This is a genomic window from Actinomyces timonensis (assembly GCF_040702965.1).
GTDB classification, from domain to species: Bacteria; Actinomycetota; Actinomycetes; order Actinomycetales; family Actinomycetaceae; genus Actinomyces; species Actinomyces timonensis_A.
This window is the reverse complement of the sequence record NZ_CP159989.1, coordinates 2,009,274-2,123,874: the sequence shown is the minus strand read 5'-3', so window position 1 is coordinate 2,123,874 and position 114,601 is coordinate 2,009,274. Positions and strand designations below refer to the sequence as shown.

General features: G+C 71.9%; 97 protein-coding genes, 2 tRNA genes and 7 pseudogenes (1 of these 106 running past the window's edge). 58 read left to right on the top strand and 48 right to left on the bottom strand.

What is annotated here, in order from left to right:
• Positions 1-83: 83 nt before the first annotated feature.
• The 13 genes and pseudogenes from ABXS69_RS09235 to ABXS69_RS09175 form a co-directional block, all read right to left on the bottom strand.
• The gene (locus tag ABXS69_RS09235; RefSeq protein ID WP_366180369.1) at positions 84-1,352 is read right to left on the bottom strand and encodes an alpha-hydroxy acid oxidase; all 1,269 of its coding nucleotides are present in this window, start codon (positions 1,350-1,352) and stop codon (positions 84-86) included.
• Between the two features lie 273 nt (positions 1,353-1,625).
• A pseudogene (locus tag ABXS69_RS09230) lies at positions 1,626-3,078 on the bottom strand (mannitol dehydrogenase family protein).
• Positions 3,079-3,200: 122 nt separating this feature from the next.
• Positions 3,201-4,523, bottom strand: coding sequence for an RbtT/DalT/CsbX family MFS transporter (locus ABXS69_RS09225; RefSeq protein WP_366180368.1), 1,323 nt, complete (start codon positions 4,521-4,523; stop codon positions 3,201-3,203).
• Positions 4,524-4,855: 332 nt separating this feature from the next.
• Positions 4,856-5,698 carry a DeoR/GlpR family DNA-binding transcription regulator gene (locus ABXS69_RS09220; protein ID WP_366180367.1) on the bottom strand — a complete coding sequence of 281 codons (843 nt, stop codon included), beginning with the start codon at positions 5,696-5,698 and terminating at the stop codon, positions 4,856-4,858.
• 178 nt (positions 5,699-5,876) lie between these two features.
• Positions 5,877-6,527: an LUD domain-containing protein gene (locus tag ABXS69_RS09215; RefSeq protein ID WP_366180366.1), complete on the bottom strand. Its 651-nt coding sequence runs from the start codon at positions 6,525-6,527 to the stop codon at positions 5,877-5,879.
• Positions 6,527-8,081 (bottom strand): annotated as a pseudogene (locus ABXS69_RS09210) (LutB/LldF family L-lactate oxidation iron-sulfur protein). Before ABXS69_RS09210 ends, ABXS69_RS09215 begins: the two are co-directional and overlap by 1 nt.
• Positions 8,078-8,875, bottom strand: coding sequence for a (Fe-S)-binding protein (locus tag ABXS69_RS09205; protein ID WP_366181587.1), 798 nt, complete (start codon positions 8,873-8,875; stop codon positions 8,078-8,080). Before ABXS69_RS09205 ends, ABXS69_RS09210 begins: the two are co-directional and overlap by 4 nt.
• 369 nt (positions 8,876-9,244) lie before the next feature.
• Positions 9,245-10,939 (bottom strand): L-lactate permease, encoded by a 1,695-nt coding sequence (locus ABXS69_RS09200; protein WP_366180365.1) that lies wholly within the window; start codon positions 10,937-10,939, stop codon positions 9,245-9,247.
• Between the two features lie 251 nt (positions 10,940-11,190).
• Positions 11,191-13,137, bottom strand: coding sequence for a cation-translocating P-type ATPase (locus ABXS69_RS09195; protein ID WP_366180364.1), 1,947 nt, complete (start codon positions 13,135-13,137; stop codon positions 11,191-11,193).
• The gene (locus tag ABXS69_RS09190) at positions 13,130-13,534 is read right to left on the bottom strand and encodes a metalloregulator ArsR/SmtB family transcription factor (protein ID WP_366180363.1); all 405 of its coding nucleotides are present in this window, start codon (positions 13,532-13,534) and stop codon (positions 13,130-13,132) included. Before ABXS69_RS09190 ends, ABXS69_RS09195 begins: the two co-directional genes overlap by 8 nt.
• A gap of 266 nt (positions 13,535-13,800) precedes the next feature.
• Positions 13,801-15,327 (bottom strand): glycerol kinase GlpK, encoded by a 1,527-nt coding sequence (gene glpK / locus ABXS69_RS09185; RefSeq protein ID WP_366180362.1) that lies wholly within the window; start codon positions 15,325-15,327, stop codon positions 13,801-13,803.
• Positions 15,328-15,401: 74 nt separating this feature from the next.
• Positions 15,402-16,166, bottom strand: a complete 765-nt coding sequence (locus tag ABXS69_RS09180; RefSeq protein WP_366180361.1) for an MIP/aquaporin family protein — start codon at positions 16,164-16,166, stop codon at positions 15,402-15,404.
• A 109-nt stretch (positions 16,167-16,275) separates the two neighbouring features.
• Positions 16,276-18,045 (bottom strand): glycerol-3-phosphate dehydrogenase/oxidase, encoded by a 1,770-nt coding sequence (locus tag ABXS69_RS09175; RefSeq protein ID WP_366180360.1) that lies wholly within the window; start codon positions 18,043-18,045, stop codon positions 16,276-16,278.
• A gap of 237 nt (positions 18,046-18,282) precedes the next feature.
• Between ABXS69_RS09175 and ABXS69_RS09170 the strand changes: the two genes are divergently transcribed.
• Positions 18,283-19,296 carry a sugar-binding domain-containing protein gene (locus ABXS69_RS09170; RefSeq protein WP_366180359.1) on the top strand — a complete coding sequence of 338 codons (1,014 nt, stop codon included), beginning with the start codon at positions 18,283-18,285 and terminating at the stop codon, positions 19,294-19,296.
• A gap of 92 nt (positions 19,297-19,388) precedes the next feature.
• On the opposite strand, the gene tkt is transcribed toward ABXS69_RS09170, so the two are convergent.
• On the bottom strand, positions 19,389-21,476 hold the full coding sequence (gene tkt, locus ABXS69_RS09165; RefSeq protein ID WP_366180358.1) for a transketolase: 2,088 nt from the start codon (positions 21,474-21,476) through the stop codon (positions 19,389-19,391).
• A gap of 105 nt (positions 21,477-21,581) precedes the next feature.
• Here tkt and ABXS69_RS09160 point away from each other — a divergent pair, with 105 nt between their 5' ends.
• The 5 genes from ABXS69_RS09160 to ABXS69_RS09140 all read left to right on the top strand — a co-directional run bounded on the left by ABXS69_RS09160 (position 21,582) and on the right by ABXS69_RS09140 (position 25,160).
• Complete coding sequence (locus tag ABXS69_RS09160) at positions 21,582-21,725, top strand: hypothetical protein (RefSeq protein ID WP_366180357.1); 144 nt, start codon at positions 21,582-21,584, stop codon at positions 21,723-21,725.
• A gap of 23 nt (positions 21,726-21,748) precedes the next feature.
• Positions 21,749-22,384, top strand: coding sequence for an amino-acid N-acetyltransferase (locus tag ABXS69_RS09155; protein WP_366180356.1), 636 nt, complete (start codon positions 21,749-21,751; stop codon positions 22,382-22,384).
• Between the two features lie 162 nt (positions 22,385-22,546).
• Positions 22,547-23,563, top strand: a complete 1,017-nt coding sequence (locus ABXS69_RS09150) for an A/G-specific adenine glycosylase (RefSeq protein WP_366180355.1) — start codon at positions 22,547-22,549, stop codon at positions 23,561-23,563.
• An 839-nt stretch (positions 23,564-24,402) separates the two neighbouring features.
• Positions 24,403-24,654 (top strand): hypothetical protein, encoded by a 252-nt coding sequence (locus tag ABXS69_RS09145; protein ID WP_366180354.1) that lies wholly within the window; start codon positions 24,403-24,405, stop codon positions 24,652-24,654.
• Positions 24,651-25,160 carry a hypothetical protein gene (locus ABXS69_RS09140; RefSeq protein WP_366180353.1) on the top strand — a complete coding sequence of 170 codons (510 nt, stop codon included), beginning with the start codon at positions 24,651-24,653 and terminating at the stop codon, positions 25,158-25,160. The genes ABXS69_RS09145 and ABXS69_RS09140 overlap by 4 nt, the downstream gene beginning before the upstream one ends.
• A 25-nt stretch (positions 25,161-25,185) precedes the next feature.
• Here the strand turns inward: ABXS69_RS09140 and disA are convergent, their stop codons facing one another.
• Positions 25,186-26,247, bottom strand: coding sequence for a DNA integrity scanning diadenylate cyclase DisA (disA, locus tag ABXS69_RS09135; RefSeq protein WP_366180352.1), 1,062 nt, complete (start codon positions 26,245-26,247; stop codon positions 25,186-25,188).
• Between the two features lie 191 nt (positions 26,248-26,438).
• Entirely contained in the window at positions 26,439-27,851 is a 1,413-nt protein-coding gene (radA, locus tag ABXS69_RS09130) for a DNA repair protein RadA (RefSeq protein ID WP_366180351.1), read from the bottom strand.
• A 206-nt stretch (positions 27,852-28,057) separates the two neighbouring features.
• On the opposite strand from radA, the gene ABXS69_RS09125 reads away from it, so the two are divergent.
• The 4 genes from ABXS69_RS09125 to ABXS69_RS09110 are packed head-to-tail and all read left to right on the top strand — an operon-like array spanning position 28,058 to position 31,900.
• Entirely contained in the window at positions 28,058-29,122 is a 1,065-nt protein-coding gene (locus ABXS69_RS09125; RefSeq protein WP_366180350.1) for an ABC transporter substrate-binding protein, read from the top strand.
• Positions 29,123-30,112 (top strand): iron chelate uptake ABC transporter family permease subunit, encoded by a 990-nt coding sequence (locus ABXS69_RS09120; protein ID WP_366180349.1) that lies wholly within the window; start codon positions 29,123-29,125, stop codon positions 30,110-30,112.
• Positions 30,109-31,125 (top strand): iron chelate uptake ABC transporter family permease subunit, encoded by a 1,017-nt coding sequence (locus ABXS69_RS09115; RefSeq protein ID WP_366180348.1) that lies wholly within the window; start codon positions 30,109-30,111, stop codon positions 31,123-31,125. Before ABXS69_RS09120 ends, ABXS69_RS09115 begins: the two co-directional genes overlap by 4 nt.
• A 22-nt stretch (positions 31,126-31,147) precedes the next feature.
• Positions 31,148-31,900, top strand: a complete 753-nt coding sequence (locus ABXS69_RS09110) for an ATP-binding cassette domain-containing protein (RefSeq protein WP_366180347.1) — start codon at positions 31,148-31,150, stop codon at positions 31,898-31,900.
• A gap of 111 nt (positions 31,901-32,011) precedes the next feature.
• Here ABXS69_RS09110 and ABXS69_RS09105 read toward each other — a convergent pair whose 3' ends face one another.
• Positions 32,012-32,986, bottom strand: a complete 975-nt coding sequence (locus ABXS69_RS09105) for a sugar-binding domain-containing protein (protein WP_366180346.1) — start codon at positions 32,984-32,986, stop codon at positions 32,012-32,014.
• Between the two features lie 201 nt (positions 32,987-33,187).
• Here ABXS69_RS09105 and ABXS69_RS09100 point away from each other — a divergent pair, with 201 nt between their 5' ends.
• The 5 genes from ABXS69_RS09100 (at position 33,188) to ABXS69_RS09080 (ending at position 38,334) form a co-directional block, all read left to right on the top strand.
• The gene (locus tag ABXS69_RS09100) at positions 33,188-34,180 is read left to right on the top strand and encodes a phosphotriesterase-related protein (RefSeq protein WP_366180345.1); all 993 of its coding nucleotides are present in this window, start codon (positions 33,188-33,190) and stop codon (positions 34,178-34,180) included.
• A 15-nt stretch (positions 34,181-34,195) separates the two neighbouring features.
• The gene (locus ABXS69_RS09095) at positions 34,196-34,855 is read left to right on the top strand and encodes an orotidine 5'-phosphate decarboxylase / HUMPS family protein (RefSeq protein WP_366180344.1); all 660 of its coding nucleotides are present in this window, start codon (positions 34,196-34,198) and stop codon (positions 34,853-34,855) included.
• On the top strand, positions 34,852-35,820 hold the full coding sequence (locus ABXS69_RS09090) for an L-ribulose-5-phosphate 3-epimerase (protein ID WP_366180343.1): 969 nt from the start codon (positions 34,852-34,854) through the stop codon (positions 35,818-35,820). Before ABXS69_RS09095 ends, ABXS69_RS09090 begins: the two co-directional genes overlap by 4 nt.
• Positions 35,821-35,937: 117 nt before the next feature.
• Positions 35,938-36,885, top strand: coding sequence for a sugar kinase (locus ABXS69_RS09085; RefSeq protein WP_366180342.1), 948 nt, complete (start codon positions 35,938-35,940; stop codon positions 36,883-36,885).
• 51 nt (positions 36,886-36,936) lie between these two features.
• The gene (locus tag ABXS69_RS09080) at positions 36,937-38,334 is read left to right on the top strand and encodes an MFS transporter (RefSeq protein WP_366180341.1); all 1,398 of its coding nucleotides are present in this window, start codon (positions 36,937-36,939) and stop codon (positions 38,332-38,334) included.
• 140 nt (positions 38,335-38,474) lie between these two features.
• Here ABXS69_RS09080 and ABXS69_RS09075 read toward each other — a convergent pair whose 3' ends face one another.
• Positions 38,475-39,236 (bottom strand): L-ribulose-5-phosphate 4-epimerase, encoded by a 762-nt coding sequence (locus ABXS69_RS09075; RefSeq protein WP_366180340.1) that lies wholly within the window; start codon positions 39,234-39,236, stop codon positions 38,475-38,477.
• A 464-nt stretch (positions 39,237-39,700) separates the two neighbouring features.
• Here ABXS69_RS09075 and dhaK point away from each other — a divergent pair, with 464 nt between their 5' ends.
• The 4 genes and pseudogenes from dhaK (at position 39,701) to ABXS69_RS09055 (ending at position 43,025) form a co-directional block, all read left to right on the top strand.
• Entirely contained in the window at positions 39,701-40,711 is a 1,011-nt protein-coding gene (gene dhaK, locus ABXS69_RS09070; RefSeq protein ID WP_366180339.1) for a dihydroxyacetone kinase subunit DhaK, read from the top strand.
• Positions 40,708-41,403, top strand: a pseudogene (dhaL, locus tag ABXS69_RS09065) (dihydroxyacetone kinase subunit DhaL); the annotation flags it as partial. The gene dhaK and the pseudogene dhaL, both read left to right, overlap by 4 nt.
• A 78-nt stretch (positions 41,404-41,481) precedes the next feature.
• Positions 41,482-41,991 (top strand): dihydroxyacetone kinase, encoded by a 510-nt coding sequence (locus ABXS69_RS09060; RefSeq protein ID WP_366181586.1) that lies wholly within the window; start codon positions 41,482-41,484, stop codon positions 41,989-41,991.
• 104 nt (positions 41,992-42,095) lie between these two features.
• On the top strand, positions 42,096-43,025 hold the full coding sequence (locus ABXS69_RS09055) for an aldose epimerase (RefSeq protein ID WP_366180338.1): 930 nt from the start codon (positions 42,096-42,098) through the stop codon (positions 43,023-43,025).
• A 144-nt stretch (positions 43,026-43,169) separates the two neighbouring features.
• On the opposite strand, the gene ABXS69_RS09050 is transcribed toward ABXS69_RS09055, so the two are convergent.
• Positions 43,170-43,838 carry a TrkA family potassium uptake protein gene (locus tag ABXS69_RS09050; protein ID WP_366180337.1) on the bottom strand — a complete coding sequence of 223 codons (669 nt, stop codon included), beginning with the start codon at positions 43,836-43,838 and terminating at the stop codon, positions 43,170-43,172.
• A gap of 58 nt (positions 43,839-43,896) precedes the next feature.
• Entirely contained in the window at positions 43,897-45,294 is a 1,398-nt protein-coding gene (locus ABXS69_RS09045; protein WP_366181585.1) for a potassium transporter TrkG, read from the bottom strand.
• Positions 45,295-45,662: 368 nt separating this feature from the next.
• On the opposite strand from ABXS69_RS09045, the gene ABXS69_RS09040 reads away from it, so the two are divergent.
• From ABXS69_RS09040 to ABXS69_RS09030, 3 genes are all read left to right on the top strand, one after another.
• Positions 45,663-45,902, top strand: a complete 240-nt coding sequence (locus ABXS69_RS09040) for a helix-turn-helix domain-containing protein (protein ID WP_366180336.1) — start codon at positions 45,663-45,665, stop codon at positions 45,900-45,902.
• Positions 45,903-46,074: 172 nt separating this feature from the next.
• Positions 46,075-46,173: an AURKAIP1/COX24 domain-containing protein gene (locus tag ABXS69_RS09035; RefSeq protein WP_003792170.1), complete on the top strand. Its 99-nt coding sequence runs from the start codon at positions 46,075-46,077 to the stop codon at positions 46,171-46,173.
• Positions 46,174-46,211: 38 nt separating this feature from the next.
• Positions 46,212-47,363, top strand: coding sequence for a UDP-N-acetylmuramate dehydrogenase (locus ABXS69_RS09030; protein ID WP_366180335.1), 1,152 nt, complete (start codon positions 46,212-46,214; stop codon positions 47,361-47,363).
• On the opposite strand, the gene ABXS69_RS09025 is transcribed toward ABXS69_RS09030, so the two are convergent.
• Positions 47,318-48,427 carry an adenosine deaminase gene (locus ABXS69_RS09025; protein WP_366181584.1) on the bottom strand — a complete coding sequence of 370 codons (1,110 nt, stop codon included), beginning with the start codon at positions 48,425-48,427 and terminating at the stop codon, positions 47,318-47,320. The genes ABXS69_RS09030 and ABXS69_RS09025 overlap by 46 nt on opposite strands.
• Positions 48,428-48,557: 130 nt before the next feature.
• Here ABXS69_RS09025 and ABXS69_RS09020 point away from each other — a divergent pair, with 130 nt between their 5' ends.
• Positions 48,558-49,805: a phosphotransferase gene (locus ABXS69_RS09020; protein WP_366180334.1), complete on the top strand. Its 1,248-nt coding sequence runs from the start codon at positions 48,558-48,560 to the stop codon at positions 49,803-49,805.
• 82 nt (positions 49,806-49,887) lie between these two features.
• Here ABXS69_RS09020 and ABXS69_RS09015 read toward each other — a convergent pair whose 3' ends face one another.
• From ABXS69_RS09015 to ABXS69_RS09000, 4 genes are all read right to left on the bottom strand, one after another.
• On the bottom strand, positions 49,888-51,102 hold the full coding sequence (locus ABXS69_RS09015) for a pyridoxal phosphate-dependent aminotransferase (RefSeq protein WP_366181583.1): 1,215 nt from the start codon (positions 51,100-51,102) through the stop codon (positions 49,888-49,890).
• 173 nt (positions 51,103-51,275) lie between these two features.
• On the bottom strand, positions 51,276-51,551 hold the full coding sequence (locus tag ABXS69_RS09010; protein ID WP_366180333.1) for a metal-sensing transcriptional repressor: 276 nt from the start codon (positions 51,549-51,551) through the stop codon (positions 51,276-51,278).
• Positions 51,548-51,709, bottom strand: a complete 162-nt coding sequence (locus tag ABXS69_RS09005) for a hypothetical protein (RefSeq protein WP_366180332.1) — start codon at positions 51,707-51,709, stop codon at positions 51,548-51,550. The genes ABXS69_RS09010 and ABXS69_RS09005 overlap by 4 nt, the downstream gene beginning before the upstream one ends.
• Before the next feature lie 181 nt (positions 51,710-51,890).
• Positions 51,891-52,976: a DUF4862 family protein gene (locus tag ABXS69_RS09000; protein ID WP_366180331.1), complete on the bottom strand. Its 1,086-nt coding sequence runs from the start codon at positions 52,974-52,976 to the stop codon at positions 51,891-51,893.
• Between the two features lie 249 nt (positions 52,977-53,225).
• Here ABXS69_RS09000 and ABXS69_RS08995 point away from each other — a divergent pair.
• From ABXS69_RS08995 to rplL, 7 genes and pseudogenes are all read left to right on the top strand, one after another.
• Positions 53,226-53,298: transfer RNA gene (locus ABXS69_RS08995), tRNA-Trp, on the top strand.
• A 100-nt stretch (positions 53,299-53,398) separates the two neighbouring features.
• Complete coding sequence (gene secE, locus ABXS69_RS08990; RefSeq protein WP_366180330.1) at positions 53,399-53,629, top strand: preprotein translocase subunit SecE; 231 nt, start codon at positions 53,399-53,401, stop codon at positions 53,627-53,629.
• A gap of 61 nt (positions 53,630-53,690) precedes the next feature.
• A pseudogene (gene nusG / locus ABXS69_RS08985) lies at positions 53,691-54,465 on the top strand (transcription termination/antitermination protein NusG).
• A 178-nt stretch (positions 54,466-54,643) separates the two neighbouring features.
• A complete protein-coding gene (gene rplK / locus ABXS69_RS08980; RefSeq protein WP_073451467.1) occupies positions 54,644-55,075 on the top strand; it encodes a 50S ribosomal protein L11 in 432 nt (143 codons plus the stop codon).
• 76 nt (positions 55,076-55,151) lie between these two features.
• A complete protein-coding gene (gene rplA, locus ABXS69_RS08975) occupies positions 55,152-55,841 on the top strand; it encodes a 50S ribosomal protein L1 (RefSeq protein ID WP_159522236.1) in 690 nt (229 codons plus the stop codon).
• A 338-nt stretch (positions 55,842-56,179) separates the two neighbouring features.
• Positions 56,180-56,701 carry a 50S ribosomal protein L10 gene (gene rplJ / locus ABXS69_RS08970; protein ID WP_159522238.1) on the top strand — a complete coding sequence of 174 codons (522 nt, stop codon included), beginning with the start codon at positions 56,180-56,182 and terminating at the stop codon, positions 56,699-56,701.
• A 69-nt stretch (positions 56,702-56,770) separates the two neighbouring features.
• Positions 56,771-57,163 (top strand): 50S ribosomal protein L7/L12, encoded by a 393-nt coding sequence (gene rplL / locus ABXS69_RS08965; RefSeq protein ID WP_366180329.1) that lies wholly within the window; start codon positions 56,771-56,773, stop codon positions 57,161-57,163.
• A gap of 188 nt (positions 57,164-57,351) precedes the next feature.
• On the opposite strand, the gene ABXS69_RS08960 is transcribed toward rplL, so the two are convergent.
• The 9 genes from ABXS69_RS08960 to ABXS69_RS08920 all read right to left on the bottom strand — a co-directional run bounded on the left by ABXS69_RS08960 (position 57,352) and on the right by ABXS69_RS08920 (position 66,798).
• On the bottom strand, positions 57,352-58,911 hold the full coding sequence (locus tag ABXS69_RS08960) for a PTS ascorbate transporter subunit IIC (protein WP_366180328.1): 1,560 nt from the start codon (positions 58,909-58,911) through the stop codon (positions 57,352-57,354).
• A 15-nt stretch (positions 58,912-58,926) separates the two neighbouring features.
• Complete coding sequence (locus tag ABXS69_RS08955) at positions 58,927-59,745, bottom strand: PTS sugar transporter subunit IIA (RefSeq protein ID WP_366180327.1); 819 nt, start codon at positions 59,743-59,745, stop codon at positions 58,927-58,929.
• Between the two features lie 678 nt (positions 59,746-60,423).
• On the bottom strand, positions 60,424-62,706 hold the full coding sequence (locus ABXS69_RS08950) for an NADP-dependent isocitrate dehydrogenase (RefSeq protein ID WP_366180326.1): 2,283 nt from the start codon (positions 62,704-62,706) through the stop codon (positions 60,424-60,426).
• An 87-nt stretch (positions 62,707-62,793) separates the two neighbouring features.
• The gene (locus ABXS69_RS08945; RefSeq protein WP_366180325.1) at positions 62,794-63,300 is read right to left on the bottom strand and encodes a DoxX family protein; all 507 of its coding nucleotides are present in this window, start codon (positions 63,298-63,300) and stop codon (positions 62,794-62,796) included.
• Positions 63,301-63,411: 111 nt separating this feature from the next.
• Positions 63,412-64,254 (bottom strand): hypothetical protein, encoded by an 843-nt coding sequence (locus ABXS69_RS08940; protein WP_366180324.1) that lies wholly within the window; start codon positions 64,252-64,254, stop codon positions 63,412-63,414.
• Positions 64,251-65,318 carry an ABC transporter ATP-binding protein gene (locus ABXS69_RS08935; RefSeq protein ID WP_366180323.1) on the bottom strand — a complete coding sequence of 356 codons (1,068 nt, stop codon included), beginning with the start codon at positions 65,316-65,318 and terminating at the stop codon, positions 64,251-64,253. The genes ABXS69_RS08940 and ABXS69_RS08935 overlap by 4 nt, the downstream gene beginning before the upstream one ends.
• A gap of 7 nt (positions 65,319-65,325) precedes the next feature.
• Positions 65,326-65,604, bottom strand: coding sequence for a PLDc N-terminal domain-containing protein (locus tag ABXS69_RS08930; RefSeq protein WP_366180322.1), 279 nt, complete (start codon positions 65,602-65,604; stop codon positions 65,326-65,328).
• On the bottom strand, positions 65,601-66,326 hold the full coding sequence (locus tag ABXS69_RS08925; RefSeq protein ID WP_366180321.1) for a hypothetical protein: 726 nt from the start codon (positions 66,324-66,326) through the stop codon (positions 65,601-65,603). Before ABXS69_RS08925 ends, ABXS69_RS08930 begins: the two co-directional genes overlap by 4 nt.
• Entirely contained in the window at positions 66,313-66,798 is a 486-nt protein-coding gene (locus ABXS69_RS08920) for a PadR family transcriptional regulator (RefSeq protein WP_366180320.1), read from the bottom strand. The genes ABXS69_RS08925 and ABXS69_RS08920 overlap by 14 nt, the downstream gene beginning before the upstream one ends.
• 505 nt (positions 66,799-67,303) lie before the next feature.
• Between ABXS69_RS08920 and ABXS69_RS08915 the strand changes: the two genes are divergently transcribed.
• A complete protein-coding gene (locus ABXS69_RS08915) occupies positions 67,304-67,906 on the top strand; it encodes a sigma-70 family RNA polymerase sigma factor (RefSeq protein WP_175994136.1) in 603 nt (200 codons plus the stop codon).
• 56 nt (positions 67,907-67,962) lie between these two features.
• Positions 67,963-68,319, top strand: coding sequence for a mycothiol system anti-sigma-R factor (gene rsrA / locus ABXS69_RS08910; RefSeq protein ID WP_366181582.1), 357 nt, complete (start codon positions 67,963-67,965; stop codon positions 68,317-68,319).
• A 297-nt stretch (positions 68,320-68,616) separates the two neighbouring features.
• Here the strand turns inward: rsrA and ABXS69_RS08905 are convergent, their stop codons facing one another.
• Together ABXS69_RS08905 and ABXS69_RS08900 are read right to left on the bottom strand one after the other, a co-directional pair.
• Positions 68,617-69,231: a GDSL-type esterase/lipase family protein gene (locus ABXS69_RS08905; protein ID WP_366180319.1), complete on the bottom strand. Its 615-nt coding sequence runs from the start codon at positions 69,229-69,231 to the stop codon at positions 68,617-68,619.
• Positions 69,232-69,383: 152 nt separating this feature from the next.
• A pseudogene (locus tag ABXS69_RS08900) lies at positions 69,384-73,095 on the bottom strand (multifunctional oxoglutarate decarboxylase/oxoglutarate dehydrogenase thiamine pyrophosphate-binding subunit/dihydrolipoyllysine-residue succinyltransferase subunit).
• Between the two features lie 283 nt (positions 73,096-73,378).
• Between ABXS69_RS08900 and ABXS69_RS08895 the strand changes: the two are divergent.
• Entirely contained in the window at positions 73,379-74,725 is a 1,347-nt protein-coding gene (locus ABXS69_RS08895) for a hemolysin family protein (RefSeq protein WP_366180318.1), read from the top strand.
• Positions 74,722-75,870, top strand: a complete 1,149-nt coding sequence (locus ABXS69_RS08890; protein ID WP_366180317.1) for a hemolysin family protein — start codon at positions 74,722-74,724, stop codon at positions 75,868-75,870. The genes ABXS69_RS08895 and ABXS69_RS08890 overlap by 4 nt, the downstream gene beginning before the upstream one ends.
• Positions 75,871-76,129: 259 nt before the next feature.
• On the opposite strand, the gene ABXS69_RS08885 is transcribed toward ABXS69_RS08890, so the two are convergent.
• Positions 76,130-76,972, bottom strand: a complete 843-nt coding sequence (locus ABXS69_RS08885; RefSeq protein ID WP_366180316.1) for a hypothetical protein — start codon at positions 76,970-76,972, stop codon at positions 76,130-76,132.
• A gap of 131 nt (positions 76,973-77,103) precedes the next feature.
• Here ABXS69_RS08885 and ABXS69_RS08880 point away from each other — a divergent pair, with 131 nt between their 5' ends.
• Positions 77,104-77,619, top strand: a complete 516-nt coding sequence (locus ABXS69_RS08880) for a M23 family metallopeptidase (protein ID WP_366180315.1) — start codon at positions 77,104-77,106, stop codon at positions 77,617-77,619.
• Positions 77,616-78,377 (top strand): glycerophosphodiester phosphodiesterase, encoded by a 762-nt coding sequence (locus tag ABXS69_RS08875; protein WP_366180314.1) that lies wholly within the window; start codon positions 77,616-77,618, stop codon positions 78,375-78,377. The genes ABXS69_RS08880 and ABXS69_RS08875 overlap by 4 nt, the downstream gene beginning before the upstream one ends.
• 476 nt (positions 78,378-78,853) lie before the next feature.
• On the opposite strand, the gene ABXS69_RS08870 is transcribed toward ABXS69_RS08875, so the two are convergent.
• Positions 78,854-78,929: transfer RNA gene (locus tag ABXS69_RS08870), tRNA-Arg, on the bottom strand.
• 101 nt (positions 78,930-79,030) lie between these two features.
• On the opposite strand from ABXS69_RS08870, the gene argS reads away from it, so the two are divergent.
• Both argS and lysA read left to right on the top strand, forming a co-directional pair.
• Positions 79,031-80,707, top strand: coding sequence for an arginine--tRNA ligase (argS, locus tag ABXS69_RS08865; RefSeq protein WP_366180313.1), 1,677 nt, complete (start codon positions 79,031-79,033; stop codon positions 80,705-80,707).
• Between the two features lie 50 nt (positions 80,708-80,757).
• Positions 80,758-82,234: pseudogene (lysA, locus tag ABXS69_RS08860) on the top strand (diaminopimelate decarboxylase).
• A 59-nt stretch (positions 82,235-82,293) separates the two neighbouring features.
• Here lysA and ABXS69_RS08855 read toward each other — a convergent pair.
• A complete protein-coding gene (locus tag ABXS69_RS08855; protein ID WP_366180312.1) occupies positions 82,294-83,004 on the bottom strand; it encodes a potassium channel family protein in 711 nt (236 codons plus the stop codon).
• A gap of 28 nt (positions 83,005-83,032) precedes the next feature.
• The gene (locus ABXS69_RS08850) at positions 83,033-83,707 is read right to left on the bottom strand and encodes a helix-turn-helix domain-containing protein (protein ID WP_366180311.1); all 675 of its coding nucleotides are present in this window, start codon (positions 83,705-83,707) and stop codon (positions 83,033-83,035) included.
• 128 nt (positions 83,708-83,835) lie between these two features.
• On the opposite strand from ABXS69_RS08850, the gene ABXS69_RS08845 reads away from it, so the two are divergent.
• The 11 genes from ABXS69_RS08845 to prmC all read left to right on the top strand — a co-directional run bounded on the left by ABXS69_RS08845 (position 83,836) and on the right by prmC (position 97,158).
• Positions 83,836-85,635, top strand: coding sequence for an MFS transporter (locus ABXS69_RS08845; RefSeq protein ID WP_366180310.1), 1,800 nt, complete (start codon positions 83,836-83,838; stop codon positions 85,633-85,635).
• A complete protein-coding gene (locus ABXS69_RS08840; protein WP_366180309.1) occupies positions 85,628-86,950 on the top strand; it encodes a homoserine dehydrogenase in 1,323 nt (440 codons plus the stop codon). The genes ABXS69_RS08845 and ABXS69_RS08840 overlap by 8 nt, the downstream gene beginning before the upstream one ends.
• A gap of 2 nt (positions 86,951-86,952) precedes the next feature.
• Positions 86,953-87,852, top strand: coding sequence for a homoserine kinase (gene thrB / locus ABXS69_RS08835; RefSeq protein WP_366180308.1), 900 nt, complete (start codon positions 86,953-86,955; stop codon positions 87,850-87,852).
• Positions 87,849-88,778 carry a TIGR03943 family protein gene (locus ABXS69_RS08830; RefSeq protein WP_366180307.1) on the top strand — a complete coding sequence of 310 codons (930 nt, stop codon included), beginning with the start codon at positions 87,849-87,851 and terminating at the stop codon, positions 88,776-88,778. The genes thrB and ABXS69_RS08830 overlap by 4 nt, the downstream gene beginning before the upstream one ends.
• Complete coding sequence (locus tag ABXS69_RS08825) at positions 88,775-89,560, top strand: permease (protein ID WP_366180306.1); 786 nt, start codon at positions 88,775-88,777, stop codon at positions 89,558-89,560. Before ABXS69_RS08830 ends, ABXS69_RS08825 begins: the two co-directional genes overlap by 4 nt.
• A 169-nt stretch (positions 89,561-89,729) precedes the next feature.
• On the top strand, positions 89,730-90,974 hold the full coding sequence (locus ABXS69_RS08820; RefSeq protein WP_366180305.1) for a CE1758 family FMN-dependent luciferase-like monooxygenase: 1,245 nt from the start codon (positions 89,730-89,732) through the stop codon (positions 90,972-90,974).
• Between the two features lies 1 nt (position 90,975).
• The gene (locus ABXS69_RS08815; protein WP_366180304.1) at positions 90,976-91,755 is read left to right on the top strand and encodes a CE1759 family FMN reductase; all 780 of its coding nucleotides are present in this window, start codon (positions 90,976-90,978) and stop codon (positions 91,753-91,755) included.
• 276 nt (positions 91,756-92,031) lie between these two features.
• Entirely contained in the window at positions 92,032-94,035 is a 2,004-nt protein-coding gene (gene rho, locus ABXS69_RS08810; RefSeq protein WP_366180303.1) for a transcription termination factor Rho, read from the top strand.
• An 831-nt stretch (positions 94,036-94,866) separates the two neighbouring features.
• A complete protein-coding gene (gene rpmE / locus ABXS69_RS08805) occupies positions 94,867-95,079 on the top strand; it encodes a 50S ribosomal protein L31 (RefSeq protein WP_159522280.1) in 213 nt (70 codons plus the stop codon).
• A gap of 94 nt (positions 95,080-95,173) precedes the next feature.
• Positions 95,174-96,274, top strand: coding sequence for a peptide chain release factor 1 (gene prfA, locus ABXS69_RS08800; protein WP_366180302.1), 1,101 nt, complete (start codon positions 95,174-95,176; stop codon positions 96,272-96,274).
• Positions 96,275-96,276: 2 nt separating this feature from the next.
• Entirely contained in the window at positions 96,277-97,158 is an 882-nt protein-coding gene (prmC, locus tag ABXS69_RS08795; RefSeq protein ID WP_366180301.1) for a peptide chain release factor N(5)-glutamine methyltransferase, read from the top strand.
• Positions 97,159-97,203: 45 nt separating this feature from the next.
• On the opposite strand, the gene ABXS69_RS08790 is transcribed toward prmC, so the two are convergent.
• Genes ABXS69_RS08790 through ABXS69_RS08780 form a run of 3 tightly spaced genes read right to left on the bottom strand, consistent with a single transcriptional unit; the run spans position 97,204 to position 99,145 of the window.
• Positions 97,204-98,118 carry an alpha/beta hydrolase gene (locus tag ABXS69_RS08790; RefSeq protein WP_366180300.1) on the bottom strand — a complete coding sequence of 305 codons (915 nt, stop codon included), beginning with the start codon at positions 98,116-98,118 and terminating at the stop codon, positions 97,204-97,206.
• Positions 98,115-98,915: an alpha/beta hydrolase gene (locus ABXS69_RS08785; protein WP_366180299.1), complete on the bottom strand. Its 801-nt coding sequence runs from the start codon at positions 98,913-98,915 to the stop codon at positions 98,115-98,117. The genes ABXS69_RS08790 and ABXS69_RS08785 overlap by 4 nt, the downstream gene beginning before the upstream one ends.
• Complete coding sequence (locus ABXS69_RS08780) at positions 98,912-99,145, bottom strand: hypothetical protein (protein WP_366180298.1); 234 nt, start codon at positions 99,143-99,145, stop codon at positions 98,912-98,914. Before ABXS69_RS08780 ends, ABXS69_RS08785 begins: the two co-directional genes overlap by 4 nt.
• Positions 99,146-99,332: 187 nt before the next feature.
• On the opposite strand from ABXS69_RS08780, the gene ABXS69_RS08775 reads away from it, so the two are divergent.
• The 4 genes from ABXS69_RS08775 (at position 99,333) to ABXS69_RS08760 (ending at position 104,865) form a co-directional block, all read left to right on the top strand.
• On the top strand, positions 99,333-100,019 hold the full coding sequence (locus tag ABXS69_RS08775) for a GntR family transcriptional regulator (protein WP_366180297.1): 687 nt from the start codon (positions 99,333-99,335) through the stop codon (positions 100,017-100,019).
• An 82-nt stretch (positions 100,020-100,101) separates the two neighbouring features.
• Complete coding sequence (locus ABXS69_RS08770; RefSeq protein ID WP_366180296.1) at positions 100,102-100,818, top strand: DNA alkylation repair protein; 717 nt, start codon at positions 100,102-100,104, stop codon at positions 100,816-100,818.
• 136 nt (positions 100,819-100,954) lie between these two features.
• Positions 100,955-101,785, top strand: coding sequence for a hypothetical protein (locus tag ABXS69_RS08765; protein ID WP_366180295.1), 831 nt, complete (start codon positions 100,955-100,957; stop codon positions 101,783-101,785).
• A 218-nt stretch (positions 101,786-102,003) separates the two neighbouring features.
• Positions 102,004-104,865 carry a UvrD-helicase domain-containing protein gene (locus tag ABXS69_RS08760; protein WP_366181581.1) on the top strand — a complete coding sequence of 954 codons (2,862 nt, stop codon included), beginning with the start codon at positions 102,004-102,006 and terminating at the stop codon, positions 104,863-104,865.
• A gap of 39 nt (positions 104,866-104,904) precedes the next feature.
• Here the strand turns inward: ABXS69_RS08760 and ABXS69_RS08755 are convergent, their stop codons facing one another.
• A complete protein-coding gene (locus tag ABXS69_RS08755) occupies positions 104,905-105,822 on the bottom strand; it encodes a cation diffusion facilitator family transporter (RefSeq protein ID WP_366180294.1) in 918 nt (305 codons plus the stop codon).
• Positions 105,823-106,102: 280 nt separating this feature from the next.
• Here ABXS69_RS08755 and ABXS69_RS08750 point away from each other — a divergent pair.
• The 3 genes and pseudogenes from ABXS69_RS08750 (at position 106,103) to ABXS69_RS08740 (ending at position 109,343) form a co-directional block, all read left to right on the top strand.
• Positions 106,103-107,384 (top strand): annotated as a pseudogene (locus ABXS69_RS08750) (ABC transporter substrate-binding protein).
• Positions 107,385-107,442: 58 nt separating this feature from the next.
• Positions 107,443-108,471, top strand: a complete 1,029-nt coding sequence (locus tag ABXS69_RS08745; protein WP_366180293.1) for a sugar ABC transporter permease — start codon at positions 107,443-107,445, stop codon at positions 108,469-108,471.
• The gene (locus ABXS69_RS08740; protein ID WP_366180292.1) at positions 108,468-109,343 is read left to right on the top strand and encodes a carbohydrate ABC transporter permease; all 876 of its coding nucleotides are present in this window, start codon (positions 108,468-108,470) and stop codon (positions 109,341-109,343) included. Before ABXS69_RS08745 ends, ABXS69_RS08740 begins: the two co-directional genes overlap by 4 nt.
• A 131-nt stretch (positions 109,344-109,474) precedes the next feature.
• On the opposite strand, the gene ABXS69_RS08735 is transcribed toward ABXS69_RS08740, so the two are convergent.
• The 4 genes from ABXS69_RS08735 to ABXS69_RS08720 form a co-directional block, all read right to left on the bottom strand.
• Complete coding sequence (locus ABXS69_RS08735) at positions 109,475-110,152, bottom strand: sugar O-acetyltransferase (RefSeq protein ID WP_366180291.1); 678 nt, start codon at positions 110,150-110,152, stop codon at positions 109,475-109,477.
• 70 nt (positions 110,153-110,222) lie between these two features.
• Entirely contained in the window at positions 110,223-110,885 is a 663-nt protein-coding gene (locus tag ABXS69_RS08730; RefSeq protein ID WP_366180290.1) for an OmpA family protein, read from the bottom strand.
• Positions 110,882-111,421, bottom strand: coding sequence for a hypothetical protein (locus ABXS69_RS08725; protein ID WP_366180289.1), 540 nt, complete (start codon positions 111,419-111,421; stop codon positions 110,882-110,884). Before ABXS69_RS08725 ends, ABXS69_RS08730 begins: the two co-directional genes overlap by 4 nt.
• A 390-nt stretch (positions 111,422-111,811) precedes the next feature.
• Entirely contained in the window at positions 111,812-113,068 is a 1,257-nt protein-coding gene (locus tag ABXS69_RS08720; RefSeq protein WP_366180288.1) for an ROK family transcriptional regulator, read from the bottom strand.
• A gap of 150 nt (positions 113,069-113,218) precedes the next feature.
• On the opposite strand from ABXS69_RS08720, the gene ABXS69_RS08715 reads away from it, so the two are divergent.
• Together ABXS69_RS08715 and ABXS69_RS08710 are read left to right on the top strand one after the other, a co-directional pair.
• On the top strand, positions 113,219-114,490 hold the full coding sequence (locus ABXS69_RS08715; RefSeq protein ID WP_366180287.1) for an extracellular solute-binding protein: 1,272 nt from the start codon (positions 113,219-113,221) through the stop codon (positions 114,488-114,490).
• 9 nt (positions 114,491-114,499) lie between these two features.
• A protein-coding gene (locus tag ABXS69_RS08710) for a sugar ABC transporter permease (RefSeq protein ID WP_366180286.1) crosses the window boundary here: on the top strand, positions 114,500-114,601 show its start. 828 nt of this gene lie beyond the right edge of the window; 102 of the gene's 930 nt are visible here — the first part of the coding sequence; it begins with the start codon at positions 114,500-114,502; its stop codon lies off the right edge, out of view.

The window sequence follows — 114,601 nt, the reverse complement described above, 5'->3', positions numbered from 1 at the left end:
CTGGTCGCGGCGCGCCGGGTCGACCGGCCGGAGCGGCACGCCGGGCCCGTCCTTGTCCTAAGCGAGCCGTGGATGCGGGGGCCTCAGCGGCTGAGGCTCGCCTCCGCCGCGGCGACCTGGCGGCTCACGGGGACGAGCCGGGTGAGCTGGGTGACGTGGCGGGGCTCCAGCTCCTCGATGGCGCTGACCCCGAGCAGGCGCATGGTGCGCACGATCTGATCGGAGAGGATCTCGATCATGCGGTCCACCCCGGCCCGTCCGCCGGCCATGAGGCCGTAGAGGTAGGCGCGGCCCACCAGTGAGAACTTCGATCCCAGGGCGGCCGCGGCGATGATGTCCTGGCCGTGCATGATGCCGGTGTCGATCATCACCGTGGCGTCCTTGCCCACCTCGCGCAGGACCTCGGGCAGGAGGCGGAAGGGGACGGGGGCGCGGTCCATCTGGCGCCCGCCGTGATTGGACAGCAGGATCCCGTCGACGCCGAGGTCGATGAGCCGCTTGGAGTCCTGCACGTTCTGGACCCCCTTGACGATGATCTTGCCCTTCCACATCGAGCGGATGACGGCGAGGTCATCGTCGGAGATCGTGGGGTCCATGACGGAGTCGAGCAGCTCGCCCACTGTTCCACCGGTGGACGACAGGGATGCGAACTCGAGCTTCGGGGTGGTCAGGAAGTCGAACCACCAGCGCGGGTACATCGCCGTGTTGAGAACCGTCCCGGCGGTGATCTGCGGAGGGATGGAGAATCCGTTGCGCTTGTCCCGCAGGCGGGCGCCCGCGGTGGGCACGTCCACGGTGAACATGAGGGTGTCGAAGCCGGCCTTCTGCGCGCGCTCGACCAGGCCGTAGCAGATCTCGCGCTGGCGGGTGACGTAGAGCTGGAACCAGTTGCGGCCGGTGGGGTTGGCGGCGGCGACATCCTCCATGGACGTGGTGCCCAGGGTTGACAGGCTGAAGGGGATGTCGGCGGCCCCGGCGGCGGCGGCCCCGGCGATCTCGCCCTCGGTTTGCATGAGGCGGGTGAATCCGGTGGGGGCGATGCCGAAGGGGAGCGAGGAGCCGCCGCCGAGGATGGAGCAGGAGGTGTCGGTCTCCGGCGCGGGGCGCAGGATGTCCGGGTGCCATTCGATGTCCCGGAAGGCCTGGCGGGCGCGGCGCAAGGAGATCTCTTCGTCGGCGGAGCCGTCGGTGTAGTCGAAGGCCGCGGCCGGCGTGCTGCGCTTGGCGATGGCGCGAAGGTCCCAGATCGTCTGCGCCGCGGCGAGGCGCCGACGGCGTCCGTTGAAGTCTGGAGTCTTGAACTGCAGGAGCTCGAAGACCTCGGATGGTCTGGGGAACTGGCGCTTCACCACAGGGGTACCTCTTCGTCGGGTGGCGGTGCCGCAGCCGGCGATGGCCGCTGCGGCGATCGGATAGGGCTGAGACCTTGGTCCAGGTCTGGCGCACGCCGAAGTATGCTCCGCAGCGGCTGAAATAGCAAGGCAAGCCTTACCTATGCGATTGCTGTGGCGCGGAGGCCCCGGCGCCCTCCGAGACAGGGAGGGCGCCGGGGCCTCCGATATCGTTGACGGGCCCGATCACGGGGATCGCGCTCTGGGAGCGCTTCTGGGGCGTGCGGCCGCGGTTCAGCCCTCGTTGAGAGCGGCTTCCATCCGGGCGCGCGCGCCCTGCTCCTTGATGGCAGCGAGCTCGGCGAGGAAGGCGGAGCGGAACCGCTCGTCGGCGCCCAGGCCGGAGAAGACGTCATCGTTGCTCAGGAAGGCGTCCTCCTCGCCGTCGCGCTGGCGCTGCCCGTAGCCCTCCAGGTGGTCCCGGGCGTCCGGGATCGGCTTGCCGGCCTCGTCGACGCCCTCGGCGCACCAGGCCCAGGCGGCGCACAGCGCCGCGCCCAGGCGGATGGAGCGGCCCGCCTCAAGGTTCTCCCGGATCGTGGGCAGCACGAACTTGGGCATGCCCGAGGGGCCGAAGAAGGCCAGGCGCGCCAGGGTGTCGGCGATCGCGGCGTTCGTGAAGCGCTCGAACAGGGAGTCCACGTAGGCGGGCAGATCGATGCCCGGCACGGGGCGCAGCGTCGGCAGGGCCTCGCGCTCCAGGTAGGCGCGGGTCCACGCGGCGATCTGCGGGTCGGCGGCGGCCTCGTGCCCATAGGTCATCCCCAGCGGTCGTCCCCAGTGCGCCAGCGCCTGGTGGGAGGCGTTGAGCAGCCGGAAGCTTCACCAGCTCGTAGGGGACGACGTCGGTTACCATCTGCACGCCGACCTCTTCGTACGGGGGGCGCCCGGCGGGGAACTCGTCCTCAAGCACCCACTGGGTGAAGGGCTCGGCCACGACCGGCCAGGCGTCGTCGACGCCGAGCTCGGAGCGCACCAGGGCGATGTCGTCATCGGTGGTGCGGGGGGTGATCCGATCCACCATGCAGTTGGGGAAGGAGACGCTCGTGTCGATCCAGTCGGCAAGCTCCGCGTCGCTCATCCGGGCCTGGGAGACGACGGCGGCGCGGGCCGCCTTCCCATTGCCGGGCAGGTTGTCGCAGCTCATGACCGTGAACGGGGCGGTGCCCTCCTCACGGCGACGGCGCAGTGCCTCCACGATGTAGCCGAAGGCCGTCGTCGGCTCACCGGGGTTGGCGGCGTCGCGGACCGCCCCCTCGGCGTCGGCACGGAAGGCGCCGGTGGCGTCGTCGATGTTGTAGCCGCCCTCGGTGACGGTCAGGGAGACGATCCGCGTGGTTGGCGCGGTGAGCGCGTCAAGCACCTCCGCGCGGGCCTCGGGCGCGTACAGGTAGCGGTGGATGGAGCCGATGATCGCAGGCTCGAGATGTCCGTCGGGGTGCTTGAGGGTGAGCGAGTAAAGGGTGTCCTGGCTGGTCAGGGCGTCGCGCATGGCGGCGTCGGCCGGGAGGAGCCCGACGCCGCAGATGCCCCAGTCCAGCGCCTTGCCCTCGCGCATGAGGCGGTCCACGTACATGGCGTGGTGAGCGCGGTGGAACCCCCCGACGCCGAAGTGGACGATCCCGGTGGTGATGGCCGAGCGGTCGTAGGCGGGGGCCAGGGGCGAGTCGGCGAGGCTGGTGGTCATGGTTCTCTCCTTGAGTCGGTGGTGGTCATCCGGCGATAGATAGGGGCGCTCGTCGCCCGGCGGCTGTCGGTGAATCGCCCATGCGCCGGCCGCGCGGCGGCGCCCATGGGCGCGGGGAGCCGTCAGGCGGCTGCGTGGCCCGCCCCCTCCTCCGGCTTGTCGGACAGCGCGGGCGCCGAGTGGAGGATCCGCGCGTTGCCGGGCAGCTTGAGGGCGAAGCACAGCAGGAAGGAGACGGCGTAGATGAAGGCCAGTGCCATCCCGGGCCAGAAGTAGCCCTGCGCGGTGCTCTCGTCGCCCAGGAGCACGGTCACGATGGCAGGGCCGACGAATGCTCCCAGCCCGGCGCCGAGGTTGAGGATGGCCAGGGCATTGCCGGTCTCGCCGTGCGCGTGGGCCACGAGCAGGGGAGTGGTGGGCACGTGCGCGCTCAGGCCGATGCCGATACCAGCGGTGCCGATCGCGATGAGGAAGAAGTTCGGTCCTGCGATGATCGGGATAAAGTACATGTACACCAGGGAGGCGAAAGTGATCGGGGTGGCCGCCCACTGCAGGGTGTTCCTCCATCCGATCCTGTCGCCGGCCACGCCCCAGAACACGTCACCGATGATCGCGACCAGGCCGAATACGGAGAACTCGAGGATGGCCCGGGACTCCGGCATCCCGAACACCTTGTGGAGGTAGACGACGTAGTAGGCCTGCATCCCGTACTGGCCGGAGAGGTTGATGATCTTCACGATGCCGCCGATCGACACCTTGGGGTAGCGCCAGAGGACCGACACCGCCGAGCCGACCGAATTGGCGATCGAGACCCCCGCGGTCTGCGTCGCCGAGGGGTGCAGGCGCAGGAACAGCATCGTGATGATGCCGCCGATGGCCGCGAGGATCCACCCGGCCCACAGAGTGGCGATATGGCCGATGGCCGGCAGGAAGAAGCTCGAGAGGTAGGAGCCGAGGAACTGCATGCCCAGGGAGAAGGCGAACCAGAACCAGCCGGAGACCGAGGACTGGCGCTCCGGGGGCGTGACCATCATGGTCCAGGTGAGGTAGCCGTAGGCGAACATGGGGTAGCCGAACCCGCGTAGCCCGTAGAACAGCAGGACGAGGGGCATCGAGTGGCTGGGGAGTCCGACGAGGATGAACAGGGCGTCGAAGACGAGGAAGGACATCAGGCCGGTGAGCATGACCGCTCGACATCCCAGGGCATCGCACAGCGCCCCGGACAGGAACGCCGCGATCGCGACGATGACGCCGTAGAAGGAGACGATGGTGGACCCTTGCGCCACCGTGAACCCGACGTCGTCGGAGGAGAAGTAGTTCGTGATCCACACGGCTTCGATCCCATCGCCGATCACGAAGATGACGACGCCGAGGAAGCCGAGGGCGAGATTGGTGGGGAATCCGGTCTTCTGGATCGCTGCGATAACAGGATTGGAGTGAGGCATTCAATGCTCGTTTCGACGGGGACTGCGTTGTCTTGGATGTCGTGTCAGATCGTTCTGACGGCTCCAGCATGGCCAAAACGAGGGTGCCTGGGAGTGACCGGTCGGGGATCACCGATGGCCGATTCACCAGTGGGGGCCCACAGGCGCGTCGATCCCGCTGGCGCGGCTGAGCGGGCCCGGTGACGCGCCCGGCTGACCGGTTCGCGTCGCCCGAGTGACCGTTGGCGACCGGATCGGCGCCCGATTCACCGCGGGGCGCGGATCCGGGCAGGACCGGCCGGTCCTGCCCGAAGGGGGCGAGCGCTCGTGGAGCGTCGCTGAGTGGGGCGTGATCAGACCCGATCCAGGCGCCCCCCGGCGTCGATGATCCGGCGGGCGGTCGACGAGCGCAGCTCGGTGCCGGTGATGACGCGCTCGAACTGGCGCACGTGGCCGAACCGGCACAGGGTGGAGCGCGCGAATTTCGTATGCGAGCCCACGAACAGCGCCCGCTGGGACACGGACAGCGCCGTCTCCTTGACCTCGGCCACGGAGGCGTGGGGCGTGGTGAGCCAGCCGTCCAGATTCACCCCGTTGGCGCCGATGATGGCCAAATCCGGTTGCATGTCGCGCAGCATCCTCGTGGCCCACCGCTCGACGCTGGCGGCGGTCACGTGGCGCACCCTGCCGCCCAGCACGATCACCGTGGCGCGAGGGCGCTCGCACATCTCCAGGGCCGTGGGCAGGGAGGCCGTGATGATCGTCAGATCCCTGTCCGTGGGCAGGGACCGGCCGACGAGGAGCGGATGGAAGCCCTCATCGAGGAAGACGGTGTCGGCCGCGCCCAGCCGATCGACGGCGGCCTGGGCGATGCGCTCCTTCTCATCGGCCAGGTGCTCCTTCCTGTAGGTCAGGGTCGACTCGAAATTGGAGGCCTCAGCGATCCTCACGCGCCCGTAGGAACGGGTGATCGCGTGAGTGTCCTCGAGCTCGCGCAGGTCGCGCCGGATGGTCTCCACGGAGACCCCGAAGAGGCCTGGCAGGGAGGACACGGCCACCTCGCCAGTGGCCCGGAGATGGGCGAGGATCGCCTTGCGCCGCTCGGGCGCGCCCAACCGCTCCTCGTGCTGCCCACCTGGCGTGAGGGGCCGTCTGCCCGCGAGATGCGACGGATCCGCTGTGACCTCAATGCCCATGTCCTCCATCGTGGCATGTCAGCGAGCGGCATGGGAGGGACTCGGGGGATGGGCTCGGAGGCCCCGGCGCCCTCTGGGACAGGGATGAGCGCCGGGGCCTCCGATTCTCCACTGCCCGAGGGTGAACATCCCGGGCAGTGGGGCTTTGGGCGGGGCCGGATCGCGTCCGGCCCCGCGGTCAGTGCGCGATCACGACCCCCAGGTTGCGGGGCCCGTGGACGCCGTTGACGCGGATGAGCTCGATATCACTGGTGGCCGACGGGCCAGCGACCCAGGTCGCCGGACGGGTCGGGTTCTCGCCCAGGATGTCCACGGCTTGCGGCACCGTGGGCTGGATCGACTCGCGCTCCAAGATGATGACGTGGCGGTCCGGCACCAGGGAGATGGCGCGGCGCCCCTGGTCGGGCTCGCCGTCGAGGCAGATCGTGCCCGACAGCGAGATCGCGGTGCGCGAGCAGGTGACGACGGCGTCGATCCCGTCGAGCTCGAGCGTCGGGATCGGATCCTGGCGGGAGTCCTCGCGGACGGTCCGGCCGTTCCTCGCGGCGGCCTCCTTGTAGGCCTGCGGGAGCCCTGCGGGAACCACGACGGTGGTCGCGTCGGCCAGGAGGGCGTCGATGGCGTCGAGGATGCCGGCGTCCTCGGCCTCCACCCGCACGACGGCGTTGTAGTCCTCCAGCTTCTCCACCATCTCGGCCACGACGGGCTCGGATCCGGGCGGGTTGGCGCCGACGCGCGTGTAGGTGCGGGGGACGGGCGCGGCCGGGGCGGTCTGGGAGCGGGAGATCGCCTCCCGGGCGCGCGAGAGGATCACGCTGCGGGCGTCCATCACTTGGCCTCCTTGCTGCTCGCGGTCGATTGCGGGTGCGTGCGCCTCCACCACTCGCGGAAGCTTCTCCGCGGGGGCGGCGGGCAAGTCGCGGGTGCCCGTCCACATCGAGGCTGGGAAGGGCAGGGAGCCGATCTTGCCGTCCCGGTCGATGAGCCGCGTGGCCTTGATGGCCTTCGTGGCCGTGGCCCACACCCTGCCGCTCTTCATGACCGGCGTGGTCACCCCCATGGCCACGTCCCACATATCGGGGAGGATCTTGCGCTTGACGTCGACGGTCCTGGCGCGCAGGTGGACGAGGATCGTCGGGATGTCGATCTTGACCGGGCAGACCTCGCCGCAGGCGCCGCACAGGGTGGAGGCGTAGGGCAGGGTGTGGACCGGATCGTCGTCGGACAGGCCCTGGGTCAGCTGGGGCGTGAGGATCGCCCCGATGGGCCCGGGGTAGACCGATCCGTAGGCGTGACCGCCCGTGTGCTGGTAGACGGGGCAGATGTTCATGCACGAGCCGCAGCGGATGCAGTGCAGCGCCTCGCGACCGATCGGGTCGGACAGGGCCTTGGTGCGCCCGTTGTCCATGAGGATGAGGTGGAACTCCTGGGGGCCGTCACCCTCGGTGACGCCCGTCCACATGGAGGTGTAGGGGTTCATGCGCTCACCGGTGGCCGAGCGCGGCAGGAGCTGGGAGAAGATCTCGACGTCCTGGAAGCGGGGGACGAGCTTCTCGATGCCCATGAGGGTGATGAGCGTGTCCGGCAGGGTCAGGCACATGCGGCCGTTGCCCTCGGACTCGAACACGGAGACGGTGCCGGTCTCCGCCACGCCCATGTTGGTGCCGGAGACGGCCACCTTGGCGTGGAGGAACTTCTTGCGCAGGTGAGCGCGGGCCGCGGCCGTCAGCTCCTTGGGATCGTCGGACAGGTCCTTCGGGGCATCGCCCATGCGGTCCAGGAAGATGCCACGGACCTCGGAGCGGTTGCGGTGGATGGCCGGGACGACGACGTGCGAGGGCATGTCGTCGGCGAGCTGGACGATCATCTCGGCGAGGTCGGTCTCGTTGGCGAAGATCCCCTCGGCCTTGAGATGCTCGTTGAGGTTGGTCTCCTGGGTGGCCATCGACTTGATCTTGACGATCTCATCGACGCCCTTGGATTTGATGATCTCGGTGACGATGGCGTTGGCCTCGGCGGCATCGCGCGCCCAGTGGACGATCCCGCCCCGGGCGGTCACGTTGGCCTCGAACTGCTCCAGGAGCTCAGGCAGGTTGCTCATCACCTCGTTCTTGACGGCGGAGGCGGCGTCGCGCAGGTCCTCCCAGTCCGGCATCTCCTCCACGCGCATGGCGCGCTTGCCCCGGATGGTGCGGGTGGCGTGACCCAGGTTGCGGCGCATCTGCGTGTTCTGCAGGGTGCGGTGGGCGCCCTTGGTGAAGGTGTTGCCCCAGCGCAGCGGGTCCTCGGGGATGTCCACGCTGGTCACCCAGCCGCCGGTGTGGGGGCGGGCCTCGGGGCGCTGGCCCGCACCCGCGGGCATGCCCAGGAATGTCTGGCTCATCGGGCCACCTCCGCATCCGCCTGGAAGGCGACGTTGCCGATGAAGGGGGCGTCCTTCGTCGAGGCGAGGATCTCGGCGAGGTGCATGATCCGCACCCCGGAGTTCAAGCGGGACAGCCCGCCGCCGATGTGCATGAGGCAGGAGTAGTCTCCCGCGCACAGGATCTCGGCCTTGGTGGCCTTCACATTGGCGACCTTGTCGGTGAGCATCGCCGTGGAGACCTCATGGTTCTTCATGGAGAAGGTGCCGCCGAACCCGCAGCAGACGTCCGCGTCGGGCAGGTCGACGAGGTCGATGCCCTCGACGGCGCGCAGCAGCGTGTAGGGGCGGTCCCCGACCTTCGCGATGCGCATCGAGTGGCAGGTGGGGTGGTAGGTGACGCGGTGGGGGAAGTAGGCCCCGACGTCGGTCAGGCCGAGGACGTCGACGAGCAGCTCGGACAGGTCGTAGGTCCGCTTGGCGACGGCATCGGCCCGTTTGGCCAGGTCGTGGTCCCCGACGTGCTCTGCCACGAGGGCCTGCTCGTGGCGCGTGGCCCCGGTGCAGGAGCCCGAGGGGACGACGATGGCGTCCCACTCGCCGTCGAGCACGGGCTCGAAGGTCTCCACGTGGTTGCGGATGAGCTTGGCGCCCTGCTTGAAATACCCGGTGTTCGCGTGCATCTGGCCGCAGCAGACCTGCCCCTTGGGGAAGACGACCTCATGGCCGAGCCTCTCCAGGAGCGTAACGGTCGCCTGCGGCGCCTGCGGGAACATGGTGTCCGCGATGCAGGTCGCGAAGAGCGCGATACGCACGATGAGGACCTCCCTGTCTTCTTGTTTCGCGGCGTCGTTGTCCGATGTCGCTCCCACCCTAGGGCCTTCGTCCCTGCCCCGGTGACCGTGATGCCCGGGAGGTCGTGCCGGGCGGGGTGCGGTGGGTGCAGTGACCCTTGGTGTGCTGCGGAAACTCGGCGCCGTCGTTGGGTGGGCGTCGGTTGAGAGCGGTGGCCGCGTCAGTGGCGGCAGCTCTCCGCGCGCCGGATATTACGAACGTGTGTAGTGATGTTTTCTTCGGTGGGCCCCAATGGGACCGCCCCCTCGCGCGGGTGGCGCGAGGGGGCGGTTGAGGAGGTGGGCCGGGCCGAGCGCGGGCGAGGGGCGCTGGGCGCCACCTCGAGCGGCTCAGCGGATGGGCATGTAGGCGCCCAGCCAGCCCTGTGAGCCGACGAAGATCAGCGCGCACAGGAGGAGCAGCAGGCCGATCGAGTAGGGCGCCACTCTCTTGAGGATCTCGGCGTCCGACCCGGGCTCGTCGATCGCGGTGGAGGCCACCGCCAGGTTCTGCGGAGAGATGATCTTGCCCAGGCCGCCGCCGATCGTGTTGCCCGCCAGCAGGATGCGCGCGTCGAGACCGGCCCCCTGGGCGGCTGTGGCCTGGAGCTTGGCGAACAGGGCGCCGGCGGATGTCGCCGATCCCGCCACGCCGGTGCCCACCCAGCCCAGGATCGGGGCGAGGAAGGCGAAGAAGGCGCCGGTCGACGCCAGGGCCGCGCCGATCGCCGTGGTCTGGCCGGAGAAGTTCATGACGTAGGCCAGCGCCATGACCGCGGTGATGGTCAGGATCGCCAGGCGCAGGTTGTGGATCGTCTTGGGCAGGACGGCGAACATGGCGCCCACGCTCGTGCGGTACCGCCCGCCGGAGGAGAACGTGCCGTAGACGATGGCCACGATGATGCCCGTGACGAAGATCCACGTGCCCGGGTTGGACAGGATCTGAAGGGTGTAAGTGCCCGACGGCGAGGGCTGCCCGTCAGCGCCCAGCAACTGGCCGTGGACCCCGGGCCAGTGGATCGGCAGGTCCTTGGACTTCAGCACCGCGGGCAGGTCCACGCCGAGCCTCCACAGCTTGGTGGTGGCGATGATGATGACGACGAGCACGTAGGGCAGCAGGGCGAGCCCCACGCGGGCGCCGTCGGGCTTGTCCTCCTCGGCCACGAAGGTGCGGAACTCCTCGGGCGTGGTCGGGGTCCACACGAGAAGGAAGGCGTAGCCGGCGGCCAGGCCCAGCAGGGAGGCGGCCACGGCAGTCAGCTCGTACGAGCTCGAGGAGACGAGGAAGTGCCCCGCGCCGGTGGCCAGGCCGATCGCGATCGCCAGCGGCCACAGCTGCCTGATGCCCCGCATTCCGTCGATGATCTGCAGCAGGATCAGGGGGATGAAGGCGGCGAAGATCCAGGTGAGGTGTCCCATGCGGGTGGCGACCTCGACGGGGTCCTCCCCGCCCAGCTGGCTGGCGGTGGTCACGGGGATGGCCATGGCGCCGAACCCGACGTTGATCGCGTTGCCCACGATCGCGGCCACGGCCGCCTTGATCTTGGGCAGCCCCAGGCTCACCAGCAGGGCGCAGGTGATGGCCACGGGCGCGCCGAACCCCGCCAGCCCCTCCATGAGTCCGCAGAAGGAGAAGGCGATGATGAGCGTCTGGGCGCGCTGGTCGCCCTTGCCGATGACGTTGAAGATCGCCTTGAGGTCGGCGCTGCGCCCGGAGGACTCGGTGAGGTTGTAGAGCCACACGGCCGCGATGATGATGTAGATGATCGGCATGAGGCCGAAGACGGCGCCCTGGGTGGCGCTCATGACGGTCAGGACCACCGGCATCCCGAAGAAGAGGGCGATGGCCATGGAGATCCCCAGTGAGATGAGCGCGCACCAGTGGGTCTTGACCTTGAAGGCCCCCATGAGGATGAAGAAGGACGCCAGGGGTACGAGTCCCACGAGGGCGGTCAGGTAGACACTGTTCCCGACGGCGCTCGTCGACGGCGTGAAGCCCGTCGCGAGGACCGCTGGGAGAGCGCTGGTGGGGAAGGCTGGTGCCATGAGGACCTCCGGCGTCGTTGCTGGTCAGCTATCGGGCCTGCGAGATGGGGCGGGCGTGGTGCCTCGCGCCATCCGAAGGCCCGGAAAGGGGCGGATCCTGCCGCGCCGAGTCGCCGGCGCGGCAAGTGGACGAACGTCCTAGGCGAGAGTACCCGACATCCCCGGCGCGCGGCGCGAGCCGGGGATGCCGGTGAGCGGGCGGGCTGATGAGCCCCGCGTCGGGAGGCGCTCCGAGTCCCGCCCGCCGTCGCTCAGCGCCGGGGACCGGGCGCCAGGCGCGCGGAGTTGAGGATGAAGGCGCTCTCGGAGCCCACGTGCGCGAGCGCGGCGGCGATCGGGCCCAGCATGCCCGCCGCGGCCAGCCCCATGGCGACGGCGTCCACGGCGATGGTCCCGATGAAGTTCGCCATGATGATCCGCCGGGCCCTGCGTGCGATGCGGATCGTGCGCGCCAGGGAGAGCGGGTCGGAGCCCACCAGGACGATGTCCCCCGCCTCCCGGGCCACGTCCGTGCCCGAGCCCATGGCGATGCCCACGTCGGCGGCGGACAGGGCGGGGGCGTCGTTGATGCCGTCGCCGACCATCGCCACGCGATGGCCCGCCGCGCGCAGCTCGCCGATGATCGCGTCCTTGTCGTGGGGCAGCAGCCCGGCGCGTATCCGCTCGGGGGCCAGGCCCAGCTCGGCCCCGATCCTCGCTGCCGTTGACGGCGCGTCCCCGGTGAGCATGAGCACGTCGATGCCCATGTCCCGGATCTGGGAGACCATGAGCGCCGATCCCTCGCGCAGCTCGTCTGCCACCAGGATGATCCCCGCGGTGGCGCCGTCGACGACGACCTGGACGGCGGTGGTGCCCGCGGGCAGGTCCGCCGCGGGGCCCGCCAGCCCGGCGAGCCCGCTGGAGGCCTGATCGGCGTCGAGGCGGCCGACCCTCACTCGCCGTCCCCCGATGACGGCCTCGACCCCCATGCCGGGGGTGTAGCGGGTGGACTCGGGCGAGGGGATGGCCAGGCCCTGCTCGCGGGCCCGCTCGACGATGGCCCGCCCGATGGGGTGCTCCGTGTTCCACTCCGCGGCCGCGGCCAGGCGGAGCATGGACTCCTCGGCGCCCGGGCCGCCGTCGGCGGGGCGCAGCGCGACCACGCGCGGCGCGCCAGTGGTGAGCGTGCCGGTCTTGTCCAGCACGACGGTGTCGACGGCGGACAGGACCTCCAGATGCGCCCCGTCCTTGACGAAGGCGCCGGTGCGCGCGCACCGAGCGATGGCGGCCAGGACGGCCAGGGGCGTGCCGGCCGCGACGCCGCAGGCCCCGGCGGCGATGATGACGGAGATCGTGGCCTGGGTGTCCCGCGTGACCAGCAGGGTGATGACCGCCAGGCTGAGGGCCAGGTAGACGATGCGGGCGGCGAGCACGTCCGCCAGGCGGTGGACGGGGGCGCGGCTGTCCTGCGCGGCGCGCACGGCCGCGATGATCCTCCCGAAGGAGGAGTCCTCCCCCGTCTTCGTCACCTCGAGCTCGAGGGGGCCCTGGGTGATCGAGCCGGCGGGCACGGGATCGCCCGCACCCACGGCCACCGGCATGGACTCCCCGGTGATCCGGGACTGGTCGATGTCGGCGCTGCCCCTGCGCACGATGCCGTCGGCAGGGACCCTCCCGCCGGGGCGCAGGGCGATGACTTGGCCCGGGGCGAGGTCGTCGAGGGGGATCTCGCGCTCCTCACCGTCGAGGATGACGCGGGCCGTACGCGGCAGGAAGGTCATGAGGCCGGTGAGCGCGTCGCGCCCCCGTTCCATGCACAGGTCCTCCAGGATCTCGGCGACCAGGACGAACAGGGCGATGAGCAGGGACGTCCCCCACTGCCCGATGATGGCGGCCGCGGCGATGGCCAGCAGCATGGACAGCTCCATGCTCATGCGCCGCTCGCGCAGGTCGCCCCAGGCCTCGATGGCGATGGGCCAGCATCCGACCGCCAGGACTACGGTGCCGATGGTCGCCAGCGCCCATCCCGGCGCGCCCGCCAGGCGGGCGATCCAGGCGGCAAGGGCGCCGACGGCGACGAGGATGACGCGAGCGGCGTCGGCGGTCTCGATCCGGTCGAGGAGCGACTCAGCCGCCTCGGCGGGAGGGGGAGTCGAGGATGCCGGATCGTGCCGAGGGCGCGGCGAGGGCTCGGCACGCTCGAGGGCCGTCTCAATCATGATCCACTCCGACCTGGTGGTCGGCGGGCAGGTTCCCGGTGACGTGCTGGGCCTGGAAGACGGCCTGGCGCACGAGGATGCGGGCGTGCTCGTCGATGAGTCGGTAATAGACGCGGGGGCCCTCGCCGCGAGAGGCGACCACGTGCCCGAGGCGGAGCTTGGCCAGGTGCTGGGAGACGGCGGCGGCGCTGCGGCCGGTGCGCTCGGCCAGGACGCCGGAGGAGAGCTCCCCCTCCTCCTCCAGCAGGGCGATGATGCGGATGCGCGTGGCATCGGCGAGCAGGGAGAAGACTTCGGCCGCGAGCTCGGCGGTCTCCTGCGTCTCGGCGTCGCTCATGGCGGGGCGCGGGACGGCGCCGTCGTCGCGCACGAGCGAGAGTTTAGCGTTTGCGTTCACGCTTAAATGATAGGGAGGCGACGGGCTGTGCGCAAGGGGGCGGTTCCGTGCTCCCTCGGCCCGGTCGTGCTCCCGCCTCGAGATACCGTCTCGGCCCGCTCCTACCGTCTCGGCCCGGCCTTGCGCCCTCGAACTGCGAGAATGAGGGCGCAACAGCGGGATGGGACGGTATCTCGGGGCCGAGGGTGCGTCGAGGCCCCCGGCGCGCGGGCGCCAGGGGCCTCGGGGGCCGGCAGGGACAGCAGGGCCGGCCGATCAGGGGGCGGTTACTTGACGTCCTCGTCCACCCAGTCGAAGGTCCGGGTCACGGCCTTCTTCCACAGGCGGTAGGCGCGGTCGCGCTCGGAGGCGTCCATCGACGGCGTCCAGCGCTTGCCCTCCTGCCAGTTGGCGATGACGTCGTCGGTGGAGGCCCAGAAGCCCACCGCGAGGCCGGCGGCGTAGGCCGCGCCCAGAGCCGTCGTCTCCACCACCGAGGGGCGCACGACGTCGCAGCCCGAGATATCCGCCTGGAACTGCATGAGGAGGTCGTCGTGGGTCATGCCGCCGTCGACCTTGAGTTCCTTGAGCGGCACGCCCGCGTCGGCGTTCATGGCGTCGAGCACCTCGGCGGACTGGAACGCCGTCGACTCCTCGACCGCCCGGGCGATGTGGCCCTTGGTGACGTACCGGGTCAGACCCACGATCGCGCCGCGGGCCTCGTCGCGCCAGTAGGGGGCGAACAGGCCGGAGAAGGCCGGGACGAAGTACACCCCGCCGTTGTCCTCCACGCTCGCGGCGAGCTCGCCGATCTCCGAGGAGGTGGAGATCATGCCGAGGTTGTCGCGCAGCCACTGCACCAGGGAGCCGGCCACCGCGATCGAGCCCTCCAGGGCGTAGACCGGGGCCTCGTCGCCGAGCTTGTACAGCACGGTGGTCAGCAGGCCGTTGGAGGAGAAGACAGGCTCGGTGCCGGTGTTCATGAGCGTGAAGCAGCCGGTGCCGTAGGTGTTCTTGGCCATTCCCTCCTCGAAGCAGGCCTGTCCGAAGGTCGCGGCCTGCTGGTCGCCGAGGATCCCGGAGATCGGGGTGTCCACCAGCAGGCCGTTCTTGCGGCCGTACCCGTAGACCTCGGAGGAGGACTTGATCTCGGGGAGCATGGAGGTCGGGATGCCGAAGTCGGCGCAGATGTCCTCGCGCCAGGTCAGGGTGCGCACGTCCATGAGGAGGGTGCGCGAGGCGTTGGTGACGTCGGTCGCGTGGACGCCGCCGTTGATCCCGCCGGTGAGGTTCCACAGGACCCACGTGTCCGGGGTGCCGAAGAGCAGGTCGCCGGCCTCCGCGCGCTCGCGGGCGCCCTCGACGTTGTCGAGGATCCACTTGATCTTCGTGGCCGAGGGGTAGGTGGAGACGTTCTCACCGGTGATCTGGCGGTAGCGCTCGGTGCCCAGCGGGTCGCCGTCGGCGATCTCCCGGACGATGTCCCCCGTGCGCACGTCCTGCCACACGAGGGCGTTGTACACGGGCTTGCCCGTGTTCCGGTCCCACACGATCGTGGTCTCGCGCTGATTCGTGATGCCGACGGCGGCGATCTCGTGGCGGTTGGTCTCCGCCTTCTGCAGAGCGTCGGCGACGACGGAGCGCACGGACTCCCAGATCTCCACGGGGTCGTGCTCGACCCAGCCGGGGTTGGGGAAGATCTGCGTGAACTCCTTCTGGCCCACGGAGACGATCTCACCGGAGTGGTTGAACAGGATGGCGCGCGACGACGTCGTGCCCTGGTCGATGGCGAGGACGTACTTCTTCTCGGTCATGGGGATTCCTTTCACTTCCTTGTGAGGGGGACGGGTGCCGGGGCGGCCCCGGGCGGGGCCGCCCCGGGAGAGGATCAGGCGAGGCCGGAGGCGAAGACGAGCACCGTGGCGACGACGGCGCCCAGGATCGGGCCGACCACCGGGACCCACGAGTAGCCCCAGTCGGATCCGCCCTTGCCCTTGATGGGCAGGACGGCGTGCGCGACGCGCGGGCCGAGGTCGCGGGCGGGGTTGATGGCGTAACCGGTCGGGCCGCCGAGCGAGTTGCCGATGCCGACGATGATGAGGGCCACGCCGAGGGGGCCGATGGCGCTCTGCGTGTGACCGGACACGAAGACCCAGATGATCAGGACAGCGGTGCCGATGGCCTCGGTGAGGGTGTTCCAGCCATAGGAGCGGATCTCAGGGCCGGTGGAGAAGACGCCGAGCTTGAGGGCCGGGTCGCAGTCCTCGTCGAAGTGCTGCTTGAAGGTCAGCCAGCACAGGACGGCGCCCGCGAAGGCGCCCAGGAACTGGGCGACGATATAGACGAGCACGTTCGTGGCGGTCACGGCGATGCCACCGGCGCCCAGCTCCGGGCCGTTGAGCGTGACGCTGGAGTCGAACATGTGGCCGACGGCCTTCGCGATCGTCACCGCAGGGTTGAGGTGGCCGCCGGTGCTGTAGGCGACGTAGACGCCGGCGAACACCGCCAGGCCCCACCCCCAGTTGATGAGGAGCCAGCCGCCGTCCTTGCCCTTGGACTTGGGCAGCAGGTTCGTCGCGACGACGCCCCCACCGAGCAGGAGGAGGATCGCAGTTCCGAGGAACTCCGAGAAGAAGATCTGAGTGAGGGTCATGGAGGAATCACTTTCTGCACGTCAGCGTGCCATGAGAGGGTTATCAGGGACGGGGAGAGGGACTGGGGGGAGGGGTGCGCGCCCGCTCACCCGGGCGGGCGCGCGCTGATCAGATAGGCCGGGTGACCCTGGCGACCGCGTCGGCGTCGGTTGTCTCGGTCTCGGCGGCGGCGATCTGCTCCACCCTCTTGGCGTAGGAGGCTAGCTCGCTCGCGGCGTCCTTGTCAGACCAATGGAGGAGGGGCGCCATGATCCCCAGGATCTCCTCGGCCGCGGACAGGCCGCGGTCGCGGTGGGAGACGTCCAGGCGCACGCGGCGCAGCAGGACGTCCTCGAGGTGCTCGGCGCCCTCGTGGGTGACGGCCCAGGCGACCTCGGCCCGCAGGTAGGTGGGCGCGCCGGTCAGGGGCTCGCCCAGGCGCTGGGAGTCCTCGGCCGCGGCGTCGGCGTCGATGAGCTCGAGGATGTCGGCGGTCTCGTCGCCGTAGCGGTCCAGGAGGTGGGTGATGCGCGCCAGCGTCCAGTCGCGCGCCGCCGCGAGCCGGGCGGCGCGGCCGGCCAGCTCCTCGTAGCCCTCGGCCCCCACGAGCGGCAGGTTCTCGGTGCGGCTGGGGTGGGCGTGGGCGAGGGCCTCCCCCAGGGCGTGGTCGACGGCGTCGACGCCCATGACGCGGTAAGTGGTCAGCTTGCCGCCGGCGATGGCGGTCAGGCCGGGTGCCACGCGGGTGACGGTGTGCTCGCGGGAGACCTTCGTGGAGGCCGCCTTGGCGCCCGGCTTGAGGCGGGGCTGGAGCAGCGGGCGCAGGCCAGCGTAGACGCCGATGATGTCCTCACGGCGGATCGGGCGGGTGAGCACGGAGTTCGCGTGCTCGAGGACGTAATCGATATCCGCGCTGGTGGCCACGGGCTTGGCAACGTCCTCGGTCCAGGGGGTGTCTGTGGTGCCGATGACCCAGTACTCGGGCCACGGGATGATGAAGAGCACAGACTTCTCGGTGCGCAGGAAGATGCCGGTCTCGGCGTCGATCGCGGTCTTGGGCACGACGATGTGGATGCCCTTGGACGCCAGCACCTTGAGGCCGCCCTCGGTGGTGGCCATGTCCTGGACCTCCTCGGTCCACACGCCGGTGGCGTTGATGGTGCGGGTCGCGCGGATCTCGATCTCCTCACCGGCGGCGAGGTCCGTGGCGACCACGCCGGTGACTCGGTCGCCGTCCCTGAGGAAGCCGGTGACGCGGGTGCGGTTGGCGGCATGGGCGCCCAGGCCGACGGCGGTGCGCACGAGGTCGATGACCAGGCGCGAGTCGTCCACGCGGGCGTCGTAGAAGCGGATGGCGCCGGCCAGGTGGCTGGTGTCCAGCGCGGGGGCGATGGCGGCGGTGCCCTTCTTGCCCAGGTGCTTCTGGATGGGCACGGTCTTGTGCCCGCGGGCGCCGGCGACGGCCAGGGCGTCGTACATGCCCACGCCGACGGCGGAGTAGGTGCGCTCGTAGTGGTGCTTGAGCGGCCACAGGAAGGGCTGGGCCTTGACGAGGTGGGGTGCGTTGGAGGTCAGGAGGCGGCCGCGCTCGGTGAGGGCCTCGTGAACGAGGGCGAAGTTCGCCTGGTAGAGGTAGCGCAGGCCTCCGTGGACGAGCTTGGAGGACCATGACGACGTGCCGGAGGCCCAGTCGCCCATCTCGACGATACCGGTGCGAAGGCCGCGGGAAGCGGCGTCGACGGCGATCCCGGCGCCAGTGACGCCACCGCCGATGACCAGGACGTCGAGGGGCTCGTCGGTGGGGCCGTTCGCGGACAGGGCGGCGAGCGCCTCGACGCGCTGCTCCCGGTTGAGGGCTGTGGATCTCAGTGGTGCCGGTGCGGGTGCTGGGCGTGACATGGTGGCTCCTCGGTCTCGACGGTGAGCGGCTGCGTCTCGGGCGCGGCTGTCAGGGCGGCGGTTGTTCCCTGGGACACATCGTCGAGGCTTATGAGAGAATGGGCAAGTGCGCTGCACGAACGTGCAGCGCGGGGGTGTGAAGCGGAGGAACATGACCACTCGGAGCTCCGATTCTTTCCGGAATTCCAACAGTTCTGGCGAGAGCCCGCGCTGCTGCGGGCCTATGAGGCGGCGTCGATGTACTACGTGCAGGGCGAGACCATGGAGGTGATCGCCCACCACCTGGGGGTGTCGCGCTCGACCGTCTCCCGGCTCCTGGACCGCGCCAGGGCGACGGGCATCGTGCGCATCGAGGTCTCCCAGCCCGGGGGCGCCGGCTCCATCGAGGGGAGACTCGCCTCCCTCTTCGGCGTGCGCGCCCAGATCGTGCCCGTGCGCGAGGGCGCCACTGAGATCCATCGGCTCCAGCAGGTCGCGGGCGTCGCCGCTGCCCGGATGGTCGAGCTCGCCGCCGAGTCGGCTGGGCGGCGCGCCTCTGGGGCGCCGGTGGGGGCCGACGCCGATGGCGCCGAGACGGGTGGCGCCGAGGGGGCGCTGGGAGCGGGCGGCCGGGGCGTCGTCGTCGGCGTCGCCTGGGGGACCACCATGTCCGAGGTGAGCACGGCACTGCCGACGCGGCAGGTTCCGGGGGCGACCGTGGTCCAGCTCAACGGCGCCACGGATCCGATGGAGATGGGTCCCAGCGCCGGCGAGGTGCTCACGCGGGTGGGCCACGCGCTGGGCGCGCGCGTGGTGGCCTTCCCCGTCCCCGCCTTCTTCGATCATGTGGCCACGCGCGAAGCGATGTGGTCCGAGCGCTCCGTGCGCCGGGTGCTGGCGCTGGCGCGCAGCGCCGACCTGGCGGTCTTCGGCGTCGGGTCAGTGGTCCAGGGCGTCCTGCCCTCGCAGGTCTACGAGGGCGGGCACGTCAGCCGTGCCGACCGCGTGGCGCTGCGCCGGGAGCGGGTGGTGGGCGACGTGTGCACCGTGCTGCTGCGCGCCGACGGATCCTGGAGCGATATCGCCCTCAACGCGCGGGCCACCGGCCCCACTCCGGCCCAGCTCGCGCGCATCCCGAGGCGCCTGTGCGTGGTGGCGGGGAGGGCGAAGGCGCCCGCCCTGCTGGCGGCGCTTCGGGCGCGGGTGGCCACGGACCTAGTCGTCGACGACGCCACCGCGCGCGCCGTCCTCGATCTGGCCTCCGCCTCATAGCCTCCCCCTATGTCCGAGACCGGTCGAAAATAGGAGCGAAACCGGTTCGCGAACCGGTTTCGCTCCTATTTTCGACCGGTCTCGGAGGGGCGTCAGGCCCGGGCGCGGGCGAGGGCCTGGGCGGCTACCCCGGAGACGTGCTCACCGGTGAAGCCGTACTCTTTGAACAGGAGCGCTCCCGGTGCTGAGGCGCCGTAGTGGTCGAGGGACACGATCGCCCCCGAGTCGCCCACGATCTCGCGCCAGCCCATCGCGATGCCGGCCTCCACCGAGACCCGCACGGCGCCGGCGGGCAGCACGGAGGCGCGGTAGGCCTCGTCCTGCTCCGCGAACCACTCCAGGCACGGCGCGGAGACGACGCGGGTCGGCGTCCCCTCCGCGCTCAGGCGCTCGCGCGCGTCCATGGCCACGCGCACCTCGGAGCCGGTGGCGATGATGACGACGGCGGGATCGGCCGGCTCCCCGGAGGCGTCGACGGCGTCGGCCAGGACATAGGCGCCCCGGCGCACGCCCTCGGCGGCCGCCTCGGGGGTGGCGCTCACGGTGAGGTTCTGGCGCGACAGGACGACGCCGACCGGCTCGCGGCGGCGCAGGATCTCCGCCCAGGCGGCCGCGGTCTCGTTGGCGTCCGCGGGCCGCACGACGGCGAAGCCCGGGATGGCCCGAAGGGCCGCCAGGTGCTCGATGGGCTGGTGGGTGGGGCCGTCCTCGCCCACGCCGATGGAGTCGTGCGTCCAGACGAACACCGAGCCGATGCCCATGAGCGCGGCCAGGCGCACGGCCGGGCGCATGTAGTCGGAGAACACCATGAAGGTGCCGCCGTAGGGACGGGTCAGGCCATCCAGCGCGATGCCATTGAGGATCGAGCCCATCGCGTGCTCGCGGACCCCGAAGTGGATGGTGCGCCCGTAGGGGCCGTCGCCCTGGCCCACCGCCAGCGATGCCGGGAGGAAGGAGGGCTGCCCGGCCATCGTCGTGTTGTTCGACCCCGCCAGGTCCGCCGAGCCGCCCCACAGCTCGGGCACCACGGGGGCGAGGGCGCTCAGGGTCTTGCCGGAGGCGGATCGAGTGGCCACGGAGTCGCCGAGCTCCCAGCGGGGCAGGGCGGCGTCCAGCCCCTCGGGGAGCCGACCGGCGCGCAGGCGCTCCAGCAGCGCGGAGCCCTCGGGGGCGGCGGCCTGCCAGGCGGCGAAGCGGGGGTCCCAGTCGGCGCGCAGGGCGGCGGCGCGCTCGGCGGCCTGGGCGCGGGTGTGCTCCAGGACCTCGGACGGGATCTGGAAGTCGGCCTCCGGGTCGAGCCCGAGGGCCCGCTTGAGGCCGGCGACCTCCTCGGCGCCGAGCTTGGCGCCGTGCGAGGACTCATCGCCCTGCTTGGTGGGTGAGGGCCAGGCGATGATCGTGCGCAGGCGGATGAGCGTGGGCCGGGCGGTCTCGGCGCGCGCCTGGACGAGGGCGGCGTGCAGCGCGTCGTAGTCCTCGCGGTACTGGCCGCCGGCCTTCCAGTCGACGTCGAGCACCTGCCAGCCGTAGGCGGCGAAGCGGGCGGAGGGGTCCTCGGTGAAGGCGATGTCGGTGTCGCCCTCGATGGAGATGTCGTTGTCGTCGTAGATGGCGATGAGGTTGCCCAGCTGCTGGGTGCCCGCCAGGGAGGCGGCCTCGGAGGCCACACCCTCCTGCAGGCAGCCATCGCCCACGATCGTGTAGACGTAGTGGTCGAAGACGGACTGGCCGGCCGGGGCGGCTGCGTCGAAGAGCCCGTGCTCCCTGCGCGCGGACATGGCCATGCCCACGGCGTTGGCGATCCCCGCGCCCAGCGGCCCGGTGGTGGTCTCGATGCCGGCGGTGTGCCCGAACTCCGGGTGGCCGGGAGTGAGGGAGCCCCATGTGCGCAGGGCGGCGATGTCGGAGATCTCCAGGCCGTAGCCGGCCAGGGCGAGCTGGATGTACTGGAGCAGCGAGGCGTGCCCGATGGACAGCACGAAGCGGTCGCGGCCCAGCCAGGCGGGGTCGGCGGGATCGCCGGCCATCTCCTTCTGATAGAGCAGGTAGGCGACGCCGGCCAGGGAGATGGGGGTGCCGGGGTGCCCTGATCCGGCCTTCTCGACGGCGTCGGCCGCCAGCGCCTTGGAGACGGCGATGGCCTTGAGGTCGAGGTCGGTCAACAGTGCGGGTGCGGTCATGCGTTCCTCCTAGGACGGCGGTCCCCGGGCTGGGCTCGTGCGGTTGTCGATTCACACACTAACGAAGCACGCCGAGGCGCCGGGAGCCAGCGCCGCGCCGCTCATATGTGCGAGGGCCCGCCGGGCCGGGCCGACGGATCGGGCCACGGGCCGGACAAGGCGCTGCCGATGCGCGTGGCCCTCGCCGTCGGCTTCGCCACCGCTGTCGTCACCGATTCATCCACGGCCTCCGCGATCCTGGCGCGCTGATCGGGGCTGGGTAGGCTGGATCGGTGACCCCTGTGCTAGAGCCCAAGCCCTCCCGCGCTCAGGCGCCCACCCCAGTCAGTGGGCCGGGCGCCGCGCCGGGCGGCCCGGCGGCTGAGCGATGGAGCCTCCCGATCCTGCGGCCCGCTCGCCCGGCGGACGTGCGCGCCATCGCCGAGCTCGCCCGGCCCTTCGCCGAGAGGCGGATCCTGGTCGCCAAGGACCTCATCACCTACTTCGAGGACGTCCAGGAGTTCACCGTCGCCGAGCTGCCCCCGGCCCCGGGGGCCGCGCGCCCCACGGGCATCGAGCCGGGGCGGATCGTGGGCTGCGGCGCGCTGCACGTCATGTGGGATGACATCGCGGAGATCCGCACCCTGGCGGTCGACCCCCGCTTCAAGGGGCGCGGCGTGGGCTCGGCGCTGCTGCGCGCCCTCATCATCCGGGCGCGCTCCCTGGACCTCAAGCGCCTGTTCTGCCTCACCTTTGAGGTCGGCTTCTTCAGCCACCACGGCTTTCAGGAGATCACGGGGACGCCCGTGGGCACCGACGCCTTCGCCGAGATCGTCCGCTCCCATGACGACGGCGTCGCCGAGTTCCTCGATCTGGCCCGGGTCAAGCCCAACACCCTGGGCAACACCCGGATGCTCCTGGAGCTCTGATCCGCTGCCGGGCCCTGACCGCGATCCCCAACGCGCGGCGTGGCCGTGTACGTCCCGCGGGGGCGCGTCCGCGAACCCGACGCGTTCCGGCGGCCCGTCGCGAGGACTCCGGTGCCCGGCTCACGGCCGCCTGGCCGCTACGATGCGCGCCAGGAGGCACGAGTGGATGGAGCAAGAGGATCGGGCGCCCTGAGCCGCGGGATGGCCCAGGCCCCAGATGGTGCTGGGAGCCCCAAGAGCGGCACCGGCAGCGCGGGTTGTCCCTCCGGGGCCGCTGGAGGAGACGGCGCCGCCTCGGAGATCATCGCCTGGTACCGCCTCCACGCCCGTGACCTGCCCTGGCGCCGTCCCGGCACATCGCCCTGGGCGATTCTCGTCAGCGAGGTCATGAGTCAGCAGACCCCCGTCGCCCGAGTGGTCCCGGCCTGGCAGGAGTGGCAGCGCCGCTGGCCGGGTCCCGCCGAGCTCGCTGCCGCCCCCACCGCCGACGTCCTTCGGGTCTGGGGCCGCCTGGGCTACCCCCGCCGGGCCCTGCGCCTGAAGGAGTGCGCTGACGCCGTCGTCGCTGAGTACGACGGTGCGCTGCCCGCCCAGCGCGACCTCCTCCTGGCACTGCCCGGCGTGGGGGAGTACACGGCCGGCGCCGTGATGGCCTTCGCGCATGGGCGCCGCGCCCTCGCCCTGGACACGAACGTGCGCCGGGTCCTGGCCCGCAGCGTCGGCGGGGAGGCGCTGCCCGCCCCTCATCTGGGCCGCGCTGAGCGCGAGCGTGCCGAGCACCTCCTGCCTCGTGACGACGCGACGGCGGCCCAGTGGTCCGTGGCCGTCATGGAGCTGGGGGCGCTGGTGTGCGTGGCGCGTGAGCCGGATTGTGGGGCCTGCCCCTGGAGCCGGCGCTGCGCCTGGCTCGCCGCGGGGCGTCCCGGCGACGCGCATGCGGGACGGCGTAGGACCCAGGCCTGGGCGGGCACGGACCGCCAGGCGCGGGGCCTGGTCATGGCGGCCCTGCGGGAGGCGCCCGAGGGGCGGGGCGTCGTCGCCGAGGCGCTGCTCGCCGCCGCGCGCGCGGCCAGGCGGGGGAGCGCCGATGCCGGGCAGCCCGCTCGAGCACTGGCGGGCCTCCTGGCCGATGGCCTCATCGCCACCGACGACGCCGGCGCCACCTATCGCCTGCCGTGAGCGAGGCGCGGCGGGTGAGGAGGGCCACGCTGAAGGGCGTGACCTGAGAAGCGCATATGAGCAGTCGACCCTGGCGCGGTGGAGCGGGTCGTGGGATTCCCGGTCGGCGCGCGAGGAGCCCGGGACACGCGGCCGGCTGGGTGGGGCGCTCGCGGGCGGGGTGGGATCCGGGCGGTACAGTCGGCCGCATGGCACAGAGACGCGGAGGGGGCGGTGGAAGCAGCGGTGGCGCGGCCAAGGGTCGGAGGAGCGGCCGACCACGCCCCCCGGGCTCGGCGCGTCCCTCGGGCCGAGGGGCCAGGAGCGGGCGCGCGCCCGGCTCGTCATCCCCGTCGCGGGGATCCTCCTCGGGGCAGCAGGCCTCCTCAGCCACCGGCAGAGGGGGCGGGCGCGCCGGGTCCGGCTCTGATCCCAAGCGCCGTCGGGCATCCTCCTCCCAGCGCGCGAGCACTGCCGCGGGGCGCGCCAAGGGCCGCCGGTCCGCCCCTGCGCCCGGCCAGGGACCGCGCGAAGGGCGCTTGGACCGCACGGCCAACGCCCTGAGCACCCAGCGTCATCCGCGCGCGGGCGTCATGGGCGCCGTGAGGGGGATGCTCGCCTCCCTCGCCTCCCGTTCCCAGGGCCACAATGCCCCGGGACCCGCCTCGCCTCGCGCCTCCTCCTCGCGATCCGCGGGCCCAAGAGCCTCGGGCCCGCGATCGGCGAGCTCGGCCCGATCCTCAGCGACCAGGGCCTCCGGGCAGCGCTCCGGTGGGAGCCCCCGGGGCGGCGCCGGGCGCGGAGCGGTGAATGGCGGGGGAGGCCCGCGGGGCCCGCGCGGGGCCCCCGGCCAGCGCCCCGTGCCGCCTCCCCAGCCCCGGTACTGGCTGCGCCGGCTCCTCCTGCTGGGTGCTGTCGTCCTTCTCCTGCTGGCGATCGTCGTGGGCATCGTCCAGGGCGCCTACGCCGTCCGGGACCAGATTCGTGAGCAGGACCGCCAGCAGGCCGCCGAGCGGACGGTCACCCCCTACCCGGCCCCGCAGGCCTGCGCGGTCGACGCCCTCGGCGTCTCGGTCGGCTTCCGGAGGAAGTCGCCCCCGGTGCGGGCATGAGCGTCGAGGTCACCGCGACGAACAACGGCGCCGACGCCTGCCTCCTCGATCTGGGCGGCCAGTCGCTGGGCGCCTCGATCACCTCCGGGGGAAACCCGGTGTGGGCATCGGACACCTGCTCGCCGTCGGCCGACAGCCGCCAGCTCCTCCTCAAGCCCGGCGCCTCGGCCTCCACCACCATCACCTGGGACGGGCGGCGCAGTGGATCCGAGTGCGCCCCCGCCGCCCCGACGGCGACCGCCACCGGCGCAATGGTGACGCCCACCACCACTGCCTCGGAATCGCCCAGCGCGACTCCCTCCGAGGATCCCGCCGTGGAACCGAGCGCTTCTCAGAGCGCTGCTCCCGGTGCCAGCACCGACCCCGCCGCCACCCCGACGCCGTCGGCCTCGCCCCTGGCCCCCGCCCAGTCCAACGGGGACGTCGCCACGACCGGCGTCTACAAGCTCCAACTGCGCCTGGGCGACGCCAATCTCGGTGACGAGAGGGTCTTCGTCGTCAAGTGACGCGGCTGCTCGCGAGTGCCGCGCCTCAGCGCTCGTTGAGGGAGACCTCGGCGAGGCGGCTCAGGCCGTCGCGCAGGGTGCGGGCGCGACGCGGCCCGATGCCCTCGACGGCCTCGATCTCCTCGCTCGACGCCCCGAGGATCCCCTGCAAGGACCCCCAGTGGTCCACGACGGCGCGGATCGCCACCAGCGGCAGCCGCGGGATCTTGGACAGCAGGCGCAGGCCCCGCGGGGAGATGGCGGCGTCGAGCTCCTGGCCGTCCGGGCCCCCCAGGCCCATGGAGCGGGCCACCATGGCCAGGTCGAGCAGGGCGGGCGAGCCCACCCACTTCAATCGCGCGTCCACCGTGGCGACCTCCAGGCCATCGGGCAGGTAGTCCGCCAGGAGGAAGTCCCGTTCGGCCATGAGGCCGCGCGTGAGCTCCTCGAGCTGCAGGTCGAGCAGGCGGCCGTCGGTGCCGAGCTCGAGGACGTAGCCCTCGATATCCGAGGCGATGCGCCGCACCATCTCAAGCAGCTGGAGGACGCTGGTGACGTCGCGGACGGAGACGATGTCCTCGATCTCCAGGGCGTTGAGCCCGGAGGTCGTCTGGGACAGGCGCGTCGTGTAGCGCTCGAGGGTGGCCAGGGCCTGGTTGGCGCGGGCCAGGATCGACTCGCTGGGCTCGATGACGCGGCGCTTGCCGTCGATGTACAAGGAGATGATCTGCATTGACTGGCTCACCGAGATCACCGGGTACCCGGTCTGGCGGGCGACGCGCTCAGCGGTCCGGTGGCGCATGCCCGCCTCCGAGGTCTCGATCGAGGCGCTGGGCAGGAGCTGGACATTGGCGCGGCGGATGCGGGTCGCGGTGGAGTCGATGACGACCGCGCCGTCCATCTTCGACAGCTCGCGCAGCCGGGCCGCGGAGAGCTGGGCGTCGATCTGGAAGCCTCCCGAGGAGATCTCCTCGACCGTCTCGTCGTAGCCGATGACGATGATCGCGCCGGTGCGGCCGCGCAGGATGCGCTCCAGGCCGGCGCGCAACTCGGTGCCGGGGGCGACGAGGGAGAGGGTCTCACGCATGAGACTGCTCGTATCGCTCATCAGTGCTCCTGGTCGGGCGCTCGCTCAATGCTCAATGGGTGAGCGGTGCTGTCGTGGCTGATCCTCGGCCATCGTAGTGCCGGGGCGGGGGCCCGCCCCGGCAAGGTGTTGAAGACCACGGGTTCCGAGGCCGAGTTGTTGCCTTCCGGGATCATCGCCACCCCTCATCGCCCCTCGCGGATGGGCCGGCCTCATCCGCGGGGGAGCGCCGCGCCGACGGCCTCGCCCACATGGCTCACCGGGAGCACCCGCATGCCGGGCACCTCCCGCAGCTCCTCGGAGCCGGCCAGGGGGACCAGCGCGCGGTCGAAGCCGAGGCGCGCCGCCTCCGCCAGGCGCCGCTGGATGCCGACGGTGGCCCTCACCTCCCCGGTCAGCCCCACCTCCCCGAACGCCACGAGCCCCGGTGGCGTGGGCAGGCCCTGGGCCGCGGAGACGATGGCGATCGCCACCGCCAGGTCCGTGGCCGGCTCGACGGCGCGCGCCCCGCCGACGGTCGAGACGTAGGTGTCCGAGCTGCTGGTGTCCACCTTGAGCCGGGCGGCCAGCACGGCCAGGCCCATGGCGACACGCGCGTGATCGACGCCGGACGTGGTGCGGCGCGGCGACCCGGCCCCGGTGGCGGCCACGAGAGCCTGGATCTCCACGGGCATGGGCCGGCGGCCCTCCAGGGTGACGGTGGCGCAGGTGCCCGGCACCTCGGACCGGGCGGCCGACAGGAAGAGCCCCGAGGGATCGGCCAGCCCCACGATGCCTCGCTCGCCGAGGTCGAAGCAGCCGACCTCATCAGTGGGCCCGTAGCGGTTCTTCACCGCCCGCAGGAGCCGCAGGCGGGCGTGGCGGTCCCCCTCGAACTGGGTGACGACGTCCACCAGGTGCTCCAGGACGCGGGGCCCGGCGATCCCGCCGTCCTTCGTCACGTGCCCCACCAGCAGCACGGGGATGCCGCGCCCCTTGGCCACCGCGATGAGCGCGCCGGCCACGGCCCTCACTTGCGTCACCCCGCCCGCAGATCCCTCGACGGCCGCCGAGGCGATGGTCTGCACCGAGTCGACGACGAGCAGCGAGGGGGACGCGTCCTCCACATGGCCCAGCAGCGCGCCCAGCTCCGTCTCCGCGGCGAGGAGCAGGGCGTCGTCGATGGCCTCGATGCGCTCGGCGCGCAGGCGCACCTGGGAGGCGGATTCCTCGCCGGTGACGTACAGGACGGGGCCCTCGCCCCGCTTCCGGGCGGCGTCGGCCGCCTTGGCCGCGACATCGAGCAGGAGGGTGGACTTGCCGACGCCCGGCTCCCCCGCGAGGAGCACCACGGCCCCCGGCACGATCCCGTCGCCGAGCACCCGATCCAGCTCGCCGACCCCGGTGGGGCGGGCCCGGGCCTCCTCCGCGCTCACCTGCCCGATGGGGCGGGCGGGGGAGGAGGGGCGCGCCGCCGTCGCCGCCCGCGCCGCCCCGGGGCCCCCGGCGCCAGTGACCTCCTCCAGGGTCCCCCAGGCGCGGCACTCCCTGCACTGGCCCAGCCACTTGGGGCTCGACCAACCGCACTCGGAGCAGCGGTAGGAGGGCTTGGGTGCCTTGGTGGGGGAAGCGGTGTTGCTCGGCATGCCCCGAGAGTATCGAGGGGCGCTGACACGAATGACGCGTGCCTCGGGGACGGGGGGGAGGCGGAAGCACGGGTGGAATATCTCAGTCAATCCCCGTCGCAATATTCACATTGAGGTAAGGCTCACCTTTCTGAATCGGGCTCTCTCAGGCATTATTTCCCTGCCGCGCACCGCCGGCCTCTGCTCTCCGTCGATAAGGATCTCCCGTGACCCCTCGCCGACACCTGTTCGCACAGCTCCCCCTGACCCGCCGCGGCGCCCTGTCCGGCGCCGGCGCGCTCTCCATGGCGGCAGTCCTGGCCGCCTGCGGCTCGAAGAAGGAAGGTGGCTCGCAGGCCGCCAGCGGCGGCCCCGCCGCGGAGGGGTCTGCGGCGTCAGCCTCGGCGGCGCCTACGTCGGTCAGCATCGAGGACAACCACGGCACGGTGACGATCAGCCTGCCGCCGGCGACCGTCGTCTCCACCGACAACCGCACCTTCGAGGTCCTCGCCAACTGGGGAGTCACGCTCGCGGCGGTCCCCAAGAAGATCATCCCGTCGACCATCACCGCCTACTCCGGCAACGGCGTCGTCGACCTCGGCAACCACCGTGAGCCCGACTTCGACGCCCTCATCGCCGCCGCGCCCGACCTCATCATCATCGGCCAGCGCTTCACCCAGCACTACGACCGCATCGTCAAGGACAACCCCGAGGCCGCCGTCATCGACCTCGAGCCCCGTGAGGGCCAGCCCCTGGACGCCGAGCTCAGCCGCGAGGTGACCGCGCTCGGGCGGATCTTCAACAAGACCGCCGAGGCGGACAAGCTCGTCGCCGACCTCGGTTCCGCCATCGAGAGGGCCAAGGGCGCTTACGACCCCTCCCACAAGGTCATGGCCGTCAACGTCTCCGGGGGCAATATCGGCTACGTCGGCCCCGGCAAGGGGCGCACCTGGGGCCCGATCTTCGGCCTGCTGGGGCTGACCCCCGCCCTCCAGGTCGATGGCGCCACCAACGACCACAAGGGCGACGACATCTCCGTGGAGGCCATCGCCGAGGCCAACCCCGACTGGATCCTCGTCCTCGACCGCGACGCGGCGATCAAGGCGAACGACCCCTCCTACGTCCCGGCCAAGGACGTCATCGCCGGCAACGCCGCGCTGCAGGGCGTCACCGCGGTGAGCAAGGGGCAGATCGTGTACGCCCCCGCGGACACCTACACCAACGAGTCGATCATCACCTACACCGAGATCCTCACCTCCATCGCCGACGCCTTCTCCGGCAAGGCCTCCTGAGTGGCGCCGACACCGGGCGCCGATCGGGCGACCCGCCCGCCACTGCTCGGGCGCGGCCAGCTCATCGGCCTCGTCGTCATCCTCGCCCTGCTCGCCGCGAGCCTGGTCACCGGTGAGTACTCCATCCTCAGCGGGGCCGACGGCACCCAGCTGTTCCTGGGCGTGCGCGTCCCGCGCACGATCGCCCTCGTGCTCTCGGGTGCCGCCATGGCCATGTCGGGGCTCGTCATGCAGGCCCTGACCCAGAACCGCTTCGTGGAGCCCACCACCACGGGCACCACGGAGTGGGCGGGGCTCGGGCTCCTGGCGGTCACGATCCTCCTGCCGAACGCCACGGTGCTCACGCGCATGGTCGGGGCGGTGACGGCGGCCTTCGCGGGCACGATGATCTTCTTCCTCATCCTGCGCCGCATCAGCCTGCGATCATCCCTGCTCGTGCCCATCGTCGGCATCATGCTCGGCGCCGTGGTCAGCGCAGTGTCCACCTTCATCGCCCTCGAGGCCGACGCCCTGCAGTCCCTGGGCGTCTGGTTCCAGGGCTCCTTCACCTCGGTCTACCGCGGCCAGTACGAGGTGCTGTGGATCGTGCTGGCCGTCGTCCTCGCCGTCTTCGCCTACGCCGACAGGCTCACCGCGGCCGGCCTGGGGGAGGACATGGCGACGACGATCGGCCTGGACTACCGGCGCGCCGTCATGATCGGCACCGGCCTCATCGCGATCGCCACGGGGGTGGTGACGGTCGTCGTCGGCTCCCTGCCCTTCCTGGGCCTCATCGTCCCCAACATCGTGTCGATGCGGCGCGGGGACGACCTGCGCTCGAACCTGCCCTGGGTCTGCCTGCTGGGCGTCGGCATCGTCACCGTGTGCGACCTCGTGGCGCGCACGATCATCTCTCCCTTCGAGGTGCCGGTGGCCGTCATCCTCGGGCTCGTCGGCGCGGCGGTGTTCATCCTCCTCATCATCGGCCAGGTGAGGAAGGGGATCGTATGAGCGCGACCGAAGAGCGGCGCTCAGGCGCCTTCGCCTCGCGGGCCGACAGGCGCCGCTGGTGGCTCCTCTTCCTCGGCATCACGGCGCTGGCGGCGGCCTGCGTCGTCGGCCTCGTCCTCTACGGGAACCCCGCCGTCGTCGGCTCTCGCGGGTTCTGGAGGATCGTCGACCGCCGCATGGACGCGGTCATCGCCATGGCGGTGGTCGCGCTGTGCCAGGCCATGGCCACCGTCTCCTTCCAGACCGTCACCGGGAATCGGATCCTGACCCCCTCGATCCTCGGATTCGAGTCGCTCTACCGGGCGATCCACACCACGACGATCTTCCTGTTCGGTGTCGCGGGCCTCAACGCCGCCCGCACCACGAGCATGTTCCTGCTCCAACTGGCCCTCATGATCGGGCTCAGCCTCCTGCTCTACTCCTGGCTGCTCCTGGGCTCGGTCAAGGGCCTGTACCCCATGCTGCTGGTGGGCATCATCATCGGCTCGGGCCTGGGGAGCCTGTCCACCTTCATGCAGCGCCTGCTCACCCCCAGCGAGTTCGACGTGCTCACGGCCCGGCTCTTCGGCTCCGTCAACAACGCCGACCCCGACTACTACCCGGTGGCGATCCCGCTCATCCTGGTGGCGGCGGCGCTCTTGTACGCCCTGTCCAAGCGCCTCAACGTCCTCTCCCTGGGGCGCGACACGACGACGAGCCTCGGCGTCGGCCATGCCAGGATCTCCCTGGCCGTCCTCGTGCTCGTCTCCGTGCTCATGGCCACCTCGACCGCCCTCGTCGGCCCCATGACCTTCCTCGGCTTCCTCGTGGCGACCCTCGCCTACCAGCTCTCGCCGACCTACGACCACCGCTACGTCTTCCCCATGGCCGTCAGCCTGGCCATGCTCACCCTGTGCGGTGCCTACTTCCTCATGAGGAACGTCTTCTCCGCCCAGGGGGTCGTATCGATCATCATCGAATTCGTCGGCGGGGCCCTCTTCCTCATCGTCCTACTGCGCCGGGGCCGGCTGTGAGCCCCCGGCTGAAGGAGACACCATGATCGACCTGTCCGGTGTCCGCAAGGCCTACTCCTCCGAGGTCTCCATCGGACCGGTGAGCCTGGAGATTCCCGCCGGGGGCATGACCGCCTTCATCGGCCCCAATGGCGCGGGGAAGTCCACGCTCCTGACGATGATCGGCCGACTGCTGGGCATCGACGAGGGGACCATCACCGTGGCCGGCAGGGACGTGACCACCACGAGGTCCGCCGAGCTGGCCAGGATCCTTTCCATCCTGCGCCAGGAGAACCACTTCATCTCCCGCCTCACCGTGCGCCAGCTCGTGGGCTTCGGCCGGTTCCCCCACAGTCATGGGCGCCTGAGCGCTGACGACGAGCGCGTCATCAGCCGCTACATCGATTTCCTCGGCCTGACCGACCTGGAATCCCGCCACCTCGACCAGCTCTCCGGCGGCCAGCGCCAACGCGCGTACGTGGCCATGGTCCTCACCCAGGAGACCGAGTACGTCCTCCTCGACGAGCCGCTGAACAACCTCGACATCGCCCACAGCGTGGAGATGATGACGCACCTGCGCCACGCCGCCACGGAGCTCGGCCGCACGATCCTCATCGTCCTGCACGACATCAACATCGCCGCCCGCTACGCGGACCGCATCTGCGCTATCAAGGACGGCGGCGTCGCCTTCTTCGGCACCCCGGCCGAGGTCATGGACCCCGCGCTCCTCTCCGAGGTCTTCGGCACCGACATCACCGTCATCGAGGGGCCCCACGGCCCCCTCGCCTGCTTCTGAGGCGCGGGAAGGCGCCCGGCCGCGCTCATCACGCGGACCGGCGCCTCGCGCCCCGGGAGGTGCGGGCCGCCCGCCCCAGCGGGCGCGAACCGCACCGGTCGGCGTCGGGGCTCAGCGCCTCGCGGCCTCCGGCGCGAGAACGGCGCGGGCGGTGGGCTCGTCCGTGGCCAGCGCGGAGAGGTAGCCGCTGCGCAGGGCCGCCAGGATCGCCGTCGTCTTATCGGCTCCCGCCGCGACCCCGATGACCAGCGGGATGTCCGCCAGGCGCTCCAGCCCCAGGCACAGGGTGCGCTCGCAGATCGCGGTATGCACATGGCGGCCCTCGGCGTCGAGGTGATGCCCGCAGATATGGGCGACGACGCCCTTGGCCCGACACTCGGCGATCACCTCCGGCGTCATCCACCGCCGCAGCAGGGGGCTCACCCCCAGCCCGTCGCCGACAGCGCCGATGCCGGTCAGCGCCGCGTCCGAGCGGGCGGCGAGCTCGATCGTCGTCGAGACCTGCTCCTCCTGGCGCATGCCCGTGGCCATGGCCAGGGAGTCGAAGACGAGCGGCACGGTGAGATTGCGGTAGTGCCCGCCCAGGCGCAGGGCCATGGAGCGGGAGATGTTGGGGCCATCCTCCAGGTCGAAGGACTCGCCTGCGCTGCCCACCATCGCCACCACCATCGAGTCCGGCCAGACCTGCTCCGGCAGGTGGTGCGCCACCGCCCCGACCGCGCGCCCGTTGGACACGGCGACGACGCAGCGCCGCCCCACGTGCTCCAGCAGGAGCTGCCCGGCCGAGCGCGCCAGCTCCGCGCTGACGCCCTGCTCGCCCGTGGGCCGCGCCTCGCAGACCCGGGCCTGCTTGAGGCCGAAGACCCGCACCAGCTCCTCCTCGAGCCCCATGAGGCGCTCGATCGGGTGGGAGACCGTGATCGTGACGACCCCCTCGCGCCGCGCCTCGGCGAGCATCCGGGAGACCGTGGGGCGCGAGTAGCCCAGGCGTGAGGCGACCGCCGCCTGGTCGAGCCCGTCCTCCCAGTACAGGCGGGCGACGTCGAGCAGCAGGGACAGTCGGGATCGACTAGTAGCGGCGCACATCTGTTCCTCTTTGACTCATTTCGGACGTGACTGGGCGTCTTTTCCATTGCCCGTGCTGCGATTCTAGGACGCGCCACTCGAAGAGCGCATCGGATGTCGTGAACTTATGTTCACCGACTGGATTCTTCCCTCGCCGGTCAGCTCCTAGGCTCGTTCATGCTGGCCGCGCATCGGGCGCGGTCCGTTCGAAGGAGAACCCGCATGAGCATCGTCCGCACCATCCACGGCGACGTCGACGCCTCCACCCTCGGCGTCGTCAACGCCCACGACCACCTCATCCGCGTGGGCGCCGGCGAGGTCTACATCGACCCCGACCACCTCCTCATCGACGAGGACAAGGCCGTCGAGGAGGCCGCGTACTTCGTGGCCGCCTCCAAGCGCTTCGCCACCTCCGGCACCATCGTGGACATGTGCCCCGCGTCCTCGGGGCGCGGCGTCCTCAAGCTGCGCGACGTCGTCGACCGCGTCCCGGATCTCCAGGTCATCCAGGCCACCGGCTTCCACCAGCAGAAGGTCTACCTCGAATGGCGCCAGTCCTGGGTCAACCAGTACACCGTCACCGAGATCGCCGACCTGCTCATCGCCGACATCGTCGAGGGCGTCGACGCCAACGACTACATGGGGCCCCTCGTCAAGCGCACCGACATCAAGGCCGGCTGCATCAAGTGGGCCACCGCCTACGGCAGGATCACCGACTGGGAGGTCAAGACCGGCCAGGCTGTCGCCATCGCCTCCAAGGAGACCGGCGCCCCCGTCAACACGCATGTCACCGCTGGCACCTGCGGCCCCGAGCAGGCGCGCTTCCTCATCGAGCACGGCGTGGCGCCCGAGAAGATCGCCATCGGCCACATCCAGCGCAACTGGGACCCCTGGGTCCACGAGCAGATCACCTCCCTCGGCGCCTACGTGGAGCTCGACGGCACCAACCGCATCAAGTACGTGCCGGACAACGCCCGCGTCAACATCATCAAGACCCTGGGGGACAAGGGCTACGGCAAGCAGATCCTGCTGGGCACCGACTCCGGCAAGGCCTCCTACCAGAAGGCCTACGGCTCGGTCTCCGGCATCGACTACGACCCGGCCGTCTTCTGCCCGCGCCTCATCGACGACGAGGGGGTCGACCCCGCCTACGTCCAGGACCTCCTGGTGAACAACGCGGCGACCTTCTTCGCCTTCGAGCCCCTCGCCGGCTGAACGGGGGAGAGGATCATGTCACCTGCGCCCGGACTGCAGATCGCCCTGGACACTCCCGACCTGCCCAGCGCGCTCGGGCCGCTTCAGGAGGCGGCCCCCCACGTCGACGTCATCGAGTGCGGCACCATCCTCGTCCTCGCCGAGGGATTCCACGCCGTGAGGGCCGTGCGGGCCCTCTTCCCGGACAAGGAGATCCTCGCCGACGTGCGCATCGCGGAGGCCGGCTCCAAGATCGCCCGCATGGCCTTCGAGGCGGGAGCCTCACTGGTCAGCTGCGTCGCGGGGGCCTCCATGGCCACGATCGAGCAGGTCTGCGCCGTCGCCGCCGAGTTCGACGGCGAGGTCCAGGTCGAGCTCGCCGACGAGTGGTACGACGCCGACCGCGCCCGTGCCTGGCGGGAGGCCGGGGTCCAGCACGTCATCGTCAAGCGCTCCCGGGACCGCGAGGCCGCCGGGGACCTGTCCTGGAAGCCCGAGGACCTGGGACGCGTCGACGAGCTCGCCGGCATGGGGTTCACCGTGACGATCACCGGCGGGGTCACTCCCGCCGACCTGCCGGCCTTCGCTGACCACCCGGTCGGCATCGTCATCGCCGGGCGCTCCATCGTGGCCGCCGCCGACCCCGCCGCTGCGGCGGCCGAGCTCAAGCGGGCCATCGAGGAGGTGTGGCCGTGAGCGCGAGCGTCCCGGCGCCGTCGGCGCCCTCGGCCAGTGGCTCCCGCGCCGTGCGGCCCAACGGCCCTGCCCGGGCCGACGATCCCCTGGCCGAAGGCCTCAGCCTGGGGATCTACGAGAAGGCCCTGCGCGGGCCCGCCCCCGTCACGCCGCCGCAGTGGCGGGACTTTCTCGCCCAGGTGGCGCGGGGCGGGTTCTCGTTCCTGGACCTGTCCATCGATGAGTCCCCCGAGAGGGAGGCCCGCCTGGACTGGTCCCCCGAGCAGTGGCGGGCCGTGCGCCGCGCGGCCGAGGACGCCGGAGTGATGATCGGCGGGATCTGCCTATCCATCCACCGGCGCATCGCACCGGGCTCCGCTGACCCCGCCACGCGCCAGCGCGCCCGCGAGGTCATGGCCCAGGGCCTGCGCGCCTGCCACGAGGTGGGCGCCCCGGTCCTCCAGATCGCCGGCTACTACTGCTTCTACGAGGAGCCCGGGCCGGACTCGGCGCGCTGGTACACCGATCTCCTCGCTGAGTCCGTCCCCCTGGCCGCTCGGCTCGGGGTGGTCATGGGCATCGAGAACGTCGACGGCGTGGGCGTCACCTCCATCACCCGCGCCATGGAGCTCGTCGAGGAGATCGACTCCCCCTTCCTCCAGGTCTACCCGGACCTCGGCAACATCGCCGAGCAGGGCCTCGACCCGCGCATCGAGATCCCCGCGGGGCGCGGCCACATGGTCGCCATGCACGCCAAGGACGTGCGCCGGGGCGAGCCGCGCCGTGTCGAGATGGGAACCGGGATCGTCGATTGGGACCTCTCCTTCGCCCTCCTGGCCCGCCAGGGCTGGACCGGGCGCCTCATGATCGAGATGTGGAACGATGACGCCCCCGACTCTGTTGCCAGATGCGTGGCCGCCCGGTCCTTCATCGAGGAGCGGGCGCGCGCGGCGGGCATCGCTATCGCCGGTCCCGAGTGTCCCTGATCACCGCGGGGCCGTGAGGCCCGCCGTCAACCAGTCCCTGCCCACACGCGGCCAGCGCCGCACGATCCGCACCGACCGCCCGGGCCGGATTCAGCCCGGAGAACGAAGGAGTTCGCCATGACCTATGACCTATCCACGATCGGTGAGGGGCAGATCCGCCTCACCTGCGAGCGGGGCGACCGGCTCGTCACCGCCCGCACCCTGCGCATGACCGCCGCCGGCTCAGAGGCCAATGTGGCCGGCCTGCTCTCCGAGCTCGGCCGCTCCACCACCTGGGCCTCCAAACTGCCCAGGGGCGAGCTCGCCGACCGCATCGCCCTGGAGTACTCCGCCGTCGGCGTCGACATGAGCCACGTGGTGCTCGCCGACGAGGGGAGGGTGGCGCTCTATTTCCTTGAGCCCGGTGAGTTCCCCCTGCCCGGGAAGGTCACCTACGACCGCCAGCACACGCCCTTCCGCTCGATCACCCCCGCGGACTTCGACTGGGAGTCGCTGCTGGACACTCGCGTCGTCTTTCTCACCGGGATCACCGCGGCGCTCACCCCCGAGACCGCCGGCGTCGTGCGCTACTTTGCCGACGCCGCCCGTGAGCGGGGCGTTGACATCGCTCTGGACGTCAACTTCCGCTCCCTGCTGTGGAGCGGTGACCAGGCCCGAGAGGTCCTCGAGCCCATCGCGAGGATGTCCTCGATCCTCTTCTGCTCGCGCACCGACGCCGGGATCGTGTTCGGCATCGACGGTGAGGGCATCCAGGCATGCCACAACCTGCGCGAGGCCATGGGCGTGCCCACCGTGGTCTCCACTGACGGGCGCGCCGGCACCTACCTCTCCTCCGAGAGCGACGAGAGGGTCTTCGACATCAAGTCCGTCACCGTCATCGACCGCCCGGGGGCGGGTGACTCCTTCGTGGCCGGGACCCTCCACGGCTGGCTCGACGGCGACGTCGTCGCCGGCATCGAGATGGGCACGCGGGTCGCTCAGCTGGCCCTCACCCATCACGGCGACCTCACCCATGTGCGCCCAGGCGAGCTCGCCCTGATGGGCGGCTCCGACATCGTCCGCTGAGGCGGCACAGCCCACACGCATTGGTTCAGCAAGGTATAGATAGGTTCAATGATGAGCGCATCGACTCAAGCCCCTCCGCGCGGCGCGACCGCCGCGGAGCAGATCGACAACCACCGCCTCACCGGCCATCAGAAGTCCCTCATCTCGATGGCCATCGTCGGCAACGTGTCGGAGTTCTTCGACCTGTTCCTCATCGGCTTCATCATCAACATGCTCTCCAGCGCCCCGGGCTGGAGCCTGACAGGGATGCAGTCCGGCATCATCCTGGCCGGGGCCGGCCTCGGCACGGTCCTCGGCTCGATCATCTGGGGGCGCCTGGCGGACAGGATCGGCCGCAAGCAGGCCTTCATCTGGTGCATCGTCGTGCTCGTCGTCTTCACGGCGGCCTCGGCGCTCACCCCGGTCAACGGCTGGATCCTCCTGGCCGTCCTGCGCACCGGCGTGGGATTCGGCGTCGGCGGTCTCAACATCACCTCCGTGCCCTACGTCCAGGAGTTCGTCCCCGCCAAGCAGCGCGGGCTCCTGTCCGGCCTGACGAGCGTGTTCATCCCGGCGGGGATCCTGCTGGGCAGCCTGGTCACGAAGTACTTCGGGGACGACCTCGGCTGGCGCGGCCTCATCGCGGTGGGCTGCGTCCCCATCGTCCTGCTCGCCTGGACCCGGGTGGTGCCCGAGTCGCCGCGCTTCTACCAGACCCACGGCCGTGAGGAGGAGGCGAGGGAGGCCTACGCCTGGGCGATGGAGATCCCCGTGGAGCAGGTTGCCGCCCTGCCGGAGATCCCCCAGGAGACCTCGGTGGCGTACTCCACGATCCTGAGGCGCTACCCGCGTCAGCTGCTCGTGGTGTCGCTGGGCTCCTTCTGCTTCATCCTGGGCTCGTTCACCGTGCAGTCCTGGGGGCAGACGCTGCTCGGGCAGTCCTTCAAGTTCGACGGCGGCATGGTGGCCACGCTGTTCATCCTCGTCTCGCTCGGCGACCTCCTGGGGCGCCTGGGCTCGGCTTGGATCTCCGACCGCATCGGACGGCGCCTGACCATGCTCGGCTGCGGCATCATCGGAGGCATCGGCGCGCTCATCGCCGCGCTGTCCACGAGGATGGTCGACGACGGCGCCGCGAGCGGCGCGGGGAGCGCCGGCTGGGTGTTCTTCATCGGGATCCTCATCATCATGACCTTCGGCGACGGCGCCTTCGGGATCCTCAACGCCTTCGGCGGCGAGCAGTTCCCGACCTCCGCGCGCTCCACCGGCCTGGGGCTCGGCTATGGCATCGGCGCGATCGCGAAGGTCGCGGGGCCCTACCTCGTGGGCGCCCTCATCGGCGGGGACAAGCCAACCAGCACCGACGTCGTCTTCGTGCCCTTCCTCATCTTCGCCGTGCTGCTCGTGCTCGGCGGGGTGACCTACATGTTCGCCACCGAGACCAAGGGCGCCTCCCTCGACGACATCTGACCCCTCCCCCTGTCGAGACCGGTCGAAAACAAGAGCGAAACCGGTCGGGAGCGCTCCAAGCGGAGCCCCCGACCGGTTTCGCTCGTCATTTCGACCGGTCTCGCTCGTCATTTCGACCGGTCTCGCATATAGGAAGCTGGTCAGTGCTGGCCGTAGACGTTCTGGTAGCGGTCGTTGAGGCTGTCGATGGCCGCCTGGTCGATCGGGACCGGGGTGCCGCCGTCGCGCGCGATGTGAACAGTGCGCGCCACCTCCTCGCACATCGCGGCGGCCTTGACCGCCGCCCGCCCGTCGGCGCCGATGGTGAAGGGGCCGTGGTTGGCCATGAGAACCGCCGGCGAGCGCGATCCCGACAGCGTCTCCACGATGCCCCGGCCGATCGAGTCGTCCCCGATGAGCGCGAAGGGGCCCACCGGGATCTCGCCGCCGAACTCGTCGGCCATCATCGTCAGCACGCAGGGGATCGGCTCGCGCCTGGCCGCCCACGCCGTCGCGTACGTCGAGTGCGTGTGCACCACCCCGCCCACGCGCTCCATGTGCCGGTAGACGTAGGCGTGCGCGGCCGTGTCCGACGAGGGCGAGAGCGAGGCGGGCGTGCCGTCATCGATCTTGGCCCCGTCCAGGGAGCACACGACCATCGTCTCGGGTGAGAGCTGGTCATAGGTGACGCCCGAGGGCTTGATGACGAACAGGTCCGTCTTCTCCGGCCCGTCGCCACGATCCACGACCACCCTCTCGGAGACGTTGCCCGCCGTCCACACCACGAGGCCCCATCTGGGCAGCTCGGCGTGCAGGGCGGCCACCCGCTCCCGGGTGGCGGCGACGGCGGAGCGCAGCTCCTCATCCAGCTCGGCCAGGGCGATCCGGCGGCCTGAGGGGATGGGCGATGGAGTTGTCGGCATAGTGGTTCTCCTCACTGAGATAACTGGTGGGCCGGGGCGGCACGCGGTCGCCCGGTGATGGCCTGGTCGGGGCTCGCGAGTCCGCTCACACGCTGATTCGGCGGTTGCCCTGATGGCTCCCGATTGTCACACCGGCGAGGAGGGGATCTCATCGCGTGGAGCGCACATAAGTGCGGGCGCGCGTGATCGACGTGAGCCGCAGTGACGTGTTCGCCGCGCAGGCCCGCTACTCCAAGGGGAGAAGGCTCCGCGGCTCTGGCCGCTGGCGTTGATTCGTCGACGCAGCCATGCACGATCGTTCTTCGTGGCGCCGACGGCGCCGCCGCGCGGCTCGTGGGACGAGGGTGGGAGCGCCTGAGGCCGCCAGCGCCAGGGGAGGGCGGCGCTCCCGCCTCCGTCCCGCGCGGCGCGGGATCCCGCCGATCCGCCTGCGCGTCGGGCCCGGGGCGAGTAGCGTCAGCGTTATGAAGAAGCTCATCAACGCCATCGACGCCGTTGTCCCTGAGGCCCTGGCCGGAATGGCCGCCGCCCACCCCGGTGAGCTCCGGGTGGATCCCGAGCGCCGCGTCGTCTATCGCGCCACCCCGAAGGCCGCGGGCAAGGTCGCGCTCGTCTCCGGAGGCGGCAGCGGCCACGAGCCCCTCCACGGGGGCTTCGTCGGCACCGGGATGCTCGACGCGGCCTGCGCCGGGGAGATCTTCACCTCTCCCGTTCCCGACCAGATCGTGGCCGCCACCACCGAGGTCGACCGCGGCGCCGGTGTCCTGCACATCGTCAAGAACTACACCGGCGACGTCATGAACTTCGAGATGGCCGCCGAGATCGTGGACATGGAGTCCGGCATCGAGGTCGCCACCGTCGTCACCAACGACGACGTCGCCGTCGAAGACTCCCTCTACACCGCCGGGCGCCGCGGTGTGGGCGTGACCGTCCTGGTGGAGAAGATCGCCGGCGCCGCTGCCGAGGAGGGCCAGCCGCTGGATGAGGTCGCCCGCATCGCCAGCGCGGTCAACGCCGCGGGCCGCTCCATGGGCATCGCCCTGACCTCCTGCACCGTCCCCGCCAACGGCAAGCCCTCCTTCGATCTTCCCGAGAACGAGATGGAGATCGGCATCGGCATCCACGGGGAGCCCGGCCGCCACCGCGAGCCCATCGCGCCCGCCGCCGAGATCGCCAGGAGGCTCGTCGAGCCGATCCTCGCCGAGCTGCCCGCCGCCGAGGGCGAGGACCGGGGCGTCATCGCCTTCCTCAACGGCATGGGCGCCACGCCCCTGCTCGAGCTCTACCTCATGTACGGCCAGGTCGCGACGCTCCTCGATGCCGCCGGTATCACCGTGGCGCGCAGCCTCGTGGGCGACTACATCACCAGCCTCGACATGGCCGGGTGCTCGCTCACCCTCGTGCGCGCCACCGACGAGATGCTGTGCCTGTGGGACGCCCCCGCCGTCACCCCAGGTCTGAGGATGGGCGCATGAGCGCCGTCCCCGCCGGATCCTCGGAGCCGGTCGATCCCGCCGCCCCGCTGTCCCGGCTGACGGTGGAGGATCTGAAGTCCTGGCTGCGCGTGACCGCGGCGCGCATCGCCGAGCGCGCCGATGAGCTCACCGAGCTCGATGCCGCCATCGGCGACGCCGACCACGGCGCCAATATGCGGCGGGGCATGGCCGCCGTCGTCAAGGCCATCGACGCGGCCAACGGGCCCGACGGCGCTCCGGCGCTCGCCACCGCCGACGCGCTGCTGAAGAGGGCCGGCATGACGCTCGTCTCCTCGGTCGGCGGGGCCTCCGGCCCCCTGTACGGCACCTTCTTCATGCGCATGGGCGCTTCCCAGGCGGGCGTCACCGAGCTCGGCGCCACCGAGCTCTCGGATGCCATCGACGCCGGAGTCGCCGGCATCGTGACCCGCGGCAAGGCGAGTGCTGGGGAGAAGACCATGCTCGACGCCTGGTACCCCGCCCTGGAGGCCCTGCGCGCCCAGGGCGAGGACCTGGCCGCGGGGACGGCCGCCGCCGCGAGCGCCGCCGCCGAGGGCCGCGAGGCCACCAAGCCGATGATCGCCACGAAGGGCCGCGCCTCCTACCTGGGAGAGCGCTCACAGGGGCATATCGATCCGGGCGCCGCCTCGACCGCGATCATCCTGGGGGCCCTGGCCGACGTCGTCGCCGGGACCGCCGAGGCTCCCGGGGCCGCGGCCGCGGAGGAGCCCGCCGAGGCGGCGCGCTCCCGAGAGGTCGCGACGAGCGCGATGACCGGTGCGGCCGCGACCGCGGCTCCAGTGGAGCAGGCGGTCCCCGCTCCCGCCACGGAGGAGGAGTGCGGCCCCGTCGGCGCGACGGGCGCCTCCGTCGGTATCGTCCTGGTGTCCCACTCCCGAGCCCTGGCCGAGGCCGCCCGTGACCTGGCTACCGGGCTCATGGCCTCGGTGAGTGCCCGGATCGAGCTCGCCGCCGGCCTGGCGGACGGGGGGCTCGGAACCGACGCGGCGGTCGTCGCCGCCGCCGTCGAGCGCTTGGCCGCCCAGCCGGGCAATCAGGGCGTGCTCGTCATCGCGGATCTCGGCAGCGGCATCATGAGCGCCGAGGCCGCCCTGGAGCGGCTCAGCCCGGATGCGGCCTCCCGTGCCCGCCTGAGCCCGGCGCCCTTCGTCGAGGGGCTCATCGGCGCCTACGGCGCCGCCGGGATCGGCCTCGACCTGGAGGCGGTGGCCGCTGAGGCCGCCAGGGCCGCCCCCGCCAAGGCCGCTCAGATCTCCTGAGCCCCCGCCTGGATCAGAGGGTGGGGCGGGACGGACTGCGTAGGATGAGCGGCGACCGGCGCGGCGACGCGTGGAACGCAGCGGCATACGCGGGAGGAACACCGATGATCAACGGAGAGCTCATCGACGTGCGGGCGGGCGACTACACCGCGCGCGTCGCCACCGCGGGGGCCACCCTCGTCCATGCGCGCCGGGGAGGCCGCGACCTCGTCCTCCCCTTCGACGCCGCCTCCGAGCTTCCCCCGGGCTGGCAGGGCAAGACCCTTGCCCCCTGGCCCAACCGAACCGCGGGCGCCGCTTACGCCTACGGGGGCGCCGACTACCTCCTGCCCCGCAACGAGCCGGAGACGGACTCCGCCCTCCACGGGCTGGTCGGCTGGCTCGACTGGCAGGTGGCCGAGATCGCCGAGGACTCCGTCACTCTCGAGGTGCTGCTGCCAGCCTCCTACGCCTACCCCTGGGCCCTCGAGCTCTCCAGCCGCTGGGAGCTCGACGCCGAGGCCGGCCTCACGATGACGCTTACCACCACCTGCGTCGGCGCGGCGCGGCCCTCCGATGCCGTTGTCGGCGCCCCGCTCTCCGACGGGGCGCTCCTCCCCGCCCCCTACGGTGCCGCCTTCCACCCCTACCTCCTGCGCGGCGCGGGCGCCGACGACTGCGCCCTCACGGTCCCGGCCGCCGCGGTGCTCACCGCCGATGAGCGGATGGTTCTCAACGGCCTCGTGGACGTGACCGGCACCGACTGGGACTTCCGCTCCGGCCGCCCCATGACCGGCGTGAGCGTGGACAACGCCTTCACCGGACTTCCCGAGGGCGCCTGGCAGGCGCGCGTCGAAGGGGAGGGGGGCGCCGTCGTACTGACCTCTGACGCCCCCTGGGTGCAGGTCTACACCGACGACGGCCTCGGCCGCCGCGCGATCGCCGTGGAGCCGATGACCTGCCCGCCCAACGCCCTCAACTCAGGCGACGGCCTCCTCACCCTGGCCGTCGGCCAGTCCCACGCCCTCTCCTGCTCCCTGCGCGAGGAGCGCTGAGCGGCGCGCTCGGAGGCTCGGGGATCGCGCGGTGCCCTCGTCGGGCGCGGCGGAGCCAGTGAGGATGAATCGGCCGCGCTGGGAGCGGCCGTCGACGACGATCCTCCACGCCGGGGCGAGCGGCGGCCGCCCCGGCGCCCGATCTCAGGCCCGGTTGGCGAAGCGCTCCAGGAGGTTGGCGTCCCCGCCGACCACGAGCACGTCGTCGGAGGAGACGAGGGTGTCGGTGTGGGCGTACTCGAAGGCCTCGCCGGGGCTCATGAGGCCGAAGACCGTCACCCCGTAGCGTGAGCGGATGCGCGACTCGCCGATGGTGAAGCCGTGCAGCTCGGCGGGCGGACGCATCTTGACGATGGTGAAGCCGCCCTTCTCCATCTCGATGTAGTCGAGCATCCGGCCCGAGACGAGGTGCGCGGCGCGCTGCCCGGCGTCGAACTCGGGGTAGACCACGTGGTGCGCGCCGATGCGGCGCAGGATGCGGCCGTGAGCCCGGGAGACCGCCTTGGCCCAGATCTGGGGAGTCTCGAGGTCGACGAGGTTGCCGGTGATGAGCACGGAGGCCTCCAGTGAGGAGGCGACACCGACGACGGCCGTCCCGAACTCGGTGGCGCCGAGCTGCTCGAGGGCCTCGACATCGGTGGCGTCGGCCTCGACAAGGGGGATGTGGCCGCTCCATTGGCGCACGATGCCCGGGTCGCTCTCCACGGCCAGGACCTCTCGGCCCAGGCGGTCGAGGGTGGCGGCGACGGCTGAGCCGAACCGGCCCAGGCCGATGACGAGGGTTGAGTCGGTGCGTGAGGCTGGGGGTGCCATGTCTGCTCCTGAGGAAGATCGGCGGCGGGAGGCCCCGCCCGCGCCCCACGGTAGCGGTTCAGCCGATGAGGGGGCGCTCCTCGGGCATCCGGATGACGCGCCTCCGCTCGCGCATGGCCAGGGCGGAGGCCGCCGTCATCGTCCCGACGCGCCCCACGAACATGAGCGCGATGATGACGTACTTCCCGCTCGTCGGCAGGATCGGCGTGATGCCCGTGGACAGTCCCACCGTGGCGAAGGCGCTGATGACCTCGAACAGCACCCGATCCAGCGACAGGCCCGTGATCTCCAGCAGCAGCAGGGAGGCCACGCCCACCACGCACGAGCCGATGAAGGCCACGGCCACGGACAGCCGCACAGCCTGCGGGGTGATCCGTCGGCCGAAGATCTCGATGTCCTCGTCGCCCCGGGCCTCGGCGACGATCGCCATGAGCAGGATCGCGAAGGTGGTCACTTTGATGCCGCCCGCCGTCGACGCCGAGCCCCCGCCGACGAACATGAGCGCGTCCTGGAGGAACCAGGTGGCCTCGCGCATGTGGTCGGTGCTGATGAGGCTGAGTCCCGAGGAGCGCGAGTCCACTCCCATGACCAGGCCGTTGAGGATCTTGCCCCCGATGGGCATGGGTCCGAGCGTGCTGGGGTTGGCCCATTCGAAGGCGGTGAGCGTGATCGCCGATCCAGCGGTCAGCAAGGAGTAGGTGGCGAGGGTGAGCTTGGTGTGCAGCGTCCACTGCCGCGGGCGCCGGCGGCACCGGACCATGTCGAGCACCACGGGGAAGCCGAGCGCGCCGACGAAGGTGCCCACCGCGATCGGCAGTCCCATCCACCAGTCCGAGGCGTAGGGCGCCAGCCCCTCGGGCATGATGACGAATCCGGCGTTGTTGAAGATCGACAGGGACATGAACGCCGAGTACCACAGCGCCTTGGGGAGGGGCTCTCCCAGCGTGAGGAACCGGGGGAGCAGCACGACGGCGAGGATCGCCTCCGCCCCCAGCGCCGTGATGACGACGGCGCGCAGCAGCGCGGCGACGTCGCCCAGCCGGGACTGGTGCTCGCTGGCGGCGAGAATGCGCTGGGTCAGGCCCACGTGCCGGTTGACGGCGAATGACAGCAGCGAGGCCAGGGTCATGACGCCCAGGCCGCCGATGGCAGCGCCCAGGATGATGACCGCCTGGCCGAAGGTGGACCAGTAGGTGGCGGTGTCCACGGTGGTCAGGCCGGTGACGCAGACTGCCGACGTCGCCGTGAACAGCGAGTCGACGAGGCTGGCCGCGCGTCCCGACGCCGTCGAGATCGGCAGGGCGAGGAGGGCTGCGACGACGCCGATGATCGCGGCGAAGATGACGACGGCGAGCCGCGCGGGGGAGAACCGGGCCGCCCGCGCCAGGCGGCCGTGGAGCCCCAGGCGCAGCAGCAGGCCCCGCAGTCCGGTGGTCGGACCGTGGTCGGCGGGCATGAGGGCCGCGTCCTCGGGCGCGGTGCTCAGCGCGGAGAGGTGGCCCTGGGGCTGCCGGGGCGACTCGGTGGATGAGGGCACGGGCACATTGTGTCCCCTTCGACGGGTCGTGCGCGCGATCGCGTCGCCGTTTGCCCGTCTTGACCCCGGACGTCGTCGTGACCAAAATGTGATCTGCAACGAGTGGTGCGTTTGAAAACGCGATGGACGTGTGCGCCTGGTGGGACAGGCGTTATATTGATCCCAGTCCTGCGCGGAGCCGACCGCCCGAGCGGGAGGGCGCATTCCCCGCGAGTCCTCAGCGCCCTCCATCGTCCGTGACTGCCCGCTGCGCACATATCCGAACCTGACTGACGGGATCCGCATCCATGGCACCTGCCCTTCCCAGTCCTGCCGCCTCCGGCGCCCCCTCCTTCCTCACGGTCGCGGAGGTCGCCGCCATGCTGCGGGTCTCCAAGATGACCGTCTACCGCATGGTCCACTCCGGCGATCTGCCCGCCATGCAGGTGGGGCGCTCCTTCCGGGTCCCCGAGCGCGCGGTGACCGACTACCTCTCCGCCGGCCTGGGTGACTGGGGCCACGAGAAGACGGAGGCTTCGGGGTCCTGAGACCCGCTAGACTCGCCGGGTCACATGAGTGGCCGGGTCGAGACATCCCAATGAGGGCCCGTTACCGCCCTCGTCATCGCCCGACCATCAGGCCCGTCCGGCCGCCCGCTGGCCCGTCTCCGGATCCCGGGGCGCGGTCGGGCCCCGGCAAGTAAGACTGTGAGGAATACCCATGGGTTCTGTCATCAAGAAGCGCCGCAAGCGCATGGCCAAGAAGAAGCACCGCAAGCTGCTTCGCAAGACGCGTCATCAGCGCCGCAACAAGAAGTGACGCGACCCCCGGAGCCCTTAGGGGCTCCCGCCCCGGGCGTGCCCACGCGCGCCCGGGCGCTGGGCGGCCAGGCGCCGTCCTCCCTCGCCGAGCTCACCACCCTGCGCGTCGGCGGCCCCCTCGGCCGCTATCTCGAAGCCTCCACGGAGGAGGAGCTGATCGAGGCGGTCCGCCAGGCCGATGCCTCGGGGACGCCCCTGCTCGTGGTCGGGGGCGGCTCGAACATCGTGGCCTCCGACGCCGGTTTCGACGGTCTCGTCGTGCGCGACGGCCGCGAGGAGGTCCGCGTCGTCTCCGAATCCGCCTGCGGCGGCGTCGAGATCACCGCGACCGGCGGCGTCGCCTGGGACGACCTCGTCAGGCAGGCGGTGGCCAGCGACTGGGCCGGATTCGCCCCGCTGTCCGGCATCCCCGGCAGCGTCGGGGCCGCCCCCGTGCAGAACATCGGGGCCTACGGCGCCGAGGTCGCCGAGCTCCTCGCCTCCGTGCGCGCCTGGGACCGCCTCACCGGCCGCGTCGTCCACATGCCGCTGGCGGACCTGCGCCTGGCCTACCGCGACTCCGTGATCAAGCGCTCGCTCACGGATGCCGCCACCGGCGGTGGTCGCCTCTGGGGCCCGACGGGCCGCTGGGTGGTGCTCGCCGCGGGCTTCCACGTCCGCCAGGCCAGCCTCGCCGCCCCCATCGCATACGGACAGCTCGCCTCCGCCCTCGGGGCCGAGCCCGGCGCGCGCGTCCCCGCGGTCGACGTCCGCCAGGCCGTCCTCGGCCTGCGCCGCTCCAAGGGGATGGTCCTCGACGGCGCCGACCACGACACCTGGTCCGCCGGCTCGTTCTTCACCAACCCGATCCTCACCGCCGAGCAGGCCTCGGGCCTGCCCGACGACGCCCCCCGCTTCCCGGTCGCCGACCACTCCCGCCCCACCGACACGGTGCTGGGCCCACCCGTCATCGAGGGCGTGGTCAAGACGAGCGCCGCCTGGCTCATCGACCACGCCGGTTTCCCCAAGGGCTTCGCCCTGCCCGATGCGCCGCGCGCCTCGCTGTCCACCAAGCATGTCCTGGCCCTGACCAACAGGGGCGGGGCCAGCGCCGCCGACCTCGTCGCCCTGCGCGACGCGGTGGTCGACGGCGTGCGCGAGCGCTACGGCGTCACGCTCGTCCCCGAGCCCGTCCACGTCGGCTGGTGAGCCAGCCAGTCGTCCACCTCGGCCAGCCAGCGCCGCTTGGATGACTCGTCGGCCAGGCTCGCCCGGATCGATCCGCGCGCCAGCTCCGCCAGCGCGTCGTCGTCGAGCCCCTGCGAGCGGGCGATCGCGTACTGGTCCGTCAAGCGCGCGGAGAACAGCAGCGGGTCGTCCGCGCCCAGCGCGACCTGGGCCCCGTGGTCGATGAGCGCCCCCAGCGGCACGTCCTCGGCGCGGTGATAGACCCCGAGGCACACATTCGAGGCCGGGCACACCTCCAAGCTGATTCCCGCCTCCACGATCGCGTCCAGCAGGGCCGGGTCCTCGCTGGCCCTCACGCCGTGGCCCAGGCGGTGGGGGCGCAGGGCGGAGACGACCTCGCGCACGTGCGCGGGCCCCAGCAGCTCCCCGCCGTGGGGGAGAGAGGCCAGGCCCGCGCGCCGCGCGATGGCAAAGGCGGGGGCGAAGGCGGAGGTCTCCCCGGCCCTCTCATCATTGGACAGCCCGAAGCCGACCACCCGGCCCGGCCCATCGCCCGCGTGCCGGGCGGCCAGCCGGGCCAGGGCGCGGGCATCGAGGGGGTGGCGGATGCGGGAGGCCGCCACGATGATCGCCACCTCCACGCCGGTCAGGGCGGTGGCCTGCGCCGCGGCGTCGAGGATGATCTCCAGGGCCGGCGTGGTCCCGCCGACGAAGGGCGCGTAGGAGGTGGGGTCCACCTGCATCTCCAGGCGCCGCGAGCCCTCCGCGGCATCGTCGAGCGCGGCCTCCAGAACGAGGCGGCGCATGACCTCCTCGGAGTCCACGAGGTGGCGCGCGGTGCTGTAGGCGCGCTGGAAACGGAACCAGCCCCGGTGGTCCGCCGGGACGCGCAGGGGATCGCCGTCCAGGAGTGAGGAGGGCAGGCGCGTGCGCGACGACGAGGCCAGCTCGGTCAGGGTGTCCAGGCGCATGGAGCCCGTGAAATGCAGGTGGAGGTGCGCCTTGGGCAGGGCGGCGAGATCGCGCCGGCCGGTGCCGGAGCGCTGGGCGCCGGTCGGCCTATCGGTGGGGGCGGGCGCCCTCATCATGGAGGATGCGTCGGATGCGGTGGGCGCGCGCGGCCCGGGGATCGCGGTGGGCACGGCGACGATTCTCCCACGATGACCGCCCGTTGATCGGATGTGCGTCAGCGCCGAGTGCGGCAGACTTATCGGCATGAGTCCATCGTCGGCATCCCGTGAGCCCGAGGAGGTCGCGCTCCTCACCGGGCCCCGAGCGGCCTCCGTCCTGTCCGCGGCCCTCGCCCCCGCGGGCAGGCGCTTGGACTCCTGGGAGGTCCATTCCGTCCACCACCGCCCCGGCGCGGGCGTGTCCGTGGGCTACACCGCCGTCGTGCTGTCCGCGGATGGGCGCCGCTCCACCGAGTACCTGTGCGCGACGACGGCGCGACTGACCGTCCCGCAGGCGCCAGGCCTGACCCGCGTGGCTCCCACCGGCGGGGATGGGCCGGCCGTCCACGTGTGGCGCCACCCCGGGGACCCCGAGCTCCCTGCCCTCCCCGTGGCCTGCACGCCCTCACTGCTCTCCCAGCGCCTGGGATCCCCGGTCAAGGCGATGATGGTGGCCTACCGTCCCACGCGCCGCGCGGTGGTCAAGGTGACCTTCGCAGACTCCTCCACCGCCTACGCCAAGGTGCTGCGCCCCTCCCAGTCGAAGGCCTTCGCCTACCGGCACCGGCTGCTCACCGCGGCCGAGGTCCCCGCTCCCGAGGTGCTGCGGGACGACCCCGATGGCCTCGTCCTGCTGTCCACCGGCAAGGGGACGTCCCTGTCCGGGCTGCTCAGCCGCGGCATGGATTCCGAGCAGGCCACCCGCGTCTTCAACCACCTCACCGGCCTGCTCGACGCTCTTCCGCGAGCCTCCCTGGACCTGCCGGTCCATCCGGCCTGGTCAGACCGCGCCCGCCACTACGCCCACGCCGCCGCCACCGTGCTGCCCGAGCACGCCTCGCGCGCCCGGGCCATCGCCGACGGCGTCGCCCAGCTCATGGCCACCTCTGACCCGGGCCCGGTGGTGCCGGTCCACGGCGACTTCTACGAGGCCAACGTCCTCATGGACGGCGAGTCCGTCTCCTGCCTGCTCGACGTGGACTCCCTCGGGCCCGGGCGGCGCGTGGACGACCTCGCCTGCCTGCTCGGGCACGTCAGCGTCCTCGACCACCTCGCCCCCGCCTCCTACCCCCGCCTGCGCCCAGCCCTGGAGACCTGGACGCGCCTGGCCGAGAAGCAGGTGGATCCCGTGGCGCTGCGGGCGCGTGCCGCCGGCGTGGTGCTGTCGCTCGTGGCGGGCGCCCGGCGCGAGGACGGCGGCCCGTGGCGCTCCGACGCCGAGGGCCGCCTGGCACGCGCCGAGACCTGGCTCGCCCAGGGCCGCGAGCTCCAAGCCCGCCGCGGCCCCCACTGAGACCGGTCGAAAACAGCACCGAGACCGGTCGAAAACAGCACCGAGACCGGTTCACATTGAGCTTGAGCGCGGGAGCGAGCGCTCAGGCGACCTCGGCCAGGAGCGTCTGGAGGCGCCCCACGCCCTCAGCGATCGCGTCGTCGCTCGTGGCGTAGGACAGGCGCAGGAATCCGGACGGGCCGAAGGCCTCACCGGGCACCACCGCGACCTCGGCGTGCTCGAGGACGAGCGCGGCCAGCGTGGCGGAGGAGTCGATGACCGTCCCGCGCAGGGACTTCCCGATCAGCGCCTCGATGCTCGCGTAGGCGTAGAAGGCGCCCCGCGGCCTCGGGACGGCGAGCCCGTCGATGGCCGAGAGCATCTCCACCATGACCTTCCGACGGCGGTCGAAGGCCTCCCGCATCCGCGCCACGGAGGAGAGGTCCCCGGCCACCGCCGCGAGCGCGGCCCGCTGGGACACGTTGGCGACGTTGGAGGACAGGTGCGACTGGAAGTTCGTGGCGGCCTTGATGACGTCGCTCGGGCCGATCATCCAGCCCACGCGCCAGCCGGTCATGGCGTAGGTCTTGGCCACGCCGTTGAGGACGATCGTGGTGTCCGCCAGCTCGGGGACGAGCGCCACGATGTGGGCGGGCTCGGCGCCGTCGTAGAGGAGGTGCTCGTAGATCTCATCGGTGATGACCCAGATGCCGTGCTCCAGGGCCCACTGCCCGATGGCGGTGAGCTCAGCGGGCGTGTACACCGAGCCGGTGGGGTTCGACGGCGAGCACAGGAGCAGGAGCTTTGTTCGCTCGGTGCGGGCGGCCTCGAGCTGGTCGACGGTGACCTTGTACTCCTGGTCCGCGCCGGCGAAGACCTCCACCGCGATGCCGCCGGCCAGGGCGATGACCTCGGGGTAGGTGGTCCAGTAGGGGGCGGGCAGGAGGGCCTCGTCGCCTGGGTCGAGGATGGAGGCGAAGGCCTGGAAGACGGCCTGCTTGCCACCATTGGTGACGAGGATGTCGTCGGGGGAGACCTCGTACCCGGAGTCGCGCAGGGTCTTGGCGGCGATGGCCTCGCGCAGCGCGGGCAGGCCCTTGGCGGGGGAGTACTTGTGGTTGGCGGGATCCTTGGCGGCGGCGATCGCGGCCTCGACGATGTAGTCGGGGGTGGCGAAGTCGGGCTCGCCGGCGCCGAAGCCGATGACCGGCCGGCCGGCGGCCTTGAGGGCCTTGGCCTTGGCGTCGACGGCGAGGGTGGCGGAGGGGGCGATGGCGGACAGGCGCGCGGAGACGCGGCGCGCGGGGGAGGTGCTCACTGTGCTCACGGAGCCCATGCTCCCATGCGTGATATCCGCCTGTCACGCCCCCTCCCGTCCTCTCGCCGAGACCGGTCGATATCAGGAGCGAGACCGGTCGATACTAAGAGCGAGACCGGTCGATCAACGCGGCGAGAACCGCGCTCGCGATGCCGCCACCCCGCTCCGCGCCCTCATGCCAGGGACATGAAGAGCTTCTCCAGCCGCGTGGCGTCCAGGACCTGGCCGGACGGGTCCTGTGCGAGGCAGGCGCGCATTCCGGAGGCGATGATGGCGAGCCCTGCGCGGTCCACCGCCTTGCTCACGGCCGCGACCTGCACGACGACCTCCTCGCAGTCACGGCCCTCCTCCATCATGCGGATGACGGCGTCGAGCTGCCCGCGCGCCCGCTTGAGGCGGGTCAGCGTGGGGCGCAGATCCGTGGGGTCGAGCGCGATGCCCATGGTCATTCCTCCTTCATCGAGGGCGCTACGGCGTCGTCCCGAGGGTCGGCCCAGCCGACAGCGGACCAGGCGCGGTAGCCGCCGTCGAGATCGCGCGCCGGCCCCTCGTGGAGGAGGATACGGGCCGCCGCGTGTCCGCGCAGGCCCGCCTCGCGAGCTCCCACCGAGACCGGTCGAGAATATGAGTGAGACCGGTCGGTTGCCCATGGGCCCGGTACGGCAAGGGCGCTGCCGCCCTGTGCGCTGGGGCCGGTCTCGCTCCTGATATTGACCGGTCTCGGCGCTGTTTTCGACCGGTCTCGCTCTTAGTAACGACCGGTCTCGGTGATAAGAAGGGGTGATCGGTTAGGCGCGGGTGGCCTCGAGGATGTGGGTGAGGAAGGATGCGCGCTGCTCGGGGGCGGCCTCGGCTGGGACCTGGCACTTGGCCCCGAGGTAGGAGGCGGGGGCGATGGCCCCCTCGGGGCTCTCGATGGGCTCCAGCGCGGCCAGGGCGCAGGCGCGCACATCCTCGGCGCTCATCACCGATCCCGGCTCGTCGACGTCGAGGGGCAGGTGCCCATCCATCCACGCCTTCGCGTAGCGGGTATCCGCGGGGCCGGCCCCCGAGAACATGACCCCCTCCAGCACCCCGGCGGCGCGGGCGAGGTGCGCATGCTCCAGGGCGGTGGCGGCGTCGCGCGCCTCGAGGGCCGAGCGGCCCCAGTTGAGGGACATGCGCGCGCGGGGGTGGTTGAGGACGCGCAGGACCTCCAGCTCCTCGTCGATCCCGAGAAGCCGCTTCTCTCCCAGGTCGGGCGCCACGAAGGCGTCGCAGTGCTCCACCAGAAGGAGCGCGTCGCCCCAGTCGTAGTCGACGATCTGCGACAGCGACTCCCCGAAGGCCTCGGCGCTGTGAGCCACCCCGGGCTCGCCCGAGGGCGCGGAGTGGATCTCGACGGCGGCCACGACGTCGCGACCGGCCGCCTCCCGCAGTGCCTCGACGCCGTCGCGCACCGAGCGGGTGAAGGCGAGGGCGTCGGCACGGCCCTGGCGATCGGTCGAGGCCAGGCCGAAGGTGCCGGTCGCCCACACGCGGATCATGGTCCCGGGGATCGCGGTGATGATGTTGCGGTCCCAGTGGGGCGCGAGCTGGGAGGCCAACCAGGGGAGGCCGGGCTCTCCGCCGAGGTCGTCCCTGAAGGGGATCTTGAGCCCGCGGGTGCCCGGGATCTGCGCCAGGAGCCGGTAGTACTCCTCCTGATCCTCCTGGGACTCGGGCAGTGAGGCGTAGGCGCCGAGGATCGCGCCCGGGGCGGGACGCGACTCGCCGGGCGCCCCGGCGCCCGATCCCGGCTCCTGGGCGGGGCCGACGGCGTCGGTGCCGTCGCCGGTGGGGCTGGGCGCCCCGGGCGTCGGGAGGGTTGCGGTGGTGTTCCGGGTGGTGGTCATAGCGGCCTCCTCTCGCGAGATCGAGCAGGGCCGGGGCGGTTCGGGCGCGGTGCGCGGGGCGCGCGGTCACGAGCGGTCGGCGGCACCTCTCGTCAGATATCAGACAACAGTGCCTACGATACCGGACTTCGCCGGTCTCGGGGCCGTCTGCCGCCCTCCCCGGGTGCCGGGGAGGGTGGCAGTGGTGTAGCCCACCCCGTCGCTGTTTCCACTCCCGGGGGAACCTGTGGCAGGATGGATCACCGCTGAAGGGCAGTGGCGCAATTGGTAGCGCACCGGTCTCCAAAACCGGCGGTTGTGGGTTCGAGTCCCGCCTGCCCTGCTGAGAACGGCGGATCTGCCGGGAGATCCCGTCGGTTCGTCTTCTCGTCCCGTCAGGGATGGCAAGGATTCGGACCGTCGAGAACCCGAGGATCGTGAGAATGAGCGAGAGCGCCGCCAAGGACGCATCCACGCGCAGTGGCAACCCCATCAAGCGCGTCATGCGCTTCATCCGCCAGGTCATCGACGAGATGCGCAAGGTCGTCTGGCCCACGAAGAACGAGTTGTGGACCTACTTTGTCGTCGTCGCGGTCTTCATCGTCGCGATCATGGCCTTCACCGGCGTCCTCGACACCATCTTCGACCGCCTGGTCCTGTGGGGCCTCAGCTGAGCCCCACCGCTCCCAGCGCCCACCCGTCAGCCTGAAGAAGCCAGTGGAAAGCAGGTACACCGTGTCCGAAGAGACGCTCGAAACCGCTGTCGAGGAGAGCAGCGGGGCCGCCAGCGCCGCCGACGCCGTCCAGGAGGCCGCCGAGGGGACCGCAGCCCAGGCCGCGCCCGAGGCCGCCGCCGTCGACCCCTTGGAGGACTTCCGCAAGGAGATGTCCTCCCTGCCCGGCGAGTGGTACGTACTGCACACCTACTCCGGCTACGAGCGCCGCGTGGCCGCGGACATCAAGGCCCGCGCTGAGAACTTCGAGATCGAGGACTACGTCTTCGACGCCGTCGTCCCCATGGAGACGGTCATCGAGATCAAGGCCTCCAACAAGAAGAAGGAGGTGTCCCGGGTCCGCATCCCCGGCTACGTGTTCGTGCGGATGGACCTGGACGACCCGGAGACCTCCGACCGCGTGTGGCGCACCATCAAGGACACCCCGGCCGTCACCGGCTTCGTGGGGGACCGCTACAACCCGGTGCCGCTGACCTTCGAGGAGGCCGTCTCCCAGCTCGGCCCCACCCCGGAGGAGGTCGCCGCCAAGCAGGCCGCCAGCGCGAACGCGAGCCCCGAGGAGGGCGCCGCCACGCAGGTCGCCGCTGGTGGCCAGGTCTACGAGGTCGCCTTCTCCGTGGGCGAGTCGGTCATCGTCACTGACGGCCCCTTCGAGTCGCTGCCGGCCACGATCTCCGAGATCCACCCGGACACCCAGAAGCTTCCAGGTGCTCATCTCCCTGTTCGGCCGCGACACACCGGCCGAGCTCTCCTTCACGCAGGTGTCCAAGATCTGAGGCGAGCCGCCCCGCGGCGAGTTACGCCGGTGCCCGGTATCACAGTGCGAGCGCTTGTGATACCGGGCACCGGGCGTTATCGGGGTGCCGCGCGGGGGCTAGGATGGGCGCTCGTGCGCGCTCCTGCGCACCGCCGCGCGGCAGGCGCGCGGCATCCGGACAAGAAAGACCCATACACATGGCACCCAAGAAGAAGGTCTCTGGGCTCATCAAGCTCCAGATCCAGGCCGGCGCCGCGAACCCCGCGCCGCCGATCGGCCCCGCGCTCGGCCAGCACGGCGTCAACATCATGGAGTTCTGCAAGGCGTACAACGCCGCCACGGAGTCCCAGCGCGGCAATGTCATCCCCGTTGAGATCACCGTCTACGAGGACCGCTCCTTCACCTTCGTCCTCAAGACCCCTCCGGCCGCCGAGCTCATCAAGAAGGCCGCCGGCGTGGCCAAGGGCTCCTCGACGCCGCACTCCGCGAAGGTCGGCTCGATGACCGCCGCCCAGGTGCGCGAGATCGCCGAGGCGAAGATGGCCGACCTCAACGCCAACGACGTCGAGGCCGCCTCCAAGATCATCGCCGGCACCGCCCGCTCGATGGGCATCACCGTCGAGGCCTGAGGCCCCGGCACCCCGATCAAGACCCCGTGGAAGGGCCATGCGCGGCCCGTTCACCACGACTGCCAAGGAGAAGCAGATGACCAAGCGCAGCAAGGCCTACCGCGCCGCCGCTGAGAAGATCCAGTCCGGGATCCTCTACACCCCGGCCGAGGCCGTGAAGCTGGCCAAGGCCACGTCCGTGACGAAGTTCGACTCCACCGTGGACGTCGTCCTCCGCTTGGGCGTGGACCCCCGCAAGGCCGACCAGATGGTGCGTGGCACCGTGTCCCTGCCGCACGGTACAGGTAAGACCGCCCGCGTCATCGTCTTCGCCCAGGGCGAGCGGGCCGAGCAGGCCCTCGCCGCGGGCGCCGACGAGGTCGGTGGCGACGAGCTCATCGAGAAGGTCGCCAAGGGCTGGACGGACTTCGACGCCGCCGTCGCCACCCCGGACCTCATGGGCAAGGTCGGCCGCCTGGGCCGGGTGCTGGGCCCGCGCGGCCTCATGCCCAACCCCAAGACGGGCACCGTGACGATGGACGTGACCAAGGCCGTCACCGACATCAAGGGCGGCCGCATCGAGTTCCGCGTGGACCGCGCCGCGAACCTCAACTTCATCATCGGCAAGTCCTCGTTCACCGAGGCCCAGCTCGAGGACAACTTCAAGGCCGCCCTCGAGGAGGTCCTGCGCCTCAAGCCGTCGACGTCGAAGGGCCGCTACATCCTCAAGGCCACCATGGCCACGACGATGGGCCCCGGCATCCCGATGGATGTCACTAAGGCCTGACCGCCCGCGATCGCGCCCGACGGCGCCGCCCGCCCCGCGCTGGGACGGGCGGCGCCGTCGTCATTCCCGCTCCGGGGCGTTGGTGGGCGAACCGGGGCAGTGAGCGATCACACCGCGCGTCGGCCCCTCCTGGCTTGCGCGGGAGCGCGGCCAGCGGGCAGAGTGTGTCATGCCAAAGACCGCAGGTCTCCCGCGCGAGCGGGACCAAGTCCGCCACGGGCGGGGCCGGCGCAGGTGAGACGAGACCGCTCCAGCATCGCTGGGCCGCGAGCCCCGTGCCCACCGGCGCGGGGCTCCTTCCGTGAAGGGCGCTGCGGCAGACCACGGAAGGAGGGCCCATGGCACGGCCTGACAAGGAAGCGGCTGTTGCCGAGATCGCGGACAAGTTCCGCGCCTCCGGCGCCGTGCTGCTGACTGAGTACCGCGGGATGAGCGTCGCCCAGCTGAAGACGCTGCGCCGCTCGCTCGCCGGTAACGCCGAGTACACCGTGGTGAAGAACACGCTTGCCGCGATCGCCGCCCGCCAGGTCGGCTTCGAGGCATTCGCCGAGGACCTCAAGGGCCCCACGGCCCTGACCTTCGTCACCGGTGAGCCGGTGGAGGCCGCGAAGGCCCTGCGTGACTTCGCCAAGGACAACAAGGAGCTCGTCATCAAGGGCGGTGTCATGGACGGCTCCGTGCTGTCCGCCGACGGCGTCGACAAGCTCGCATCTCTCGAATCCCGCGAGGTTCTGCTCGCCAAGGCCGCGGGCGCTATGAAGGCGTCCCTGTCCAAGGCCGCGTACCTCTTCGCCGCGCCTGCCTCCAAGGCCGTGCGCACCGTCGACGCCCTGCGCGACAAGCAGGAGGCCGCGGCCTGATCCAGGCCGCGCGCGTCATCCCCCATCCTGCCCGCGCAGGAACCACTTAACCAGGAAGGAACGCCCATCATGGCGAAGCTGACCACCGACGAGCTCATCGAGGCCTTCAAGGAGCTCACCCTCATCGAGCTGTCCGAGTTCGTCAAGGCCTTCGAGGAGACCTTCGACGTCACCGCCGCCGCCCCGGCCGCCGTGGCCGTGGCCGCCGCTCCCGGCGCTGCCGCCGCCGGTGGCGAGGCCGCTGAGGAGAAGACCGAGTTCGACGTCATCCTCGAGGCTGCTGGCGACAAGAAGATCCAGGTCATCAAGGAGGTGCGCGCCCTGACCTCCCTCGGCCTGAAGGAGGCCAAGGACCTCGTCGACGGCGCTCCGAAGCCCGTTCTCGAGGGCGTCAACAAGGAGGCCGCCGAGAAGGCCAAGGAGCAGCTCGAGGGCGCCGGCGCCACCGTCACCCTCAAGTGATCCCGTCCCCGGCGTCGGCGCGCGGCCGCGCGGCCTGAGCCGATGCGGGGAGCCATTGATCATCCTGGGCCCCGACCACCGTGAGGCGGTCGGGGCCCAGGCGCGCCCGCTGGTAGCAGGGGGTGCGCCTGGGCGCGCATTGAGATCGCCCAGCCCTCTGCCTGGCAAGCGCGACGACGCCCGGCGGCTCAGCCGGCCTCAAGGGTGGCCGGGGGCGCGGGTGCACCGGCTGGTGGCAGCACCCGCGGATAGCTCCGGCCGGGCGAGGTGGGCGATGCCGGCTGGCTTGGCTCCGCCGGGTCCTCAGAAACGCGCTCCCGCGCGGGGGCCGGATCCCAGCCGCGATCGACCAGACGTCGCTGAACCACGATGGCGGCGAAGAAGATGACCAGTCCGATTGCCAGCAGCGCAATGCTCCCCGCAGTGTTCCCGAGTTTCGCCCCGTAGCCGATGAGAAGCCCGAACCACCCGAAGTCGGTGTCGCCGAATGTGGTGTTGGCTGACCCCAGACTGCCGAGCACGCCCAGAAGCAATGCTGGAAGGAAGGTGACCAGGAGGCCGTTGACGAATGCGCCCGCTATGGCGCCGCGGCGACCGCCAGCGGCATTCCCGTAGACGCCAGCCGCGCCGCCGGTGAAGAAGTGAGGCACCAAACCGGGCAGGACCAGGGCCAAACCGAACGCGGGTCCCAGCCAGGTTCCCAACAGCAGCAGGCCGACCAGTCCGCCCAGGAATGAAGAAATGAAGCCGATGAGCACGGCGTTTTGCGCGTAGGGGAAGACGATCGGCGCGTCCAGTGCGGGGATGGCCCCGGGCACCACGGCCTTGGCGATCCCCTGGAAGGCGGGGACGAGTTCGCCAAGGATGGTGCGGACGCCGAACAGGATGACGGCGACCGCGATACCGAACTGGAGGCCTTGGGTGACGGCCTGCATGAGGTAGTTCCCGACATTTGTCGCTTCGACTGAGAAGGCGGTGAATGCGGTGCCAGAGCCTCGTTGCACCAGGTAGACGACGGCGAGCACCAGGTACATCAGCACCATCGATAGGGCTGTCGCCACCATCGAGTCGCGCAGGAAACGCAGTGATTCCGGGACTTTGAGGTCCTCTGTGGAGCGAGAACGACCCTTGGGGTCGACTAGACGCCCAGTCATGCCGGCGGCCAGATACCCCAGGGTGCCGAAGTGCCCGATGGCGATGGAGTCGTCACCCGTCACCCGCCGGGTCCATGGGTGTGCCAGCGCGGGTAGAGACACCATGAGGATCCCTAGGAGCAGCGCCCCCAAGCCCACCACCACGGGGGACTTGATCCCGGCCGAGGCCATGACGATGGTGATGAGCGTGGCCATGAACAGCAGGTGGTGCCCAGTGAGGAATACGTAGCGCAGCGGGGTGAAGCGGGCCAGCAGCAGGGCGATGACAAAACCCAGGATCATGACCCATGAGACCTGAGCGCCGTACATCTCCTGCGCGATGCCGGCGATCGCCTCATTAGTGGGGACGACCCCATGGGCTCCTAGCGCGCCCTGGATCATGGTCCCCAGCGGCGCAAGTGACGTCGTGACCAGTCCAGCACCTGCACTCACCAGCAGGAACCCCAGGACTGCCTTGATCGCGCCTCCGAGCACCTGCCCGGTACCGCGCCGCAGCGCCATCAAACCGGAAGCAGTGATCAAGCCGATAAGGAAGGCGGGGACGCTGAGGATCTCGTTGACGAGGAACTGTGCGACGGCAAGAATGACAGACATTTTTCCCCCTGAGACTCAGACAGCATAGGTTCGACGCAGCGCCGCGTCGAGTTCGGAGGTGGACGTAAAATCAGTGATGACTTCGACGGGGACCCCGAGATCGCCTAGGGTTTGAGCGATGGCGGCGGAGGTCATGACGACATCGGCTTCCTTGGCGCGTCCTTTAGCGGAGATGGTGTCCGTGGCCTCCACCTTCAGGTAGGGCGCCCAGCCCCACTGCTCCAGCACCTTCTCCAAGGTGTTCTTGAGGAACAGGCTGGTGCCCAGTCCGTTGCCGCACACTGTGAGGATCAGGCCTTTAGAGGCCACGGCATCGGCTGGCAGCGCCGCGTGAGAGGCGGCGGGGGGATCGCTTGAGGCTCGCGCAGGAGCGGGATCGTTAGGCTCTGCGGGTCCGAGCGCCGCAAGAATCGCCTCCGGGGTGTCGGCGGACATCAGCTGGTCGCGTCGCCGCGGGTTGGCCAACAGTCCGGCAAGCTCAACCAGGGCGCCGCGGTGCGCGTCGTCGTCGACGGCGACAAGCCCCATCACCAACCGCACAGGATCATTGTCCTCATTGCCGAAGGCGATGGGCTCGGCTAGCCGCACAACCGACATCGCCGTGCGAGTTACTGAATGATCGGGCCGGGCGTGAGGCAGTGCGAAGCCGGGAGCGATGACGATGTACGGGCCGTGCTCCTCCACGGTCTTCAGCATCGCCTGGGTGTAGCTGGGCCCGCAGGCGCCGGCGTTAACAAGGGCGGTCCCTGCGGCGGTGACTGCTGCTCGCCAGTCACTGGCGTGGATGTGGAGTTGGATGGCGTCAGGATGGATGAGATCACTGAGAGTGGGCACTTCAACATCTCCTTCGGAGGGAAGGCGGCCTTGTTATTCCGGTCACCATATATGGAGAAGTTGAAGGGGTCAACCTATAAATTAAAGCAATTTAAGTGCTGGCAACTATTCTTCGCTTCCCGGCTCGACTCCCGTGGCGGCCTGGAGTGTTGCTAGGAGCGCCTCATGGAAGGCTTGATCGCGCGCCACGGGGTGAGCCTGCTGGCGACGTCGGTGGTGCCAGTAGCCACCTGAGGGCCAGGCCGCGCTGTCGTCAGTGAGCCGCCCGCTGCCCGTTCCGCCCGTGCGCTCTCGCCTAAACCGGTCAGGATGGCTCTGCCGGAGCGGTGCATGGAGGAGGACAGGTGGATGTGCCGCCCCGCCCCGGGCGGCAGGGCTGTCAGCAGGTAGGGGGACGACGGTGTTGACGGGCGACAGCAGCGATTCTTCCATCGTGCCAGCATTGTGGATGACGGCGTCGTGACCAGTGTTGAGCAGCTCGGCGGCGGCGCCATGCCCCAGGCCGGTGACGGCCCCTGTGATGAGAGCTGGAGGCATGGACCCTCTTTTCCATGAAGGCGCATTCGCCGTCTCGCGCGCTAATCCCAGACCGATTCAAGCGTTTTCGTTCAGGGGCCGTGGGCTTTAGAGAGCGCCGTGGCGTCATGATGGAGGCGGGACGGCATCCCCAGGTGGGCCTCAGATCCCGTCGATGACCGCGTTGAGAGCGGCGCTGGGGCGCATGACGGCGGCGGTGAGGCCGGCGTCCGGGTGGTAGTAGCCGCCAATATCCGCGGCGGCTCCCTGGACGGCGAGCATCTCGGACTGGATCGTGCTCATGACGGCCTCCAGCTCCTCGGCGACGGGGCGGAAGACATCGGCCAGCTCGGGGTCCTCGGACTGGGCGGCCAGGGCGCGCGCCCACTCCAGGGCGAGCCACGCGGAGGAGCCGCGGTTGTCGATCTGGCCGAGCTTCCGGCCCGGGGAGCGGTCGGCCGCGAGGAAGGCGGTCGTGGCGGTGTCGAGAGCGTCGGCGAGGACGGCGGCGGCCGGCTTCTCACCACGGTCGGCCACATGGCGCAGGGCCTCGGCCAGGGCCAGGTACTCGCCCAGGGAGTCCCATCGCAGGTGATTCTCCGCCAGCAGCTGGGCGACGTGCTTGGGGGCCGAGCCGCCCGCGCCCGTCTCGTACAGGCCCCCGCCGCTCATGAGGGGCACCACGGAGAGCATCTTGGCGCTCGTGCCCAGCTCCAGGATCGGGAAGAGATCCGTGTTGTAGTCGCGCAGGACGTTGCCGGTCACGGAGATCGTGTCCTCGCCCCGGCGCGCCCGCTTCAGGGACAGGCGCGTGGCCGCTACCGGGTCGAGGATGCGGATGTCGAGCCCGGCGCCATCCGCCGAGCCCTCCACGGCGTCGCCGCCCTCGGTGAGGGCCACGCCCTCCTCGGCCAGGTAGCGCGTGACGAGTGAGATGAGGACGGCGTCGTGGGCGCGCTCCGGGTCGAGCCAGAACACGGCGGGAGCGCCGGTGGTGCGGGCGCGGGCGATGGCCAGGCGCACCCAGTCGCGGATGGGGGCGTCCTGCGTCGCGCAGGCGCGCCAGATGTCCCCGGCCTCGACCTCGTGGGAGAGCAGCACGGTGCCGGGCTCAACCCCCGCCCCCTCGATCGCAGCCACCTCGACACGGCCCGCGGCGTCCATGATGAAGGTCTTGTCGTGGCTCCCGTACTCCTCGGCCTTGCGGGCCATGAGCCCCACGTTCGGGACCGTGCCCATGGTGGTGGGGTCGAGGGCGCCATGGGCCTTGCAGTCCTCGATGACGGCCTCGTAGACGCCCGCGTAGGAGGAGTCGGGGATGACGGCGAGGGTGTCGCGCAGGTCGCCGTCGGCATCCCACAGGGTTCCCCCGCGGCGGATCATCGCCGGCATGGAGGCGTCGATGATGACATCGGAGGGCACATGGAGGTTGGTGATCCCCTTGTCCGAATCGACCATGGAGATCGCCGGGCCATCGGCCAGCTCGGCGGCGATCGCCTCGCGGATCGCCTCCCCGTCCTCGATCCCCTCGAGCCCGGCGAGGATCGAGGCGAGCCCGTCCTCGACCCGTAGCCCGGCGGCGGCGAGCGCGCTCCCGTGCTCGGCCAGCGTCCGCGGGATGACGGAGGCGACGGCGTGCCCGAAGATCACCGGGTCGGAGACCTTCATCATCGTGGCCTTGAGGTGGACCGACAGCAGCAGTCCCTCCTCCTTGGCGGCGGCCGCCTGCGCGGCCAGGAAGGAGTCGAGGGCGGCGGCGCTCATGCGCGTGGCGTCCACGACCTCGCCCGCCGTGACGGTCAGGTGGTCGCGCAGCACGCGGGGCTCGCCACCGCCCGCGGGCACGAAGCGGATCTCCAGGGCCCCGTTCTCGCTCACGACGGCGCTGCGCTCGTTGTGCTTGAAGTCGCCCTCGTCCATCGTGGCCACGCGGGTGCGCGACTCAGGGGACCACTCGCCCATGGAGTGCGGGTGGGAGCGCGCGTAGGCCTTGACGGAGGCGGGGGCGCGCCGGTCGGAGTTGCCCTGGCGCAGGACGGGATTGACGGCGCTGCCCTTGACCGCGTCATAGGCGGCGCGGACCTCCTCCGCCAGGGGCGAGGCCGGGGCGTCCGGGTACTCGGGGATGTCGAAGCCCTGCCCCCGCAGCTCGGCGATCGCGGCCTTGAGCTGGGGCAGGGAGGCGGAGATGTTGGGGAGCTTGATGATCGTGGCGCTCGGGGAGGCCGTGAGGCCTCCCAGGCGGGCCAGGCCGTCGTCAGCCAGCCCGAAGGCCGCCAGGATGCGCCCCGCCAGGGAGATGTCGGCGACGCCGACGCTGACCCCGGCCGCGCGCGCGTAGGCCTCCACGATCGGCAGGAAGGAGGCCGAGGCCAGCATGGGGGCCTCATCCGTGTGGGTCCAGACGATGTCGGGCTCGGCGGCGGTGGTCTGGTGGTCGGTCACTGGAACGGCTCCTCGGGTCGGCGCGGCGGTGGGCGTAGGACGGGGTGGTGCGGGCCGGCGCTGGGCGGCGCCCGCCCATGGGCGGGCTCAGGCGGAGGCGCCCTCATAGCGCTGGCGCACCGCGGCCCTCGCGGCCTGGATCGCCTGGCGCTGCTCCCGCTTGTTCGCGGCGCGCCAGGCCAGCGAGGGGCGGCCGGCGCGGTCCACGGAGGCCAGCAGGAGGCCCGCGCCCAGCGCGCCCCGGCGCAGGAGGCCGGAGACGGCGTCAAGGCGCGCCTCCCTGCCCTTGACCGCCCATACCGGGTGGTTGACGACGGCGAGCGGCACGTTGATCGCGGCCAGCACGGCGGCGCTCGTACGCGGCGCGCGGCCAGTGGCCAGGCCCAGGCCCGCGGCGACGCTCACGGCGCCGAGGGCGCGGGTGGCCAGGGCGGCGTCGGCGTCCATGACCGGCGGGACGCCCACGCGCTCCAGGATGGGCGTCACCTTCCTCAGCTTCTCGACGTGGCGCTTGGGGCGGGCGATCGCGTCGATGCCATCGACGACGAAGCTCGCGGCGAGCAGGGGGCGGGCAACGGCGCGCAGAAGATCCATGCCTCTATCCTGGCCCACCTCGGCGGCGCGGGCCAGGCCCAGGGCCCCGCGAGTCCGCGCCCCGCGGGGCGGCGCCGCGACCGGGCCGGTCCGCGAGCCTGGGCCCCGCGCTCACAGCTCCGCCCGGCGCAGGGCCCAGGCGGCCCCTGCCGCGAGCGCCACGGGCACGGCGGCGCCCATGACGAGGGGCGTGGCGGCAATGGTGCCGGCGGCTCTGCCGGCCGCGCCGGCGCTGGCGGCGGCCGAGGCGACGTCGGAGGCCACCGCGCCCAGGCCCAGCGGGGTCCAGTCGGCCACCGGCCGCCACAGGGCGAGAGTCGGTCCCAGCAGGGACAGGATGATGCCGACCGCCGCGGGCAGGACCGTTGAGCGCGAGCATGAGGAGACGAGCAGGGTGATCCCCAGCGTCGTCAGCGCCCCCAGGCCCCACAGGCCCGCCGCCAGCGCGCCGTGGGCCGCCCCGGCGCCGTCCGCGCCCCAGGTGGCGCTCCTCCCGAAGAGCGCCGTCGTGGTCGCCAGGCAGCACAGGGCGGAGACGGCGGTGGCGACCACCGTGAGCGCGAGCAGCCACAGGGCCTTGGCCGTCACGTGGACGCCCCGGCCGCGCGCGCCGCGCCCGGCCAGCTCGGCGGCGGTGATGCCCTCTGAGCGCTCGCCCGCGACGGACGCCGCGGCGATGAGCACGAGCACGATCAGCAGCAGCGAGGAGGCGTTCTTCACCCACTGCGCCCAGGCGTCCCCGACGGTCGGCTCCGCGATCGCCCCGGCTGCGGCCTCGCCGAGAGTCGAGGCCAGCACCTCCGGCATGACGTGGGCGATGATCGGCGAGCCGACGCCGGTCAGCGCCGCGGCGCCCGCGAGGACCGGGCCGCGCCACGTGCGCGGCGTCCCGCGCAGCTCCACGCGCATCGTCTCCAGCACCGCCCCCGGGCCCCGCCCGGTGATCGCACTCATCGCGGCCCTCCCCCGGCGTCGTCGTCCCCCGGCGCCGCAGCGCCGACCCCGTCGCCGCTCCCCCCGGGGCCATCGTGGGCGTCCTCGCCGACCGCCCGCAGGAAGGCCTCCTCCAGGCCGTGCCGGGTGGCGGCCATGGAGACCAGGCCGCAGCCCGCCTCCGCCAGCAGTCCGGGGAGCCGTAGATGTGCCGTCTCCGGCTCCGGCGTTCTCACGCGGATGCGGCGGGCCTCCTCCGCGTCCGCCTCCACGCCCGAGACCCACTCCTGGCGGCGCAGGATCCCGGCCAGGGGCGCGGCGTCGGCGGCCGTGCGCAACTCGATGCTCGTGGCCCGCGTCCCCGCGGTCACCTCCTCCGTCCTCCCGGAGAGGACCAGTCGGCCGGCGTCGATGATGGCGACGCGATCGCACACGCGCTCGGCGTCGTCGAGCAGGTGAGTGGAGAGCAGGACCGTGGTGCGCCCCCGCAGGGAGGCGATGAGGTCGAGCAGCTCCCGGCGGCCGACGGGGTCGAGCGCGGAGGTGGGCTCGTCCATGATGAGCAGGCGCGGCGCGCTGATGAGCGCCCGTGCGAGCCCGAGGCGCTGGCGCATGCCCCGCGAGTACGCGCGAGTGGGCTGCGTGACGCCCTCGAGCCCGGCCAGGGCGAGGAGGCCGCGCGCGCGACGGTGCCGCAGCGCCGCGTCGAGGCCCGCGAGCCTGGCGGCGTGGTCGAGCACCTCATCGGCCCGCATCCACCCATGGAACCCGGGCGCGTCCGGCAGGTAGCCGATGCCGCCCGCCGCCAGCGCGCGGGGCGTGTCCCGCCCCAGGACGCTCACGCTCCCCGAGGTGGGGGCGCTCAGGCCCAGAACCATGCGGATGGTGGTCGTCTTGCCCGCTCCGTTGCGACCGAGGAAGCCGAAGATCGAGCCCTCGGGGACGGAGAGGTCGAGATGGTCGACGACGGCGCGCTCCCCGTAGCGCTTGGTCAGCCCGTCCAGGCGCAGGGCCGGGGCGGCGTCGACGGAGGGGCCGGCGGAGGCCACGACGGCCTCCCCGCTCCTGGGGCCGCAGGCGCGCATGGGCTCCTCACCTCGCTCTCGGCCCGTAGATCCCCGCCACGGCGTCCTCGACGGCGCCTGGGGCCCGCTCCGCGCGAGGCGCCTCGACCACCTCGGTGGGCGCGCGTCCCGCCACGAGGAAGGCGATCGGGCCGGCCGCGGACAGGAGCAGGATGATCGCCAGCCAGGGCCAGCGCCCCAGGGTGAAGCGGTCGGCAGGCGTCCGTGACCACCGCCGTAGCGCGACGACCAGGAGGGTGACCTGGACGGTCGCCGCGGCCAGAACCGCGATCATCGTGCTGCTCATGATTCCTCCTCGGGGGCGGTGCCGCGGATGCCGTCGGTGCTGGGGCCGCGCATGGCGCGGCGGATCGCGGCCCGTGTCGTGGCGATGGCGAGGCCCGTGGCCGCGGCGGTGGCGCCGACGACGACCGCGGCCCGCTGGGCGCGGCCGGCTCTTCCCCGCTGCTGGAGCGCGCCGGCGATCCCGGCGCCGGTGAGCAGGAGCGAGGAGGTGGCGTGGCCGAGGCGCTGCGGGAGGGGCGCGTCGAGCGCGAGGTCGACGGCGCCCAGGGCGGTGGCGGCGACCGCGGCCGGCACGAGGCTCGGCGCTGAGGCCGCGCGGGCCGTCGGCGGAGCGCTCCCGCTCACGGCGCCGGCGCCAATGGCCGCTCCCGCGGCGAGGACGGCCGGCGCCAGGCTGAGCGCGCTCATGCCCGTGGGGCCCAGGCGCAGGTCATCGCCCAGGTCGTCGGGGTTGGTCCAGCCCGCCCTCACCGCGAGGGCCCCGAGGTTGAGGTCCCAGCCGATGCCCCAGGCGCGCGGCACGAGGAGGGGGTCGGTGGGGGAGTAGTGGCGGGCGGCGCGCTCGCGCAGGCCTCGAGGATCGAGGGAGACGGGGATCCCGAGGATCCTGGGGGCCTCGGCCGGTGCGGCGTCGTCCCACTCGGCGTCCTCCCATGAGGTCGGCGCGCCGGGGCCCGGGGCCCGGGTCGGCGAGCCCGCGGTGCGCGGTTCAGCGGTGCTCACGAGTCTTCTCCTTCATCGTTCTCATCGTCGCCTGTGAGGATCGCGCGAGGGGCCGGGCCGCGCGAGCCATTGTGGATGGCGCGGGTTGATCGGGGCGATCGGATCGCGTGGCGCCGCCCAGGATGGCGGCCATGTCGCGGCTGAGCGCCAGCCAGACCCGGCGCTGGGCCGCCAGTCGCTCCCGACCGGCCCCTGTCAGCAGGTAGTAGCGCCGGGGCGGCCCGCTGGGGGACTCCTGCCAGGTGGTCTCCACGACACCGGCGGCGCGCAGGCGGGACAGGAGCGGGTACACGGTTCCCTGGGGGGCGGCGAGCGTGGGCAGGGCGGCGAGCTCCTCGACGAGGGCACCTCCGTAGATGCCGCCCGGCTCCGCGCGCTCGACCAGGGCCAGGACGGCGAGCTTGAGGGCTCCCTTGCGCAGTTGCGGCTCCGCGGCACCGGCCGCCTTCGAGGCTCTCGCTGGCTGGGCCATCTCCCCGCTCAACTCCTCCCGCCTCCTCCGTCCCGATCTTCCTGGTCCTGCCAAATATCTTGCCATACAAGGTACCTGGTGTCTACATCTATGGGAGGCCGTCGTGGGCTCCGGCTCGGCCGGTGAAGGGGTTGGCCGGCTCGGGCCGAGGGATGGGGTGCGCGACGTCGGACCGGGAACAAGCGCGGCGCCGTCGTCGTTGGGGGAGGAGATGACTGTGATTTCCGAGACGGCCACGCCGCCCAGCCCTGTGGCCCTGATGACGCCTGTTCTCGCCTCCCTGACGGGTGGGGCCCTGCGCCCGCCCTCCCGCGCCGCGCGGCGCATCGCGCTAGGCTCGCCGGTGATGACCCACCAGCAGACCCAGCGCGGCGAGCGCTCCGTGAGCATGATCGACGACGAGGGCCGCCTCACCGGCGAGTCCTCAGCCGCACCGCCTCCCGCGGATCCCGGGAGCGTCATCCTCGACGACGCCCAGGGGCCCGGGGACTACCGCGACGCCCCCATGCGAGCCCCCGCCGACGAGGACGCCGAGGCCCGTGCCGCCCGATTCGAGGCCGAGGCCCTGCCCTACCTCGACCAGCTCTACGGCGCCGCCCTGCGCATGACGCGCAACCGCTCCGACGCCGAGGACCTCGTCCAGGACGCCTACGCCAAGGCCTTCGCCTCCTTCCACCAGTACCGCCCCGGCACCAACCTCAAGGCCTGGCTCTACCGGATCCTGACCAACACCTTCATCAACTCCTACCGCAAGAAGCAGCGCGAGCCCCTGCAGTCCGACGCCGACGCCGTCGAGGACTGGCAGCTCCACCGCGCCGCCTCCCACGATTCCGTCGGGCTGCCGAGCGCGGAGTCCCTCGCGCTGGACGACATGCCTGACGAGGAGATCAAGGCGGCCTTCAACGAGCTGACCGAGGAGAGGCGCCTGGCCGTCTACCTCGCCGACGTCGAGGGGTTCGCCTACAAGGAGATCGCCGAGATCATGGGCACCCCGATCGGCACTGTCATGTCCCGCCTGCACCGCGGGCGCCGCCAGTTGCGCGAGCTGCTGGCCGACCACGCCCGCCAGCTCGGCTACCTCCCCGGCGACGACGAGGAGGGCGAGTGATGGGCGCGCTCGACGCCAGCGCCGCCGCTCGGGGCGCCGCGACCGGTGAGACCGGCATGCCCTCGCGGGAGGGTGGCTGTACCTCTTGCGACGAGATGCTCGCCCACCTCCAGGCCTTCCTCGACCATGAGTGCGAGCAGTCGGTGTCCGAGCGCCTGGCGCGCCACGTGGCCGAGTGCGAGCACTGCGCCCAGATCGCCGACGCCGAGCAGCACCTGCGCGCCATCATCCGCTCGCGCTGTGCCGAGCAGGCGCCGCCCGAGCTCCGCGCCCGGGTCCTGGGGCGGCTCGCCGTCCTGCGCGGGACGAGCGGCGTCGCCTCCGTGTCCAGGATGACCTCGACCACCGTCTCCAGGGACGGCTCCCGGGTGACCGTCACCCGGACGAGCTCGATGCGCGTCGAGCGGGAGTGAGGCCAGGAGTCCGCGCCGGCTCGCGGTCCTCGCGGGCGCGGTCCCCACGGGCGTGCGCGCGGCCTGTGTCCAGGCGCACGCCGACGGGGTCGCGTCCGATTGGCCGGCCCTCGGCGCGGTGTGGGAAGATGATGCGCGTTCCTTGCCCCCTCGTGGGGCAGATCTGACACGAGGAGGCAATCATGAGCAAGCGCGGTCGCAAGCGCAGGGCCCGGGCCAAGGGCGGGGCCAACCACGGTAAGCGCCCCAACGCCTGAGCCGGGCGGCAACGCCGCTCGTCCGGGGCCGTCGGGCGCCTCAGGCGGGCGCCTCAACCCCTAGCCACTCGTACCAGCCGCGGTGCAGCACTAGCCAGGCCATGAGCCCGTAGCCGGTCTGGGCCGGGTGCCCGGCGCCCCCGGCGACGTCCGTGAGCCACTGGTCGTGGTGGCGCAGCGGGTCGAAGACCTCCACGTAGGGCGTAGAGCGGCGTCGGCACACCTCGGCCGCCGCGCGCGACAGCGCCGCCGTCGCATCGGTGTCCGCGTGGGGGAGCGGCGGCGGGCCGACGACGAAGCAGGGCCGGTGCTCGCTGGAGGCCTTGTCGAGGATATTGGCCAGGGCCAGGCGCGAGCGCGCGGCGGACATGCCCGCCAGCACGTCCCCGACGCCGATGCCGATGACGAGCCGGTTGTCCCGGGTGTGGGTTGAGCGCGGCGCCACCTCGGCGTGCCAGCGCTCGGCGAGCTGGGCGAGGGTCTCCCCGGGGATCGCCAGGGTGGAGGGGAGCAGGTCCGCCTCGCGGGGGGTGCGCGCCAGGACGCGGCCGGTCCAGCCCAGCGCCCGGGCATCGCCGTAGCCGGCGACGATCTCATCGCCGATGAAGTGGATCCTGTTGGCGTCGGCTGCTCCAGGGACGGCTGCTGCGCTCATTGACGGTCTCCTGTTCGTGCGGGAGTCCCCCCGATCAGTGGCCCCCAGTGGCCCCAGACTACCGATCCGGTCCTCCCGATCCCGGCGGCGCGCTGCGGGCGCGGCACCCGCGCGCGGGCCCCGCCCGCCCGGCCACCCCTGCGCCGTTGCCGTCAGGAGCGGTCGAACGCCTGGGCCACCAGCGCCTCCTGCTGGCGCTTGTACAGCCCCGCCGTGCCGGGCGCGGGGGAGGCCGCCGCCGGGCGCGACACGCAGTTCGCCGCGCCGTCGTCGAGGCCTCCCCGATGGCCCGCGGGCCAGAGGCGCCGGGCCAGCCCGGCGGGGGCGGCCAGCGCCAGGAAGGGCCAGACCCCCAGGTTCCTGGGCTCGTCCTGGACCCAGACGACCTCCGCGCCGCGGAAGGGCGCCAGCGCCTCCTCGATCGCCTCGTCGTCGAGCGGGTAGAGCTGCTCCAGGCGCACGATCGCCGTGGAGGCGTCCCCGCGTCGCTCCCTCTCTGCCATGAGGTCGTAGTACACCCTGCCCGAGCACAGGAGCACCCGGTCCACGCCGCCCCCGCGCGAGATCGCCGCGTCGGTCTCCCCGATCACCGGCTGGAAGGCTCCGGAGGTGAGGGCCTCCACCGGGCTCGTGGCCGCCTTGAGGCGCAGCAGCCGCTTGGGGGTGAACACGATGAGTGGGCGGCGCGGCCGGGAGTAGGCCTGCTCGCGCAGCAGGTGGAAGTGGTTGGCCGGGGTCGACGGCATGACCACGCGCATGTTCTCCTGCGCGCACATCTGCAGGTAGCGCTCGATACGCGCCGAGGAGTGGTCCGGCCCCTGCCCCTCCTGCCCGTGGGGGAGGAGCATGACCAGGCCCGAGCGCTGCCCCCACTTCTGGGTCGCGGAGGTGACGTACTCGTCGATGACCGACTGCGCCCCATTGGCGAAGTCCCCGAACTGGGCCTCCCACAGCGTCAGCCCCTCGGGCCGCTCCACCGAGTAGCCGTACTCGAAGGCCAGGGCCGCGTACTCGCTGAGCAGGGAGTCGTAGATCTCCAGGGGCGCCTGGCCGGGGGTGAGGAAGTCCAGCGGCGTCCACTCCGCGCCCGTGCCGTGGTCATGCAGGACGGCGTGCCGCTGGGCGAAAGTGGCTCGGCGCGCGTCCTCCCCGGCCAGGCGCACCGGCACGCCCTCCATGAGCAGCGAGCCCAGGGCGATGAGCTCGGCGAAGGCCCAGTCGATGCCGCCGGCGCGGCTGGAGGCCTGGCGGCGGCGCAGCATCGGCTCCAGCCTGGGGTGGACGGTGAAGGTCTCCGGCCAGGCCACCTGGGCATCCCCGATGCGCTCGACGACGCTTGGCTCGACGGCGCTCGTCCAGCCGATCATCATGCCGGCTCCTGCCTCCTGGGAGGCCGGGACCCCCAGGCCGCCGGGGAACCGGCCCACCATCGTCGGGTCCGCCAGCGAGGCGTCCTCGCCCAGGAGCGGGGCCGCCGGACCGGCCTCGGGCCCGCCCGGCGCCTGGGCGCGCGTGGAGGCGAAGATCCGCTCCAGCTCGTCGCGGAAGGAGGACTCGATCCGCTCGGCCTGCTCGGCGGTGATCTCCCCGCGCCCCAGCAGGTCGGCGGTGTAGACGGCGCGCGTGGAGGGCAGCGAGTCGATGAGCCGGTACATGACCGGCTGGGTCATCGAGGGGTCGTCGCCCTCGTTGTGCCCGCGGCGCCGGTAGCAGATGAGGTCGATGATGACGTCCTTGTGGAAGGCCGCCCGGTACTCGTAGGCGTGGCGCACCGCGCGGGCCACCATCTCAGGGTCATTGGCGTTGATGTGGAAGATCGGCACCTGCAGTCCCTTGGCCAGGTCCGTGGCGTAGTTGGTGGAGCGCGCCGAGGCCGCCCCCGTGGTGAAGCCGATCTGGTTGTTGACGATGATGTGCACCGTCCCGCCGACGCGGTAGGCGGGCAGCTGGCTCATGTTGAGGGTCTCGTAGACCACGCCCTGGCCCGCGAAGGCCGCGTCGCCGTGCACGAGCACCGGCATGACCGTGTACCCGCGCTCGCCCAGGCCGATCCGGTCCTGCTTGGCGCGCGCGATCCCCTCGACGACGCCGTCGACCGTCTCCAGGTGGGAGGGGTTGGCGGCCAGCGACACCCGGGTGCTCACGCCGTCGGTGCCCGAGAAGACGCCCTCCGCGCCCAGGTGGTACTTCACGTCCCCGGTGCCCGCCCCCACGATGACGCCGTTGCCCTCGAACTCGTCGAAGACCTGGCCGTAGGACTTGCCGGCGATATTGGTCAGCACGTTGAGGCGCCCGCGGTGCGCCATGCCGATGACCACCTCGTCCAGGCCGTCGTGGGCGGCGGCGTCCAGGAGGCGGTCAAGGGCCACGATGAGGGACTCCCCGCCCTCGAGGCTGAAGCGCTTCTGCCCGACGTACTTGGTCTGCAGGAAGGTCTCGAAGGCCTCCGCCTGGGCGAGCTTGGCCAGGATCCGTCGGCGCTCGTCGGCGCTCATCGGCGTGCGGGGGCCCTCGAGCCGCTCCTGCCACCATTGCCGCTGGGCCGGGTCCTGGATATGCATGTACTCGATGCCGGCGGTGCCGCAGTAGGCCTCGCGCAGCAGGGACAGGATCTCACGCAGCGTGGCCTGCCCGGCCCCTCCCAGCCCCCGGGTGGGGAAGGAGCGGTCCAGGTCCCACAGGCTCAGCCCGTAGGCGGTCAGGTCCAGGTCCGGATGACGGCGCTGGCGGTAGGTCAGCGGGTCGGTGTCCGCGGCGAGGTGCCCGCGCTGGCGGAAGGCGTGGATGAGTTCGGCCACGCGCGCGGGCTTGCCGGTCTCGAAGCTCGGGGTCGTAGGTGGTGTCGCGCTGCCAGGCGACCGGCTCGTGCGGGATGCGCATCGAGGTGAAGGCGCGGTCCCAGAAGCCGTCGAGCCCCATGAGCTTGCGCTCCACCAGGCGCAGGAACTCCCCGCTCGCGGCCCCCTGGATGACCCGGTGGTCGTAGGTGGAGGTCAGGGTGAGGACCTTGCCGATGCCCTGCCTGGCCAGGGTCTCCTCGCTCGCCCCGGCGAAGGCCGCCGGGTAGGCCATCGAGCCCACGCCCACGATGAGCCCCTGGCCGCTCATGAGCCGGGGCACCGAGTGCAGGGTGCCGATCATGCCGGGGTTGGTGAGCGTCACCGTGGTGCCGGCGAAGTCCTCGACGCCCAGCTCCCCGGCGCGCGCCCTGCGCACCAGCTCCTCATAGGCGGCGATGAACCCGGCCAGGTCCATCAGGTCCGCCTCCTTGATGGAGGGCACGAGCAGCCGCCGCTCGCCCTTGGGCGACGGCGCGTCGATCGCCAGCCCGAAAGCCACGTGCGCGGGGGAGCGCAGGGTGGGGTGGCCGTCGTCGAGCCGGTACGAGACGTTCATCGCCGGCATCTCCGCCAGCGCCTCCACCACGGCCCAGCCGATGAGGTGGGTGAAGGAGGCCTTGCCGCCCCGTGTGCGCGCCAGGTGGGCGTTGATGATCGCCCTGTTCTCGATAAGGACCTTGGCCGGCACGGCGCGGGCCGATGTCGCCGTGGGGATCGCCAGCGAGGCCTCCATGTTCTTGGCCGTCCGGGCCGCCGCGCCCTTGAGGCGGATGTCGGTGTCCGAGGCGGGGACCTCCTGCGGTGAGCGGGGGCCGGCCGCCAGGCGCTGGGCGTAGGGGGAGGTCGGCGGCTCCGTGCTCGACGGCGGGGCCGGGGGCAGGTCCGAGCGCGTGACGTCCTGCAGCGCCCCGGATGCCTCCGGCCCGGGCCCGCCGTCGGGCCCCGCTGCCTCGAAGAACTCGCGCCACGGCGCGCTCACCGAGGAGGCGTCGGCCAGCCAGGCCTCGCGCTTCTCCTCCACCATCCACTCGTTGGCGCCGAAGTCTGCGGTCTGCGGGGTGGTCACGGCTCATCTCTCCTGATAGCGGGGACGGCGGCGCCGGGGAGCGATGCGCGGAGCACCGGCGCCCGGGCGCAGGCCCAAGTCTACGGGCACATGAGGCCTCGGCCCCGGGAAACGGCGGGCGAGCCGGGATCGCGCCGGCGCGCGGCGCGACTGACGGTTGAGAGCCGTCCCTCGCGCCCCGACCGGGCGAGCGCCGGGCGCGGTGGTAGCGTGCGGCCCACCACCACAGGAAAGGGAAGACGTGCGCGACGCGCTCATGATCCTTGTCGGCATCCTCCTGACCGCGGGCACGGCGGTCTTCGTCGCCGGGGAGTTCTCCCTCGTCGCCCTCGACCCCTCCACCGTTGAGACCCGCGCCGCCGCGGGCGACCGCCGCGCCGAGAGGGTCCGCCTCGCCCTGGGGCGCCTGTCCACGCTCCTGTCCGGAGCGCAGGTGGGCATCACGCTGACCACGATCCTGCTGGGCTACACGATGCAGGACGCCCTGGCCAACATCCTCGACGATCTCCTGTCCGGCTGGCCGGCCCGGTCCGTGGCCGCGGGCGCCTCCGTCACCCTCGCCCTCGTCCTCGTCAACGCCTTCTCCATGATCGTCGGCGAGCTCATCCCCAAGAACGCCACCCTGTCCGACCCCCTGCGCGCCGCCGGCCTGGTCACTCCGCTGCTGTCCGGCTTCACCACGATCCTGTCCCCGGTGATCCGCGTCCTCAACGGCACGGCGAACATCGTCCTGGGCTGGCTGGGCGTCGCCCCCGCCGAGGAGCTCAGCGGCGCCCGCTCCGCCGGCGAGCTCGCCGCCCTCGTGCGCCACAGCGCCCAGGAGGGGGCGCTGGACGCCTCCACCGCCGCCCTGCTCACCCGCTCCATCCGGGTCGCCGACCTGAGCGCCGTCGACGTCATGACCGACCGCGGCCGACTCCACACGCTGCCCGCCGACGCCACGGCCGCCGACGTCGTCGACCTGGCCCGCGCCACCGGGCACTCCCGCTTCCCCGTCACCGGGGACGACGTCGACGACATCCTGGGAATCGTGCACCTGCGCCGCGCCATCGGCGTGCCCTACGGCAGGCGCGCCGAGGTGCCCGCGGCCTCCTCCTCGCTCATGACGCCCGCTCCGCGCGTGCCCGAGACCATGCCCCTGGCCTCCCTGCTCGTCGAGCTGCGCGCCCAGGGGGCCCAGATGGCCGTCGTCGTCGACGAGTACGGCGGCACCGCCGGGGTGGTCACGCTCGAGGACGCCGTCGAGGAGGTCGTGGGCGATGTCGCCGACGAGCACGACCGGCGCCGCGGGGGCGCCCACCTGGAGGCCTCCGGTGACTGGATCGTCCCGGGCTGGATGCGCCCCGACGAGCTCGCCACCCGCGCGGGCGTCCACGTCCCCGACGACGGGCCGTACGAGACCCTCGGCGGCCTGATCATGACCGAGCTGGCCCGCATCCCCGCCATCGGTGATCGCCTCGTCCTGCCGCGGGCCGAGCTCGTCGTGGAGGCCATGGAGGGGCGCCGCGTCACCCGCCTGCGCGTGCGGCCCGCGGAGCCGGCCGCCGGCCCCGGCGAGGAGCCCACTGAGCGGGGGGCGCGCGCATGAGCGCCGCCGTCGCCCTCCCCATCGCCGTCGCCCTGCTGGTGGGCAACGCCTTCTTCGTCGGCGCCGAGTTCGCCGTCACCTCCTCCCGCCGCGCCGCCCTGGAGCCCCTGGCCGAGGCCGGCGACGCCCGCGCCCGCACGGCCCTATGGGCCCTCGAGCACGTCTCCGCCATGCTCGCCACCGCCCAGCTCGGCGTCACCCTGTGCTCCACGGGACTGGGCGTCGTCGCCGAGCCCGCCCTGGCCCACCTGCTCGCCGGGCCCCTGCTCGCCGTCGGCGTGGGAGAGTCCGGCGCCCACGCGGCCGCCGTCGTCGTGGCCCTCGTCATCGTCGTGTTCCTGCACGTCGTCACCGGTGAGATGGTCCCCAAGAACCTCTCCATCGCCGCGCCCGAATCCGCCGCGCGCTGGCTCGCCCCGCCGCTCGTGGCCCTCTCCCGGCTGTTCGGGCCCGTCATCACCGGGCTCAACGGGATCGCCAACGGGGTGCTGCGCGCGCTCGGCATGGAGCCGCGCGACGAGGTGCCCGCCGTCTACACCGTCGAGGAGGTCGCCGCGATCGTCGAGCGCTCCACCGCCGAGGGCGTCCTCAACGACGACTCCGGCCTGCTGAGCTCCACGATCGAGTTCTCCGAGGAGACCGCGCGCTCGGCCATGGTGCCCCTCGGCGAGCTCGTCACCCTGCCCCTGGACTGCACCCCGGAGGACGTCGAGCGCCAGGTCGCCTCCACCGGGTTCTCCCGCTTCCCGATCACCCGGGCGGGCGGGCCCGACGGCGCCGCGGCCTCTCACGAGGACGGCACCGAGCCGATCATCACCGGGTACATCCACCTCAAGGACATCCTGGGGGCCGATGAGCGCGAGCGCCGCGAGCCCGTGCCCGCCTGGCGCTCGCGGGCGCTCGTGCCGGTGCGTGCTGACGACGAGGTCGAGGACGTGCTCGCCGCCATGCAGCGCACCGGCGCGCACCTCGGTCGCGTGCTCGAGCCCGTCGGGCAGGGGCGCGGTGAGCGGACCATCGGCGTGGTCTTCCTGGAGGACATCCTCGAGGAGCTCGTCGGCGAGGTGAACGACGCCATGCAGCGCGAGGAGCACCAGCGCAGGGACCGGGACCGACCGGGGCCCAACGCCGAGGAGGATGAGTGAACGCCTTGCCGAAGCGGTATTGACCTGCCCGGATCCGCTCGTGCCACACCCCACGTGGCGCTCGCGGCGTCGGCTCGCTAAGGTGAAAGAGGCCGAGCCGATCGTCGGCCCGACCCGACCCCTGCCTCCCCGGTGGTGACCGAGGAAGTTCCCGGAACGATCTGGAGAATCCCAGCGTGAACCAGCCTGCCCTGACCCGCCGTCAGCGCCGTGAAGCGGAGCGGGCCGCCCAGGCCGCGCTCGCGGCGGCTGGGAGCGGTCAGGCCGAGGGCGCCGTCCCCGGTGCGGACGGGCTCGTCGGCGCCGTGATGGAGCCCCCCTCACGGGTGGCGGCGCCAGCCAGCGTCCCCACCCTCACCGCCGCCTCCGGGGCGAGTGAGCCCGTCCGCGCCGCCGCCTCGGCGCCCCGGGCCCCGGCCACCCGCTGCGAGCGCCTCCGGCAGGCGCGCCGCCGGGCCGAGCGGGAGGCCGCGAGCAGCGCGCCGAGCACCACCGGCGCCCTCCGCGCCGCGCGCTCCGCCGACGCCACCATCCAGTTCCCCGACTCGCCCCTGTACGCCAGCGTGATCGAGCGCCTCGCCTCGGCGCCCGAGCCCGCAGCGCCCCGGGCGAATCGCCCCTCGCCCGCCTCCCGGGATCCCGAGCGCTGGGAGCCCCGGGGCGAGGGCCTGAACTGGCGGCCGCTGTCGTCCGGGGACGACGCCCCCGCGATGGTCGCCCGCGACGACGCCCGCGAGCCCGTCGCGCTCAAGCCCTTCGGCGTCCCCACCGCGAAGGGCGGGGGCGGCGTGTCGCCCGCAGGCCCCGCGCCGCGCTCGCGCCGCGCCTCCGAGGGGCCGACGGCGGAGATCCCCGCCTCCGAGCAGCCCACCCCCGCCGACTTCGAGACCCCCGGGGGCTTCGAGGGCGCTGACGCCGTCATCCCGCCGGCGCGCGCCCGTCGCCGTACCCTGCTCGGCACCACGAGCAGGGTCGCCGTGCTCGCCGTGCTCGCCGTCGTCACCGTCGTCGCGCCCCTCGGGACCCGCCTGCTCGGCGATGAGGCAGGGCTCTCGCCCGCCTCCGCGGCGGCCCCCGCCCGCGCGGGCGTCGCGGTCGGCACGCCGTCGTCCGTAGCGGCCAGCGTGCTGGGCTCCGACGCTGACTTCCAGCCCGGCACGGACGCCGAGCTTCTCCAACGCCCCCGATGCCGCCACCCTGGCCCGCATCCGCGAGGCCTACGAGAACGCGGCGGTGACCTGCGCCGCCAAGCCCTCCGGCGCCTCCGGGAACACCAGCGCCTTCACCAAGACCCCCGAGCTCTTCTACCCGATGGTCTCGGGGACCTACGAGCTGTCCTCCGACTACGGCTACCGCATCCACCCGACCCTGGGCTTCCAGAAGCTCCACGCAGGGCAGGACATGGCCGCCTCGGTCGGCACGCCCATCTACGCGATCGCCTCGGGAACCGTGGTCGAGGCCGGAATGGTGGACGGGACCGGGACCGTGACCATCGAGCACCGCATCAACGGCACCACCTGGTACTCCTCCTACCTGCACATGTATGAGGACGGGATCTACGTCAAGAAGGGCGACACCGTCGAGGCCGGCAAGTTCATCGCCGGCGTGGGCTCCACGGGGTACTCCACCGGCCCGCACCTCCACTTCGAGATCCGCACCAAGAACGACGTCGCGGATTCCTCCACCGTCAACCCGTGGACCTGGCTCCAGGAGAACAAGGCTGTAGCGCTCACCACGGACTGCTCGTGAGGTCCGCCCTCGGGCGCCGCTGCGCCGTCATCGCCCACCGGGGCGGGGGAGGCGAGGCTCCGGAGAACACCTGGTCCTCCCTTGAGCACACGGTCCGGCTGGGACTGGAGTGGATGGAGACGGATCTGCGCGCCACCGCCGACGGCGTCGTCGTCCTCTCGCACGACCCGGGCCTGGGGCGGACCGCGGGCGATCCCCGGATGATCGAGGAGCTGCGCTGGGCGGACCTGGCCGCTGTCGACGCCGGCGACGGGCGCCCGCCCGTGCGCCTCGACGAGGCCCTTGAGGCCCACCCGGGCCTGGGCCTCAACACCGATCTCAAGGACGACCGCGTCGTCGAGGCGGCGATCGCCGCGGTGAGGCGCGCCGGCGCGCTGGAGCGGGTGCGCTTCTCCTCCTTCTCCTCGCGCAGGCTCGGCCGCGCCCGGGCCCTGGAGCCCTCCATCCGCTCCTCCCTGGGGACGCGGGACATCGCCGCGCTGCTCCTGTCCGCCGAGGCGTCCCTCCCGAGGCGCCTGCTGCGGCGCGCGGTCCTCGACCGCCTCTCCCACGGCGGCCGGGTCGACGCGGTCCAGGTGCCCACGGCACACTGGGGTGTGACCGTGGTCACCCGGCGCCTCATCGCCGCCGCCCATGCCGCGGGCATGGAGGTCCACGTGTGGACCATCGACGAGCCGACGGAGATGCGGCGCTTGGCGGGCCTCGGTGTGGACGCGATCATCACCGACCGCCCCGCTCTGGCCCTCCGCTCCCTCTGAGCGAGACCGGTCGAAAACTGCGCCGAGACCGGTCGAAAACAGGAGTGAGACCGGTTCACTCTCCACAGGCGGGGCGCTCAGCCCCGCGGGAGGGTCCCTGTGGTCCCGCGCCCTGGCGCCATGGAGCGCGCCCGTCGCCACATGCCGTCATTTCCCAGGTGCTTCCCAGCGCAACAGGGGGTGTGCTCCCAGGTCCGGCGGGTTACATAGTGACTGCCGCCGAACGGTGCGGGGCGCGAGGGTTGGGGAACCCGGCGACCACTTCGCATCGAGAACGGTGCGGGTCTTAGGGAGCCCGTTCCGGTCGCTTCGGTGAAGGAGGACCGCTCCTCCCTTGTCATGGGAACCGGGGGAGTCGAGCGGCCTCGCGAGCGAAGGGCCCGTGGGCCCGGGCGAGAGCCTGGGCCCACGGGCCCTCGACTCTTCCGTCGGCCGTGGCCATGCCCGGCCGCTCTGAGCGGGCCGCCGACGAGAACTGGTGCCCCGGACAGGATTCGAACCTGCGACCTTCTGCTCCGGAGGCAGACGCTCTATCCACTGAGCTACCGGGGCCCGCTGCGCGACTGTACCAGTGCCCGGCCTCCGGGGGAAACCGGCGGGCGGCTCCCGGCTCCCCCGAGGAGCCCCGGCCCGGGTCCGGTACTCTTGCGGCCGTGACCCCAGAAGAGCTCGCCGCAGCAATCCGCACAGTCCTCGCCGCCGCCGTCGACGACGGCTCCCTGGCCCTCGCGCCGGAGGAGATCGGGCTCCCCAAGGTCGAGCGCCCGCGCAACCGCGACCACGGGGACTGGGCCACCAATGTCGCCATGCAGCTGGCCAAGCGGGCCGGGACCAGTCCCCGCGCCCTCGCCGAGCTGCTCGCCCCCCGCATCGAGGCCCTCGATGGCGTCGTCTCCGCCGAGGTCGCCGGCCCCGGCTTCCTCAACATCCGCCTCGACGCCGCCAGTGCCGGCGAGCTCGCCCGCGCGATCGTCACCGCGGGCGAGGCCTACGGCCGCAATGAGACGCTGGCCGGCCAGCACATCAACCTCGAGTACGTCTCCGCTAACCCCACCGGCCCGGTGCACCTGGGCGGCGCCCGCTGGGCCGCCGTCGGGGACTCCCTGGCCCGCATCCTCGCCGCCTGCGGCGCCGGCATCACCCGCGAGTACTACTTCAACGACCACGGCACCCAGATCGACCGCTTCGCCCGTTCCCTGCTGACCGCGGCCCGCGGCCAGGAGACCCCGGAGGACGGCTACGGCGGCGCCTACATCGGTGAGATCGCCGAGCAGGTCACCCGCTCCGAGACAGCCGCCGGCCGCCCCGCGCCTGCCAGCCTGCCCGATGCCGAGGCCGCCGAGGTCTTCCGCGCCCGCGGCGTCGACCTCATGTTCGACTCCATCAAGGCCGAGCTCCACGCCTTCCGCTCCGACTTCGACGTCTTCTTCCACGAGGACTCCCTGCACGCCTCCCGCGCCGTGGACCGCGCCATCGAGCGCCTGCGCTCCCGCGGCGTCATCGACGACCACGACGGCGCCGTCTGGCTGCGCACCACCGACTTCGGCGACGACAAGGACCGCGTCCTCATCAAGTCCGACGGCAACGCCGCCTACTTCGCCGCGGACCTGGCCTACTACCTGGACAAGCGCGAGCGCGGCGCCGACTGCGCCATCTACCTGCTCGGCGCGGACCACCACGGCTACATCGGCCGCATGAAGGCCATGTGCGCGGCCTTCGGCGACGAGCCCGGCGTCAACATGCAGATCCTCATCGGCCAGCTCGTCAACCTCGTGAGCAACGGCCAGCCCGTGCGCATGTCCAAGCGCGCCGGCACGATCGTCACCCTGGAGGACCTCGTCGACGCCGTCGGCGTGGACGCCGCCCGATACGCCCTGACCCGCTCGTCCATGGACTCGATGATCGACATCGACCTGGACCTGCTGGCCTCCTCCACCAACGACAACCCCGTCTACTACGTCCAGTACGCCCACGCCCGCACCCGCAACGTTGCCTGCAACGCCGCCGAGCACGGTGTGGCCCGCGAGGCCGGCTTCGATCCCGCCGCCCTCGACGACCCCGCCGACGCCGCGCTCCTGGGCGCGCTCGCCCAGTACCCGGCGGTGGTCGCCCAGGCGGCCGAGCTGCGCGAGCAGCACCGCGTGGCCCGCTACCTGGAGTCCCTCGCGGCCGCCTACCACACCTGGTACGGCGCCACCCGCGTCACCCCGCGCGGGGACGACGCCATCACCCCCGGCCACGTCGCCCGGCTGTGGCTCAACGACGCCGTCAGCCAGGTCCTGGCCAACGGACTGGGGCTGCTGGGAGTCAGCGCCCCGGAGAGGATGTGATCCCCGTGAGCCCCAAGACCCCAGTGGACCCCGCGAACCCGACGGCGCCGATGAGCGCCCCCGGCCAGGCGGGGCGAGTCCCCGACGGCGAGGCCCCCCTGGGCTCGCTCGCCTGCCCCGAGCCGGCCGAGCGCCCCGACCTGTGGCCCACCACGGCCCATCGCGGCGACGACGGCCAGCTCGTCATCGGCGGGCGCGCCGTCACCGACATCCTCGACGAGGCCCCCACCCCCGTCTACGTCCTCGACGAGGCCGACATGCGCGGTCGGGCCGCCGTGTGGGCCACCGCCATGGCCGAGGAGTTCTGGCCGGGCTACGGCATGAACGGCGGCGGCGCCTTCTATGCCGGAAAGGCCTTCCTCACCACACGCGTGGCCCGGTGGATGCTCACCGACGGCCTCGGCATCGACACCGCCTCGCGCGTCGAGCTCGCCATCGGCCTGGCCGCCCTGCGCGGGGAGGGGGACGGCACCGAGACCTTCGAGTCCTCGCGCCTGGGCCTGCACGGCAACGGCAAGACCGCCGCCGAGGTCGCCGTCGCCGTCCAGCACCGCCTCGGGCACCTCGTCGTCGACTCCCCTGAGGAGATCGCCTACGCGGCCGAGGCCGTGCGCCGCCTGCGCGCCGAGGGGATCTACGGCCCCGACGAGCGCGCCGGCCTCATGGTGCGCCTGACCACCGGCATCCACGCCGGCGGGCACGAGTTCATCTCCACGGCCCACGAGGACCAGAAGTTCGGCCTGTCCATCCACACCGGCGCCGCCCGCGCCGCCATCGACGCGATCATCGCCTCCCCCGAGCTCGAAGCTGCGCGGCCTGCACTCCCACATCGGCTCCCAGATCACCGACCCGGCGGGCTTCGAGGCCGCCGCCGAGGCTGTCCTGCGCCTGCGCCACGAGGTCGCGGCCGACACTGGCGTGCTGTGCGAGGAGATCGACCTGGGCGGCGGCCTCGGCATCGCCTACACCGGCGCCGACGCCCCCGCCCCCTCGCCCGCGGCGCTCGCCCGCGCCCTGGCCGCCGTGGTGCGCCGCCTGTGCGCCGAGCTCGGCGACGCCGTCCCGCGCGTCTCGGTGGAGCCCGGCCGCTCCATCGCCGGCCCCGCCCAGGTCACCCTCTACACGGTGACCGGCCTCAAGCGCGTCGAGCTGGGGCAGGGCGCGAGCCGCCTCTACGTGAGCGTCGACGGCGGCATGAGCGACAACCTGCGCCCGGCCCTCTACGGCGCCGACTACACCGCGCTTGTCGCGGGGCGCCGACCCGACCCCGCCGTTGGCCTCGTGCGCTGCCGCTTGGTCGGCAAGCACTGCGAGAGCGGGGACATCGTCGTGCGCGACGTCGACCTTCCAGCCGACCTCGCCATCGGCGACGTGCTCGCCGTGCCGGCCACCGGCGCCTACGGGCGCTCCATGGCCATGAACTACAACCTCTTCACCCGCCCGGGCGTGGCCTGGGTGGCGGGAGGCGAGCAGGGCTGGGTCCTGCGCCCCGAGACCGTCGAGGACCTCCTGCGCCTGGAGGGCTGAGGCCGGGCCGACGAGGCCGCCAGAGGCCCATGTCCGGGGCGGCCGCTGCCTCTCGGCGGCTATGAGTGCTCGGGTCTCTCCCCCGGCCCGCCCGTCGGGCCCTGCTGGGTGAGGAGGTCGAGCCGAGCCGTGAGGCGGGAGACCTCCCGGTGCAGCGCCTCGACCTGCTCGCGGGTGGCCGTCTCCTGCTCCTCGGTCTCCTCGGCCACGAGGGAGACGATCCAGGAGGCCAGGGTCGCCGTGACCAGGCCGATGAGCGCGATCCCGCCGACCATGAGGAGCCCGGCGACCCAGCGGCCCGTCGTCGTGACGGGCGCGAGGTCCCCGTAGCCGACCGTCGTGATGGTGGCGAGCGACCACCACACCGCGTTCCCGAAGGTCGTGATGGTCGCCCCCTCGGCGCCCCTCTCGACGTCGAGCACCGCTAGGGCTGCGACGAGGGTGAGCAGGCACACGGCGCCCACGGCGTAGCTCGTGATCCTCCCGCGCAGGGCGCCGCCCGTGCCCTGCTGGATGACGCGGATGAGCGCGATGAGGCGCAGCAGTCGCAGGGGCCTGAGCAGCGGCAGGATGACGACGGCGAGATCCACCAGGTGGGTGGAGAACCAGCGCAGGCGCCTCGGCGCGATGGCGAGGCTGACGACGTAGTCCGCGGCGAAGGCTAGCCAGATGAGGTTCATCGCGGCCTCGGCGAGCTGGCGCTGGCCGCCGTGGAGGCGGCCGAGGACCTCCCAGGCGCGCAGGCGCTCGCCGTCGCGCTGCTTTCCCATGACCCAAGTCTAGGGATGGGGCGGTGGATCAGACAGCGGCCTCCCGGCCGATCCTGCTGGCGCGCTCGGCGTCAGTGGGGGAGAGGAGCCGGGCGAGCGCGGTGGCGGCGCTGGACACGTCGGAACTGCCCGTCGAGATGAACTCGATCATGAGCCCGAAGGACGTGCTCTGGATGAGGGCCGCGATCTGCTCGGCCGTGATCTCCTCGGTGAGAGTGCCGAGCTCCTGCCAGCGGCGGCTCAGGCGCGTGAGCATCTCGCGCATGTTGTGATAGCGCTGATTCGATTGCCTCCGGAGCTCCGGGCTGCGGGCCAGGTCCCCCCAGATCGCGACGACGATGAACGGCCAGGCGACGTCGTCGTCCTCCTCGCGCCCCTGCTGGCCGGAGGCCGGCCGCTCCGGGGCCAACAGGCTCTCGAGCGCGTCGATGAAGGCCTCCTGAAGGCCTGGCGGCTCATCCATCTCCGCCAAGGCCTTGATGCGGGCGATGACCGGTTCCATGCGCCGATCGGACACGGCCTCGATGATCGACTGCTTGCCGTCGGGGAAGTAGCGGTAGACCGTCGATGACGACATCCCCGCCTCGGTGATGAGCTCGTCCATCGAGGTCGCGTGGAAGCCCTTGCGGGCGAAGCAGCGCGCCGCCGCGCGCAGGATCCGCTCGCGCTGGCGCTGCCTGTGCGCGTCCGTGACTCGTGGCATGCCCCGAGGATACGTGGTGAGGGGATGATCACTATCAAAACGAAACGATCGTTGTTGACTTTCTCGTCCTGGCGGGCCTAGCCTGCTTAGGCAAAGTAAAACGTTTGTTTTTTCATGGAGGTGGTCGCATGACTACGACAGCCGATCTCTCCGCGCCCGCGGCAGCGCCGCGGACCCCGGGCGGTGGTTGCCGCCGCATCGTCCTCAGCCTCGTCCTCACCCAGCTCATGATCGTCCTCGACATGACGATCGTCGTCATCGCCCTGCCGCACCTCCAGGCGGACCTGGGCATCACCGATGCCCAGCGCTCCTGGGTGGTCACCGCCTACAGCCTCGCCTTCGGCGGCCTCGTGCTCTTCGGCGGCCGGCTCACCGCCCTGCTCGGGCTGCGGCGCTCCTACCGGATCGGCCAGCTCGGCTTCGCCACCACCAGCCTCGCCGCGGGCCTCGCCCCCTCCTTCGCCATCCTCGTGACGGCCCGGGCCCTGCAGGGGATGTTCGGCGCCCTCCTGGCACCCACGAACCTCGCCCTCATCAACGCGGTCTTCGTCGAGAAGCGCGAGCGCGACCGCATCTTCGGGATCTTCGGGGCCACCGCTGGGCTCGGCGCGGCGGCCGGCCTGCTCATCGGCGGCGCCCTGACCGACTGGCTCTCCTGGCGCTGGTCCCTCTACATCAACGTCGGCATCGTCGCCTGCTCCCTGCTCATCGGCAGCCGTCACCTCCCCGCGCGCGGCAGGGATGACGCCGCCGGACGGGCGGGCGACGACCTCCTCGGCCTCCTGATGGGCTGCGGGGCCTGCTTCAGCGTCGTCTTCGGCCTCGACCGCGCCGAGCAGGGCGGATGGCGTGCCACCGCCACCATCGTCTGGCTCGCCGCCGGAGCGCTCCTCGCCATCGCCTTCATCGTGCGCGAGCGAGTGGCGGCCAGGCCCGTCCTGCCCCTATGGCTGCCCTCCGACGCGACCCGGGCGGGCGCCTACGCGGCCCAGTTTGTCGTGGGCGCCGCCCAGATGGGCTCCTTCATCGCCCTCACCTACTACGTCCAGCAGCACCTCGGCTACTCGCCGGTCACAGCCGGCCTGGCCTTCCTCCCGCTGAGCGCGGCCCTCATCATCACGGCGGTGGTGGCCGGACAGTTCCTCGTGCCGCGCCTGGGCGCGGGCGGGATGATCCCGCTCGGCTTCGCGGTGCAGGCGGCGTCGTTCCTCATCCTGTCCCGCATCACCGTGGATTCCTCCTTCGCGAGCATCGCCCTGCCCGGCACGATCGTCTTCGGCGCCGGCATCGGGCTGGTCAACCCCGTGACCTTCAACGCCGGCACGCACCGGGTCCCCGAGCGGCACATCGGCCTGGCCTCGGCCCTGCTGAGCGCCGCCCAGCAGATCGGCGGCTCCTTCGGCGTCGCCCTGCTGACCACCTACGCCTCGCGCATCGGGCAGGACTACGCCACCGGCCACGCCGACGCCGTGCGCGCCACGGGAATGCGCGAGCTCATGGAGGCGGGCGCCACGCCGGACTCCGCCCAGGGGCGGGCCATCGTCTCGCGCTTGACGGCCGAGCTCGCCGACGCCGCCCGCATCCACGCCTACTCCTCGAAGCTTCACCCTCCTGGCCTGCATCGTGGCAGGAGCCATGGTCATCATGACCCTGGCAGTCCTCGCCCTGCGCCGCCGCCAGCTGCGCGCCGCCTCGTAAGCGGGCTCGCGCGCCCCATCCCGGGCCCCTCCCAGTGGCGGCATCCGCGAGACGCGCGCTGCGGGGCGGGGCCCGGGCCCCTATGCTGGGCCGGACCGGCTCGTCGTCGACTCCAGGGCCCCAGCGGGCCCGCCGCCCGGGCGCTCCCGCGCCCTCGCAGTCCCCGACGCCGCGCCCGCCCAGCCCCGGCGCCCGTGCGCCCCGAGAACCAGGTGGTCAGACGTGACTGAGAATCCCCAGCGCCCCGAGGCCCGCACCCTCACTGTCGGCGTCCTCGGCGCCGGCACCGTCGGCAGCCAGGTCATCCGCCTCCTTGGCGAGCAGGCCGACGACTTCACCGCCCGCTCCGGCGCCCGCCTGGAGATCACCGGCGTCGCCGTCCGCGACGTGAGCGCCCCGCGCGACACCGACGTCCCCCATGAGCTCCTCACTGACGACGCCACCGCAGTGGCCACCGGCAACGACCTCGTCATCGAGCTCATCGGCGGCATCGAGCCCGCCCGCACCCTCATCCTGGCCGCCTTCAAGGCCGGCGCCTCCGTCATCACCGGCAACAAGGCCCTCATCGCCGCCCACGGCCCCGAGCTCTACGCCGCCGCCGCGGCCGCCGGCACCGACTTCTACTACGAGGCGGCCGTCGCCGGCGCCATCCCCGTCGTCTACGCCCTGCGCGAGTCCATGGCAGGGGATCGCGTCACCTCCGTGCTCGGAATCGTCAACGGCACCACCAACTACATCCTCGATGAGATGAGCACCAAGGGCCTCGGCTTCGAGGAGGCCCTCGCGGCCGCCCAGGGGCTCGGCTACGCCGAGGCGGATCCCACCGCCGATGTCGACGGCCTCGACGCCGCCGCCAAGTGCGCCATCATCGCCTCGCTCGCCTTCCACACGCGGGTGGGCATCAACGACGTCGACGTCACCGGCATCCGCTCCATCACCGCCGACGACATCCGCGAGGCCCATGCCTCGGGCTGCGTCCTCAAGCTCCTGGCCGTCGCCCAGCGCCGCGAGGACGACCACGCCAACGGCGTCTCCGTGCGCGTCCACCCAGCCCTCGTCCCGGCCGATCACCCCCTGGCCAGCGTCCACGGCGCCTTCAACGCCGTGCTCGTCGAGGCCGAGTCTGCCGGCCGCCTCATGTTCTACGGTCAGGGCGCGGGCGGGGCGCCCACCGCCTCCGCCGTGCTCTCCGACGTCGTCGCCGCCGCCTTCCACCGCGTCGGCGGGGGGCAGGCGCCCCGCGAGCTCGCCTACGCCGACCTGCCGATCCTCGGGCCCGAGGCGGCGCTGACCCGCTACCAGGTCCAGCTGCGCGCCGTGGACGCCCCCGGAACGCTCGCCGCGATCATGCAGGCCATGGCCGACCACGGCATCTCCATCAACTCCGTGCGCCAGGCGTCCTACGTCTCCGACGGCGTCGATCCCCTCGTCACGATCGTCACGCACCCGGCCGCCGTCCTCCACCTCGACCGGGCGGTCGATGCCCTGCGCGACATGGAGCAGGTCCGCGAGGTCGTCTCCGTCCTGCGCGTCGAGGGGGAGTGAGGATGCGCATCGCCCATGAGGAGGCGCGGGTCCGCGTCCCCGCGACCACCGCCAACATGGGGCCGGGCTTCGACTCCTTCGGCATGGCCTTCCGCTTCCACGACGAGGTCAGCGTCCGCCCCGTCATCGGCGCCACGAGCGTGCGCGTGGAGGGCGTGGGCGAGGGCGTCGTCCCCACGGATGACGACAACCTCGTCGTGCGGGCCCTGCGAGCCGGGCTCGAGGCCGCGGGCGCCCCCCAGGCGGGCTTCGAGATGCGCTGCGTCAACCGCATCCCCCACGGCGGGGGGCTCGGCTCCTCGGCGAGCGCCGCCGTCGCCGGCCTCATGCTCGCCCGAGGCCTGCTCTCAGACCCCCAGGCCCTGCCCCTTGACGCCGTCTTCTCCCTGGCCACGCGCTTCGAAGGACATCCGGACAACGTCGCCCCCGCCGTCTACGGCGGCGCCACGGTGGCCTGGATCGAGGCCGACGGGACCCCCCGCTCCGCCCCCATGCCCGTGGACGGCTCCCTGCCTGTGACGCTCCTCGTGCCTCCCCCGGCCACCCGCCTGTCCACCGAGGAGGCCCGCCGGGTCCTGCCGGACTCGGTGCCCCGAGCCGACGCGCTGTTCAACACCTCCCGGGCCGCGGTCCTCATGCTGGCCCTCGCCGGTCGCCCCGACCTGCTCATGGCGGGCACGGAGGACCGTCTGCACCAGGAGTACCGCCGCGATGTCCTGCCCGGCTCCATGGCCGTCATGAACTCCCTGCGCGAGCAGGGCTACCCGGCGGTCATCTCGGGGGCCGGCCCCACCGTGCTGGTCCTGGCGCGCCTGGCCGACCAGACCCGCTTCACCCTGGAGCAGCACGGCTGGCAGGTCCTGACCCCCGGCATCGACACCCAGGGCGCCCGCCTCCTGTGAGCAGCCCCGTGGCCGACCGCGCTCAGGCCCCCGCCCCCCTCTCTCCGAGACCGGTCGAAAACGGCATCGAGACCGGTTGCCCCACGGCGCCCGGGGGAGGGGAGGCGGCCTCGCGCGGCCCGGGGCGCGGGGGCGCCTCCTCCCGCGCGGGAGAGGCTGCCGGCGCCGTCATCATCCTCATCCTCGGGCTCCTCCTGGGAGCGCTCGTCCTCTCCGGGCGCAGCCACCACTACGTCCAGCCGCTGCTCACCCCCGTGCTCGGCCTGACCGCCGTCCTCCTCCTCGCCCTCGCGGCCTGGAGCCTCTGGGCGCTGCGCGGCGCACGACGGCGGGGCCCCGGCGCCCACGGCCCGCGGGCGGCCTCCTGGCTGCTCCTCCTGCCCGCAGCCCTGGCGGCCGCCTCGCCCGCGCCGCTGGGGAGCGCCCTGCTCACCTCCACCGCCGTGGGCGGGGGAAGGGCGGCAGTCGCCCACGGCGAGGCCGGTGGCGCGGTGGCCGTCAACGCCTGGACCGGTGAGCGCATCGACCTGGCCGCGCGCGCCGGCCGGCGCGCCGCCGCGCTGCCCGACCTCGACCCCGGCGCGGACAACACGCTCACCCTGGCCGAGCTCGGCCAGTACTGGGACTCGGCGCGCCGCGGGGAGCTCCTCGGCGAGCGCGTGACCGTGATCGGGTTCGCCGCCCCCGACGGGGAGGGCGGCTGGCTCCTGGGCCGCTTCCAGATCATCTGCTGCGCTGCCGACGCCGTGCCCTACCATGTGGGGTTGCGCGTCGGCGGCGGGCAGGTCTTCGGCGCCGACGTCGGCGCCCTGCGCGCCGACGACTGGTACGCGGTGACCGGCACCGTTGTCGAGGACGGGGGCGGGCCCGCGATCGACGTCGAGCGCCTCAGCGAGATCCCCCAGCCCGAGGAGCCCTACCTGTGAGCGCTGCGGGTGCGGCGGTTGCGGCGCTGAGCGCTCCCGCCGCCCTGGGATCCCCGGCTCCCCAGACCCCCGTCCCGGCAGGGCTCGACGGCGCCGCGAGCTCCTGGGCGACCATCGTCGTGGCCATCACGGTTCAGGCCTTGCCCTTCCTCCTGCTGGGAGTGCTGGTCTCCGCCGCGCTCTCCGCGCTCGTTCCCGTCCGCCTGCTGCGCCGGGCCGCGCCGTCCAGCCCCGCCCTCGCGGTCCCGGTGGCCGCAGGGGCCGGCGCCCTCCTGCCGGGCTGCGAGTGCGGCTCCGTGCCGGTGGCCCGCTCGCTCATCAATCGCGGAGTCCCGCCCGCCGCGGCCCTGGCCTTCCTCCTGGCCAGTCCCGCGATCAACCCCATCGTGCTCGTGTCCACCGCCGTGGCCTACCAGGGCTCGCCCAGCATGCCGATCGCCCGCCTGGCCGCCTCGCTCCTCGCCGCGGTGCTCGTGGGCTGGGCCTGGATCGTTCTCGACGGCGACGCCCGCCTCGCCCTGGGCGCGGAGGGCGCGGGTCGTGGGGAGTCCCTCGCCAGTGGCGCGCACGGGGGCGCTGGCAGGCTGGACGCCTTCCGGGCGGCGGCCGCGCACGACCTGCTGGAGGCCGGTGGCTTCCTCGTGGTCGGCCCCATGGTGGATCTCAAGCTCATGGCCATGCAGTACGGCGCCTTCGGGCGGCGCTTCGTGGCCCGCTTCGTCCCGCTCGCGCTGGGCGCCGCCATGATCTGCGCCCTCGCCGTCGGCCTCCTCCTCCTCTGAGCGAGACCGGTCGAAAAACGGAGCGAGACCGGTCGAAAAACGGAGCGAGACCGGTTCGGAGACGGCTGGCGGGGTGATCGAGGCACCCCTCAAGTAGTTGCACTCTCAACTAACTGGAGTAGAGTCGAGCCATCACGCGCAGGCGTGAGAGCCGTGAAAGGACAGCGCCATGAGCAGCGAGCAGATCACCCCGGGCGCGGCGCCCGCGACAACCGCCGTCGACCGCCAGCCCCGGGCCGCCCAGGCCCCCGCGCCCCGCCACCGGATGCACTTCGGCATCTTCACCGTCGGCGAGATCGTCGCCGACCCCGCCACCGGGCGCGCGCCCAGTGAGCACCAGCGCATCAAGAACACCATCGAGATGGCCGTGGCCGCCGAGCAGCTCGGCCTCGACTTCTTCGGCACCGGTGAGCATCACAACCCGCCCTTCGTCCCCTCCTCCCCGGTGACGCTGCTGGGCAATATCGCCGCGCGCACATCCCGCCTCCTCCTGTCCACCGCCACCACCCTCATCACCACGAACGACCCCGTGCGCCTGGCCGAGGAGTACGCCTACCTCCAGCACGTCGCCGACGGCCGGGTGGACCTCATGATGGGCCGGGGCAACACCGGCCCCGTCTACCCCTGGTTCGGGAAGGACGTCCGCAAGGGCATCTCGCTCGCGGTGGAGAACTACGACCTCCTGCGCCGCCTGTGGCGCGAGACCAACGTGGACTGGGAGGGGGAGTTCCGCACACCGCTGACCGACTTCACCTCCATGCCCCGTCCTCTCGACGGCGCCGCCCCCTTCGTGTGGCACGGGTCCATCCGCTCGCCCCAGATAGCCGAGCAGGCCGCCTACTACGGCGACGGCTACTTCCACAACAACATCTTCTGGCCCCTGGACCACACCAGGAGGATGGTCGACCTCTACCGGCAGCGCTTCGAGCACTACGGCCACGGCAGGGCTGAGCACGCCCTCGTCGGCCTGGGCGGCCAGTTCTTCGCCGCAGAGTCAGAGGCCGCGGCTATCGAGCGCTACACCCCCTACTTCCGCTCCAGCTACGTCTACCAGGGGGCCTCCCTGGAGGACATGACCGCCCGCACCCCGCTGACGGTCGGCACTCCCGAGCAGATCGTCGAGCGCTACCTCACCTATCGCGACGCCGTTGGCGACTACCAGCGCCAGGGCTTCCTCATCGACGCCGGCGGGGTCCCGCACTCCGTCGTCATGGCGCAGCTCGAGATCCTGGGCACCCGGATCGTGCCCGCCCTGCGAGCCGAGCTCGAGGGCTCCCGCCCCGACGGCGTCCCCGACGCCCCGCTCCACCCCCGTCACGAGGCCGCCCTCACCGGCGTGGAGCCCCCTGCCGAGGAGCCCTTCGGGCTCGTGAACGACTTCGACCCGCTCACGGGCCGGAAGGTGAGGATCTGACATGAGTGAGACGCCTCGCGGCGCGCGGAGGCAGGGGGCGAGGCGTCCCGCTCCCGTCGGGGAGTACGGCGAGATGTCCGACGCCTACGAGCGCGCGCAGATGGACCGCATCCCCCGGATCGTCGCCGTCCACGCGGGCCTGGGGGCGCCGTCGACCTCCGCGATGCTCGCCGAGCGCCTCGTGGAGGCCGCGCGCGCCGCCCTGGAGTCGCGAGCGCGGTTGGCTACCACCGAGGTCATCGCGCTGCGGCCACTGGCGGCTGATATCGCGCTGGCCGGGGTTGGGGGCCCGATCAGCGCAGGGCTCCAGTCCGCCATCGACTCGCTCTCCTCGGCCGATGGCATCGTCGCGGTCAGTCCCGTCTTCCAGGGCTCCTACACGGGCCTGTTCAAAGGATTCTTCGACGTCATGCCCGACGGTGCCCTGCGCGACGCGCCCGTCCTCATGGGCGCCACCGCCGGCACCGCGCGGCACAGCCTCGTCACCGAGATGGCCCTCCGGCCACTGTTCACCTACCTCAAGGCCCGCCCGACGACGCTCGCTGTCCTCGCCGCCAGTGAGGACTTCGGTGCCGCATGGGCCGAGGGCTCCGACGGCGACGGCCCCCACCGGGGGGCTCCCCTGGTTGATCGGGTCGCCCGGGCGGGGGAGGAGCTCGCGGATCTCATGACGCGGCTGAGCCGCCAGGCCCCGGTGGACGCGCTCGCGGACTTCACTCCGATGGCCGACCTCCTGCCGGGGCGGCCGCGCGGCGGGGATGCGGCGGGCGGCGTCTCCTGAGCGCTCTCGCCCGATGGCGCGAGGGAGGCCTCGGCCCGGACTCGACGCGTGTTGGTGGTCGCGCTGGGGATGGCCGCCGATCCCTGCTATGCTGCGTGCAGCGGCCGAGCCATAGCGCCTCCCCGTGGCGACGCAGCCAGCCCGCCGCGAGCACTGAACCACCGGACCGAGGGAACACCCAGGCGCCGCGCAGTGCATCACCTCTCCCGTGAATGAATCCGGGATTTCCCCCTATCCGCGCGCAGCCATCGCGCGCGCCACACCATGAGGACACTCGTGACTGAGACTTCCAGCGCCCCCGCCCTGACTGCCATGCGCCTGGCCGAGCTGCAGCGGCTCGCCTCCTCAATGGGGCTCAAGGGCACCTCCCGCATGCGCAAGAGCGAGCTCGTCGCCGCGATCCGTGACGTCGGCGCCTCCGCGGCGCAGGCATCGACCGCTCCCAGCGCCAAGGACGGCGCGGCCCCCGCCCCCGAGCAGGCGGGCGCTCCTCAACCGGCGAGCGCCGCGGGGTCGGCCGCCGCCTCCGCCGAGGCCCCCTCGCAGGGCCCCTCCCGTCCGCGCCGTCGTCGTGCCACCGCCGCCGCCGGAGCCCCGAGCGACGCCCCGGTCTCCCTCGAGCTCGACCTCCCCGCCCGATCGGAGAGCGGCGAGGATGCCCCCGCGCAGGGCTCCGACAGCGGGTTCCGCCCTCGTCGCGAGCGCGCCGACCGCGCTGATCGCGGCGAGCGGCTGGATCGCCCCGAGGAGGGCTCGCGCCGCCGTCGCCGCGCCGAGCGCGACCAGCGCCCCGCCGACGCCCCCGATTCCCCCGAGGACCACCTCGACGCCAAGGCCGCCCTCATGCGAGACCTGGCCGACGTCACCGGCACCCCCGCCGTCGAGCCCGCTGAGCGCGGCCGCCGCGACGACCGCCCTGAGCGCGAGGGCCGCGATGGGGAGGACGAGGGCCGGCCCGGGCGCCGTCGTCGGGGCCGCAAGCGCGGCCGCGACCGCTACGACGACGAGGGGGACGGCCGCGACAGCCGCAACCAGCAGCAGGGCCGGCAGCGCGCCCCCCGCGAGGACGAGGTCCTGCTCCCCGTGGCCGGCATCCTCGACGCCTCCGACCCCAACCACGCCTACCTGCGCACCTCCGGCTACCTGCCCGGCCCGAAGGACGTCTACGTCTCAGCCGCCCAGCTCAAGGAGCACGGCCTGCGCCCGGGCGACGCCGTCTCCGGCTGGGTCCGCGAGGGCGGCGAGTCGGCTCAGGTCGGGAGCGGTCACGGTGGGCGCCAGAACCGGCGGCAGAACCGCGCCGGCCGCGTCAAGTACAACCCCCTGGTCTCCGTGGAGACGATCAACGGCATGGATCCCGAGCGATCCAAGCGCCGCCCGGAGTTCGCCAAGCTGACCCCCCTCTACCCGCAGGAGCAGCTGCGCCTGGAGACCACGCCGAAGGCCGTCACGCCGCGCGTGATCGACCTCGTCTCCCCGATCGGGAAGGGCCAGCGCGGGCTCATCGTCTCTCCGCCCAAGGCGGGCAAGACGATCGTCCTTCAGCAGATCGCCAACGCCATCGCGGTGAACAACCCGGAGGCCCATCTCATGGTCGTGCTCGTCGACGAGCGCCCCGAGGAGGTCACCGACATGCAGCGCACGGTCAAGGGCGAGGTCATCGCCTCCACCTTCGACCGCCCGGCCTCGGACCACACGATCGTCGCCGAGCTGGCCATCGAGCGCGCCAAGCGCCTCGTGGAGCTCGGGCAGGACGTCGTCGTGCTCCTTGACTCCATCACCCGCCTGGGTCGCGCTTACAACCTCGCCGCGCCCGTCTCCGGCCGCATCCTGTCCGGTGGTGTCGACGCCGCGGCGCTCTACCCGCCCAAGCGCTTCTTCGGCGCCGCGCGCAATGTGGAGAACGGCGGGAGCCTGACGATCCTGGCCACAGCGCTGGTGGAGACCGGCTCGAAGATGGACGAGGTCATCTTCGAGGAGTTCAAGGGCACCGGCAACATGGAGCTCAAGCTCTCCCGCCAGCTCGCCGACAAGCGCATCTTCCCCGCCGTGGATGTGGCCGCCTCGGGCACGCGCCGCGAAGAACTGCTCATCGACCCGGCCCAGCTGAAGATCATGTGGCGCCTGCGCCGCCTCTTCGCGGGCCTGGAGCAGCAGCAGGCCCTCGAGCTCGTGCTCTCCAAGCTCAAGGACACCCAGTCCAACGCCGAGTTCCTCATGGTCATCTCCAAGACGACGCCGTCGGGCGCGTCCTTGGCGGACGCCGACGACGGGGAGTGACGCGCTGACGAGCCCCTGGTTGGGCGGGGCTCGCGCGGAATGGGCCCGCAGCCTCTATCCCGAGGCCGCGGGCCCGTTCCGCGCGTCAGTGACGCGGGTGCCGCGCTCAGGCACCTCGGCGGAAGCCTCACCTCCTTGGCGACGAGGTGGCGCCGCAGGGCGATCTCGCCGCCGAGGATGACGATGACGCCCGCCGCCCTGGGGATGATGCAGACGATCCCCGCGGTCCCGAGCTCGGCCAGATCACTCGGGCTCATGAGGGACGCGGGGCGAACGGCTTGCGTGAACGTGGATCGAGCTCGTGGGAACCGCTCCAGCAGCATCCTTCGCCCCGTATTCGACGTCAGTCGGGGACAGCCGATAGTGGGGCTTGATGCAATTCCTATGGCCGAGATGACTGGAAGCCGCAGCGGCCCAGCTTCCCTCGATATGACTCCCCATCGCTGCGACCCCCGCTCCCACTGCCGCTGCTAGGGCGTAGGTGACTGCCGGTTTGGTGAGCTCTTGGGACTGCTCCGGTACTGATGCCACGGCAGTAGGTCGTGGGGTGGATGGCGATGCGGGGGTTGACGCCATGGCGGTAGGCGCGGAGACGCTGGTGGCGGCGGCGCGATCGCGCTGGCGCGGCCTCGGGGCGGTCCCCGGGCCGTGGGCGAGCGCGGCCAACGACTTGAGGGCAGCGCCCGAGGGGGCGTCAGCCCCGGGTGCCCGGCCTCACTGGCCGCCGCGTTGTGCCACCGGGGCGCGCGGCGGCATAATCACCCACGGCCTCCGGTTCACCTGCGCCGCCGCGCGGGACCCGGGACCCTCTGATCGCTGAAGGAGACACCTATGAAGCAGGGCATTCACCCCGAGTACGTGGCCACCACGGTCACCTGCACCTGTGGCAACACCTTTGAGACTCGCTCCACCGTCACCGCTGGCGAGATCCGCGCCGACGTCTGCTCCGCCTGCCACCCGTTCTACACGGGCAAGCAGAAGATCCTCGACACCGGCGGCCGCGTCGCCCGCTTCGAGGCCCGCTACGGCAAGCGCAAGAAGTAAGCATCCTGACCGACGCCGGCGCCCGGCTCCCCGCGAGCCCGGCGCCGGCGTCGTCACATCCCGGCCATCCGCTTTCCGCCCCGAGAGGACCACTATGAGCGAGGACTTCAGCGCCGTCGAGCCGCTGCTCGCCGAGCACGCCCGGCTGGAGGTGGAGATGGCCGGGCCCGCCGCGGCAGATCCCGCCGTCATGCGGCGCCTCGGGCGGCGCTATGCCGAGCTCGGGCAGGTCGTCGCCGCGCACCGCGCCTGGGCGGTCGCGCGGGCCGACCTGGATGACGCCGCCGAGCTCGCCGCCGCCGACCCCGACTTCGCCGCCGAGATCGCCGACGAGCTCCCCGTCCTCGAGGCCGCCGAGGCCGAGGCCGCCGACTGCCTGCGCCGCGTACTCGTCCCCCGCGACCCCGACGACGCCCGCGACGTCATCATCGAGGTCAAGGCCGGTGAGGGCGGTGAGGAATCCGCGCTCTTCGCCTCCGACCTGGCCCGGATGTACACCCGCTACGCCGAGCGCATGGGGTGGAGCGTCACCATCATGGACGCCACTGACTCCGACCTGGGCGGTTACAAGGACATCCGCCTGGCCGTCCGGGCGCGCGGCGCCGTCGAGCCCGCTGACGGGGCATGGGCCCGCCTGAAGTATGAGGGCGGCGTCCACCGGGTCCAGCGCGTCCCCGTCACTGAGAGCCAGGGCCGCATTCACACCTCCGCCGCGGGGGTCCTCGTCATGCCGGAGTCCGATGACCCCGGTGAGCTCGAGATTGATCCGGCCGACCTGCGCGTCGACGTCTTCCGCTCGTCGGGCCCTGGCGGCCAGTCCGTCAACACCACCGATTCGGCCGTGCGCCTGACCCACCTGCCCACCGGCATCGTCGTGTCCATGCAGAACGAGAAGTCCCAGTTGCAGAACAGGGAGGCCGCGCTGCGGGTCCTGCGCTCCCGCCTGCTGGCCGAGCGCGCCGCCGCCGCGGCGGCCGAGGCCGCTGAGGCCCGCCGCTCCCAGGTGCGCACCGTGGACCGCTCCGAGCGCATCCGCACCTACAACTTCCCCGAGAACCGCATCGCCGACCACCGCACCGGCTACAAGGCCTACAACCTGGACGCCGTCCTCGACGGCGACCTGGGGCCCGTCATCGACTCGGCCATCGCCCTCGACGAGGCCGAGCGCCTGGCGGCCGTCGGGGACCAGGCGTGACCGTGAGCACCGGGGGCGACCCCGAGGCGCTGGACCGCTTCCAGTTTCGGCGGGTGGTGCGCGAGGCGGGCCTCAGGCTGGGGGAAGCGGGTGTGAGCTCGCCGGAGCATGACGCCCGGGCGCTGGCCGAGCACGTGGTGGGAGGGTCTCTCGTGATGCGCGACGGCGCGAGCGCCGAACAGGTGGAGGCCTTTCAGGACCTGATCGAGCGGCGCGCCGCGCGCGTGCCTCTCCAGCGCCTGACGGGCGCCATGTGGTTCCGGGGCCTGGAGCTGGTGTGCCGACCGGGGGTGTTCATCGTCCGCCCTGAGACCGAGGTCGTCGCTGGCGCCGCGATCGAGGCGGCCCGCGCCGCCGTCGGCTCCGGCCGGGCGCCGCTCGTCGTCGACCTGTGCGCGGGCAGTGGAGCCATCGCCATCGCTGTCGCCGCCGAGGTGCCGACGGCGCGAGTGGCAGCCGTCGAGATTGATGAGGTCGCGGTCGGACTGGCGCGCGAGAACTGCGAGCGCCTGGTACCCGGGCGCGTGGAGGTCCTGCGGGCCGATGCGATGGCGCCGGGCGCGCTGGCGGAGCTGGATGGCCGGGTCGACGTCGTCGTCTCCAATCCGCCGTATGTGCCCGCGGGAGCCGTGGAGGACGCCGAGACCGCCGAGCACGACCCGGACCTGGCCCTCTACGGCGGGGGAGCCGATGGCCTTGAGACGCCCACCGCGCTCGTCCGCCGGGCTGCCGCGCTGCTGCGGCCCGGCGGCCTGCTCGTCATGGAGCACGACGCCGGACAGGGACCGGCACTGCGCGAGGCGGCGCTGGCCGCCGGTTTCGGCGAGGCCTCCACGGGACGCGACCTCACTGGCCGGGACCGCTACCTGCGGGCCGCTCGGTGAGCGCCGCCAGCGCTTCGACGCTGCGGAGCGCTTAGACCGTGTCACTCATGCCCTGGCGCCAATGAGATCAGCCAGTCGTCCGAGAACCAGCTCCCGTGCCCGTTCGGCGACCCTTGGTCCGTTGAGACCGAGGATTCCATGGCAGGTCCCGGGAAGCAGGACCGCCTCGGTTGGGACGTTCGCCTCAGTCAGGGCCCTGGCGAAAGCGAGATCCTCATCCATGAGGGGGTCGCACTGGTTCACGAGAAGGAACGTCGGCGGGAACCCTGAGAGATCGGCCTCCCTGGCGGGGGCCGCGTGAGGCGTCGGATCATGATCGCCAAGATACGCTGACCATGAGGCGGTCGCGTTCGGCAGGTCCCAGACGGCCGTGCTGGTGGCGCTCCGCATCGAGGCCGTATTGAGACGGTCGTCGAGAACCGGCTCAATGAGGAACACATGGTCCGGCATGGAGGCGCCGGTGTCTCGGCAACGAAGAGTCAGCCCCGCGGTCAGGTTCCCTCCAGCGGAGTCGCCGTAAGCGATCCACGTCGCCTCAGGATAATGCGTGGTCATCCATGTCCACGCGGCAGTGCAGTCGTCGAGAGGAGTCGGGAAAGGAGCCTCCGGGGCGAGTCGATAGTTCGGGCTCACGACTGTCGCGCCGGTACGAGAGGCCAGAGTGGCGTTCCAGGCGTCGTCATACATGGCCTGGCCGGAGACGAAACCACCACCATGAATAGACAGGATGACAGCATTCGCGCCGTGCCGCGGGGCGTGAACCCTCAGCTCCACCTCCTCGCTGCCGCTCGGCACGGTGAGGATCGTGCGAGTGATCCCGTCAGGGACCGGGGTCTCATGATCGAGGATCGCCGCCCCGGCTGCGCGCATCGTCAGTGGATCCCAGGCGGTCTGCGGCGGAACGTCCGCTGCCGCCTTCAACACCTCAGGATCAATGAGGCGGGTGGGGTCGAGAGTCACGACGCCACCTCCTTCAGGAACGAGTCGCAGACCGCGTAGAAGCCCTCGGACTGGTCGCGGCGCACGCAGTGCGACGCGCCAGGAACCATGGCCGTGCGGATCTTGGCGTTGCCGAGCGATTGAACCTTCTCCAGCCCGGAAGGACCGATGAGGACGTCGTCGCCGTCGGACGTCACCAGGAGCGTGGGCATGGCCAGGGACGATGCCGTCTCCGCCCAGGAGGTGCCAGGGGAGACGATGCCGGTGCGGGCGAAGTCTCGATCCACTTGGATCTTGCCTTGCAACCATGCGCAGGACTCCTCAACGTCCCACGCCGGGTAGCTCTTCCGGTTCTCGGCCAGTGCCTCGCCAGGGTGATCTGACATCCATGCCATGCGCGCGGTCAGCGCTGGGGCCTCCTCGCGGTAAGAGGTCCTCTGGCTCTCGGAGAGCCAGGCGGGATCCTCCAGCACGAGCGCGTCGACGAGATCCGGACGGCGAGCGGCGGCGGCGGCGGAGACCGCGCCACCCATCGAGTGGCCGATCAGAATCAGCGCGGTATCGTGCTGGCGGCCCTCAAGGATGGTGATGAGGTCCTCGACCATGACCCCGATCGGATCTTCCAGCTGCACGGGGCTGAAATGGGAGGAGGCGCCGTGCCCGCGCACATCGATCGACGTGACATCGTAGTCGCTCCGCCAGTGCCGGTGCGCGGCCACTAGTGATGCCGCGTTGTCGGTGACGCCGTGATTGAGGATCAGTTGAGGCGCTCCGGCCCTGATAGTGCGGATACAAGCGATCCCAGTTGCTTCTGTCATGCTTCGCTCCCTACGTGCTCATGCTCGGTGCCCACCAGCGTCTTGCCGCGCGCCTCAGGGATGGCCTTGAGGGCGAGGGCGGCCAGCGGCGCGGTCGCCACGGCGTGGATCCTGAGCGCGCCTGCTCCACCGACGCGCGTCGGCGCGGCGTTGGTCTTGGCGCCGCCGATATCCAGTGCCACGACGTCGCGCTGGGCGACAGCGCCGCCCCGATGTGGTGGGGACTGCATGAGGGCTCACTCTCCCTTGAGCTGGTTCCGGGCGAGGTCGGGGGATCGGGGCCTCGCGTCTGGCAGGCCTGTCGCTGAGGCCTCGCAGGTCACCATATGGTAGCGTCTCCAACCATAGGGTGATTGGTGCTGATGGTACACCCATGGTGGGCGGAGGGGAACGGCTCTATCGAGTGCGGGGGAAGTTGTGCATAAGTATGAGCTGATTCGTGAGGCCATCGCGGCGATGGCGGCCGAGGCCGGGCCAGGGGCCCGTCTGCCCACCGAGAAGGAGATGGCTCGACGCTTCAACGCCTCAACGATGACGGTGCGTCGCGCGCTGCAGATGCTCACGGAGAGCGGCATGCTTCGCGGGGTGCCTGGGAGGGGCACCTTCGTAGCGCGTTCTCGCGTGACCAAGGCGGCTCGCGTGTCCTCCTCGTTCACCGAGGCGCTGCAGGCCTCGGGGCGTCGAGCGAGTAGTCGACTCGTCTCGGCGACCCTGCGTCCGCCTTTAGATGGGGCTGAGGGCGACTTCTTCGCCGTCGGTGAGGGGGGATTCGTCGTCGAGGTGCGGCGCGTGCGCCTGGGGGACGGGATTCCTATCGGGTTCGAGTCGGCTGTCCTCAATGCGGCTATTCTTCCCCAGATTCTCGGATATGACCTCACTGGGTCGTTGTACGAGCTGATCGAGCGGCAGTACCAGCTCGAGATTGAGCGCACCGGCATGGTCGTGTCCGCCCGGCTCCCAGACGAGCTCGAGGCGGAGCTGCTTGAGGTGGGGCCCGCGGAGCCGTGTCTGCAGACGGTTGTCTCCGCCCAGGTCTCAGGCGGGCAGAACCTTGAGCGTACAGTGGCGCTCTACCGCGGCGACATGTATGAGCTCGCTATCTGAGCCCGCCCCGACCGCGCCCCGAGTGAGGGTCCGGGAGGGGCGCTTCGCGGGGATGGGTTGACCATCCGCGTACCGTGGAGGCGTGAGCACTCCTTCGCGCGCGCCGAGCGGCGCGACCATCGGAGTCCTCGTGAGCGATCTGCGCGAGGCCCTGGCCGCTGCGGGGGACCCGGCCCGCGCCGAGCGGCAGCGCGCCTACCTCAAGTCCGAGATGCCGATGTACGGCGTCGGCGTGCCCGCCAGCCGCCGCATCGCCCAGAGGATCGCCGCCGCCCACCCAGGCCTCTGGCGCGAGGCCACCACCTGGGAGGCCGCGCTGCGCCGCCTGTGGGACGGGGCGACCCACCGTGAGGAGCGCTTCGCCGCCCTGGCGATCATCCGCTCCAGGCACTCGGCCGCGCACGCCAACCGCATGGAGTCCCTGGCGCTGTACGAGCACCTCCTGCGCACGGGGCAGTGGTGGGACCTGGTCGACGAGACCTCCCGCGCCGTGGGCCTCGTGGTGCGCGCCCACCCCGCCGCGGCCGCCCGGATGCGTGCCTGGGCGGTGGACGCGGACATGTGGGTGCGACGCAGTGCGATCATCTGCCAGCTCCAGCGCAAGGCGGGCACCGACGTGGGCCTGCTGACTGACGTCATTGAGGCCAACCAGGAGGACTCGGAGTTCTTCATCCGCAAGGCCATCGGTTGGGCGCTGCGCGACTACGCCCGCACCGACGGCGACTGGGCGCGCTCCTTCGTTCAGGCCCACCCGGGGCTGTCGTCGCTCAGCCGCCGCGAGGCCCTCAAGCGCCTGTGACCCGGGCCCGTCATCGCGCGCCCCGCAGGTGACGTATTGGCATCAATGATGGCCGCGGGCGCGCGAGCGGTCCGGCGGGGGCTCGGACGGCCGTAGGATGATGCCACCCTCATTCCCTGAGTCAAAGGATCCCAGAATGAGCAAGCTTCCCCGTCTTGCCGCTGGCGGCGCCGCCGCCCTCCTCTCCCTCGGCCTCATGGCCACCCCGAGCGCCGTCGCTGAGAGCGTCAGCGGCGCCGGTGATGGCACCACCACCCCGAGCGCCGCGTCCCCGATGACCAACGACCCGGGCGGCGCCGACAGCGCCGGCAACGCGGACAAGCCGGGCCCCGATGACGCGAGGATCGTGTTCCCGGCCATCGCCTTGTCCGCCCCCTCCGTTGAGGTCGGCAAGACGATCACCATCACGGTCACCGGCCTGCCCCCCGGCGACGTGTCGGAGGTCGTCGCGGCCCCCGGCGGCATCGCCGTCGGCGAGGTGACCTCCGGCTCCAAGGGCGCCGGCACTCTTGAGTGGACGGTCGGCAAGGAGGTGAGGCCTGGCGACTACACGATCTCCCTGAAGGACCGTCCGGAGGTCAGTGCGAAGCTGACCGTCACCGCCTCGAAGGCTGGCGCTGACGCCGCCGCCCCCGGCCCCTCCCCCAAGGACGCCGCCCCCAGCGTCGCCCCGTCCGCGGCGCCCTCCGCCTCGGCGGCACCGAGCGCGTCCGCCGTCCCCAGCGCGACCCCCGCGGCCACCGCCACCCAGGCGACCCCGTCCGCCGCGCCCTCCGCCCCGGCAGCCCCGGTCAGCGCCACCCCGAGAGCGATCGGCGCCACCGCCAGCGCCGGTGTCCCGGCCGGCTCCACCGCTTCCCAGCCCGGCTCCCTGGCCCGTACGGGCGCCTCCACGGTCCTCGGCGTCCTCGCCATCGGCCTCGTGACGGCCGGCATCGTCCTGCGGGCGGCCTCCCGCCGCGCCTGAGCGCGGCGACCCGGTCTACCACCGCGGCCCACCCTGATCAGTCGGTGCTCGCCGGGGGGCGGGGCCATCACGGCCCCGCCCCCCACCGTCGACGGCGGAGCGCCGAGCACCACCGTGGCCCCGAGCGCGGCGGGCGCGCCCGATTCACGCCAGTGCCCTGGCCTAGGCTTGTGCCCACGATGAGCAACGCGACGAACACCCTCTTCTCCGGCCTGGCCATGCTCGGCGCCCAGACGGGCCCAGGGCGGGGCCCCCGCCCCCCGGCCGAGGCCGCCCTGCCCTCCCTCGCCCCCAGCGCCCCGGGCTGGGACGGCTGGGATGACGATGCCCCCTGGGCCAGCGTCGAGCCCTCCGACGACGCCGTGCCGGACCCCGAGGAGGCCGTCCCGCCGGAGGACGCCGACGCCGTCGCCCCCACCTGGGAGGAGCGGCAGGCCGAGGTCGCCGATCTCGTCGCCCGCGCCCAGGCGGGCACCGCCCGCGCCCGCGCGGCCGCTGAGGGCGGCGCCACCGCCGCTCCCCACGCCCAGGGCGCCCGGGCCTGGGACTCCCCCCTCGCCGTCGGGAGCCCGGACGGGCTCATCGCGGGCCTCAACCCCGCCCAGGCGTCCGCGGTCACGCACGCCGGCGCCCCCCTGCTCATCATCGCCGGTGCCGGGAGCGGCAAGACCCGCGTCCTGACCCACCGCATCGCCCACCTGCTGGCCACCGGCCGGGCCCATCCCGGCGAGATCCTCGCGATCACCTTCACCAACAAGGCCGCCGCGGAGATGCGCGAGCGGGTCACCGCGCTCGTCGGACCCGCCGGGGGGCGCATGTGGGTCTCCACCTTCCACTCCGCCTGCGTGCGCATCCTGCGCCGCGAGCACGAGGCTGCCGGCCTGCGCTCCACCTTCTCCATCTACGACGCCGCCGACTCCCAGCGCCTCATCACGCTCATCGTGCGCGAGCTGGGCATCGACCCCAAGCGCTTCACCCCCAAGGCCTTCGCCCACCGCATCTCCGACCTCAAGAACGAGCTCGTCACCCCCGCCGAGTACGCGGAGAAGGCGGTCGCCGCCAACCCCTTCGAGCGCTACCTGGCCGAGGTCTACACCGCCTACGCCTCGCGCCTGGCCTCCGCCAACGCCCTGGACTTCGACGACCTCATCATGCGCGCGGTCCAGCTGCTCCAGTCCAAGCCCACGTTGGCGGAGATGTACCGGCGCCGTTTCCGCCACATCCTCGTCGACGAGTACCAGGACACCAACCACGCCCAGTACATCCTCGTGCGCGAGCTCGTCGGCGGCCCCGGCACCTCCGGGGAGGGCTCCGCGCTCCCGCCGGCCGAGCTGACCGTCGTGGGGGACTCCGACCAGTCTATCTACGCCTTCCGCGGCGCCACCATCCGCAACATCGAGGAGTTCGAGCAGGACTACCCCAGCGCCCGCACCATCCTGCTGGAGCAGAACTACCGCTCCACCCAGAACATCCTCGACGCCGCCAACGCCGTCATCTCGCGCAACACCGGGCGCCGCCCCAAGAACCTCTTCACCGACTCCGGCCCCGGCGCCCCCATCACCGGCTACGTGGCCGACTCCGAGCACGACGAGGCCCGCTGGATCTCCTCCGAGATCGACCGCCTCGCCGACGAGGGCGGGGTGAGGCCCCGGGACATCGCGGTCTTCTACCGCACCAACGCCCAGTCCCGCGCCCTGGAGGAGGTCTTCATCCGAGCCGGCCAGCCCTACAAGGTCATCGGCGGCACCCGCTTCTACGAGCGGCGCGAGATCAAGGACGCCATCGCCTACCTGCGCGCCGTGGACAACCCGGACGACGACGTCTCCCTGCGTCGCGTCCTCAACGTCCCCAAGCGCGGGCTGGGGGAGAAGGCCGAGGCCGCCCTCGTCGAGCACGGGGCCCGCCACCGGGTGTCCTTCTCCGACGCCATCGCCGACGCCGCCGGGGCGCCCCGCCCGGGCCTGACCGAGGCCGAGGCACAGGGGGCCCCGGCGGTCGAGGGCCTGACCACCCGCGCCCGCGCCCAGGTCACCCGCTTCCACGAGCTCCTCGAGGGCCTGCGCCATCAGCGGGCGGCGGGCGACGGAGTCGCCGACATCCTCGACTCCGCCCTTGACGCCTCCGGGTACCTCGCCGAGCTGCGCGCCTCCGATGACCCCCAGGACGCCACCCGCGTGGAGAACCTCGCTGAGCTCCACTCCGTGGCCGCCGATTTCCAGGCCGCCAACCCCGAGGGGGGCCTCGCCGACTTCCTGGAGCGCGTCAGCCTCGTCGCCGACTCCGATCAGCTCCCCTCCACCGAGGGCGCCGTCGGCGAGGAGGCCGCCGAGCATGGCCAGATCACCCTCATGACCGTCCACACCGCCAAGGGCCTGGAGTTCCCGGTCGTCTTCATCACCGGCATGGAGGACGGTACCTTCCCGCACTCCCGGGCCCTCGCCGAGGACTCTGAGCTCGCCGAGGAGCGGCGCCTGGCCTACGTGGCGCTCACCCGCGCGCGCGAGCGGCTCTACGTCACCCGCGCCGCCGTGCGCTCCGCCTGGGGGCAGGCCACCGCCATGCCCGCTTCTCGCTTCCTCGACGACATCCCGCCCGAGACCATGGACTGGAAGCGCCTGGCCTCCTCCATGGACGCCCTGCGCGGGGGCGGCACCGGCTGGGGGAGCGGTTGGGGGGCCGGCGGGATCGGCCACGGGGGCTCGCGCGGCTCCTGGCGCTCCGACGACGACGATTTCGCGCCCCCGATCGGCGCCCGCCCCGCGCGCACCGGCAGGATCGGGCGCGTGGAGACCGCCAAGGACCGGGCCGCCAAGCGCGCCGCCGCGAAGAAGGGCTCCGGCCCGGTCCGCCTGGATGGCAGCGAGAAGGCCTCGGGCGGCGGGGGAGAGGAGGAGCTCCCCGCGGCCGTTCAGGGCCTGCGGGTGGGAGACGCCGTGCGCCACGACTCATACGGCATGGGGACCGTGGTCGCCCTGGAGGGACACGGCCGCTCGAAGGTCGCCCGCGTGGAGTTCACCATCGACGGCGCCCGGGCCGTCAAGCGCCTCATGCTTCGCCTGGCGCCCCTGGCCAAGGCCTGATCGGAGCCCCATCCCGCCTCGCGGCCCAGGGTGCGCGGCTCAGGCGCGGCGGATGTCGGGCTCGAGGAAGATCGTGGTGCTCAGGCCCGGTAGCGCCTCGCGCACGCGCGCCTCGGCGGCGTCGATCGACTCGGCGATCGCCATGCCCGTCGCCCCGCTGGGCACGGCCACCTTGGCCGCCACGAGGAGGGACTCGGGCCCCGTGTGGATGGTTCGCAGGTAGACCACGGAGTCCAGCGCCCCGCCAGGGATCGCCGCGAGAATGGCGTCGCGGTGCTCGGGCGCCGCCGACTCCCCCAGCAGCAGGGAGGACATCTCGAAGGCCAGGAACAGGGCGATGACGACGAGCAGCAGGCCGATGGACGCCGATCCGATCGCGTCCCACCGCCCGTCACCGGTCAGCAGCGTCATCGACACGCCCCCCAGGGCGAGGACGAGGCCGACCAGCGCGCCGATGTCCTCCAGGAGGACCAGGGGGATCTCCGGGGAGCGGGAATCGCGGATGTAGCCGAGCAGGCCGCGTCCCCCGCGGGCGGCGCGGGCCTCGCGCAGCGCGGTGCGCAGGCTGAAGCCCTCCATGCCGATCGACACCACGAGGACGGCCACCGGCACCCAGTGCCAGGAGTCGATGGCGCGCGGGTGGCTGAGCTTCTCCCAGGCCTCGTACAGGGCGAACAGGCCGCCCAGGGTGAACAGGACGATCGAGACGATGAACGCCGCGAGGTAGCGGGAGGTCCCGTAGCCGAACTGGTGCCGCTCATCGGCCTGCCGCTTGGCCCGCTTGCCGCCGAGGAGGAGGATCGCCTGATTGCCGGAGTCCGCCAGGGAGTGGACCGACTCGGCGAGCATCGACGATGAGCCGGTGAGCAGCCAGGCGACGGCCTTGGTGACGGCGATGCCGACGTTGGCGGCCAGCGCCGCGATGATCGCCTTGCCGCCAGAATGGTCGTGGGCCATGGGTCCTCCTTGGGTCGAGTCGGGGCGCCGCCGAGCGCGCGTCACGGCGACGCTACCGCGAGCGAGGGCCGGCGCCGCCGTTATCTCACGTGAGAAGGGCTGCCGCCAGCATAAATATCGGATGTCTGTTGAGTCGAAGATCACAGATAGGTCGCTCGCAAGGTGGCGGAAGCGGTTCGCCGACCGATCTACTGTTACCTGGGTCATAGTCGTTGATGCCTGTGGCCGATGCGCGGGCGCTCGCGGCCCGCCACCGATGAGGTTCAAGGAGGAGGCTCATATGACGAGCTCGCTACCCCGTCGCCGATTCATCCAGGGCTCCGCCCTGGCGGCGGCCGGCGCCGCCGTCGCGGCCTGCGGCGGAGGAGCAGGCGCCAGCGCTGAGATCACCGGGACCGGGCCGATCACCTGGGTCCAGGGCAAGGACAACTCCGGGGGGATGGTCAAGAAGCGGATCGATCAGTGGAACGCTGAGAACCCGGGCGAGGAGGTCACGCTCATCGAGCTTCTCCTCCGAGGCGGACCAGCAGCGCCAGTCCATGATCAACAACGCCCAGACGAAGTCCGACGCCTACGACGTCATCTCCGTGGACCTCGTGTGGATCGCCGAGTTCGCCGCCCACCGCTGGATCATCGAGCTGCCTCAGGAGCGGTTCGCCAGCCCCGATGTCATCGAGTCGGTGTGGGACACCGGGATCTACCGGGACAGGCTCTTCGCTATGCCCTTCGCCACCGACTCCTCGATGATGTACTACCGCAAGGACTTCCTCGCCGAGGCCGGGATCAAGGAGCCTCCCAGGGACTGGGAGGGGGTCAAGAGGGCGATCGACGCCGTGCGCGCGCTGCCCGGGCACTCATCCATCGGGGGCTTCGGCGGCCAGTACGCCAAGTACGAGGGCCTGACCTGCTGCTCATCGGAGTTCATCAACACCGCCGGGGGCTCCTTCTACGACGACCAGGGGGAGGTCACGATCAACTCTCCCGAGGCTGTCGCCGGGCTCCAGAACCTCATGGACGCCTTCGCCAGCCGCTACATCCCCAAGGAGTCCCTTGAGTGGAAGGAGGAGGACGGCCGCAACGCCTTCGAGTCCGGCGAGCTCCTCTTCTACCGGCAGTGGGCCTACCAGTACAAGAACGACATGGAGTCCCTGGGGGAGGACAGGTTCGCCGTCGCGCCCCTGCCGATGATCGACGGCAAGAAGTTCGTGCCGACCCTCGGCGGCCACAACTGCGCGATCTCCGCCTACTCGAGGAACAAGGCCACCGCGCTGAGATTCATCCAGTGGTTCACCTCCCCGGACTCCGAGCGCTACGCGTTGGAGACCCAGACGCTGGCGCCCATCGTCGGCTCCCTCTACGAGGACCCCGCGCAGCTGGAGACCTTCCCCTTCCTGCCGACACTCAGGGAGTCCCTCGACTCCGCCAGGAGCCGCCCCAAGGCCGTCTACTACGGCGATGTCACCGCAGCGATCCAGGACGCCTTCTACTCGGCCATCACGGGCGCGACCACCGCGCAGGCCGCGATCTCCGGTCTGGAGGCGACGCTCAAGAGCCTGTCCTGAGCGCCCGGCGGCGATCCACTAGTCGTACGAACTCCTCAGAAGGAAACGAGAAGAGCCTATGAGCACGGATACGCGGGCGGCGCTCAAGCACCGCTCCCAGGCGAGCCGGGCACAATCGCGCCTCGCCTGGCTCCTCATCACCCCGACGATCCTCATCCTGGGCGTCGTCATCGTCATCCCCGTCATCCAATCCCTGTACCAGTCCCTCTTCGCCCCGCCCGAGCTGAACAAGTCGACGGGATTCTTCGACGAGGCCGAGCGCTTCGTCGGGCTCGAGAACTACACCAGGATCTTCTCCGGCTCCGGGGACCGGTTCTGGAACGCGGTCTACAACACCACCCTGTTCGGAGTCGTCACCGTCGTCCTGGAGACCCTCCTGGGCGTCGCCATGGCGATCATCATGCACAGGGCCATGAGGGGGCGCGGCATCGTGCGCGCCTCGATCCTCGTGCCCTGGGCCATCCCGACCGCCGTGTCCTCCATCCTGTGGGCCTGGATCTTCAACCAGAACGGCGTGGCCAACGCCATCCTCGGCCATCACGTCATGTGGGCATCGGGCGACCTGACGGCGAAGATGGCCATCATCATTACCGACGTGTGGAAGACCGCCCCCTACATCGGGCTGCTCACGCTCGCCGGCCTCCAGGTCATCCCCGACGAGGTCTACGAGGCCGCCAAGATCGACGGCGCCACCACCTGGCAGCGCTTCACCCGCATCACGCTGCCGCTGGTCAAGCCCGCCCTGGCCGTGGCCGTCCTCTTCCGCGCGCTGGACGCCCTGAGGATGTTCGACCTCCCCTACATCCTCATCGGGCCGCGCAAGGCGAGCGTGGAGACCATCTCGATGCTCGTCCAGGACGAGGCCTCCAACCTGCGCTACGGCTCGGGCGCGGTCTACGCGCTCATCCTCTTCCTCTATGTCTTCGCCTTCGCCCTCGCCTTCACCAGGATCACCCACGCCGACCTGGGTGCGGGGCCGGAGAAGAGGCACAGGAGGAAGAGGAGCGACGGGAGGCTCCCGGCCTCGGCCTTCCTGCCCAAGCGCGCTGCGTTCGCCCCGGCCGTCGTCGAGAGGAGCGATTCATGAGCGCCACCGCATCGACCACGCCCGCGATCGAGCGGCCGAGCAGGAAGCACTCCTGGGGCGAGATCGCCTCGACATTCGGCATCGTCCTCATCGTCATCTACTGCCTGGCGCCCTTCTACTGGATGCTCGTCTCCTCCCTGCGCCCGGACACCGAGGTCTTCGACAACTCCTGGTGGCCCGCCCACCCCTCCCTGGAGAACTACGAATCGGTCTTCTCCTCGGGGAACTACTTCGGGCAGGGCCTGCTCAACTCGCTCATCGTGTCCGTCGTCGTCACGATCGTCGCCCTGGCCGTGGCCACGCTCACGTCCTACGCCCTGGCCCGCCTGGACTTCCGGGGCAAGGGGATGCTCCTCATCGTCGTGCTGGCGACCTCCATGTTCCCCCTCGTGGCGATCATGGTGCCGCTGCTGAAGAACTTCACCGACTGGGGCTGGATCAACACCTACCAGGCGATGATCGTCCCCGACCTGTCCTTCTCACTGCCCCTGGCGGTGTGGAACCTGACGAGCTTCTTCCGCCAGATGCCCCAGGAGCTCGAGCAGTCCGCCATGGTGGACGGCTGCACCCCCGGCCAGGCCTTCCGCAAGGTCATCCTGCCGATCGCGGCCCCGGGCATCTTCACCACCGCGATCATCATCTTCATCGGCGCGTGGAACGAGTTCCTCGTGGCCGTCACGATGATCAACAAGCCGACCATGCAGCCCGCCACGGTGCTGCTGTCCAAGTTCACCGGTGACTCGCAGTTCAACACGCCCTTCGGCTCCCAGATGGCCGCCGGCGTCATCATGACGGTCCCGCTGATCATCATGGTGCTGCTCTTCCAGCGCCGCATCGTCGCCGGCCTGGCCGCGGGCGGCCTCAAGCAGTGAGCGAGCCCCGGTCAAGAAGGCGCGCGTCCGCCCGCTGGGGGGAGGCGGGCCGGGCAGCCATCCCGGACCGCCACTCGCGCCCCGGGCCCGGCGGCTCTCGACGGCGCCGCCCCGCGGCGTCGCTGGGGGCCTCAGCGGCGGGGCGCGAAGGTGGAGTCGTCGAGGGAGCGGATGACGCGCGCGGGATTGCCCACCGCCAGCGAGTAGGGCGGCAGGTCCCTGATGACGACGGCTCCCGCCCCCACCACGCAGCCCTCGCCGATCGTCACGCCCGGGCAGACGATGACGCCACCGCCCAGCCACACGTTATCCCCGATGGTGATCGGGTCGGCCGACTCCAGGCCCGCCCTGCGGGCCGTCGGCTCCAGGGGGTGGACCGGTGTGAGCAGCTGGACGCCCGGGCCGATCTGGCAATGCGCGCCGATGCGGATCTCGGCGACGTCGAGGGCCACGAGCCCGTAGTTCGCGAAGGTCTCCTCCCCGACCGTTATCCGGTCGCCATAGTCCACGCGCACCGGCGGCAGCAGCCTGCAGCCGGGGCCCAGGCGCGGGATTGCCGCGCGCAGGTGCTCCTCGGCCCCCGGCTCGCCGAGGTTGAAGGCCTCCTCGTAGAGGTGGAGGGCGCGGCGCGCGGCCGCGGAGATGCGGGAGTTCTCCGGATCATCGGCCACGTACCAGTCCCCGGCGATCATGCGCTCGCGGTTGGAGCGGTCGTCCCCCGCGAGGAAGGGGGCGGCCTCGGGGAAGCGCTCGGAAGCGCCGGCGTGGCCGGGGGCGCCGGTCGGCGCGGTGCTCTGGGTGCTCGGCATGGGTCCGAGCCTAGCGAGTGGCGGCCCGATCCCCCTGGGGCCGGGCCGCCGCTCGCCAGGCGGGAAGGCGCTACTGCTGCCAGGTGAGCACCACCCGGCGGTTGGCGGCCCTTCCCTCCTCGGAGACCGAGCCGTCCTCCTTGGTCTCCGAGGCGGCTGGCTCCGTCTCGCCCTTGCCGGACGCCTTCACCTTGAGCCCCGGGGACTTCGAGGTGAGGTAGTCGGCCACCGCCTGGGCGCGCTGCTCGGACAGCGCCTGGTTGTGCGCCTCGTCGGCCACGGAGTCCGTGTGCCCCACCACGGTCACCTCGGCCGGGGCCTTGCCCGCCCAGCCGGTGACGATCGAGTCGAGGACCTGGGTAGCGCGCGTGGTGAGCGTCGCGGAGTCGACGTCGAAGGTGACGTCGTTGGACAGCGTCGCCGTCGTCGTATTGCCGACCCTGCTCGTGCTCACCGCGCCATCGGAGCTGGCCACCGGGGCGATGATGTCCAGCACCGGGGAGACGGGATCGAGCACCGGGGCGGCGATGTGCGTGACGGTCGAGGCGGTCTCCGGGGGCGCCGCCTGGGTGAGTGAGGGCAGGGTCGAGGCCATGGGTGAGTTCCTCGCGGAGTCGTCGGCCCTCGGGGTGGGGGTGGCCGCGCTCGCGGCGCCCCCGAGCGCCAGCGCCCCCGCGAGGGCGGCGGCGCAGGCCGCCGCGCGCAGTGATGACCGATGGACGGGGGCGCTCATCGCGTCACCTTCGCGTTGCTGAAGGTCCCGGCTCCAGGGATCGACACATCCACCGTGCTCACGCCCTCGGGCAGGGCCGCTAAGGAGGTCTGGAAGACCAGCGTCCGCCCCTCGCTGACGAATGCATCGCTGAGATTCCCCGAGCACAGGCAGCCCCCGGAGGTGTCATAGGCGGTGCGGTACACCTTCTGATTCGTGGTGTCGGTGAGGTAGACGCCATCGGTGTTGTCGCCCTTCCCCCGGTTCTCGGACTTGTGGCCGGCGGAGTCGATGGGGTACTTGTACTCGCCGTCGGAGAAGAAATCAGAGACCTCCCAGCGGCTGCTCCCGCCCTTGCCGTTGTTCGTCGCGGAGAAGACCACGGTGGTGACGGAGCCGCTGACGGTCACGGCATTGAGGGTGACAGTCAGAGGAGTGCCCTTGTTGGAGGTGGCGCGCGACTCAATGGAGGGCAGTTCGGTGGAGACGTCGATGGGCTTCTTCGCGCCGACGTTCGCCGCGGTGAGATCGAGGACCTGGGCGACGGCCGGGTCCACGGGCTGCGCCTGGGCGGTGGTGTCGGAGCCGACGTCGTTCTCGCCGCCGGTGCCGCAGGCCCCCAGGCCGGGCGCGGCGAGCGCGGTGACGAGAGCGACGCCGGCGAGGGCGCGGCGGCGCCGCCTGGGAACGGGCCGGGAGCCGGTTGCCGGGTCAATTCCGGGCGTGGGCTGTGGTCGATGCGATTCATGTTTCCTCCTCTGGGACGCGGCGCGCAGTGGTTCTCGGCGAATCGTGCATTCTTCCCGTCTTCGCCCCTGCGCTGATGCCTTGAGAGTAGGAGGACGGCGGCGCGCTGGGAATGGGAAGGGCGCTCCCGTTCCACGGGCAGTCCCCAACTCCACGGGGACTGCCCATCCGCTCCCCGTGGATGAGCCCGGCGGCCCCGCTCAGAGCTCGCCGGCGATGCGCGCGCGCAGGACGAGGACCGCCGCGCCGCGGGCCCACTGGGCGCGGTCGTGCTCGCGCACGACGACGTCCAGGGGGGCGGCGCTGGAGCGGCGCACCGCCGCGATCCCGGCCATGACCTGGGCCTCGAACAGGGAGGCGACGCTCGCGCGCTCGCCCGCGACGATGACCGTCTCGGGCAGGGTGAAGGCCGCTGTGATGCCGATGAAGCGGCCCAGGCGGCGCGCGAAGGAGGCGCACACGGCCACGGCGTCACCGTCACCGTCCTCGGCCAGGGACAGGATGCGGGCGGCGCGCGCGCCCCGGTCGGGGCCCCAGTGGCGGCCGCCGGCCTCGAGGCGCTCAGACCAGGCGCGCTCGAGAGCGGCGTCGGTGAGGCAGGCCATGGCGGGCGAGGAGACCGGGGGGAACCCGCCGTCGGGCACGGGCACCATGCCCATGAGGCCGAGCTGGGCGTCGGGTGAGGAGACGACCGAGCCGTTCACGACGAGCCCGTAGCCGATGCCGGCGCCCACGGTCACGAGACTGAAGCGCTCGTGCTCGCGCCCGGCGCCGAACCACAGCTCCCGCTCCGTCATCGCGGTGAGGTCGTTGCCGACGAGCGTCGGGATCCCGGTGGCGGCCTCCACGGCCTCGGCCAGGCGCACGCCGTGCCAGCCGAGGAAGACCGCCTCGTCGACGGCGCGGCCGTCACGGCTCGAGCCGCCCAGCGTCAGCCCCAGCCCCGTCACGGGCGTCCCGTCGTCGGTGAGGCGGGAGCGCAGGTCGCCGACGGCTCTCGCCAGCAGGGCCACGACGGCCTCGGGGGCGTGGTCGGTGATCTCGAGCCGGGTAGAGGCCAGCACCGTCAGCCTGAGGTCGGTGAGCACGGCGGTGAGGTGGCGGCCGGACAGGGTGACGCCCACGAGCCGCTCGGCGCCGGCGTCGACCTCGAGGTGCGACTGCGGACGGCCGGTGGCGGAGACCCGCTCGGCCGCGGCCAGCAGCGTGCCGGACTCCAGCATGGGGGAGGTCAGGCGCGTGATCGACCCCGCGGAGATCCTGACGCGCTCCATGAGGTCGGCGCGCGACATGCGCCCGTGCCGCAGGAGCTCGAGCGCGATGCGCCGCTGCGTCCCGCTCAGGCCCGACCACGCGCCGGGGGCGGTGGGTGGGGCGGCGTGGGCCCGTGTGGGCGCGCCGGGGGCGGCGGCCCCGGCGCCTGCGGGCGGAGGGTGCGCGCGGTCGCGGGAGGTCACGGTCCTATCCTGCCCCATGCGCCCGCAGGGGCGGCTCTAGGGCTTGTGCCCATGTTTATTCTGAAGCAAAATAATCGCGGATGCGCAACGGTCCCCCCGGTCGCCCATCCGGCACCCACTCCTCAGCAAGGACGCACGGAAGGTCCCCTCATGACAGCACTGAGCAGACGCTCCTTCCTCGCCACCGCGGCGGGGGCGGCGGCGCTCACGGCGGCGGGCGGCGCGCTCGCGGGCTGCTCGTCCGGCGACGACGGCAAGGTCCACCTCGAGCTCTTCCAGTTCAAGAGCGAGGCGATCGCCCTCTTCGACACGATCTGCGCCGACTTCAACGCCGCCAACCCCGACGTCGTCGTCACCCAGAACTTCCAGGCCGACAGCATCACCGCCCTGCGCGCGCGACTGGTCAAGGGCTCGGTCCCCGACCTCATCACCATCAACGGCGACTACAGCTACGGCGCGCTCGCCCGCACCGGCGTCTTCGCCGACTTCGCCGACTCCGGCCTGCTCGACGGCGTCAACCCCACGGTGGCCGGCATCCTCAACACCCTGGGCACCGGCGCCGAGGGTGAGACCAACGGCCTCGCCTTCGCCGACAACGGCTCCGGCATCATCTACAACAAGGACGTCTTCGAGACCGCCGGCGTCGAGCCGCCCACCACCTGGGCCGAGCTCATCGAGGTCTGCGACCAGCTCCAGGCGCAGGGCATCAACCCCTTCTACTGGGCCACCAAGGACAACTGGACGGGGGCGCCCGCCTTCTCCTCCCTGTCCGGCTCCTTCCTCACCGACGGCGTCGCCGCCTGGTACGGCAGGCGTCGCGTCATCGACGGGCGCACCTCGTTCCGCGAGCTGGCGCCCGTCTTCGAGAAGATGCTCCAGGCCTACCAGTACGGCAACGACGACAAGGCCTCCCTGGGCTACAACGACGGCAACCAGGGCTTCGCCCAGGGCAAGGGCGCCATGTACTGGCACGGCACCTACGCCATCCCCGCGATCCGCTCCTACAACCCGGACATCAACCTCGGCACCTTCGCCACCCCCGCCGACGACGCGACCGACACCAAGGTCGTCTCCGGCGTCGACATCGCCTTCACCATGGGCGAGGACCCCGCCCACCCCGAGGAGAACCAGCGCTTCCTCGAGTACATCATGAGCGAGGCGAACATGTCCGCCTACTGCAGGGAGCAGACCGCCTACCCCACGCTCACCACCCTGACGGCCGACGACCCCGCGCTCGGGGGCCTCCAGCCCTACTTCGACGACGAGCGCCTGGCCACCTACTCCGACCACAACTTCCCGCAGGCGATCACGCTCAACGCCTACATCCAGCAGTACCTCTTCAACGGCGACCTCGAGGCCCTCGTCCAGACCCTGGACACCCAGTGGGACAAGGTCGTCAAGCGCATCAACGAGACGTCCTGAGGCGGAACCATGACAGCACGAACCAGCCAGGCCGCGCCCGCTGAGGGCGCCGGCGCCCAGACCAGGCCGAGCAACAGGCCCAAGCCGATCGACCCCGCCTTCGTGTGGATG

Coding starts and splice junctions, on each gene's coding strand:
- ABXS69_RS09225 (WP_366180368.1), bottom strand. CDS start 4,523: ATGCCTCACTCCAATCCTGTTATCGCAGCGATCCAGAAGACCGGATTC.
- ABXS69_RS09220 (WP_366180367.1), bottom strand. CDS start 5,698: ATGGGCATTGAGGTCACAGCGGATCCGTCGCATCTCGCGGGCAGACGG.
- ABXS69_RS09215 (WP_366180366.1), bottom strand. CDS start 6,527: ATGGACGCCCGCAGCGTGATCCTCTCGCGCGCCCGGGAGGCGATCTCC.
- ABXS69_RS09200 (WP_366180365.1), bottom strand. CDS start 10,939: ATGGCACCAGCCTTCCCCACCAGCGCTCTCCCAGCGGTCCTCGCGACG.
- ABXS69_RS09195 (WP_366180364.1), bottom strand. CDS start 13,137: ATGATTGAGACGGCCCTCGAGCGTGCCGAGCCCTCGCCGCGCCCTCGG.
- glpK (WP_366180362.1), bottom strand. CDS start 15,327: ATGACCGAGAAGAAGTACGTCCTCGCCATCGACCAGGGCACGACGTCG.
- ABXS69_RS09180 (WP_366180361.1), bottom strand. CDS start 16,166: ATGACCCTCACTCAGATCTTCTTCTCGGAGTTCCTCGGAACTGCGATC.
- ABXS69_RS09175 (WP_366180360.1), bottom strand. CDS start 18,045: ATGTCACGCCCAGCACCCGCACCGGCACCACTGAGATCCACAGCCCTC.
- ABXS69_RS09170 (WP_366180359.1), top strand. CDS start 18,283: ATGTACTACGTGCAGGGCGAGACCATGGAGGTGATCGCCCACCACCTG.
- tkt (WP_366180358.1), bottom strand. CDS start 21,476: ATGACCGCACCCGCACTGTTGACCGACCTCGACCTCAAGGCCATCGCC.
- ABXS69_RS09160 (WP_366180357.1), top strand. CDS start 21,582: ATGTGCGAGGGCCCGCCGGGCCGGGCCGACGGATCGGGCCACGGGCCG.
- ABXS69_RS09140 (WP_366180353.1), top strand. CDS start 24,651: ATGAGCGTCGAGGTCACCGCGACGAACAACGGCGCCGACGCCTGCCTC.
- disA (WP_366180352.1), bottom strand. CDS start 26,247: ATGAGCGATACGAGCAGTCTCATGCGTGAGACCCTCTCCCTCGTCGCC.
- radA (WP_366180351.1), bottom strand. CDS start 27,851: ATGCCGAGCAACACCGCTTCCCCCACCAAGGCACCCAAGCCCTCCTAC.
- ABXS69_RS09115 (WP_366180348.1), top strand. CDS start 30,109: ATGAGCGCGACCGAAGAGCGGCGCTCAGGCGCCTTCGCCTCGCGGGCC.
- ABXS69_RS09110 (WP_366180347.1), top strand. CDS start 31,148: ATGATCGACCTGTCCGGTGTCCGCAAGGCCTACTCCTCCGAGGTCTCC.
- ABXS69_RS09105 (WP_366180346.1), bottom strand. CDS start 32,986: ATGTGCGCCGCTACTAGTCGATCCCGACTGTCCCTGCTGCTCGACGTC.
- ABXS69_RS09100 (WP_366180345.1), top strand. CDS start 33,188: ATGAGCATCGTCCGCACCATCCACGGCGACGTCGACGCCTCCACCCTC.
- ABXS69_RS09095 (WP_366180344.1), top strand. CDS start 34,196: ATGTCACCTGCGCCCGGACTGCAGATCGCCCTGGACACTCCCGACCTG.
- ABXS69_RS09085 (WP_366180342.1), top strand. CDS start 35,938: ATGACCTATGACCTATCCACGATCGGTGAGGGGCAGATCCGCCTCACC.
- ABXS69_RS09080 (WP_366180341.1), top strand. CDS start 36,937: ATGAGCGCATCGACTCAAGCCCCTCCGCGCGGCGCGACCGCCGCGGAG.
- ABXS69_RS09075 (WP_366180340.1), bottom strand. CDS start 39,236: ATGCCGACAACTCCATCGCCCATCCCCTCAGGCCGCCGGATCGCCCTG.
- dhaK (WP_366180339.1), top strand. CDS start 39,701: ATGAAGAAGCTCATCAACGCCATCGACGCCGTTGTCCCTGAGGCCCTG.
- ABXS69_RS09060 (WP_366181586.1), top strand. CDS start 41,482: ATGACCGGTGCGGCCGCGACCGCGGCTCCAGTGGAGCAGGCGGTCCCC.
- ABXS69_RS09055 (WP_366180338.1), top strand. CDS start 42,096: ATGATCAACGGAGAGCTCATCGACGTGCGGGCGGGCGACTACACCGCG.
- ABXS69_RS09050 (WP_366180337.1), bottom strand. CDS start 43,838: ATGGCACCCCCAGCCTCACGCACCGACTCAACCCTCGTCATCGGCCTG.
- ABXS69_RS09045 (WP_366181585.1), bottom strand. CDS start 45,294: ATGCCCGCCGACCACGGTCCGACCACCGGACTGCGGGGCCTGCTGCTG.
- ABXS69_RS09040 (WP_366180336.1), top strand. CDS start 45,663: ATGGCACCTGCCCTTCCCAGTCCTGCCGCCTCCGGCGCCCCCTCCTTC.
- ABXS69_RS09035 (WP_003792170.1), top strand. CDS start 46,075: ATGGGTTCTGTCATCAAGAAGCGCCGCAAGCGCATGGCCAAGAAGAAG.
- ABXS69_RS09025 (WP_366181584.1), bottom strand. CDS start 48,427: ATGAGGGCGCCCGCCCCCACCGATAGGCCGACCGGCGCCCAGCGCTCC.
- ABXS69_RS09020 (WP_366180334.1), top strand. CDS start 48,558: ATGAGTCCATCGTCGGCATCCCGTGAGCCCGAGGAGGTCGCGCTCCTC.
- ABXS69_RS09010 (WP_366180333.1), bottom strand. CDS start 51,551: ATGACCATGGGCATCGCGCTCGACCCCACGGATCTGCGCCCCACGCTG.
- ABXS69_RS09000 (WP_366180331.1), bottom strand. CDS start 52,976: ATGACCACCACCCGGAACACCACCGCAACCCTCCCGACGCCCGGGGCG.
- secE (WP_366180330.1), top strand. CDS start 53,399: ATGAGCGAGAGCGCCGCCAAGGACGCATCCACGCGCAGTGGCAACCCC.
- rplK (WP_073451467.1), top strand. CDS start 54,644: ATGGCACCCAAGAAGAAGGTCTCTGGGCTCATCAAGCTCCAGATCCAG.
- rplA (WP_159522236.1), top strand. CDS start 55,152: ATGACCAAGCGCAGCAAGGCCTACCGCGCCGCCGCTGAGAAGATCCAG.
- rplJ (WP_159522238.1), top strand. CDS start 56,180: ATGGCACGGCCTGACAAGGAAGCGGCTGTTGCCGAGATCGCGGACAAG.
- rplL (WP_366180329.1), top strand. CDS start 56,771: ATGGCGAAGCTGACCACCGACGAGCTCATCGAGGCCTTCAAGGAGCTC.
- ABXS69_RS08960 (WP_366180328.1), bottom strand. CDS start 58,911: ATGTCTGTCATTCTTGCCGTCGCACAGTTCCTCGTCAACGAGATCCTC.
- ABXS69_RS08945 (WP_366180325.1), bottom strand. CDS start 63,300: ATGGATCTTCTGCGCGCCGTTGCCCGCCCCCTGCTCGCCGCGAGCTTC.
- ABXS69_RS08940 (WP_366180324.1), bottom strand. CDS start 64,254: ATGAGTGCGATCACCGGGCGGGGCCCGGGGGCGGTGCTGGAGACGATG.
- ABXS69_RS08935 (WP_366180323.1), bottom strand. CDS start 65,318: ATGCGCGCCTGCGGCCCCAGGAGCGGGGAGGCCGTCGTGGCCTCCGCC.
- ABXS69_RS08930 (WP_366180322.1), bottom strand. CDS start 65,604: ATGAGCAGCACGATGATCGCGGTTCTGGCCGCGGCGACCGTCCAGGTC.
- ABXS69_RS08920 (WP_366180320.1), bottom strand. CDS start 66,798: ATGGCCCAGCCAGCGAGAGCCTCGAAGGCGGCCGGTGCCGCGGAGCCG.
- ABXS69_RS08915 (WP_175994136.1), top strand. CDS start 67,304: ATGCGAGCCCCCGCCGACGAGGACGCCGAGGCCCGTGCCGCCCGATTC.
- rsrA (WP_366181582.1), top strand. CDS start 67,963: ATGCCCTCGCGGGAGGGTGGCTGTACCTCTTGCGACGAGATGCTCGCC.
- ABXS69_RS08905 (WP_366180319.1), bottom strand. CDS start 69,231: ATGAGCGCAGCAGCCGTCCCTGGAGCAGCCGACGCCAACAGGATCCAC.
- ABXS69_RS08890 (WP_366180317.1), top strand. CDS start 74,722: ATGAGCGCCGCCGTCGCCCTCCCCATCGCCGTCGCCCTGCTGGTGGGC.
- ABXS69_RS08855 (WP_366180312.1), bottom strand. CDS start 83,004: ATGGGAAAGCAGCGCGACGGCGAGCGCCTGCGCGCCTGGGAGGTCCTC.
- ABXS69_RS08850 (WP_366180311.1), bottom strand. CDS start 83,707: ATGCCACGAGTCACGGACGCGCACAGGCAGCGCCAGCGCGAGCGGATC.
- ABXS69_RS08845 (WP_366180310.1), top strand. CDS start 83,836: ATGACTACGACAGCCGATCTCTCCGCGCCCGCGGCAGCGCCGCGGACC.
- thrB (WP_366180308.1), top strand. CDS start 86,953: ATGCGCATCGCCCATGAGGAGGCGCGGGTCCGCGTCCCCGCGACCACC.
- ABXS69_RS08820 (WP_366180305.1), top strand. CDS start 89,730: ATGAGCAGCGAGCAGATCACCCCGGGCGCGGCGCCCGCGACAACCGCC.
- ABXS69_RS08815 (WP_366180304.1), top strand. CDS start 90,976: ATGAGTGAGACGCCTCGCGGCGCGCGGAGGCAGGGGGCGAGGCGTCCC.
- rpmE (WP_159522280.1), top strand. CDS start 94,867: ATGAAGCAGGGCATTCACCCCGAGTACGTGGCCACCACGGTCACCTGC.
- prfA (WP_366180302.1), top strand. CDS start 95,174: ATGAGCGAGGACTTCAGCGCCGTCGAGCCGCTGCTCGCCGAGCACGCC.
- ABXS69_RS08785 (WP_366180299.1), bottom strand. CDS start 98,915: ATGACAGAAGCAACTGGGATCGCTTGTATCCGCACTATCAGGGCCGGA.
- ABXS69_RS08780 (WP_366180298.1), bottom strand. CDS start 99,145: ATGCAGTCCCCACCACATCGGGGCGGCGCTGTCGCCCAGCGCGACGTC.
- ABXS69_RS08765 (WP_366180295.1), top strand. CDS start 100,955: ATGAGCAAGCTTCCCCGTCTTGCCGCTGGCGGCGCCGCCGCCCTCCTC.
- ABXS69_RS08760 (WP_366181581.1), top strand. CDS start 102,004: ATGCTCGGCGCCCAGACGGGCCCAGGGCGGGGCCCCCGCCCCCCGGCC.
- ABXS69_RS08755 (WP_366180294.1), bottom strand. CDS start 105,822: ATGGCCCACGACCATTCTGGCGGCAAGGCGATCATCGCGGCGCTGGCC.
- ABXS69_RS08745 (WP_366180293.1), top strand. CDS start 107,443: ATGAGCACGGATACGCGGGCGGCGCTCAAGCACCGCTCCCAGGCGAGC.
- ABXS69_RS08740 (WP_366180292.1), top strand. CDS start 108,468: ATGAGCGCCACCGCATCGACCACGCCCGCGATCGAGCGGCCGAGCAGG.
- ABXS69_RS08735 (WP_366180291.1), bottom strand. CDS start 110,152: ATGCCGAGCACCCAGAGCACCGCGCCGACCGGCGCCCCCGGCCACGCC.
- ABXS69_RS08730 (WP_366180290.1), bottom strand. CDS start 110,885: ATGAGCGCCCCCGTCCATCGGTCATCACTGCGCGCGGCGGCCTGCGCC.
- ABXS69_RS08715 (WP_366180287.1), top strand. CDS start 113,219: ATGACAGCACTGAGCAGACGCTCCTTCCTCGCCACCGCGGCGGGGGCG.